The sequence below is a fragment of the Mycobacterium sp. ITM-2016-00317 genome, assembly GCF_002968295.1.
In the GTDB taxonomy this organism is placed as follows: Bacteria; Actinomycetota; Actinomycetes; order Mycobacteriales; family Mycobacteriaceae; genus Mycobacterium.
Genome location: NZ_CP134399.1, coordinates 5,654,018 through 5,766,227 on the forward strand (window position 1 = coordinate 5,654,018; position 112,210 = coordinate 5,766,227).

The 112,210-nt window shown below is 69.9% G+C and carries 106 protein-coding genes and 8 pseudogenes (2 of these 114 cut by a window edge); 63 read left to right on the plus strand and 51 right to left on the minus strand.

Annotated features, from left to right (window positions below):
- The 4 genes from C6A87_RS27115 to C6A87_RS27130 all read left to right on the plus strand — a co-directional run.
- Positions 1–703, plus strand: partial view of an EspA/EspE family type VII secretion system effector gene (locus C6A87_RS27115; protein WP_311115054.1) — the 3' portion only. It extends 419 nt beyond the left edge of the window; only the last 703 of its 1,122 coding nucleotides appear in the window; its start codon lies off the left edge, out of view; it ends in the stop codon at positions 701–703.
- Positions 700–1,023, plus strand: coding sequence for an ESX-1 secretion-associated protein (locus C6A87_RS27120; protein ID WP_311115055.1), 324 nt, complete (start codon positions 700–702; stop codon positions 1,021–1,023). Before C6A87_RS27115 ends, C6A87_RS27120 begins: the two co-directional genes overlap by 4 nt.
- Positions 1,020–1,460 (plus strand): YbaB/EbfC family DNA-binding protein, encoded by a 441-nt coding sequence (locus tag C6A87_RS27125; RefSeq protein ID WP_311115056.1) that lies wholly within the window; start codon positions 1,020–1,022, stop codon positions 1,458–1,460. The genes C6A87_RS27120 and C6A87_RS27125 overlap by 4 nt, the downstream gene beginning before the upstream one ends.
- Before the next feature lie 131 nt (positions 1,461–1,591).
- Positions 1,592–2,932 carry a hypothetical protein gene (locus C6A87_RS27130; RefSeq protein WP_311115057.1) on the plus strand — a complete coding sequence of 447 codons (1,341 nt, stop codon included), beginning with the start codon at positions 1,592–1,594 and terminating at the stop codon, positions 2,930–2,932.
- On the opposite strand, the gene C6A87_RS27135 is transcribed toward C6A87_RS27130, so the two are convergent.
- Positions 2,925–3,494: a TIGR03086 family metal-binding protein gene (locus tag C6A87_RS27135; protein ID WP_311115058.1), complete on the minus strand. Its 570-nt coding sequence runs from the start codon at positions 3,492–3,494 to the stop codon at positions 2,925–2,927. The genes C6A87_RS27130 and C6A87_RS27135 overlap by 8 nt on opposite strands.
- Before the next feature lie 52 nt (positions 3,495–3,546).
- Between C6A87_RS27135 and C6A87_RS27140 the strand changes: the two genes are divergently transcribed.
- The 5 genes from C6A87_RS27140 (at position 3,547) to C6A87_RS27160 (ending at position 8,201) form a co-directional block, all read left to right on the plus strand.
- Positions 3,547–4,407, plus strand: a complete 861-nt coding sequence (locus C6A87_RS27140) for an LLM class F420-dependent oxidoreductase (RefSeq protein ID WP_311115059.1) — start codon at positions 3,547–3,549, stop codon at positions 4,405–4,407.
- An 865-nt stretch (positions 4,408–5,272) separates the two neighbouring features.
- The gene (locus C6A87_RS27145; protein ID WP_311115060.1) at positions 5,273–6,028 is read left to right on the plus strand and encodes an SDR family oxidoreductase; all 756 of its coding nucleotides are present in this window, start codon (positions 5,273–5,275) and stop codon (positions 6,026–6,028) included.
- Positions 6,029–6,084: 56 nt separating this feature from the next.
- A complete protein-coding gene (locus tag C6A87_RS27150; protein WP_311115061.1) occupies positions 6,085–7,053 on the plus strand; it encodes an SDR family NAD(P)-dependent oxidoreductase in 969 nt (322 codons plus the stop codon).
- A gap of 75 nt (positions 7,054–7,128) precedes the next feature.
- Entirely contained in the window at positions 7,129–7,728 is a 600-nt protein-coding gene (locus C6A87_RS27155; RefSeq protein WP_311115062.1) for a TetR/AcrR family transcriptional regulator, read from the plus strand.
- An 80-nt stretch (positions 7,729–7,808) separates the two neighbouring features.
- Complete coding sequence (locus C6A87_RS27160; RefSeq protein WP_311115063.1) at positions 7,809–8,201, plus strand: ester cyclase; 393 nt, start codon at positions 7,809–7,811, stop codon at positions 8,199–8,201.
- Positions 8,202–8,229: 28 nt separating this feature from the next.
- On the opposite strand, the gene C6A87_RS27165 is transcribed toward C6A87_RS27160, so the two are convergent.
- Positions 8,230–9,696 carry a glutamate synthase subunit beta gene (locus C6A87_RS27165; RefSeq protein WP_311115064.1) on the minus strand — a complete coding sequence of 489 codons (1,467 nt, stop codon included), beginning with the start codon at positions 9,694–9,696 and terminating at the stop codon, positions 8,230–8,232.
- Positions 9,689–14,287 carry a glutamate synthase large subunit gene (gene gltB / locus C6A87_RS27170; RefSeq protein WP_311115065.1) on the minus strand — a complete coding sequence of 1,533 codons (4,599 nt, stop codon included), beginning with the start codon at positions 14,285–14,287 and terminating at the stop codon, positions 9,689–9,691. Before gltB ends, C6A87_RS27165 begins: the two co-directional genes overlap by 8 nt.
- A gap of 631 nt (positions 14,288–14,918) precedes the next feature.
- On the opposite strand from gltB, the gene C6A87_RS27175 reads away from it, so the two are divergent.
- Positions 14,919–15,626 (plus strand): PaaI family thioesterase, encoded by a 708-nt coding sequence (locus C6A87_RS27175; RefSeq protein ID WP_311115066.1) that lies wholly within the window; start codon positions 14,919–14,921, stop codon positions 15,624–15,626.
- 87 nt (positions 15,627–15,713) lie between these two features.
- Here the strand turns inward: C6A87_RS27175 and C6A87_RS27180 are convergent, their stop codons facing one another.
- From C6A87_RS27180 to C6A87_RS27210, 7 genes are all read right to left on the minus strand, one after another.
- Positions 15,714–16,262 carry a DNA starvation/stationary phase protection protein gene (locus C6A87_RS27180; protein ID WP_311115067.1) on the minus strand — a complete coding sequence of 183 codons (549 nt, stop codon included), beginning with the start codon at positions 16,260–16,262 and terminating at the stop codon, positions 15,714–15,716.
- 79 nt (positions 16,263–16,341) lie between these two features.
- Complete coding sequence (locus tag C6A87_RS27185; protein ID WP_311115068.1) at positions 16,342–17,253, minus strand: DNA-3-methyladenine glycosylase 2 family protein; 912 nt, start codon at positions 17,251–17,253, stop codon at positions 16,342–16,344.
- Between the two features lie 9 nt (positions 17,254–17,262).
- Positions 17,263–17,637, minus strand: coding sequence for a DUF427 domain-containing protein (locus C6A87_RS27190; RefSeq protein WP_311115069.1), 375 nt, complete (start codon positions 17,635–17,637; stop codon positions 17,263–17,265).
- A 15-nt stretch (positions 17,638–17,652) separates the two neighbouring features.
- A complete protein-coding gene (locus tag C6A87_RS27195; RefSeq protein WP_311115070.1) occupies positions 17,653–19,035 on the minus strand; it encodes an FAD-binding oxidoreductase in 1,383 nt (460 codons plus the stop codon).
- Between the two features lie 44 nt (positions 19,036–19,079).
- Positions 19,080–20,102 carry an NAD-dependent epimerase/dehydratase family protein gene (locus tag C6A87_RS27200; protein ID WP_311118101.1) on the minus strand — a complete coding sequence of 341 codons (1,023 nt, stop codon included), beginning with the start codon at positions 20,100–20,102 and terminating at the stop codon, positions 19,080–19,082.
- Positions 20,103–20,116: 14 nt separating this feature from the next.
- Positions 20,117–20,623 carry a nuclear transport factor 2 family protein gene (locus C6A87_RS27205; RefSeq protein ID WP_311115071.1) on the minus strand — a complete coding sequence of 169 codons (507 nt, stop codon included), beginning with the start codon at positions 20,621–20,623 and terminating at the stop codon, positions 20,117–20,119.
- 44 nt (positions 20,624–20,667) lie between these two features.
- Positions 20,668–21,081: a hypothetical protein gene (locus C6A87_RS27210; RefSeq protein ID WP_311115072.1), complete on the minus strand. Its 414-nt coding sequence runs from the start codon at positions 21,079–21,081 to the stop codon at positions 20,668–20,670.
- A 68-nt stretch (positions 21,082–21,149) separates the two neighbouring features.
- On the opposite strand from C6A87_RS27210, the gene msrA reads away from it, so the two are divergent.
- Positions 21,150–21,659 (plus strand): peptide-methionine (S)-S-oxide reductase MsrA, encoded by a 510-nt coding sequence (gene msrA / locus C6A87_RS27215; protein ID WP_311115073.1) that lies wholly within the window; start codon positions 21,150–21,152, stop codon positions 21,657–21,659.
- Positions 21,660–21,681: 22 nt separating this feature from the next.
- On the opposite strand, the gene C6A87_RS27220 is transcribed toward msrA, so the two are convergent.
- A complete protein-coding gene (locus C6A87_RS27220; RefSeq protein WP_311115074.1) occupies positions 21,682–23,022 on the minus strand; it encodes a cytochrome P450 in 1,341 nt (446 codons plus the stop codon).
- 135 nt (positions 23,023–23,157) lie between these two features.
- Here C6A87_RS27220 and C6A87_RS27225 point away from each other — a divergent pair, with 135 nt between their 5' ends.
- Positions 23,158–23,715: a TetR/AcrR family transcriptional regulator gene (locus tag C6A87_RS27225; RefSeq protein WP_311115075.1), complete on the plus strand. Its 558-nt coding sequence runs from the start codon at positions 23,158–23,160 to the stop codon at positions 23,713–23,715.
- A gap of 3 nt (positions 23,716–23,718) precedes the next feature.
- On the opposite strand, the gene C6A87_RS27230 is transcribed toward C6A87_RS27225, so the two are convergent.
- A complete protein-coding gene (locus C6A87_RS27230; protein ID WP_311115076.1) occupies positions 23,719–24,288 on the minus strand; it encodes a TetR family transcriptional regulator in 570 nt (189 codons plus the stop codon).
- 65 nt (positions 24,289–24,353) lie between these two features.
- On the opposite strand from C6A87_RS27230, the pseudogene C6A87_RS27235 reads away from it, so the two are divergent.
- Positions 24,354–25,034, plus strand: a pseudogene (locus tag C6A87_RS27235) (class I SAM-dependent methyltransferase); the annotation flags it as partial.
- 18 nt (positions 25,035–25,052) lie between these two features.
- Here the strand turns inward: C6A87_RS27235 and C6A87_RS27240 are convergent.
- The 4 genes from C6A87_RS27240 to C6A87_RS27255 all read right to left on the minus strand — a co-directional run bounded on the left by C6A87_RS27240 (position 25,053) and on the right by C6A87_RS27255 (position 28,706).
- Positions 25,053–26,117 carry a prenyltransferase gene (locus tag C6A87_RS27240; RefSeq protein WP_311115077.1) on the minus strand — a complete coding sequence of 355 codons (1,065 nt, stop codon included), beginning with the start codon at positions 26,115–26,117 and terminating at the stop codon, positions 25,053–25,055.
- On the minus strand, positions 26,110–26,835 hold the full coding sequence (locus C6A87_RS27245; RefSeq protein WP_003931356.1) for a class I SAM-dependent methyltransferase: 726 nt from the start codon (positions 26,833–26,835) through the stop codon (positions 26,110–26,112). Before C6A87_RS27245 ends, C6A87_RS27240 begins: the two co-directional genes overlap by 8 nt.
- The gene (locus tag C6A87_RS27250; protein WP_311115078.1) at positions 26,829–28,064 is read right to left on the minus strand and encodes a glycosyltransferase family 4 protein; all 1,236 of its coding nucleotides are present in this window, start codon (positions 28,062–28,064) and stop codon (positions 26,829–26,831) included. The genes C6A87_RS27245 and C6A87_RS27250 overlap by 7 nt, the downstream gene beginning before the upstream one ends.
- A 186-nt stretch (positions 28,065–28,250) precedes the next feature.
- The gene (locus tag C6A87_RS27255) at positions 28,251–28,706 is read right to left on the minus strand and encodes a PPOX class F420-dependent oxidoreductase (protein ID WP_311115079.1); all 456 of its coding nucleotides are present in this window, start codon (positions 28,704–28,706) and stop codon (positions 28,251–28,253) included.
- A 50-nt stretch (positions 28,707–28,756) separates the two neighbouring features.
- Between C6A87_RS27255 and C6A87_RS27260 the strand changes: the two genes are divergently transcribed.
- The 3 genes from C6A87_RS27260 (at position 28,757) to C6A87_RS27270 (ending at position 31,096) form a co-directional block, all read left to right on the plus strand.
- Positions 28,757–29,059 carry a DUF222 domain-containing protein gene (locus C6A87_RS27260; RefSeq protein ID WP_311115080.1) on the plus strand — a complete coding sequence of 101 codons (303 nt, stop codon included), beginning with the start codon at positions 28,757–28,759 and terminating at the stop codon, positions 29,057–29,059.
- 86 nt (positions 29,060–29,145) lie between these two features.
- Positions 29,146–30,447, plus strand: coding sequence for an MFS transporter (locus C6A87_RS27265; protein ID WP_311115081.1), 1,302 nt, complete (start codon positions 29,146–29,148; stop codon positions 30,445–30,447).
- Positions 30,448–30,460: 13 nt separating this feature from the next.
- Positions 30,461–31,096, plus strand: coding sequence for an FMN-binding negative transcriptional regulator (locus C6A87_RS27270; RefSeq protein WP_311115082.1), 636 nt, complete (start codon positions 30,461–30,463; stop codon positions 31,094–31,096).
- Here C6A87_RS27270 and C6A87_RS27275 read toward each other — a convergent pair.
- The gene (locus C6A87_RS27275) at positions 31,036–31,578 is read right to left on the minus strand and encodes a hypothetical protein (RefSeq protein ID WP_311115083.1); all 543 of its coding nucleotides are present in this window, start codon (positions 31,576–31,578) and stop codon (positions 31,036–31,038) included. The two genes, C6A87_RS27270 and C6A87_RS27275, sit on opposite strands and share 61 nt — an antisense overlap.
- 107 nt (positions 31,579–31,685) lie before the next feature.
- Here C6A87_RS27275 and C6A87_RS27280 point away from each other — a divergent pair, with 107 nt between their 5' ends.
- The 8 genes and pseudogenes from C6A87_RS27280 to glgX all read left to right on the plus strand — a co-directional run bounded on the left by C6A87_RS27280 (position 31,686) and on the right by glgX (position 40,396).
- A complete protein-coding gene (locus tag C6A87_RS27280) occupies positions 31,686–33,080 on the plus strand; it encodes an acyl-CoA dehydrogenase family protein (RefSeq protein ID WP_311115084.1) in 1,395 nt (464 codons plus the stop codon).
- 108 nt (positions 33,081–33,188) lie between these two features.
- A complete protein-coding gene (locus tag C6A87_RS27285) occupies positions 33,189–35,045 on the plus strand; it encodes a hypothetical protein (protein ID WP_311115085.1) in 1,857 nt (618 codons plus the stop codon).
- On the plus strand, positions 35,042–35,191 hold the full coding sequence (locus C6A87_RS27290; RefSeq protein ID WP_311115086.1) for a hypothetical protein: 150 nt from the start codon (positions 35,042–35,044) through the stop codon (positions 35,189–35,191). The genes C6A87_RS27285 and C6A87_RS27290 overlap by 4 nt, the downstream gene beginning before the upstream one ends.
- A 38-nt stretch (positions 35,192–35,229) precedes the next feature.
- Positions 35,230–35,619: a hypothetical protein gene (locus tag C6A87_RS27295; RefSeq protein WP_396837131.1), complete on the plus strand. Its 390-nt coding sequence runs from the start codon at positions 35,230–35,232 to the stop codon at positions 35,617–35,619.
- Positions 35,616–36,898, plus strand: a pseudogene (locus tag C6A87_RS27300) (hypothetical protein). The gene C6A87_RS27295 and the pseudogene C6A87_RS27300 overlap by 4 nt, the downstream one beginning before the upstream one ends.
- Positions 36,899–36,928: 30 nt before the next feature.
- Complete coding sequence (locus tag C6A87_RS27305) at positions 36,929–37,606, plus strand: PAS and ANTAR domain-containing protein (protein WP_311115088.1); 678 nt, start codon at positions 36,929–36,931, stop codon at positions 37,604–37,606.
- A complete protein-coding gene (locus tag C6A87_RS27310; protein WP_311115089.1) occupies positions 37,603–38,166 on the plus strand; it encodes an isochorismatase family protein in 564 nt (187 codons plus the stop codon). The genes C6A87_RS27305 and C6A87_RS27310 overlap by 4 nt, the downstream gene beginning before the upstream one ends.
- 85 nt (positions 38,167–38,251) lie before the next feature.
- Positions 38,252–40,396, plus strand: a complete 2,145-nt coding sequence (glgX, locus tag C6A87_RS27315; RefSeq protein ID WP_311115090.1) for a glycogen debranching protein GlgX — start codon at positions 38,252–38,254, stop codon at positions 40,394–40,396.
- Between the two features lie 486 nt (positions 40,397–40,882).
- Here glgX and C6A87_RS27320 read toward each other — a convergent pair whose 3' ends face one another.
- Together C6A87_RS27320 and C6A87_RS27325 are read right to left on the minus strand one after the other, a co-directional pair.
- On the minus strand, positions 40,883–42,211 hold the full coding sequence (locus C6A87_RS27320; protein ID WP_311115091.1) for a maltokinase N-terminal cap-like domain-containing protein: 1,329 nt from the start codon (positions 42,209–42,211) through the stop codon (positions 40,883–40,885).
- Between the two features lie 50 nt (positions 42,212–42,261).
- Positions 42,262–43,320: a hypothetical protein gene (locus C6A87_RS27325; RefSeq protein WP_311115092.1), complete on the minus strand. Its 1,059-nt coding sequence runs from the start codon at positions 43,318–43,320 to the stop codon at positions 42,262–42,264.
- Between the two features lie 159 nt (positions 43,321–43,479).
- Between C6A87_RS27325 and C6A87_RS27330 the strand changes: the two genes are divergently transcribed.
- Both C6A87_RS27330 and C6A87_RS27335 read left to right on the plus strand, forming a co-directional pair.
- Positions 43,480–44,292 (plus strand): DUF2470 domain-containing protein, encoded by an 813-nt coding sequence (locus tag C6A87_RS27330; RefSeq protein WP_311115093.1) that lies wholly within the window; start codon positions 43,480–43,482, stop codon positions 44,290–44,292.
- A 4-nt stretch (positions 44,293–44,296) separates the two neighbouring features.
- Complete coding sequence (locus tag C6A87_RS27335) at positions 44,297–44,875, plus strand: orotate phosphoribosyltransferase (protein ID WP_311115094.1); 579 nt, start codon at positions 44,297–44,299, stop codon at positions 44,873–44,875.
- Between the two features lie 120 nt (positions 44,876–44,995).
- Here the strand turns inward: C6A87_RS27335 and C6A87_RS27340 are convergent, their stop codons facing one another.
- Genes C6A87_RS27340 through C6A87_RS27355 form a run of 4 tightly spaced genes read right to left on the minus strand, consistent with a single transcriptional unit; the run spans position 44,996 to position 48,844 of the window.
- Positions 44,996–46,036: an ABC transporter ATP-binding protein gene (locus C6A87_RS27340; RefSeq protein WP_311115095.1), complete on the minus strand. Its 1,041-nt coding sequence runs from the start codon at positions 46,034–46,036 to the stop codon at positions 44,996–44,998.
- Positions 46,033–46,812 carry an ABC transporter permease subunit gene (locus C6A87_RS27345; RefSeq protein ID WP_311115096.1) on the minus strand — a complete coding sequence of 260 codons (780 nt, stop codon included), beginning with the start codon at positions 46,810–46,812 and terminating at the stop codon, positions 46,033–46,035. The genes C6A87_RS27340 and C6A87_RS27345 overlap by 4 nt, the downstream gene beginning before the upstream one ends.
- Before the next feature lie 11 nt (positions 46,813–46,823).
- Positions 46,824–47,675 (minus strand): ABC transporter permease subunit, encoded by an 852-nt coding sequence (locus C6A87_RS27350; protein WP_311115097.1) that lies wholly within the window; start codon positions 47,673–47,675, stop codon positions 46,824–46,826.
- 11 nt (positions 47,676–47,686) lie between these two features.
- Positions 47,687–48,844, minus strand: coding sequence for an ABC transporter substrate-binding protein (locus C6A87_RS27355; RefSeq protein ID WP_311115098.1), 1,158 nt, complete (start codon positions 48,842–48,844; stop codon positions 47,687–47,689).
- A 108-nt stretch (positions 48,845–48,952) separates the two neighbouring features.
- Here C6A87_RS27355 and C6A87_RS27360 point away from each other — a divergent pair, with 108 nt between their 5' ends.
- Both C6A87_RS27360 and C6A87_RS27365 read left to right on the plus strand, forming a co-directional pair.
- Positions 48,953–49,381: a TIGR03668 family PPOX class F420-dependent oxidoreductase gene (locus C6A87_RS27360; RefSeq protein WP_311115099.1), complete on the plus strand. Its 429-nt coding sequence runs from the start codon at positions 48,953–48,955 to the stop codon at positions 49,379–49,381.
- Positions 49,382–49,466: 85 nt separating this feature from the next.
- A complete protein-coding gene (locus C6A87_RS27365) occupies positions 49,467–50,054 on the plus strand; it encodes a sigma-70 family RNA polymerase sigma factor (protein WP_311115100.1) in 588 nt (195 codons plus the stop codon).
- On the opposite strand, the gene C6A87_RS27370 is transcribed toward C6A87_RS27365, so the two are convergent.
- Positions 50,030–50,932 (minus strand): DMT family transporter, encoded by a 903-nt coding sequence (locus C6A87_RS27370; RefSeq protein WP_311115101.1) that lies wholly within the window; start codon positions 50,930–50,932, stop codon positions 50,030–50,032. The genes C6A87_RS27365 and C6A87_RS27370 overlap by 25 nt on opposite strands.
- A 103-nt stretch (positions 50,933–51,035) precedes the next feature.
- On the opposite strand from C6A87_RS27370, the gene C6A87_RS27375 reads away from it, so the two are divergent.
- Positions 51,036–51,365 (plus strand): aminopeptidase, encoded by a 330-nt coding sequence (locus C6A87_RS27375; protein ID WP_311115102.1) that lies wholly within the window; start codon positions 51,036–51,038, stop codon positions 51,363–51,365.
- A 10-nt stretch (positions 51,366–51,375) separates the two neighbouring features.
- On the opposite strand, the gene C6A87_RS27380 is transcribed toward C6A87_RS27375, so the two are convergent.
- On the minus strand, positions 51,376–51,684 hold the full coding sequence (locus C6A87_RS27380; RefSeq protein ID WP_311115103.1) for a hypothetical protein: 309 nt from the start codon (positions 51,682–51,684) through the stop codon (positions 51,376–51,378).
- Between the two features lie 208 nt (positions 51,685–51,892).
- Here C6A87_RS27380 and C6A87_RS27385 point away from each other — a divergent pair, with 208 nt between their 5' ends.
- Positions 51,893–53,149 carry a M23 family metallopeptidase gene (locus C6A87_RS27385; protein ID WP_311115104.1) on the plus strand — a complete coding sequence of 419 codons (1,257 nt, stop codon included), beginning with the start codon at positions 51,893–51,895 and terminating at the stop codon, positions 53,147–53,149.
- 46 nt (positions 53,150–53,195) lie between these two features.
- Here C6A87_RS27385 and C6A87_RS27390 read toward each other — a convergent pair whose 3' ends face one another.
- The 6 genes and pseudogenes from C6A87_RS27390 to C6A87_RS27415 form a co-directional block, all read right to left on the minus strand.
- Entirely contained in the window at positions 53,196–54,482 is a 1,287-nt protein-coding gene (locus tag C6A87_RS27390) for an MFS transporter (protein WP_311115105.1), read from the minus strand.
- 77 nt (positions 54,483–54,559) lie between these two features.
- Positions 54,560–55,354, minus strand: a complete 795-nt coding sequence (locus C6A87_RS27395; RefSeq protein ID WP_311115106.1) for a hypothetical protein — start codon at positions 55,352–55,354, stop codon at positions 54,560–54,562.
- Between the two features lie 3 nt (positions 55,355–55,357).
- Positions 55,358–57,722, minus strand: a pseudogene (locus C6A87_RS27400) (glycoside hydrolase family 65 protein).
- Positions 57,722–58,432 carry a beta-phosphoglucomutase family hydrolase gene (locus C6A87_RS27405; protein ID WP_311115107.1) on the minus strand — a complete coding sequence of 237 codons (711 nt, stop codon included), beginning with the start codon at positions 58,430–58,432 and terminating at the stop codon, positions 57,722–57,724. The pseudogene C6A87_RS27400 and the gene C6A87_RS27405 overlap by 1 nt, the downstream one beginning before the upstream one ends.
- A 35-nt stretch (positions 58,433–58,467) precedes the next feature.
- Positions 58,468–59,337 carry a rhomboid family intramembrane serine protease gene (locus C6A87_RS27410; protein ID WP_311115108.1) on the minus strand — a complete coding sequence of 290 codons (870 nt, stop codon included), beginning with the start codon at positions 59,335–59,337 and terminating at the stop codon, positions 58,468–58,470.
- Between the two features lies 1 nt (position 59,338).
- Positions 59,339–59,752: a VOC family protein gene (locus tag C6A87_RS27415; RefSeq protein ID WP_311115109.1), complete on the minus strand. Its 414-nt coding sequence runs from the start codon at positions 59,750–59,752 to the stop codon at positions 59,339–59,341.
- Positions 59,753–60,052: 300 nt separating this feature from the next.
- Here C6A87_RS27415 and C6A87_RS27420 point away from each other — a divergent pair, with 300 nt between their 5' ends.
- From C6A87_RS27420 to lipE, 3 genes are all read left to right on the plus strand, one after another.
- Positions 60,053–60,463 carry a heme-binding protein gene (locus tag C6A87_RS27420; protein WP_311115110.1) on the plus strand — a complete coding sequence of 137 codons (411 nt, stop codon included), beginning with the start codon at positions 60,053–60,055 and terminating at the stop codon, positions 60,461–60,463.
- Between the two features lie 64 nt (positions 60,464–60,527).
- Positions 60,528–60,956, plus strand: a complete 429-nt coding sequence (locus C6A87_RS27425) for a hypothetical protein (RefSeq protein WP_311115111.1) — start codon at positions 60,528–60,530, stop codon at positions 60,954–60,956.
- Positions 60,953–62,137 (plus strand): lipase LipE, encoded by a 1,185-nt coding sequence (gene lipE, locus C6A87_RS27430; RefSeq protein ID WP_396837132.1) that lies wholly within the window; start codon positions 60,953–60,955, stop codon positions 62,135–62,137. Before C6A87_RS27425 ends, lipE begins: the two co-directional genes overlap by 4 nt.
- Here the strand turns inward: lipE and C6A87_RS27435 are convergent.
- Positions 62,109–62,750 (minus strand): TetR/AcrR family transcriptional regulator, encoded by a 642-nt coding sequence (locus C6A87_RS27435; RefSeq protein WP_311115112.1) that lies wholly within the window; start codon positions 62,748–62,750, stop codon positions 62,109–62,111. The genes lipE and C6A87_RS27435 overlap by 29 nt on opposite strands.
- Positions 62,751–62,846: 96 nt before the next feature.
- Here C6A87_RS27435 and C6A87_RS27440 point away from each other — a divergent pair, with 96 nt between their 5' ends.
- From C6A87_RS27440 to C6A87_RS27455, 4 genes are all read left to right on the plus strand, one after another.
- Positions 62,847–63,830: an NADP-dependent oxidoreductase gene (locus C6A87_RS27440; RefSeq protein ID WP_311115113.1), complete on the plus strand. Its 984-nt coding sequence runs from the start codon at positions 62,847–62,849 to the stop codon at positions 63,828–63,830.
- A gap of 54 nt (positions 63,831–63,884) precedes the next feature.
- Entirely contained in the window at positions 63,885–64,688 is an 804-nt protein-coding gene (locus tag C6A87_RS27445) for a zinc-binding dehydrogenase (RefSeq protein WP_311115114.1), read from the plus strand.
- A gap of 148 nt (positions 64,689–64,836) precedes the next feature.
- The gene (locus C6A87_RS27450; RefSeq protein ID WP_311115115.1) at positions 64,837–65,493 is read left to right on the plus strand and encodes a cysteine hydrolase; all 657 of its coding nucleotides are present in this window, start codon (positions 64,837–64,839) and stop codon (positions 65,491–65,493) included.
- 5 nt (positions 65,494–65,498) lie between these two features.
- A complete protein-coding gene (locus C6A87_RS27455) occupies positions 65,499–66,416 on the plus strand; it encodes an SDR family NAD(P)-dependent oxidoreductase (RefSeq protein WP_311115116.1) in 918 nt (305 codons plus the stop codon).
- Here the strand turns inward: C6A87_RS27455 and C6A87_RS27460 are convergent.
- From C6A87_RS27460 to C6A87_RS27470, 3 genes are read right to left on the minus strand one after another with little or no spacing between them, the layout of a single operon-like run.
- Positions 66,395–66,817, minus strand: coding sequence for a PPOX class F420-dependent oxidoreductase (locus C6A87_RS27460; RefSeq protein WP_311115117.1), 423 nt, complete (start codon positions 66,815–66,817; stop codon positions 66,395–66,397). The genes C6A87_RS27455 and C6A87_RS27460 overlap by 22 nt on opposite strands.
- Positions 66,814–67,932: an FAD-dependent oxidoreductase gene (locus C6A87_RS27465; RefSeq protein WP_311115118.1), complete on the minus strand. Its 1,119-nt coding sequence runs from the start codon at positions 67,930–67,932 to the stop codon at positions 66,814–66,816. The genes C6A87_RS27460 and C6A87_RS27465 overlap by 4 nt, the downstream gene beginning before the upstream one ends.
- Positions 67,929–68,696 carry a glutaminyl-peptide cyclotransferase gene (locus tag C6A87_RS27470; RefSeq protein WP_311115119.1) on the minus strand — a complete coding sequence of 256 codons (768 nt, stop codon included), beginning with the start codon at positions 68,694–68,696 and terminating at the stop codon, positions 67,929–67,931. Before C6A87_RS27470 ends, C6A87_RS27465 begins: the two co-directional genes overlap by 4 nt.
- Positions 68,697–68,726: 30 nt before the next feature.
- On the opposite strand from C6A87_RS27470, the gene C6A87_RS27475 reads away from it, so the two are divergent.
- Positions 68,727–69,902: a zinc-binding dehydrogenase gene (locus C6A87_RS27475; RefSeq protein WP_311115120.1), complete on the plus strand. Its 1,176-nt coding sequence runs from the start codon at positions 68,727–68,729 to the stop codon at positions 69,900–69,902.
- Here the strand turns inward: C6A87_RS27475 and C6A87_RS27480 are convergent.
- Positions 69,877–70,707 (minus strand): helix-turn-helix transcriptional regulator, encoded by an 831-nt coding sequence (locus C6A87_RS27480; RefSeq protein ID WP_311115121.1) that lies wholly within the window; start codon positions 70,705–70,707, stop codon positions 69,877–69,879. The genes C6A87_RS27475 and C6A87_RS27480 overlap by 26 nt on opposite strands.
- A gap of 120 nt (positions 70,708–70,827) precedes the next feature.
- Between C6A87_RS27480 and C6A87_RS27485 the strand changes: the two genes are divergently transcribed.
- Positions 70,828–71,547, plus strand: a complete 720-nt coding sequence (locus C6A87_RS27485; RefSeq protein ID WP_311115122.1) for an SDR family oxidoreductase — start codon at positions 70,828–70,830, stop codon at positions 71,545–71,547.
- Here C6A87_RS27485 and hrpA read toward each other — a convergent pair.
- The 3 genes from hrpA to C6A87_RS27500 are packed head-to-tail and all read right to left on the minus strand — an operon-like array spanning position 71,522 to position 76,815.
- Positions 71,522–75,448, minus strand: coding sequence for an ATP-dependent RNA helicase HrpA (gene hrpA / locus C6A87_RS27490; protein ID WP_311115123.1), 3,927 nt, complete (start codon positions 75,446–75,448; stop codon positions 71,522–71,524). The two genes, C6A87_RS27485 and hrpA, sit on opposite strands and share 26 nt — an antisense overlap.
- Before the next feature lie 24 nt (positions 75,449–75,472).
- Positions 75,473–75,868, minus strand: a complete 396-nt coding sequence (locus C6A87_RS27495) for a hypothetical protein (RefSeq protein ID WP_311118103.1) — start codon at positions 75,866–75,868, stop codon at positions 75,473–75,475.
- Positions 75,869–75,921: 53 nt separating this feature from the next.
- On the minus strand, positions 75,922–76,815 hold the full coding sequence (locus C6A87_RS27500) for a mycobacterial-type methylenetetrahydrofolate reductase (protein ID WP_311115124.1): 894 nt from the start codon (positions 76,813–76,815) through the stop codon (positions 75,922–75,924).
- A 150-nt stretch (positions 76,816–76,965) separates the two neighbouring features.
- On the opposite strand from C6A87_RS27500, the gene C6A87_RS27505 reads away from it, so the two are divergent.
- The 4 genes and pseudogenes from C6A87_RS27505 (at position 76,966) to C6A87_RS27520 (ending at position 82,501) form a co-directional block, all read left to right on the plus strand.
- Positions 76,966–78,120, plus strand: coding sequence for a hypothetical protein (locus C6A87_RS27505; RefSeq protein WP_311115125.1), 1,155 nt, complete (start codon positions 76,966–76,968; stop codon positions 78,118–78,120).
- A gap of 10 nt (positions 78,121–78,130) precedes the next feature.
- Positions 78,131–79,588 (plus strand): protein adenylyltransferase SelO family protein, encoded by a 1,458-nt coding sequence (locus tag C6A87_RS27510; protein ID WP_311115126.1) that lies wholly within the window; start codon positions 78,131–78,133, stop codon positions 79,586–79,588.
- 24 nt (positions 79,589–79,612) lie between these two features.
- A pseudogene (locus C6A87_RS27515) lies at positions 79,613–81,030 on the plus strand (wax ester/triacylglycerol synthase family O-acyltransferase).
- Positions 81,031–81,103: 73 nt separating this feature from the next.
- Positions 81,104–82,501 (plus strand): aspartate aminotransferase family protein, encoded by a 1,398-nt coding sequence (locus C6A87_RS27520; protein WP_311115127.1) that lies wholly within the window; start codon positions 81,104–81,106, stop codon positions 82,499–82,501.
- Here C6A87_RS27520 and C6A87_RS27525 read toward each other — a convergent pair.
- The gene (locus C6A87_RS27525; protein WP_311115128.1) at positions 82,498–83,148 is read right to left on the minus strand and encodes a hypothetical protein; all 651 of its coding nucleotides are present in this window, start codon (positions 83,146–83,148) and stop codon (positions 82,498–82,500) included. The genes C6A87_RS27520 and C6A87_RS27525 overlap by 4 nt on opposite strands.
- Positions 83,149–83,250: 102 nt before the next feature.
- Here C6A87_RS27525 and C6A87_RS27530 point away from each other — a divergent pair, with 102 nt between their 5' ends.
- From C6A87_RS27530 to C6A87_RS27540, 3 genes are all read left to right on the plus strand, one after another.
- The gene (locus C6A87_RS27530) at positions 83,251–83,676 is read left to right on the plus strand and encodes a hypothetical protein (RefSeq protein ID WP_311115129.1); all 426 of its coding nucleotides are present in this window, start codon (positions 83,251–83,253) and stop codon (positions 83,674–83,676) included.
- 123 nt (positions 83,677–83,799) lie between these two features.
- A complete protein-coding gene (locus C6A87_RS27535) occupies positions 83,800–85,086 on the plus strand; it encodes an amidohydrolase family protein (RefSeq protein WP_311115130.1) in 1,287 nt (428 codons plus the stop codon).
- A gap of 5 nt (positions 85,087–85,091) precedes the next feature.
- Positions 85,092–85,862, plus strand: coding sequence for an SDR family NAD(P)-dependent oxidoreductase (locus C6A87_RS27540; RefSeq protein ID WP_311115131.1), 771 nt, complete (start codon positions 85,092–85,094; stop codon positions 85,860–85,862).
- Here the strand turns inward: C6A87_RS27540 and C6A87_RS27545 are convergent.
- The gene (locus C6A87_RS27545) at positions 85,828–87,309 is read right to left on the minus strand and encodes a sensor domain-containing diguanylate cyclase (RefSeq protein WP_311115132.1); all 1,482 of its coding nucleotides are present in this window, start codon (positions 87,307–87,309) and stop codon (positions 85,828–85,830) included. The two genes, C6A87_RS27540 and C6A87_RS27545, sit on opposite strands and share 35 nt — an antisense overlap.
- A 107-nt stretch (positions 87,310–87,416) precedes the next feature.
- Here C6A87_RS27545 and C6A87_RS27550 point away from each other — a divergent pair, with 107 nt between their 5' ends.
- From C6A87_RS27550 to C6A87_RS27570, 5 genes are all read left to right on the plus strand, one after another.
- Positions 87,417–88,448: a GTP-binding protein gene (locus tag C6A87_RS27550; protein ID WP_311115133.1), complete on the plus strand. Its 1,032-nt coding sequence runs from the start codon at positions 87,417–87,419 to the stop codon at positions 88,446–88,448.
- An 18-nt stretch (positions 88,449–88,466) separates the two neighbouring features.
- A complete protein-coding gene (locus C6A87_RS27555) occupies positions 88,467–88,853 on the plus strand; it encodes a DUF2237 domain-containing protein (protein WP_311115134.1) in 387 nt (128 codons plus the stop codon).
- 45 nt (positions 88,854–88,898) lie between these two features.
- Positions 88,899–89,546 carry an MOSC domain-containing protein gene (locus C6A87_RS27560; protein WP_311115135.1) on the plus strand — a complete coding sequence of 216 codons (648 nt, stop codon included), beginning with the start codon at positions 88,899–88,901 and terminating at the stop codon, positions 89,544–89,546.
- 72 nt (positions 89,547–89,618) lie between these two features.
- Complete coding sequence (locus C6A87_RS27565) at positions 89,619–90,854, plus strand: mechanosensitive ion channel domain-containing protein (protein ID WP_311118104.1); 1,236 nt, start codon at positions 89,619–89,621, stop codon at positions 90,852–90,854.
- Positions 90,851–91,759 carry a phosphotransferase gene (locus C6A87_RS27570; RefSeq protein ID WP_311115136.1) on the plus strand — a complete coding sequence of 303 codons (909 nt, stop codon included), beginning with the start codon at positions 90,851–90,853 and terminating at the stop codon, positions 91,757–91,759. Before C6A87_RS27565 ends, C6A87_RS27570 begins: the two co-directional genes overlap by 4 nt.
- A 17-nt stretch (positions 91,760–91,776) precedes the next feature.
- Here the strand turns inward: C6A87_RS27570 and C6A87_RS27575 are convergent, their stop codons facing one another.
- Both C6A87_RS27575 and C6A87_RS27580 read right to left on the minus strand, forming a co-directional pair.
- Positions 91,777–92,139: a hypothetical protein gene (locus C6A87_RS27575; RefSeq protein ID WP_311115137.1), complete on the minus strand. Its 363-nt coding sequence runs from the start codon at positions 92,137–92,139 to the stop codon at positions 91,777–91,779.
- Between the two features lie 209 nt (positions 92,140–92,348).
- Positions 92,349–93,065: a CoA pyrophosphatase gene (locus C6A87_RS27580; protein ID WP_311115138.1), complete on the minus strand. Its 717-nt coding sequence runs from the start codon at positions 93,063–93,065 to the stop codon at positions 92,349–92,351.
- Between the two features lie 63 nt (positions 93,066–93,128).
- On the opposite strand from C6A87_RS27580, the gene C6A87_RS27585 reads away from it, so the two are divergent.
- Positions 93,129–93,839 (plus strand): hemerythrin domain-containing protein, encoded by a 711-nt coding sequence (locus C6A87_RS27585; protein ID WP_311115139.1) that lies wholly within the window; start codon positions 93,129–93,131, stop codon positions 93,837–93,839.
- On the opposite strand, the gene C6A87_RS27590 is transcribed toward C6A87_RS27585, so the two are convergent.
- A complete protein-coding gene (locus tag C6A87_RS27590; RefSeq protein ID WP_396836948.1) occupies positions 93,840–95,087 on the minus strand; it encodes a KasA/KasB family beta-ketoacyl-ACP synthase in 1,248 nt (415 codons plus the stop codon). It lies immediately after the preceding gene.
- A gap of 172 nt (positions 95,088–95,259) precedes the next feature.
- Positions 95,260–96,245 (minus strand): annotated as a pseudogene (locus C6A87_RS27595) (ferritin-like domain-containing protein).
- 234 nt (positions 96,246–96,479) lie between these two features.
- Between C6A87_RS27595 and C6A87_RS27600 the strand changes: the two are divergent.
- On the plus strand, positions 96,480–97,490 hold the full coding sequence (locus C6A87_RS27600) for an iron-containing redox enzyme family protein (protein WP_311118105.1): 1,011 nt from the start codon (positions 96,480–96,482) through the stop codon (positions 97,488–97,490).
- Here the strand turns inward: C6A87_RS27600 and C6A87_RS27605 are convergent.
- Positions 97,467–97,700 carry a CDGSH iron-sulfur domain-containing protein gene (locus C6A87_RS27605; RefSeq protein WP_396837133.1) on the minus strand — a complete coding sequence of 78 codons (234 nt, stop codon included), beginning with the start codon at positions 97,698–97,700 and terminating at the stop codon, positions 97,467–97,469. The two genes, C6A87_RS27600 and C6A87_RS27605, sit on opposite strands and share 24 nt — an antisense overlap.
- 5 nt (positions 97,701–97,705) lie before the next feature.
- A complete protein-coding gene (locus tag C6A87_RS27610) occupies positions 97,706–98,398 on the minus strand; it encodes a HemK2/MTQ2 family protein methyltransferase (protein ID WP_311115142.1) in 693 nt (230 codons plus the stop codon).
- 68 nt (positions 98,399–98,466) lie between these two features.
- Between C6A87_RS27610 and C6A87_RS27615 the strand changes: the two genes are divergently transcribed.
- On the plus strand, positions 98,467–98,721 hold the full coding sequence (locus C6A87_RS27615) for a hypothetical protein (RefSeq protein ID WP_311115143.1): 255 nt from the start codon (positions 98,467–98,469) through the stop codon (positions 98,719–98,721).
- A 12-nt stretch (positions 98,722–98,733) separates the two neighbouring features.
- On the opposite strand, the gene C6A87_RS27620 is transcribed toward C6A87_RS27615, so the two are convergent.
- Both C6A87_RS27620 and C6A87_RS27625 read right to left on the minus strand, forming a co-directional pair.
- Positions 98,734–99,435 carry a cutinase family protein gene (locus C6A87_RS27620; protein WP_311115144.1) on the minus strand — a complete coding sequence of 234 codons (702 nt, stop codon included), beginning with the start codon at positions 99,433–99,435 and terminating at the stop codon, positions 98,734–98,736.
- Between the two features lie 82 nt (positions 99,436–99,517).
- A complete protein-coding gene (locus C6A87_RS27625; protein ID WP_311115145.1) occupies positions 99,518–99,793 on the minus strand; it encodes a hypothetical protein in 276 nt (91 codons plus the stop codon).
- An 84-nt stretch (positions 99,794–99,877) separates the two neighbouring features.
- Here C6A87_RS27625 and C6A87_RS27630 point away from each other — a divergent pair, with 84 nt between their 5' ends.
- The 3 genes and pseudogenes from C6A87_RS27630 to C6A87_RS29245 form a co-directional block, all read left to right on the plus strand.
- The gene (locus C6A87_RS27630; RefSeq protein ID WP_311115146.1) at positions 99,878–100,435 is read left to right on the plus strand and encodes a type 1 glutamine amidotransferase domain-containing protein; all 558 of its coding nucleotides are present in this window, start codon (positions 99,878–99,880) and stop codon (positions 100,433–100,435) included.
- A 98-nt stretch (positions 100,436–100,533) separates the two neighbouring features.
- Positions 100,534–100,917 carry a hypothetical protein gene (locus tag C6A87_RS27635; protein WP_311115147.1) on the plus strand — a complete coding sequence of 128 codons (384 nt, stop codon included), beginning with the start codon at positions 100,534–100,536 and terminating at the stop codon, positions 100,915–100,917.
- A gap of 1,784 nt (positions 100,918–102,701) precedes the next feature.
- A pseudogene (locus tag C6A87_RS29245) lies at positions 102,702–105,128 on the plus strand (HAD-IC family P-type ATPase); the annotation flags it as partial.
- 47 nt (positions 105,129–105,175) lie between these two features.
- Here the strand turns inward: C6A87_RS29245 and C6A87_RS29250 are convergent.
- On the minus strand, positions 105,176–105,343 hold the full coding sequence (locus tag C6A87_RS29250) for an Rv1535 domain-containing protein (RefSeq protein WP_396837134.1): 168 nt from the start codon (positions 105,341–105,343) through the stop codon (positions 105,176–105,178).
- Between the two features lie 159 nt (positions 105,344–105,502).
- On the opposite strand from C6A87_RS29250, the pseudogene C6A87_RS27645 reads away from it, so the two are divergent.
- From C6A87_RS27645 to C6A87_RS27660, 4 genes and pseudogenes are all read left to right on the plus strand, one after another.
- Positions 105,503–106,418 (plus strand): annotated as a pseudogene (locus C6A87_RS27645) (ribonuclease Z).
- A 157-nt stretch (positions 106,419–106,575) separates the two neighbouring features.
- Positions 106,576–106,914, plus strand: a complete 339-nt coding sequence (locus tag C6A87_RS27650) for a DUF3140 domain-containing protein (protein ID WP_311115149.1) — start codon at positions 106,576–106,578, stop codon at positions 106,912–106,914.
- A gap of 42 nt (positions 106,915–106,956) precedes the next feature.
- Positions 106,957–107,385, plus strand: a complete 429-nt coding sequence (locus C6A87_RS27655) for a MarR family winged helix-turn-helix transcriptional regulator (RefSeq protein WP_311115150.1) — start codon at positions 106,957–106,959, stop codon at positions 107,383–107,385.
- Positions 107,382–108,635, plus strand: a complete 1,254-nt coding sequence (locus C6A87_RS27660; RefSeq protein WP_311115151.1) for an MFS transporter — start codon at positions 107,382–107,384, stop codon at positions 108,633–108,635. The genes C6A87_RS27655 and C6A87_RS27660 overlap by 4 nt, the downstream gene beginning before the upstream one ends.
- Here C6A87_RS27660 and C6A87_RS27665 read toward each other — a convergent pair.
- Positions 108,632–109,769: pseudogene (locus tag C6A87_RS27665) on the minus strand (1,4-beta-xylanase). The gene C6A87_RS27660 and the pseudogene C6A87_RS27665 overlap by 4 nt on opposite strands.
- A gap of 308 nt (positions 109,770–110,077) precedes the next feature.
- On the opposite strand from C6A87_RS27665, the gene C6A87_RS27670 reads away from it, so the two are divergent.
- Both C6A87_RS27670 and C6A87_RS27675 read left to right on the plus strand, forming a co-directional pair.
- The gene (locus tag C6A87_RS27670) at positions 110,078–111,730 is read left to right on the plus strand and encodes a PP2C family protein-serine/threonine phosphatase (protein ID WP_311115152.1); all 1,653 of its coding nucleotides are present in this window, start codon (positions 110,078–110,080) and stop codon (positions 111,728–111,730) included.
- On the plus strand, positions 111,727–112,210 hold the beginning of the coding sequence (locus C6A87_RS27675; protein WP_311115153.1) for a cobalamin-dependent protein. 587 nt of this gene lie beyond the right edge of the window; the window shows 484 of its 1,071 coding nt (coding positions 1–484); it begins with the start codon at positions 111,727–111,729; the stop codon falls past the right edge of the window. The genes C6A87_RS27670 and C6A87_RS27675 overlap by 4 nt, the downstream gene beginning before the upstream one ends.

The window sequence follows — 112,210 nt, forward strand, 5'->3', positions numbered from 1 at the left end:
GGCGAACCACGAACACCGACGGCGCACTTCTGCCGTGCAAGCGGCGGATGCGGCGATCGCGCGGACGTTGGCCATCGAGGCGGATCAGGTCCTTCGAACCCGCGAGACCTTGGACGACGCTTCGCAGTATCTGTATGACTTCGGGCTGTCCACCTCCTGGATGAACTTCGTGCCAGGCCTGGCAGCCGCGAAGGCTGCCGCCGACGTCGCGGCCGCGGCCGACGCGATGGCCACCACAAACACGGCCATGGCGATCCTCGTCAAGGACGCGGCAACGAATGCGGCGAAGATCCTGCAGGCCAGCGACGGTTACGACGACACCATAGCCGCGATGGCCGAAGAGGACCGGGCTCTGGCGCGAGACCCAATACTCGGTGGGCCCTGCGGCGCACTTGTCCGGCAGTCCGACGACCTTGCCCATCTGCCGCGCCGGATCGCGAACCCCGATGAGTACGAGGTACCTGATACCTCCCCGGAGTGGGGCCCTCCCGCCGCTCCCTACGGTCGCGGCCACGTTCCGTCGCCGGGCAGGCCCCCACCGGCGCCTGCAGCCCCGGCCGGTCTCCCGACCGGTTCATCGGCTCCTCGCGGCAGGCCTGCGCCGGCCGACGGGTCTGCCTCTGGACCGCAAGGCTCGCCTTCAGCGCGGCCACCGCTCGACATGGATCGTCCGACCCCCGAAAGGCGGGTGGAATCGCGTTGACGGCTCCTCAGCAGAACCTCCACGTCCTCACCGAACACATCGGCGAACTGGCCGACAAGCAGGCGCGGGCGGCCGATCAGTTCACCGGAGCCAATCGCTCGGCCGGCGATGTGGCGCCACGGGTATTGGCGACCCACGGATTGGCCTGTGCAGCAACGAGCGCCGCGCTTTCCGTCACGGACGGGGCGCGAAACACGGCAGGGGTCCAGCTGATGAAGCGCTCGAACGACCTGGCCTCGAAGCTCTCGACCGCGGCGGCGAACTACTCGAACACCGACTACTTGGCCGGACGCAACATCGGCCGAGAATGCCAGATGTGAACCCCTGGCTGGATTCACCCGACGATCCCGGCGGCGACGGTTTCGAGACGTCCGACCTTGCGGCGGTGGACATCCACGAACCGAATCCAGCCGACGAAACAATTCGTACCGTTCTTTTCACTGCCACCAATCCCGCCGGGACTGTGTCGGCGACGGTACTCATGAGCGGCCGTATCGTTCGGGTCGATCTGGCGCCTCCTCTGTCCATGACCGAGACCGAACTCGCCGCCGAGATCACGCTGATCACCACGCTCGCACAAATGCAGGCACGAGCGGGCCAGCATGCCGTGCTTGCGATGCTGATGCGGGCCCGGGGCCAGGACCCGGCGAGAACGGCCAGCTTCCTCGAGCGCGACCTCGGGCTCCCCCGCCCGGAGAGAGTCACCGAGGAGCAACAACGGGTTTTTGCGCTCTGCTACGCGGGCGACGACGCATGACCGACCGGCCGAGGTGGAAGACACCCCCCGGATGGACTCGCGGGGAACAGGCTTCGCCGGAGCCGCCTGGTCCGAAGAAGGGGCGCCGATGGCCTGTCGCGTTCACTGCGGCACTCGCCGTTGTCCTCGCGTTGGCCGCGGCCGGCATGCACCTGCGCGGCGGTGCCGACGAGTTCGTCGAGCGCCGCGTGGCGTGGGATCCACCGCCGCAGATGTTCCTTGCATCCTCGATGGAGCACAGACCGGTGGCAGGATGGCGACTCGCGGTGACCGATTTCGGCCTCCCTGACGGCAGCCGGTTCGTCACCGACCCGATGCCGATGCACTCCGCCCCCCTGGTCGGGAGCATCGAAGAGCGTGCGTTCCTGCTCAGTCAGAGTCCTGGTACCACCGCCCCCCAGTGGTGGCTTGTCGGCGCCAATAGCGCCACCGGACAGCCACTTTTCGCGCCCGTCCCACTGAACAGCGGCGGCAAGCCGGCGTGCTTCCTCAACGGCACAGACGCAGTTTTGTGCATCACGCCCGATACCGAGGGTCGTACCGCGTGGGTCATCAGTTCCCGTACCGGCCATGTAGTCCACTCCGGCCCAACAGATCTCAATGTGCGGCCGAACGAGCTGAACGCCCGTCAGGTCGGCATCCATGCCGTGGCGGAGTCCGAGCACGAAGGCGTCTACGGCATAGGGCCCGAGGCCCAGACCACCTGGTTCGTCCCCGGAGCCGGGGATACTTCGCTGCGATACCTCCGCAGGCTCGACATCTCTCCGCCGGCTATCGCATCGCAGACTTCCTCGGGTCGAGGATCTTTCGGCACCGTGACCTTCTCCCTGACCGATGGCCGGGTGATCAAACCTGATCTGCCCGACGGGGCCGAGCAACAGGAAACGCTGATCTACCCCGGTGGATTCGCCGCGGTGATCGACTTCGGGCAGTTCGACCGAAAGATCCTGCTCTTCGACGAACAGGGGCGCCAGACCACGGACGAAGCAATCGACGGGCGACTGCCCCCGCAGTTGCCATTCTTCGACCTACCGGTTCTCACGCCCTCCGGAGACGGCCACGAATGGCGGATATACACACCCCATGGCGGGAAAGTGTTCGAGTCGGATGGCAAATGGGGATGGCCGGAGCGTCTGGTCGGTTCACGGCTCATCGTCAACGCCGGCGAATTCGAGACCCGCGGGTGGGCCCAGTTCGACCTGCGCACCGGACAAGAGGGCAAGAGGTGCACGGACCTCGACATGGCCGCCGGCTATCTCGGCTACGACGGCCGGATCGCCGTGACCTCGGACGGCAACCCGACCGTCGGACTCGACACCGTTGCCACCGATCTGGACACCTGCGAGCGACTTTGGGTAGTCAGCTCTCCTCCCGGTTCCTGGCGCAATGTATGGCGCATCGGCACCGCTCTCGTCCAACTGTCCGACGAGGGAACGGAATTGACGTCGCTCGTGGCTCCCGGTCCTAACTAGCCCACCCGGGGTCGCGACCGGTCAGCGCGATCACCCGATCCAGCAGCGGCGCGTCCTCGCCCACCGGCACCGGTGCGGCGAACAGACCTTCGATGGGCGCCTCCTCGGCGTACGACCGCACGTGTGGCAGCAGGGCTTCGAGGTCCCGGTCGTCGACGTCGTAGGCCAGCCCTGCCGACGCGGCCACGTCCCAGCCGTGCACCACCACCTCGCAGAGCGCGATCATGCCGCCGACCTCGGCCGGGAAGTCGACCCCGCCCGCCCGGGACATCCCCTGCCATGCCGCGGGGTCGCGCCACGCTTCGGCCAGCGCGGTGAGCCGCGGCGGGTAGGCCTGCCGCCAGTCGGCCTCCGGGCCGTCGCCGAGTTGCGGCGGGGTGTCGGTCAGGGGCCCGAAGTCCTTCCGTGCGGCGGCGTCGAAGGCCGGCGCCAGACCGCCGAGGTGGGCGATCACCGCCCCCAGGTTCATCTCGCGGCACGGGGTGGCGGCCTGGAGTTGGTCGTCACGCACCTGGCTCAGAAGTCCGGCGGTGCGGCCGCATGCCTTGGTCATATCGATCATGTCCGTTTCGACTGTCCGGCGCACCCGAACTCATCGGCCTACAGTCGAACGGGTGAGATTCGCGTTCAAAACGTCCCCGCAGAACACCACCTGGTCGGACATGCTGACGGTCTGGAAGGCCGCGGACGACATCGATGTCTTCGAGTCCGGCTGGACCTTCGACCACTTCTATCCGATCTTCTCGGACTCGGCCGGGCCGTGTCTGGAAGGCTGGGTCACCCTGACCGCCCTCGCCCAGGCGACCACCCGGCTGCGGGTCGGCGTCCTGGTCACCGGCATCCACTATCGGCACCCCGCCGTGCTGGCCAACATGGCCTCCGCGCTCGACATCGTGTCCGGCGGACGCCTCGAGCTCGGCATCGGCGCCGGCTGGAACGAGGAGGAATCCGGCGCGTACGGCATCGAGCTCGGCTCGATCAAGGAGCGCTTCGACCGCTTCGAGGAAGCCTGCGAGGTGCTGCAGAGCCTGCTCTCGCAGGAGTCCACCACGTTCGACGGCAAGTTCTATCAACTCAAGGACGCGCGTAACGAGCCGAAGGGCCCGCAGCAGCCCCATCCACCGATCTGCATCGGCGGCAGTGGGGAGAAGCGGACCCTGCGGATCACCGCGAAGTACGCCGACCACTGGAACTTCGTCGGCGGCCCACCGGAGGAGTTCGCGCGTAAGCGCGACGTGCTCGCGTCGCACTGCGCCGACATCGGCCGCGACCCGGCCGAGATCGCGCTGTCGGCGCACGTGCGCCTCGGAGCCGACCGCGACTATGACAAGGTGATCGCCGAGGCTGCCGCGCTGGGCAGCGAAGGCCTGGACCTCGCGATCATCTACCTACCGCCGCCCTACGATGCTGCGGTGTTGGAGCCGCTGGCCGACAAGATCCGGGCGTCCGGGCTGCTCGGCAGCAAAGTCGGCTGACAGTCACGGACTGATTACGGCAAGCAAACAACCAAAGAGGGCCCTCCCGTGCGGCACGGCCGCCCGGCGGGGTTCGCTATACGCCGTAGCGCGACATCTCGGCGGCGGTGATGAGGCGCTCCGCCTTGGCGGGGAACTCGCGACTCTTGACAGGGTGGCGGAACAATGTCCAGGCGATTCGACCCACCCGGGTACGGGTAATCGGGTTTTGGTACATGGCGATTACTCCTGCGGTGTGCACTTGCTGAACCGGGAAGCCACGTTACCCCAGCCCCCTTACCGAGTCATTAGATACCTGACCGTCGGCAAACTGCTGGAGGCACGCCGACCAAAGATCGGATGTTTCTGGTGTGACTGAAGTGGCTGAAGTGGCGTCGCTTCACCATTCTGAGATGGCTCGTCCACCGAATCTGCACCCCAGATACCCGGATGACGATTTGGTGACAATCCCACCGGAAAGCCGGTGCCGAGCTACCGCGGCACCGGTTCTGTTCACGGCCGTCGAACCAGGTCGAGCGGCTAGATGCGGCCTCAATACTTGGGCCAGCACGCCTAGGCCGATAACGAGAGTCGCCCTCAGCCGCTGAATTTGCCGGGGGCGACGCATCGGACGAGATTTCACCGCACCCTTCCAGCACGTGGCGCGGGCTGAATCCAGAGCCCGTCAGCGCCGCAGCCGATTTCGAACCGCCGACCAACCGGGCCGGAACGCGCCACCCCGTACTGCCACGTTCGGCGAGTCGGCGGCTACGCAAGCCTTCGTCGCCATTTCCGTCCGGGTTCGCGTGGCCCAGCCCGGATTCGACTGCTACCTTACGTACCGGCCGTTACGATAACGATCATTACACAAACTGAAAGGGTGCTGATGACGCAACCGTTGAAGGGCAAGGTCGCTCTCGTCACCGGCGGGTCTCGAGGCCTGGGAGCCGCTACTGCGATGGCATTGGCCGACCAGGGCGCTGACATCGCGATCAGCTACGTCGCGTCGGCGGGCAAGGCGCAGGCAGTCGTCGGTGACGTCGAGACCGCGGGTGTGCGCGCCATCGCGATCAAGAGCGACCAAGCGGACTCGTCGGCTGCCGCATCCTTGATCGACGCCGTGGTGTCCCACTTCGGCAAGCTGGACATCCTGGTGAACAACGCGGCGATCACCGTCCAGGGACAACTCGTCGATGATCCCGACTTGAACACCGACGCGCTGGACCACCAGTGGCAGACCAACGTCCTCGGTGTCATCGCGACAACCCGCGCCGCGGCGCGCAGACTCACCGACGGTGGCCGCATCATCTTCATCGGCTCCGGAATCGCCGGCCGCGTGGCCTTCCCCGGTGTCGCGGACTACGCCGGCACCAAGGCCGCCATCGCCGGCTACGCAAAAGGCGTCGCCCGTGATCTCGGCCCGCGCAACATCACCGTCAACGTCATACAGCCCGGCATCATGCCGACCGACATGGCAGCAGATGCCGCCCACAACGTCCCCGACACGATCATGGACTTCCATGCGATCCGCCGCATCGCAACGCTCGACGAGGTGGCTGCCAACGTCTGCTTCCTCGCCGGCCCGAACGCCGACTACATCACCGGCAGCGTGCTCGACATCGCCGGCGGGTTCCAGATCTGAGAACCGCGCCCTCGTGGCACGAATCCATTACTCCTGCAAATGAATCAAGGAAAGCTATGACAAACGAGTTCAACGCGACCTCGACCGCCGACGAAGTACTCTCCGGCATCGACCTCGCCGGGAAGCGGTTCCTCGTCACCGGCGTATCGTCGGGCATCGGCCTGGAGACCGCCCGCGCGCTGGCCTCCCGGGGCGCCGAGGTCGTCGGCACAGCAAGGGATCTCGCCAAGGCCGAGTCCGCGACAGCATCGGTGCGGGAGGCGGTCGCCGGCCGAGGCGGCGGCCTGCACCTGATCGCACTCGACCTCGCGTCGCTGCGCAGCGTCCATGCCTGCGCGGATCAGTTGCTGACCGATGGGCGGACGTTCGATGCCATGATCGCCAATGCCGGCGTCATGGCGGCACCGTTCGGCAGGACCGTCGACGGTTTCGAAGTCCAGTTCGGGACGAACCACCTCGGCCATTTCGCACTGATCAACCGGATCGAACCCCTACTCGCCGACGGCGGGCGCCTCGTGGTGTTGTCCTCCCAGGCGCACCGCGTGGCCGACATCGATCTCGACGATCCGAATTTCACAGCTCAGGAATACGACCCGATGATCGCTTACGGCCGATCGAAGACGGCCAACGCCCTCTTCGCGGTCGAATTCGACAGCCGGCACCGCCACCGCGGCATCCGCGCCGCCTCCGTGATGCCGGGAAACAGTTTCACCGATCTCCCCCGCCATTTCGCACCGGAGGCCTTGCAGAGCCTTCTGGCCAACAGCGCCAAGGCCCGCGAGGAGGCAGCCCTGCCGGCCGCCCAGCTCAAGGAGATCCCGCAGGCGGCAGCGACATCGGTCTGGGCCGCCGTCGTCGCCGACAAAGACGCGATCGGCGGGCGCTACCTGGAACACTGCGCCGTCGCGCCGATCGTCGACACCCCCAATCCGGCCGTCGACGGGGTGATGTCCTACGCGCTCGACGCCGATCGAGCCAAGCAGCTGTGGATTGCCAGTGAGGAGATGCTCGCCGCGACCACCTGACGATCCCGCGGCATTCCAGCGTCCGAATTCCGCACGCGAAGGCTGATAAAGTTCAGTAATGGTCATTATGGAAATGTGGCGGCCACGCTGATGGGACGCCATCGCGAATTCGACGTGGACGAGGCACTGGACGCCGCGCTGCGGGTGTTCTGGAGCAAAGGGTACGAGGGCGCGTCGTATACCGACCTGACCAAGGCGACTGGTGTGGAACGGCCCGCCCTCTACTCGGCTTTCGGCAACAAGGAAGCGCTGTTCCGGCAGGCGTTGGCGAGGTATTACGAGCAGTACCTGGATTACATCCCGCAGGCGTTACAACTACCGACGGCGCGAGAAGTCGCCGAACACATCCTGTTCAACGCAATCGACCTCAACACGAGGTATCCCGAAAACCCGGGATGTCTCGGCATTCAGGGCGTCCTGGCCGGATCGGATGACGCGGAGCCCGTACGCCAAGCGTTGATCGAGGCTCGCGCCGACGGCGAAGAGAAACTCCGGCAGCGATTCGAGCGAGCCAAGGCCGAGGGCGATCTGCCGCACACCGCCGACCCCGAGGCCCTCGCCGCCTTCATCATGGCCGTCCTGCACGGCATGGCGGTGCAGGCCAAGGCCGGCTTCAGCCAAGAGAAGTTGCAGGTCGTCGCCGCGCACGCACTGTCGACCTGGCCCACCGAGTGAGTCCACTTTTTCCACAGCACAACCGGCGGCGGGACCGGCGTCCGCGGCGGCACCCCTGATTCGTCACACGAAAGGCCACCATGTCCGACACCGACCTGCGCGACTTCTACCGGCGCTATGTCGCAGCGGCCAACACCCGCGACTTCGACCGCATGGACGAGTTCATCGGGGATGAGCCCGCCTACTACGGCGAGGTGCGCACCCGCGAAGCCACCGTCGAGTCCCTCAAGGCCATCATCGACGCGGTACCCGACTTCCACTGGGAGGTCACGGATCTACTCATCATGGGCAACCGACTGGCAGCACGACTGATCAATACCGGCACCCCGGTGAAGGAGTGGCTGGGTGTGACGCCCACCGGCCGCTCCTTCGAGATCACCGAATACGCCGTCTACGAAATTCAGGACGGCCGTTTCGCATACATGTCGAACGTGCATGACGTGGAGGAACTCGAGCGTCAGCTGGCCGCCTGACGGCCCGCTTGAGGCCCCCGCGGCAGGGCTACCGCTGCGGCACCGCGGTCGGCTTGATCGGAGCCGGCAGCGCGGTGTTGCCCATCAGATACCGGTCCACCGCCGCGGCGGCCGCCCGCCCTTCGGCGATCGCCCACACGATCAGCGACTGCCCGCGCCCCATGTCGCCGGCCACGTACACACCGGGAACCGAGGTCGCGAACGCGTCGTTGCGCGCGACATTGCCGCGATCGCTCATCTCCACCTGCAGGTCGGTCAGCAGACCTTCGCGCTCCGGTCCGGTGAAACCCATCGCCAGCAGCACCAGGTCGGCTTCCATCTCGAAGTCGCTGCCCTCGACCTTCTCGAACTTGCCGTCCTTCATCACGACCTCGTGCCCGCGCAGACCCGTCACCCGGCCGTTCTCGCCGAGGAACTCCTCGGTGTTGACCGAGTAGACGCGGTCGCCACCCTCCTCGTGCGCCGAGGTCACCCGGTACATCAGCGGGTAGGTGGGCCACGGGGTGGAATCGGCACGCGTCTCCGGCGGCCGCGGCATGATCTCGAACTGGTGCACGCTCACCGCGCCCTGCCGATGCGAGGTGCCGAGGCAGTCGGCCCCGGTGTCGCCACCGCCGATGATGATGACCTTCTTGCCCTTGGCCGTGATCGGCGGCTGGCCCTCGGCGTCGATCACCGGATCGCCCAGCTGGACCCGGTTGGCCCACGGCAGGTACTCCATCGCCTGATGGATGCCGTCGAGCTCGCGTCCCGGGATCGGCAGGTCACGACGCGCGGTCGCACCGCCGGTCAGCACCACCGCGTCGAACTCCGACCGCAGTTGTGCCGCAGGGATGTCCACGCCGACGTTCACACCGGTGCGGAACTCGGTGCCTTCGGCGCGCATCTGGTCCAGGCGCCGGTCGATGTGGCGCTTCTCCATCTTGAACTCGGGGATGCCGTAGCGCAGCAGACCACCGATGCGGTCGTCCCGCTCGAACACGGTGACCTTGTGTCCGGCGCGCGTCAACTGTTGCGCCGCGGCCAGTCCCGCGGGACCCGAACCGACGACGGCGACGGTCTTGCCTGTCAGCTTGGTGGGCGGCAACGGGACCACCCATCCCTCGCGGAAGGCGTTGTCGATGATCTCGACCTCGACCTGCTTGATGGTGACCGGATCCTGGTTGATGCCCAGGACACACGAGCCCTCACACGGCGCCGGGCACAGCCGGCCGGTGAACTCCGGGAAGTTGTTGGTGGCGTGCAGTCGCTCGATGGCGTCGCGCCACCGGCCGGTGCGCACCAGGTCGTTCCACTCCGGGATCAGGTTCCCCAGCGGGCATCCGTTGTGGCAGAACGGGATACCGCAGTCCATGCACCGACTGGCCTGCTCTTTGAGGGTGTCGTGGGAGAACTCCTCGTAGACCTCGTCCCAATCCTTCAGGCGCAGGTCGACCGAGCGGCGCTTCGGCGTCTCGCGGTGGGTGTACTTGAGGAAGCCGCGTGGGTCAGCCATTTGCGGCCGCCATGATCGCCTCGGCAATACCGTCCATGTCCGCTCCAGCCTCTTCCGCGTCCGCGATGGCCTGCAGCACGCGCTTGTAGTCGCGCGGCATGACCTTCCTGAACTTGCCCAACTCGTTCTGCCAATCGGCCAGGATCCGCTGTCCCACTGCCGAATCGGTGGCGTCGACGTGCGCCTGGACCAACTCGTGGACGAAGGTGGAGTCCTCGGACTCCAGACTGCCCATGTCCTCCAGCGCCACCATCTCGGCGTTGAGGTTGTCCTCCAGCACGCCGTTCGGGTCGTAGACGTAGGCGATACCGCCCGACATACCGGCCGCGAAGTTGCGGCCGGTGGGGCCGAGGATCACCACCCGGCCACCGGTCATGTACTCGCAGCCGTGGTCGCCGACGCCCTCGACGACCGCGTGGGCCCCGGAGTTACGGACCGCGAAGCGCTCCCCCACCTGGCCGCGCAGGAACAGCTCACCGCTGGTGGCGCCGAACAGCAGCACGTTGCCCGCGATGATGTTGTCCTCGGCCGGATAGTCCGCGGGCGCGCCGTCGGACGGCCGCACCACGATCCGGCCACCGGACAGTCCCTTGCCGACGTAGTCGTTGGCGTCACCGTAGACCCGCAGCGTGATGCCCTTGGGGACGAACGCGCCGAAGCTGTTGCCCGCCGAACCCTCGAAGGTGATGTCGATCGTCCCGTCCGGAAGTCCCTGTCCGCCATAGGCCTTGGTGACCTCATGGCCGAGCATGGTGCCGACGGTGCGGTTGACGTTGGCGATGGTGGTGGCGAACCTGACCGGCGTGCCGCGGTCCAGGGCCTCGCGGCACTGCACGATCAGCTGCTGGTCGAGCGCCTTGTCCAGGCCGTGGTCCTGCCGCGAGCTGCAGTACAGGTCCTGGTTCATGAACGCCGACTCGGGCTCGTGCAGCACGGGCGACAGGTCCAGCTTGTGGGCCTTCCAGTGCTTGGCCGCCTGCGTGGTGTCCAGCGCCCCGACCTGACCGACCATCTCGTTGACGGTGCGGAAACCCAACTGGGCCATCAACTCCCGGACCTCCTCGGCGATGAAGAGGAAGAAGTTCTCGATGAACTCGGGCTTACCGTTGAAGCGCTGACGCAGCAGCGGGTTCTGTGTGGCGACGCCCACCGGGCAGGTGTCGAGGTGGCAGACCCGCATCATCACGCAGCCGGCCACCACCAGCGGCGCCGTCGCGAAACCGAACTCCTCGGCGCCCAGCAGCGCGGCGACCACGACGTCGCGGCCGGTCTTGAGCTGACCGTCGACCTGCACGACGATGCGGTCACGAAGACCGTTGAGCAGCAACGTCTGCTGGGTTTCGGCCAGGCCGAGCTCCCAGGGCGCGCCCGCGTGCTTCATCGACGTCAGCGGGGTCGCCCCGGTGCCGCCGTCGTGCCCGGAGATCAGCACCACGTCGGCGTGCGCTTTGGACACACCGGCCGCGACCGTGCCGACGCCGTTCTCCGACACCAGCTTCACGTGCACCCGGGCCTGCGGGTTGGCGTTCTTCAGGTCGTGGATCAGCTGTGCGAGATCTTCGATGGAGTAGATGTCGTGGTGCGGCGGGGGCGAGATCAGGCCGACGCCCGGCGTCGAGTGCCGCACCTCGGCCACCCACGGGTAGACCTTGTGCCCGGGCAGCTGTCCGCCCTCACCGGGCTTGGCGCCCTGGGCCATCTTGATCTGGATGTCGGTGCAGTTGGACAGGTAGTGGCTGGTCACCCCGAACCGTCCGGACGCCACCTGCTTGATCGCGCTGCGCCGCCAGTCGCCGTTCTCGGCGCGGTCGAAGCGGTCGACGGACTCGCCGCCCTCGCCGGAGTTCGACCGTCCGCCGAGACGGTTCATCGCGATCGCGAGGGTCTCATGGGCTTCGGCGGAGATCGAGCCGTAGCTCATCGCGCCGGTGGAGAACCGCTTGACGATCTCGCTCGCCGGTTCGACCTCCTCCAGCGGCACCGGCGGCCGGTCGCCCGCGCGGAACTTGAGCAGCCCGCGCAGCGACGCCATCCGTTCGCTCTGGTCGTCGACGAGCTTGGTGTACTCCTTGAAGATCGAGTACTGCCCCGTGCGGGTCGAGTGCTGCAGCTTGAACACGGTGTCGGGGTTGAAGAGGTGGTACTCCCCTTCGCGGCGCCACTGGTACTCACCGCCGACCTCGAGCTCGCGGTGGGCCCATTCGTCGGGCCGGTCCAGGTAGGCCAGCGCGTGCCGGGCGGCGACGTCGTCGGCGATGTCGTCGAGGTCGATGCCGCCGACCGGACAGGACAGTCCGGTGAAGTAGTCGTCGAGCACCTTCTGGCTGATCCCGATGGCCTGGAACAGCTGCGCGCCGGTGTAGGACGCCAGCGTCGAGATGCCCATCTTGGACATCACCTTCAGCACGCCCTTGCCCGCGGCCTTGACGTAGTTGGCCTTGGCCTGGTCGCTGCTGATGTCGGTGATGACACCCCGGTCGACCATGTCCTCGATCGATTCGAAGGCCATGTAGGGGTTGATCGCGGCGGCGCCGAAGCCGCACAGGGCGGCCATGTGGTGCACCTCGCGGGCGTCGCCGGCCTCGACGACGAGCCCGACCTGGGTGCGGGTGCGTTCGCGGACCAGGTGGTGGTGCACGGCCGAGACCGACAGCAGCGACGGGATCGGCGCCAGCTGTTCGTTGGACTCGCGGTCGGACAGCACGATGATGCGCGCGCCGTCGCGGATCGCGGCCGACACCTTGGCCCGGACGTTGTCGAGGGCTTCCTTGAGGCCCTGCCCACCGCGGTTGACCGGGTACAGGCAGCGGATGACCGCGGCGCGCATGCCGTGCTTGTGTCCGCGGATCTCGTGGTCGGGGTCGACACAGATCAGCTTGGACAGCTCGGCGTTACGCAGGATCGGCTGCGGCAGCACGATCTGGCGGCACGATTCCGGGCCCGGGTTGAGCAGGTCGCCCTCGGGACCCATCGCACCCTGCAGACTGGTCACCACCTCTTCGCGGATGGCGTCCAGCGGCGGGTTGGTGACCTGGGCGAACAGCTGCTGGAAGTAGTCGTAGAGCATCCGCGGCCGCTTCGACAGCACCGCGATCGGGGTGTCGGTGCCCATGGAACCGAGCGCCTCGGCGCCGGTGCGCGCCATCGGCGCGACGAGCAGATTGAGCTCCTCGTAGGTGTAGCCGAAGATCTGCTGGCGCAGCACCACGCGGTGATGCGGCATCCGGACGTAGTCGCCCTGCGGCAGCTCGTCGAGCTGGAACAGGCCGGCGTCGAGCCATTCCTGGTACGGGTGCTCGGCGGCGAGGTCGGCCTTGATCTCCTCGTCGTCGACGATGCGGCCCTGCGCGGTGTCGACCAGGAACATGCGGCCCGGCTGCAGGCGCATCTTCTTGACCACGGTGGACGGGTCGAGGTCGAGCACACCCGCCTCGGAGGCCATCACGACCAGGCCGTCGGCGGTGACCCAGATGCGCGACGGGCGCAGGCCGTTGCGGTCCAGCACGGCGCCGATCACGGTGCCGTCGGTGAAGCAGACCGCGGCCGGGCCGTCCCACGGCTCCATCAGGGAGTCGTGGAACTCGTAGAACGCCCTGCGGGCGGGGTCCATCGACTCGGCCCGCTCCCAGGCCTCGGGGATCATCATCAGCACGGCGTGCGGCAGGCTGCGTCCGCCCAGGTGCAGCAGTTCGAGCACCTCGTCGAACCGCGCGGTGTCGGACGCGCCCGGGGTGCAGATGGGGGTGACCTTCTCCAGGTCCTGGCCGCCGAACAGGTCGGTGCGGATCAGCGCCTCGCGCGCCCGCATCCAGTTCTCGTTGCCGGTGACGGTGTTGATCTCGCCGTTGTGGGCGACGCGCCGGAACGGGTGGGCCAGCGGCCACGACGGGAAGGTGTTGGTCGAGAAGCGCGAGTGCACGATGCCCAGCGCGCTGGTCAGCCGCTCGTCCTGCAGGTCGAGGTAGAAAGCCTTGAGCTGCGGCGTGGTCAGCATGCCCTTGTAGACGAACGTCTGCCCGGAAAGACTTGGGAAGTAGACGGTTTCCCGGCCCGGCCCGTCCTGGCCGGGGCCCTTGGTTCCGAGTTCGTGTTCGGCGCGCTTGCGCACCACGAAGGCGCGCCGCTCGAGGTCCATCCCGACGGCGCCACCGACGAACAGCTGTCGGAAGGTCGGCATCGCGTCGCGGGCCAGCGCTCCGAGCGAGGACTCGTCGGTGGGCACGTCGCGCCACCCGAGCACCTGCAGGCCTTCGGCCTCGGCGATCTTCTCGACCGCGGCGCACGCGGTGGCGGCATCCTTGGACGACTGAGGCAGGAATGCGATGCCCGTCGCGTAGCTACCGGGTTCGGGCAGCTCGAAGTCGACGACGGCGCGGAAGAACTCGTCCGGGACCTGCAGCATGATGCCGGCACCGTCGCCGGTGTTGGGCTCGGCGCCCTGCGCCCCGCGGTGCTCGAGGTTCAGCAGCGCGGTGATCGCCTTGTCGACGATGTCGCGGCTGCGGCGACCGTGGATGTCGGCCACCATCGCCACGCCACACGCATCGTGTTCGAACGCCGGGTTGTACAGCCCTTGACGACTGGGAGCCATTCCCACCTACCTCTATGTGCACGCTTCTCGGCGGAAAGTTACGGACGGCAACCGTGGACGAGAGCGTTAGCCGGTTATGCGACGGGGGCGCCTTCGTGCAGCACTGAACGACGGCCCTTTTTCCCATGCGCCACAAGTGTTCAAAACGATATGACAAAAGGCCCCTGAAGTGCCAACTTAGCCCTACCTAACAACGTTCGCCGGAACCCGCAGGGCGGTCGAGGGCCCATTCACAGATAACAAGTGAATAACGTTGCTGCGCTGCCATTTTCGGGGGGAAGGTGGCCGGATCCGCGCAGTGCGGACTAGGTCACACTACCGCGCCTCGCCTGACGCCCATTTGCTGGGTTCGCAGCGATTAGCCTTCTGTACTGCACTGATGTGCGCTGGCGGCTTTGCGCGTGCGAATTCCGAATTCTTAGGAAATTTTTGCTTTTGCCCGTACTGGGTGCGCACCGGTCGGCAAACCCGCGATGGCCTCGGCCGCCGGGCGCCCGCATCCGCGCATGGGCGCCACAGTGGCTGCCCGGCAACGTGTCTCGCATCGACGGTGGTGGCGGCCGCGCGAGTCGGCAGGCATTTGGTACCCCCAGGGGGTATATGCGAGGAAAGTGGTCGGCAAGCTGCAGAAATGCCCTATCCCCTGAACACGCCGCTCGGCCGCTTCGGCGTGCAGACGGCTGAGGAGTCCCCGGAGCGCTGCGTGGCCTCCATCCCGGTCGCCGGCCTGGTCAACCCGCTGACCGGCGCTCCGACCACCGCGCCGCTGGCGATGCTCGTCGACCACGTGGGCGGTCTGATCAACCACGCCCGGCGGGGCTCCCGTGAGTGGACGGTGTCGAGCGAACTGTCCCTGGAGGTCGCTCCCGAGGCGACCGAGGTGATCGCCACCGCGACCGTCCGCTCGTTCTACATCACGGTGCCGGACTCGCTGGTCGACTGGCCCGATCAGCCCGCAGGCACGTTGCCGGGTACCCGCCTCGACCAGTTGATGGCCGTACAGGTCGGCGAATCAGGCGGTGCGGCAACGATTCTGGTACAGAATGACGACCCGGTGCTGAACAACAGCGTGGGTGCGGTGCACGGCGGGGTGTCGTCGATGGGGCTGGAGTTGGCCGCCAACGCCGCAGTCAACCACCGAGGCGGCGCTGTCGTGGAGCACGGGTTCCGGACGGCGTCGTTGCGGGTGAACTTCCTGCGCCCGTTCCACGGCGGCGGTGACGCGCACTACCGGGCGGACGCCACCCACACCGGTCGCAGCAGCGCCGTGGCCGAGGCCCGGGCGGTGGGACGCGACGGCAGAACCGCCATCACGGCTCGGCTGACCGCCTACCGCTGACGCCATCGCCGCAGAACACAGTGCCGCCGAGGGCGCTGGTCCGTCCCGTGGCGGGACGGGTGCGCTCCCCGGCGGCAGCTGCGGTCTCTACGAGTTCTTCTTGGCCTTCGACGCGGCGCTCTTTTCGGTCTTGGCGCCTTCGGTGACCAGTTGCCCGCCCGAGTTCTCCAGATGCGCCCGCACGAACCACTGGAATTTCTCCAGCTCACCGGCGTGCGAGACGAGCATGTCCTGGGAGACCAGGTCGAGTTCCTCCAGCGCTTCGATGCTCTTGCGGGTGTCCTCGATGACCCCGGTGTACACGAGGTTGAGCGCAGCCAGGTGCGCCTGCACGGTGTCCCGGTTGACCGAGTAGTCGTCCCAGGTGCGGTCGTTGATGATGGCTCCGGGTGTCCCCAGCGGAGACGTGCCCAGCGCCGCGATGCGCTCGGCGACCTCGTCGGCGTATCCGCGCACCAGCTCGACCTGCGGGTCGATCATCTCGTGGACCCCGATGAAGTTGGGCCCCACCACATTCCAGTGCACATGCTTGAGGGTGAGGTGCAGGTCGTTGTACCTGCTGAGCGCCTTCTGCAGCAGCTCGGCGACATCGGCCCCCTGCTTCTCGCTGAGGCCGGGAACGGTGAACGCAGTCATTGCTTGCTCCTTCGCACGATCGACTGTCCCGCCCCGTGTACCCGGGTGGGTTGGCAGGTAATCAAAGGTGACGCCGGGGTCACAGATCGGCGAGATGCGGAATCGGCAGCCGCGGCCCGAACCGTGGCTTGAACGCCAGGCCGCTGACCTCCAGCAACCGCACCACCCGGTGCCGGTGCGGCCGCAGCGGTTCCAGGAGCTCGATCATCTGCGCGTCGTCGATCGGATGTCCCAGCAGCGTCCAGCCGATCACCTTGGACAGGTGATAGTCGCCGATCGAGAGCGCGTCGGCGTCTCCGAACGCGCGTTGCGCCGTCTCGGCCGCGGTCCAGATGCCGACGCCCGGCAGCGACATCATCGCGGTCCGGGCGGCCTCGGCCGGCCGGTCGACCAGGCGCTCCAGCGCGTCCGCGCGCTGCGCGCAGCCGACCACGGTGCGCGCGCGTGCGGGGTCGACGTTGGCGAGGTGGAATTCCCAGGACGGGATACGCCGCCAGGCCTGCGCGGTCGGCGGCACCCGCATGTGGGCCGGCGCCGGACCGGGTGCGGGCGCGCCGTAGCGGGTCACCAGGAGCCGCCACGCGCGGAACGCGTCCTTGCCGACCACCCGCTGTTCGAGAACTGCGGGGATCAGCGCCTCCATGACCCGGCCGGTGCGGCCCAGCCGCAGGTGGGGCGCGGTGCGCAGGGCTTTGGCGACCGTCGGCTCCTGCGGGTCGAACGCCGACACGTCGTCGTCAGCCCCCAGCAGCGCGGGCAGCGCGTCGGCGAACTCCGCAGCGCCCGGTCCCCAGGCCTCACAGTCCACGGTGTCGGGTGCGCCGCGGCTCAGCCGGGCGGTGACGGGCCCGCTGCGCATCAGGCTGGTCCGCCAGATCGCTCCGTCGGCGGCGTCGTGGTAGCACGGGTCGCCCCGGCCGCGGCGCAGCGGAGACAGGGTCCAGCCGGGATTCACCGGGCCGGCGAACGTCACGCCGGCCGAGATCCGCATCGCTCCAGCCTAGGGGTCGACGGTGACGTCGGCCTTGTCGGCGTAGAACGCGACGTGGCCGGCGATCTGCGCGACGGCGGGGTACGGATCGCGGTAGGTCCAGACCGCGTCCGCGACGGTCTGCCCGCCTGCGACGACGTCGAAGTAGCCCGCCTCGCCCTTGAACGGGCAGTAGGTGGAGGTGTCGCTGGGCCGCAACCGTTCGGCGGGCACATCGGCCATCGGAATGTATTGCACCGCAGGATAAGACGCCTCCTGCAGAGTGAGCGCGGCATCGGTCTCGGCAACGAGCTCGCCGTTGAGCCGCACCACCACGTGGCGTCCGGTGGGCTCGACGGTGATGGGGTGAGCCGCGGAGGGCTGCAGGACGGGACGGTCGGTCATCTCACCATTGAACGCCTAGTGCGGGCGGCCGGCGATCCTGTCCGCGACCACCGCGATGGGCGAGGTCCGCGCGGTGCCGCGGGCCTCGTGCCAGTCGGCCGCCTTGTAGGCCAGGTACATGCCCCGCACGCCGAGCCACCGCAGCGGTTCGGGCTCCCAGTTGCGGGACCGGTGCCCGACCCAGGGCAGCGCGGTCAAGTCCGACTGCCGGTCCAGCACCAGGTCGGTCAGCGTGCGCGCGGCGAGGTTGGTGGCGGTGACTCCGTGTCCGACGTAGCCGCCGGCCCAGCCCACGCCGGTGGCCTTGTCGTAGGTCACGGTGGCCTCCCAGTCGCGCGGCACCGCCAGCACCCCGCACCACCCGTGCGCGATCGGGACCCGGGACACCTGCGGCAGGATCGCCCGCAACGTCGCGGTGAGGTGACCGATGGTGCGTTCGGGCACCTGCCCGTCGCGGTCGGTGCGGGAGCCGAACCGGTAGGGCACGCTGCGGCCGCCGATCGCGATCCGGTCGTCGACCGTGCGCTGGGCGTAGAAGAACCCGTGCGCGGTGTCGCCCAGCGTCTCCCTGCCGTGCCACCCGATGGTCTCCCAGAGGTCCGCGGGAATCGGGTCGGTCGCGATCATCGAGCTGTTCATCGGCAACCACTGCCGCTTCAGTCCGGGCAGGGCCGCGGTGAACCCTTCGGTGGCGCGCAGCACGACCCCGGCGTTCACCGTGCCCCACGGCGTCGAGGCCCGGCCCGGGCTGATCTCGGTCACCGGGGAGCGCTCGTGGACGACGACGCCGAGTCGCTCGACCGCGTCGGCCAGGCCGCGGACCAGGAGCGCCGGTTGGATCCTGGCGCAGTGCGGATTGTGGTAGGCGGCGACCACCCCGTCGAGCCGGATCCGTTGCGCGGCTTCGGCTGCGGTCATCGCTTCGACGCCGTCGACCTGCCAGCGCCGTTCGGCCTCCAGCGCGGCGGCCAGTCTGCGCGCCTGCGCGGCGTTGCGCGCGACCTCCAGCGTGCCGCCCTTGACGATGCCGGCGTCGATGCCTTCATCGCCGGCCACCGCGATCACCTCGTCGACGGCGTCGTTGAGCGCGCGCTGCCAGGCGATCACCCCGGCCCGGCCGTACCGGCGGGCCACCCGCTCGCGGTCACCGGGCACCAGGCCGGACAGCCAGCCGCCGTTGCGTCCGGATGCGCCGTACCCGGCGAAGCGCGCCTCAAGCACCACGATGCGCAGCGACGGATCGGCCCGCTTGAGGTAGTACGCGGTCCACAGGCCGGTGTATCCGGCGCCGACGATGCAGACGTCGGCGTCCAGGGTGCCGGGCAGCGGTGCGCGGCTGATCGGCAACCCGTCGAACCAATGGGACACATGGCCGTTGACCGGCGAGTGAGTGCGCACCGGGAGATTGTCGCAGCCGCGGGGAAGGTGGCCCCCGCGGCGGGTCAGCGCTGCGCCCTGTCCGCCCGTTTGGCCTGCCGCAGATTCACCCAGAATGTCGCGGCTTCGCGGATCGACTCCTCGACGGGCCTTGGCTGCCAACCGAGTTCACGCCGGGCCTTGTCACAGTTCACCGGCGCCTCGGCGCGCATCAGCCGCAGCGAATCCAGTGAGAGGCGCTCGTCGGTGCCCCGCAGCCGGCCCTTGAGGCTGCCCAGCGCGGCCATCGCATAGGACAGTGGCAGCGGGACGGACCTGGTCGGGGCGGGCACGCCGGCGGCCTCGGCGGCGATCCGTACCACCTCGGCGTTGGAGATCATCTTCTCCGAGATCAGGTAGCGCTCGCCGGGACGGCCCTTCTGCGCGGCCAGCAGCATCGCGCCGGCGGCGTCGTCGATGCCGACGGCTTCGAGCTCGATGCCGCTCATCACGAACGGCAGCTTGCCGAACGCGGCCCCGGCGATGATCGCCCCGTGCGGTGTGCGGCCCCAGTCACCGGCGCCGTAGGTGGTCGACACGCACATCGCCACCGCGGGCAGCCCGCGGTCCCGCGCGTACCTCATCACCAGGTTCTCGGCCTGCACCCGGGACCTGACATACGGCGTCAGCCCGCGGTCGGCGATCACGTCGTCCTCGGTGGCGACCTTCCCCCGCTTCCGCCCGACGGTGACGTAGCTGCTGGTGAACACGAACTTCTGCAGGCCTGCCGCGATCGCCGGTTCGACGGCCACCTCGAGGACGTTGCGGGTGCCGTCGACGTTCGTGCGGAACAGCGGCGCCGGGTCCCGCAGCCAGCCGCGGGTGTCGACGACGCAGTAGTAGACGACCTCGCATCCGGTCATCGCCGCGCGCAACACGTCGTCGTCCCAGATGTCCCCCACGAACCGGGTGACATCGAGGTCGTCGATGCCGACGGTGTTCGCGCCGTCGCGCACCATCACCCGGACCTGCTGCCCGTCGGCGACGAGGGCGCGGGTGCCGTGGCTGCCGAGGTAGCCGTTGGCGCCGATGACGAGCACCGGAGCCACGGCCGACGGTCCGGTCACCGGGTGCGCCCGTACTTGGCCATCCACTGCGCGGCCTCGTCGGGGAGGGTGCCCAGGCCCTCGGCCTTCCGGCACCACTTCACCGCGGCCGACGCGAACCGCAGCGGGTTGTAGACATCCTCCTGGCGGCACCATTTCCCGTCGCCGGCGTAGGTCAGGATCGAGAGGTTGGTGGCGCTGATGACGGTGCCGTCACCGGGGTCGCGCATCGGGTTGTCGAGCTCGCAGATGATCCGAGCGGTGTCGGCGTCCACCACGTGCCACAGCGACGGGAACGACGTCATGTAGCTGCCCGGGAAGGACTCCATGGTCTTCCAGATCCACGGCCGCACCTCCTCCCGGCCGCGCATCGTGCCCGCGGCGTGTTCGACGTAGAGGACGTCGTCGGTGTACTGGTCCACCCACGGATCCCAGTCCCTGGTCTGCGCCGCCCGGTCGACCGTCGCCTCGAACTCCGCGAACGCGTCGGCCAGCTCGTCCCGCGTGAAAGTGTTGCCGGTCACACGGAGAAATAGAACACGTTCTAGCTGCGCTTGTCGAGGCCGGGTCAGGTGGCGCTGAGTACGCGACGCGCGCCGAGCGGCTCCTGCAGCGGCACGTCGAGGTCGGCGAACAGCCCGATCGCGATACAGGCCCGGCCGACGGCCTGCGGCAGCGTCCCGGTGCGCAGGTCGACGATCACCGCGTCGGGGCTCTCCTGCACCGTCGCGGTCACGCCGTAGCACTCGGGGGTTCCCGTGGTGAAGTGCAGCCGGACCATCCGCTCGTCGGGCACCCGACTCCACGACTGCGGTCGGGTCGGGTGGGCGTCGACGACGGCCGGATCGTCGACGAACATCGCCGCCGTGGTGTCTGTGGGCGTCTCGGGAATCGGTACCGGAGCGACAGGTTCGCCGGCCGCGGGCGCGGCCAGGATCAACGGCGCCACACACAGCACTGCCGGAACACCGAGTACACGCATCCTTCAGAGCCTAGCCACCGCAGACCGCAGTACCGTGGGTTATCGACAGCGAGCGAGAAGGAGCACGCGTGAGCGACTACAAGCGAGCAGTACTGGCGGGCGGATGCTTCTGGGGCATGCAGGACCTGATCCGCAAGCAGCCCGGCGTGGTCTCCACCCGGGTGGGCTACACGGGCGGGCAGAACGACCATCCGACCTACCGCAACCATCCCGGTCATGCCGAGGCGATCGAGATCGTCTACGACCCCACGCAGACCGACTACCGCGCGCTGCTGGAGTTCTTCTTCCAGATCCACGACCCGACGACCAAGAACCGGCAGGGCAACGACGTCGGCACCAGCTACCGGTCGGAGATCTTCTACGTCGACGACGAGCAGCGCCAGATCGCGCTGGACACCATCGCCGACGTGGACGCATCGGGGCTGTGGCCCGGCAAGGTCGTCACCGAAGTCAGTCCGGCACCGGATTTCTGGGAGGCCGAGCCGGAGCACCAGGACTACCTGGAGCGCTATCCGACCGGCTACACCTGCCACTTCCCGCGGCCCGGCTGGAAGCTGCCCAAACGCGCTGAAGTGTGATTCCCAGCCCGGCCGTTCACGCTCAGCGGCGGTACATGACGACACGGCCGCCGTCGGCGGGGGTGTAGGCCACTCCGCGCGAGTGCATCTTCTCCCCCGCCGCGGCGGTCGTCTCAATTCGGAAGTGGCGCAACACCGTTCGTAGCACGATGTCCATTTCGACGTTGGCGAACGTCGCGCCGACGCAGCGCCGGGTGCCCCCGCCGAACGGGATGTGCGCGAACGTGGGTGGCCGCCGGCCGACGAACCGTTGCGGGTCGAAGCGTTCCGGATCGGGGAAGTCGGTGCCGCGCCGGTGCACCTGCCCGATCGCGACCACGATCGAATATCCCTGTGGGATAACCCATTCCCCGAGCTGGAAGGTCGGCGCGTAGACATGCCTGCCGGCGAAGTCGATCACCGTGCGGCTGCGCTGGATCTCCAGGATCGTCGCCTGCCGGTATTCGTTGGTCTCGGTCTCCGCCTCGGCGGCCAGCTCGGCCAGCACCTCGGGGTGACGGCTGATGCGCTCGAACGCCCAGCCCAGCGTCGCGGCGGTGGTCTCGTGCCCGGCGGCCAGCAGGGTCAGCAGTTCGTCGCCGATGTCCTGGCGCGACATCGAGGAACCGTCCTCGTAGGAACTGCGCAGCAGCAGCGCCAGGATGTCCTCGCGGGTGTCGAAGTGCGGATCGGCCTGCACGGCGTCGATGAGGCGACCGATCACCTCGTCATAGCGGCGCCGGTAGGCCGCGAGACGGCCCCACGGGCTGAAGCGGCCGTAGGTCCGCTGCGGGGTGGGGAGCACCGCCAGCCGGGAACCGAGGGTGACCCACGGCGGGATGATGCGGCGCAGTTCGTCGAGATGGGCGCCGTCGGCGCCGAACACCGCGCGCAGGATCGCGTTGAGCGTGATCCTCATCATCGGCTCGAGCGTCTCGAATTCGCGTCCCTCGGGCCATGTCTCGGCCTCGCGCAGCGTCTCCTCCTCGAAGATCCGCTCGTAGTTCTTGATGCTCTTGCCGTGGAACGGCGGGGTGAGCAGCTTGCGCCGCCTGCGGTGGTCGCCGCCGTCGAGGGCGAACACCGATCCGGAGCCCAGCACCCGGGACAGGTTGGGCTGGATGTTGCCGACGTCGTCGGTGTTGGCCATGAACAACTGCTTGGCCAGCGTCGGGTCGGTCACGATCACGGTCGGACCGAACACGGGCAGCGTCATCGCGAACACGTCGCCGTAACGGCGCACGATCTGCGCCACGGTCCACTGCCGCGACAGCGAAAAGCCCAGACCCTGAAGCAGTCTCGGGATCCGCGGCACCGGTGGCAGCCGCACCGGTGCCGCGGCGTCGGCAGTGGAGTGGTGCGCGGTGACGGTCGCTTCGCTCATCAGACTCCCCCGGTCAGCGGCTGGTACTCCCATGTACCGCCGTGTCATCGGGTACGGTACCGGTTGGTACCACAAGCTGCAAGGGTGAACACGAAGTGACGACGACTCCGGTGCCTGGCCGGCCACTCCACGACGGTGACCGACCGCCTTCTCGACGGGCTGGCGTCGGCGATCGTCGAACGGGGATACCGCGACAGCACCGTGGCCGACGTCGTCCGGAACGCCCGCACTTCCAAGCGCACCTTCTACGAACAGTTCGCAAGCAAACAGGAGTGCCTCATCGAACTGTTGCGCCGCAACAACTCCGACCTGATCGCACACATCGGGGCGACGGTCCGGCCGGAGGCCGACTGGCAGGAGCAGATCCGCCAGGCCGTCGACGCCTATGTCGAGCACATCAGCGCGCGCCCGGCGATCACGCTGTGCTGGATCCGCGAGGCCCCCGCCCTCGGCGCGGCGGCGCGCCCGCTGCACCGGCAGGTGATGCACGATCTGACCGAACTGCTCACGGCGCTGACGAGCAACCCGGGCTTCCAGCGCGCCGCGATCACCCCGATCACACCGCCGATGGCGCTCATCCTGCTCGGCGGATTACGCGAGCTGACAGCGCTTTTCGTCGAGGACGAGCGCGACGTCCGAGGGATCGCCGAGCCCGCGGCAGCCGCGGCCACCGCGCTGGTGAACGCCCGCTAGCGCTCAGCCCAGCACCAGCCGCGCCGACTTCTCCAGCTTCGACGCGATCTCCTGATAGGACACGTGCCCCATACCGGCACGCACCAGCGCGCCCGAATAGAGCATCTCCAGCGCATCGATCACCTCGGCGTCGGTGCCCGGCCCCAGCGCCGCGGTCAGCCGGTCACGGATGTCGCGGCCGATGCGCGCACGCAGCACCTCGACGTCGGGATCGCGGCCCAGCAGCGCGGTGGTCACCGCGCCGGCGAACTCCGGCTCGTCGGCGACCAGCATCGAGATGTGGCCGAGCACCGCGGTGACCCGGGCCGCGGGGTCCGCCGAACCGTGGTCGACCTCGGGCGAACCGGACAGCCGGCGCCAGAACACCTCGGCGACCAGATGCTCCTTGGACGAAAAGTAGGTGTAGGCGGTCGCGGCCCCCACCCCCGCCTCGGCGGCCACTCTGCGCACGGTCAGGGCGGGGTAACCGTCCCGCCTGAGCAGTTCCACCGCCGCGCGTCCCAGCCGCTCCACCGTCTCGGCCTGCCGGGCCGTCAGACGACGCCGAGTCGACTCCAGAGCCGGATCGGACACATGTCCGGACGCTACTACAAGCAGGGGTGAACCACTAGCGCACGGCAAAGGTAAGTTGGACTGCCATGAGCGACACGACGGCGAGCCGTCAATCCAATTCCGGTACCACGCTGCCCCCCGCCGCGGCAGCTCTTTTCGAGCTCGCCGCGCGCGTCACCGGCTTCATGCCTTCCGACGAGGGACGCGCGCTCTATGACACCGCCGTGGAATACCTTGGCGACGGTGTCGGCGTCGAGATCGGCACGTACTGCGGTAAGTCCACCGTGATGCTCGGTGCGGCCGCCCAGCAGACGGGCGGCCTGCTCTACACCGTCGATCATCATCACGGCTCAGAGGAGCACCAGCCCGGGTGGGAGTACCACGACACCACGATGGTCGACCCGGTCACCGGACTGTTCGACACACTGCCGACATTGCGGCACACGCTCGACGCCGCTGGGCTGGACGAACACGTCGTGGCGGTGGTCGGCCGGTCCCCGGTGGTGGCCCGAGGCTGGCGAACTCCGTTGCGGTTCTTGTTCATCGACGGCGGCCACACCGAGGAGGCGGCCAACCGCGACTTCGACGGCTGGGCCAGGTGGGTCGACGTGGGCGGCGCACTGGTCATCCACGACGTGTTCCCGGATCCGGCCGACGGCGGCCAGGCCCCGTTCCTCATCTATCGGCGCGCGCTCGACAGCGGCGATTTCCGGGAGATCCGGGCCACCGGGTCGATGCGCGTGCTGGAGCGGGTGTCCGGCCAGGCCCGGAGCGCTGGGCGCCGACTAGCGCTCGCTCGTCGCGCACTCGCAATCATATTGGCCTTCAAGGCCTCTCGGCAGATCGGCACCGCGGAAGATGCCTGCGCCCGGCGTGCTGGACGACAGCGCGTCGGCGGCCAGGATCACCGCGGCGCCCGTCCAGGTGGTGCGCTCGACGGGCCAGCGCTTACCGTCGGTGTACACCAGCCCCGTCCAGTAGGAGCCGTCCTCCTCGCGGAGGTGGTGCATCGCGGAGAACTGCTCGAGCGCCCGGGTGCTGTCCCCCATCGCCTCCAACGCCATTACCAGCTCACAGGTTTCGGCCCCGGTCACCCACGGCCGGTCGTCGACACAGCGGATGCCCAGCCCGGGGACCACGAAGTCGTCCCAGCGTTCGTCGATCCGCGCCCGCGCCCGCGGCCCGCGCAACGCACCGCCGAGGACCGGGTAGTACCACTCCATCGACCAGCGGTCCTTGGTGACGAACCGGTCCGGATGCTCGAGGATCGCGTGGCCGAGCCGGCCCACCGCGACCTCCCATTCGGGCTGCGGGTCACCGAGGTGATCGGCGAGCGCCAGCGCGCACCGGATGCTGTGGTAGATGCTCGCGCAGCCGGTGAGCAGGGCTTCCTCGGCGTCGCCGGAAGGTCCTCGGGCCCAGGCGATCTCACCGGTGGCGCACTGCAGCTCCAGCACGAAGTCGATGGCCTTGACCACCACCGGCCACATGGTCTCGGCGAAGCGGCGGTCACCGGTGACCAGCACGTGGTGCCACACCCCGGTGGCGATGTAGGCACAGAAGTTGGTGTCGCTGTTGGCGTCCTCGACGACGCCGTCGCGCAGTTGGATCGGCCAGGTCCCGTCGGGACGCTGGGTGGTGCGCGACCATTCGAAGGCCGCGCGCGCCGGCTCCAGCAGGCCCGCGACGGTGAGCGCCATGGCGTTCTCGATGTGGTCCCACGGATCGGTGTGCCCGCCGACCGACCACGGGATCGCGCCGCTCGGCTCCTGCGTCGCGGCGATCGACTCGGCGGTCTGCCGACATTGGGCCGGCGTGAAAACGCCCGGCACACCGGGGGCGTCAGGCATCGGCAGCCGGGGGCTTCCTGAAGTAGAGGGCAACACTCTTGCCGATCAGCGGATTCAGCGCGGCCTCGGCGGTACGCGTGAGCCACGGCCGGCCCATCATGTCCCACACCAGCAGTTTGTGATACGCCTTCACCGCGGGGTGGTCGTTCTTCTCGGTTCCCACAGCGCATTTGAGCCACCAGTACGGCGAATGCAGGGCGTGGGCATGGGCGGTGTGGGTCAACTCCAGGCCGTGCGCGAGCACCTTGTCCCGCAACTCGTCGGCCCGGTAGATCCGGATGTGGCCGCCCTCGTTGGCGTGGTACTCGTCCGACAACGCCCAGCAGATCCGCTCGGGCAGCCAGCGCGGGACGGTGATCGCCAGTGCACCACCGGGTTTGAGCACTCGGACCAGTTCGGAGATGGCCCGGGTGTCCTCGGGCACGTGTTCCAGGATCTCGGAGGCGATGACGCAGTCGAAGGTGCCGTCGGCGTACGGCAGGTCCAGCGCGTCACCCTTGACCGCCTCGCCCTTGGCCGACGCCGGTGCCTCGCCCTGCTCCTTCATCGCCTGCAGGATCTGGTCGACGTCGTTGAGATCCGAAGCGCTCTGGTCGAATCCGATCACGTCGGCTCCACGCCGGAACGCTTCGAAGGTGTGGCGGCCTGCGCCACATCCGACGTCGATCACCTTGGTCCCGGCGCCGACGCCTAGCCTGTCGAAGTCCACGGTCAGCATGTCGTGACCCTCTCACATGCCCGGTCGTACACCGCGACGGTCTGGGCGGCAACGGATTGCCAGCTGAACACCTCGAGCGCGCGCCGGCGGCCGTTGTCGCCGAGACGTCGCAGCTCCAGCGGCGAGTCGAGCAGTTCACCGAGCACCGTGGTGAGCTCGTCGACGTCGGCGGGGGTCACCAGCCGCGCGCACTCCCCGTCGGTGCCCACGACCTCGGGCAGCGCACCGGCCCGGCTCGCCACGATCGGGGTGCCGCTGGCCATCGCCTCCACCGCGGGCAGCGAGAACCCTTCGTAGAGCGAGGGGATGCACGCGACGTCGGCCGAGGCCAGCAGACCGGCCAGCTCCGAGTCGCTGAGCCCGCTGGAGATGTGCACGATGTCGGAGATGCCCAACTCGGCGATCAGCTTCTCGGTCGGGCCGTTGGGTTCGAGCTTGGCGACCAGCTGCAGCTCCAGGTCACGCTCGACGCGCAGCCGGGCGACCGCGTGCAGCAGATGGCTGACGCCCTTGAGCGGCACGTCGGCGCTGGCGATCGCGATGATCCGGTTCCGCACCCGCTGCTGCGACGGCTGGAACAACTGGGTGTCCACCCCGAGGGGGACGACGTGCAGCTGGGCCGGGTCGACGCCGAAGTCCTCGGCGATGTCGGTGGCCGAGGTCGACGACACGGTCAGCAGCTCCGGGATCCGGCGCGCGACCTGCTTCTGCATCTCGGCGAAGCCGTACCAGCGGCGCACCAGCGGCTTGCGCCACCAGACGGCCGCGGCGACGTCGACCACGCGGTCACGGGTGATGGGATGGTGCACCGTGGCGACCACCGGCAGACCCGAGGCCGCGATGTCGAGCAGCCCTGTGCCCAGGCACTGGTTGTCGTGCACCACGTCGAAGTCGTCGCGGCGCTCGGCGAGCAGCCGCGCCATCCGCAGGCTGAACGTCTTGGGCTCCGGGAAGCCGGCGGTCCAGGTGGTCAGCAGCTCCTGCAGGTCGATGCTGGTCTTGATCTCACTGGGCCGCGGCACGCGGAACGGGTCCGGCTCGCGGTAGAGGTCCAGGCTCGGCACCTTGGTGAGCCGGACTCGGGGATCGAGGCCCTCGGGATAGGGCTGACCGGAGAACACCTCGACGTCGTGGCCGAGTTCGACCAGGCCGCGGCTGAGGTGCCGGACGTAGACGCCTTGACCGCCGCAGTGGGTCTTGCTTCGGTAGGACAGCAGTGCGATGCGCATGGTCAGCTCACATAACCCGGAGAGCGGCCCTGAGCTGGGCAGATCGTGTGGCGCAAGAAACCCGAACCCTCCTGGACATGTGTCCAGACTATAGTTTGACGTGCTAGCCGACGCAATCCGTCCGCTAGCTCTGACTACCACAGTCACGGGCGGCCGTCCTGTCCGACCTCCCGCGATATCCGCGCCTCACCCGGGCGGGAAACCTCCCGTGGCCACCGGCCCCCAGTGCTGGGGCGTCACCCGGATCAGACACTTGCGCTGGTCGACCATCGCCTGGCGGTACTCGTCCCAGTCCGGATGCTCGCCGGAGACGGCCCGGAAGTACTCCACCAGCGGTTCCACCGCGTCCGGCAGGTCCACCACCTCGGCAGAACCGTCGACCTGCACGTAAGGGCCGTTGAACTCGTCGGACAGCACCACCACACTCGCGCGCGGGCGCCGCCTGATGTTGGCGGCCTTCGCGCGCTGGGGATAGCTCGCGATCACGATCCGCCCCTCCGCGTCCACCCCGCCGGTGACGGGCGAGCTCTGCAGAGACCCGTCGGCCCGGAAGGTGGTGAGCACCATCCGGTGTCGGGGACGGACGAAGTCGAGCAGTTCGGGCAACGTGACCGCGTCGGCGGTGGCGATCTTTCCGGCCATCCGCCCAGCGTATCGGCATGTTGTCGGACACCGCACCTACGCTGTCGAACATGAGTTCGAAAAACGAGTGGATCGCGGCCCTCGACGCCGTGGATCACGCCCAGCGGGCGGTTTCCGCCCTCCCGTTCACCACGTTGCGGCCGGTAGATCAGCGGGCCGTGCTGACCCGGCTCGACGCGCTGGAGAAGACGCTGGCGGTCACCCAGCGTCGGCTGCTTGCCCGGATGGTCTCCGGCCCGCCGCCGGTCGAGTTCGCCGGCGCACCGTGGGCCGAGGTCCTGGCGCGCAGACTGCGCATCTCGGTCGGCGAGGCGCACCGCCGCATCGCCGAGTCCGGCGCAATTCCTACCTGACCGCCCCGCGCGCCGCGCCGCCGACCTAGAATCTGAGCGCTTGCACAGCGCGTTACACGACGGCGTGGAACTGACAAGGGGTCGGCATGGCGAAATCCGGCAGTGCGGCCGTCACCGAGTGGCGCCGCTACGGTCCGTTGCCGGTCGCCGCCGGCCTCGGGTACTCGATCGGCGTCATCCACGTGTACTCGCTGGGCGCGTTCATGCAGCCGCTGCAGGACGAGTTCGGCTGGAGCCGTGCCGAGACCTCGGCCGGTCTGACTATCGTCGGCATGGCGGCCGCGGCCGCCGCGATGCCCATCGGCCTGATGGTCGACCGGCTCGGTCCTCGGCGGGTCGGCCTGGTCGGTGTCGCGCTGATGGGTGGTGCGTTCGCCCTGCTGGGCACCGCCACCGGGTCGATGACGAACTGGTTGTTGCTGTGGGCGGTGCTGGCCTTCGCGGCGTTCTGGGTGCAGACGACGGTGTGGACCTCGGCGGTGGCGAGCCGGTTCGAGACCTCCCGTGGGCTCGCATTCGCGGTCACGCTGTCCGGGGGATCGCTGGCCGCGGCCGTCTTCCCCGCCCTGGCCACCCTGTTCATCGGCGAATGGGGCTGGCGCGGAGCATTTTTCGGCCTCGGTGCGGTTTGGGCCGCCCTGGTGCTGGTCGCGGTCTGGTTCTTCTTCCGCGGCGCCCAGGACGACAAGGTGGCGCGTGCCCGCATCGTGCGGCCGTCGGCACCGCCTGTCGCGCCCGCCGAGTTGCCGGGCGTCACGCTGCGGGAGGGGCTGCGTTCGGCGACCTTCTACAAACTGCTGGTCGCCGCCGGCCTGTTCGCGTTCACCACGCTGGGCATCGTGGTGCACCTGGTGCCGATCCTGCGTGACGCCGGCGCCGAACCGCTGGCGGCGGCGGGCACCGCGGCACTGGTCGGGGTGTTCTCGATCGTCGGCCGGCTCGGGGTCGGGGTGTTGCTGGACCGTTTCCCGGGGCGGGTGGTCGGGGCCTGCGCCTACCTGGTGCCGATCCTAGGATGCGCGGCACTGTTGATCGACGGCAGCAACCCGGTCAGCCAGACCGTCGCCGCCGCGCTGTTCGGTCTCACGCTGGGCGCCGAGGTCGACGTGATCGCCTATCTCGCCTCGCGGTACTTCGGGCTGAAAAACTTCGGCGGACTGTTCGGCGGGCTGGTGGCCGCGCTGTCACTGGGCACCGCCTTCGGGCCGCTGGCCGCAGGTGCCACCTCCGACCACTTCGGCGGCTACACCAACTTCCTGATCCTGACCATCGTGCTGATGGGTATCAGCAGCCTGGCCCTGGCCAGCCTGCGGACGCCGCCGGACTGGCCCGTCCCGGACCCCTCGGCCCAAGAGAGCCAACCTGCCGAGCCGGGAGAACGCCTCTAGGCTCAGAGTCGGAATGTACCGCCCACCGAAGTTCGCGTTGTCCGAAGCGGACACCCTCGCCGCGCTCGGCCGGGGTGGCTTCGCGCAGCTGGTGACGCACTCCGACGGCCAGATGCTGGTGACTCCGCTACCGCTGCTGTACGACGACACCCGGCACTGCCTGGTCGGCCACGTGGCACGCGCGAACCCGCACTGGCGCGCCGAGGGACCGTCGGTGGCGATCTTCTCCGGTGCGCAGGCGTACGTGTCGCCGTCCTTCTATCCGACCAAGCGGGAGACCGGCAAGGTCGTCCCGACGTGGAATTACGACATCGTCGCCGTGCACGGCCGACTGCTCGCCCACGACGATCCGGCCTGGGTGCGCGATCTCGTCGGCCGGCTCACCGACGAGCACGAGGCGGGCCGCCCCGACCCGTGGCAGGTCAACGACGCGCCCGAGTCCTACCTGGCCGCGCAGCTCAACGCCATCGTCGGAGTGGAACTGCAGATCACCTCGGTCGAAGGCAAGGCGAAGATGTCGCAGAACCAGCCCGAGCGCAACCGCGACGGCGTGGTGAGCGGGCTGCGCGCATCGGGGTCGGCCGCCGATCAGTCCGTCGCCGACCGGGTCGAGCAATTGGGCAGCACGAACGCGAACGGGCGCGGGTAGCCCGGGCCCGTCATCCGGCCCCGCCGGACCGCCTCGAGCGCGACAGTGCAGACCTCGCCCGACGACGGTTCGTAGCACCGCGCCGCCTCCCCGGTGAGGGCCACGATGAGCACCCAGTGCCGTGGGATGAACCGCCCCACCAACATCGCCACCGGCCACCCCGACCGCACCGCGGCCAGCACGTCGGCCAACCCGTCGTGGCTTCCCCGCCACAGCCGCCAGCGGTACCGCACGCCACGTCCGCGGGAGCAGGCGGTGACCGCGCGCGCCATCCCCACCGGCGTGGTGCCCCACGCCCGCGGCCACACCCGGTTGACCGACGCGTGCACCCGTCCCTGCTCGGCAGCGAACCACACGCCGGCATCCGGGGCGTCGAGCGACAACCGATACGCCGGGTCCACCATCGCGCAGGCGACGACCGCGACGGTCGGCCCGCACGTGACCCCGTCGCGTTGCCGAAGATGCGGCGGCAGGAACTTCATCGGCGCGCTCCGCGGTGGAATCCGACCGGCTTTGGGTAATAGCCACCCTAAGCCGACGACAGTCGGTGACGGCAGTGCTGGTCACCGATTCCGGTAGGGAGCAAGCGATGGGTTTCGACATCACGCCGACCGCGGCGCAGCACGATCTGGCGCGCCGGACGCACGAGTTCGCTGAGGAGGTCGTCCGCCCGGTCGCCGCCGAGTACGACCAGCGGCAGGAATTCCCGTGGCCGGTGCTCGAAGAGGCGGCCGCCCGGGGGTTCTACAGCCCGCTGTTCTACCGCGACCTGATCGGCGACCCGACCGGGCTCTCGCTACCGATGTTCATGGAGGAGCTGTTCTGGGGGTGCGCAGGCATCGGGCTGGCGGTGGTGATGCCCGCGCTGGCGCTGTCGGCGATCGGGCAGGCCGCCTCGCCCGAGCAGATGCTGCAGTGGGCACCCGAATGTTTCGGCACGCCAGGCGATCTCAAGCTGGCCGCGCTGGCGATCTCCGAACCCGAGGGCGGCAGCGACGTGCGCAACCTGCGCACCACCGCCCGCCGGGCGGTCCCGGAGCCCGACGCCGACTGGATCATCGACGGGCACAAGATGTGGATCGGCAACGGCGGCATCGCCAACGTGCACGTGGTCAACGCCGTCGTCGACCAGGAACTCGGGCACAAGGGGCAGGCGCTGTTCATCGTCCCCGGCGGCACCCCGGGCCTGGAGATGGTGCGCAAGCTCGACAAGCTCGGCTGCCGCGCCTCCCACACCGCCGAACTCAAGCTGACCGGCGTGCGGGTGCCGGCCGATCACCTGCTCGGCGGGCAGGAGAAGCTGGACCACAAGCTCGCGCGCGCCCGGGAGGCGGTCGAGGGGGCCCGCCACTCCGGTTCGGCCACGCTCGGCACTTTCGAGCAAACCCGGCCGATGGTCGCCGCGCAGGCGCTCGGGATCGCCCGGGCCGCACTCGAATACGCGACCGAGTACGCCAACCGCCGGGAGGCGTTCGGGGCGCCGATCATCGACAACCAAGGCATCGCGTTTCCGCTGGCCGATCTGGCCACCGGCCTGGACGCCGCGCGGTTGCTCACCTGGCGCGCGTCCTGGATGGCCGCCACCGGGGTGCCGTTCGAGCGCGGCGAGGGCTCGATGTCGAAGTTGGCGGCCAGCGAGCTGGCGGTGCGCACCACCGAACGGGCCATCCAGACCATGGGCGGCTGGGGCTACATCACCGACCATCCCGTCGAGAAGTGGTATCGGGATGCCAAGCTCTACACCATCTTCGAGGGCACCAGCGAGATTCAGCGGGTCGTCATCTCCAACGCGCTCGGCGCCGCGGACGGAAGGCCGCCGCTGCACGTCGACCTGGAACCGTCCGGCGGCCCGGTCAACCGCCTGTTCGGCCGGGGTACCCCGGCGCGGACCCAGGTCGCCGCGTCGGCGCTGTCGATGAAGGACCGGGTGCCCGCGCCGGTCATGCAGATGGCGATGAAGGTGCTCCGACCGCCCCGGAAGTGACAGCTGCGTCAATCGAAAAAAACCCGGTACCCCTGGTTTCACCTTGGTTGGTTCTGGCAACATTACCGACCAGTCAGATAGACGTCCGGTACGCGGGATGGGATCACGATGGAGTTGTCTCTGCAAGCGGAGTCCGTGCTCGCCCAGTCGTCGGGTGGTGACGAGGGCGGCGGCGCCGCGCTGAGCGAGATCATCGCGTTGACGGTGGCGGGTGGCGTGGTGGCCGCAGTGTTGTTGTGGATCGGCTGGTTGCACCGCAACCACAAGATCACCTGGCTGGCCCGGCTGGCCGACTGGTTCGGGCGCCGCTTCAAACGCCCGTCGTGGGTGGCTCTGCCGATCGCCCTGTTCATCACGTCGATCATCTGCGCGCTGTTCGGCTTCATCTGGGACGTCAGCCTGCACATCGGCAACGGACGCGACGACGGCGCCCTGGCCAGCCCCGCCCACTACTTCATCCTGATCGGATTGTTCGGCATCTTCGTCGCCGGCTGCACTGCGATGGTGCTGCCCAGAGGTGCGGACGACCGTCCCGGTCCGGCCGCGGTGCGCATCACCGACGACTGGTACGCGCCGGTCGGCGGCATCGTGATGGCCGGATGCGGCCTCTACGCCCTGCTCGGCTTCCCGCTCGACGACATGTGGCACCGCATCTTCGGCCAGGACGTGACGCTGTGGGGCCCGACGCACCTGATGATGATCGGCGGCGCCGGCTTCTCCACCCTGGCCGCGCTGTACCTGGAACACGAGGGCCGCAAGGCCCGGCCCGCCGACATCCCGCCGGACGGCATCGGCCTCAAATTCGTGCAATACCTCGCTTTCGCCGGGGTTCTCATCGGCGCGTCGGTGTACCAGATCGAGTTCGACTTCGGCGTGCCGCAGTTCCGGCAGGCGTTCCAGCCGATGCTCATCGCCGCTGCGGCGGCGCTGGCACTGGTGGCGGCCCGCATCTTCATGGGTCGCGGCGCAGCCCTGATCGCCGCGCTCGTCGCGATCGGGCTGCGCGGAATCGTCGCCTTCGCGGTGGCACCCGTCCTCGACGCACCGGTCAACTGGTTCCCGCTGTATCTGGGCGCCGCCCTCGTCGTCGAGCTGCTGGCGTTGACTCCGTTGATCAAGCGCCCCGTCGTCTTCGGCCTGGTGGCCGGGCTCGGTATCGCCACCGTGGGACTCTGGCTCGAGTCGCTGTGGATCAACGCGGTCTATCCGCTGCCCTGGCCGACGAGCCTCTGGCCGGAAGCGCTGGCAATGTCGATCCCGGTCGCCGTGCTCACCGGTGGATGCGGGGCGATGATCGGCCTGATCCTGACCGGTGGCCGGCTGCCCTCCCGCGCGATCGGAGTGGGACTCGTCGCGCTGACCGTGGTGGCCATCGGCGCCGCGGCCGCCAACGGGCTGCGCTACGACGTGCCGCAGAACGCGACCGCGTCGGTGACGCTGACAGAGGCCCCGGCCGTCGACGGCCAGCGTTTCGTGACGGCCGATGTGCAGTTCAACCCGCCCGACGTCGTCAGCGACAACCCCAACTGGGTCGCAGTGCTCGGCTGGCAGGGCGGGCTCCAGAATCAACGGGGCATCTTCAACGACACCCTCGAATCGGTCGGGCCCGGCCATTTCCGTTCGACCGAACCGATGCCGGTCTCGGGGACATGGAAGACGCTGCTGCGCGTGCACGACGGCAGGACCTTCACCGCGGTGCCGATCTACCTCGCCGGCGATCCGGGCATCGGCGCCGAGGAGGTACCGGCAGAGGCGCAGTTCACCCGTCCGTTCGTCTCTGAGATCACCATCCTGCAGCGCGAACGCAGCCCCGACATCCCGCAGTCGCTGTGGCTCATCGGCTGCCTGGTGGTGCTGGTCTGCACTCTGGCGATGATCGCCGGCATCACCTGGGGCGGTGGCCGTATCAACAAGTCCGAACCGAGCGGCAGCGAGGCCGAGCTGCAGCCGTCCGCCCAGGCATGACACCTCAGCCCGAGGTCGTGATCCTGGCCGACCACCCGATCTGGCTGGCAGTGCCTGCGTTCGCACCCGCGATCGTGGTGGCCGGCGTGGTCGTCTACATCGCGGCCAAGAACCGACGCAAACCCGACAACACCAAGGAACAGTGACAACACCACAGCGAATACTCGCCCTCGGGGCGGCGGCGATGTTGCTCGCCGGGTGCGCCGGCTCCGGCGACTCCGGCTCCGGTGAATCCGCTGACGACGCAACGACTTCCAGCACCGCCGCAGCCGCACCGACGACCTCCGGCGACGCGCAGGCCCCGCCAGAACAGCTGGTCATCGACATCGCGATCGAAGGCGGGGACGTGACCCCGGTCAACGCCCGGTTCCAGGCCACGGTCGGCGAGCCGATCGAGTTGCGGGTCGACAGCGACATGACCGACGAGTTGCACGTGCACTCGACGCCCGAGCACAGCTTCGACGTCGGTATCGGGCCCGCGCAGACCTTCCGGTTCACCGTCGAGGTGCCGGGCCGGGTCGACGTCGAACTGCACAGGCTGCACAAGACCGTCGCCACGATTCAGGTGCAGTGACGACACAGGTTCTGGCCCACGGCCTGGGCGGTTCGGCCGATCTGCCGATCCCGTTCACCTACGCGCTGATCGGTGCCGCATGGGCGTTGACGTTCACCTTCGCGGTGGTGGCGCTGGCCTGGAAGAAGCCGCGGTTCTCCGAGACCAGGCCGGGGCGGCCGCTGCCGATGTGGGCCACCCGGGCCGTCGACGCGCCGGTCACCCGCTGGGCGCTGGCCGTGGTGGCGCTGCTGCTCGCCGTCTGGGTCGCCGCCGCGACGTATCTGGGTCCGCAGAACGCGCAGAACGCGCTGCCCGGCGTGTTCTACGTGCTGCTGTGGGTCGGTCTGGTGGCGGTGTCGGTGCTGGTGGGGCCGGTCTGGCGGGTGCTGTCCCCGGTCCGTGCGCTGCTCCGGTTCACCGGCGGCCGATCGCTGGGCCGCAGCTACCCGGCCGCACTCGGGTACTGGCCGGCCGCGGCGGGGTTGTTCGCGTTCGTGTGGCTCGAACTGGCGAGCCCCGATCCGGGTTCGCTGACCGCGATCCGGCTGTGGCTGCTCGTCTACCTCGTGGTGACCGTTGCCGGCGCGCTGTGGTGTGGGCCGCGCTGGTGCGCCAACGCCGACCCGTTCGAGGTGTACAGCGTCGTCGCGTCGCGGCTGTCCCCGCTGCGCCGCAACCCCGACGGCCGCATCGCGATCAGCAACCCGTTCGACCATCTGCCGTCGCTGCCGGTGCGGCCCGGCATCGTCGCCGTGTTGTCGGTGCTGCTGGGCTCCACGGCGTTCGACAGTTTCTCCGCGACCCCGCAGTTCCGCGGGTTCGTCGACAACGTGGCCGATTCCGGGGCGGCCGCGGCCGGCGTGCGCACCGCAGGCCTGGCGCTGTTCGTCGTGGTCGTCGCGGTCACGTTCTGCGCCGCGGCGCGTTGCACCGGCGGCGTCGACGCCCGCACCCGCCGCGCGCTGCCCGGGCTGCTCGCGCATTCGCTGATCCCGATCGTGATCGGTTACGTGTTCGCCCACTACCTGACCTATCTGGTCGAGCGGGGCCAACAGACGGTGTACCGGCTGTTCGGCCAGAGCGACGCCGAGGTCGTCTACGTGCTGTCGATGCATCCGGCGCTGCTCGCCACGCTGAAGGTCGGCTTCGTGGTGGCCATATCGCCGGGGTGATCGCCGCGCACGACCGGGCGTTGGCGGTACTGCCCGAGCGGCATCAGCTGACCGGCCAGTTGGCGATGATGCTGGTGATGGTGGGCTACACCTTCACCGGGCTGTATCTGCTGTTCGGCGGATGAGAGCTCCTGCTCCCGCGCTAGGGTCTTGCTGTGGCGAGTGAAGACTCACTGGAACAGGCGCTCGCCGGGGGTGCGCCTCAGCGCGTCGGGTGGTTCCGGTTCTATTTCGCCGACGAGCGCTGGGAGTGGTCCGAACAGGTCCAGCTGCTGCACGGCTACGAGCCGGGCACGGTGACGCCGACGACCGAACTCGTGCTGTCCCACAAGCACCCCGAGGACCGCCAGCAGGTCGCGGCGACCCTCGAGGACATGCGCCGCACCCACCGGACGTTCTCCACCCGGCACCGCATCGTCGACACCCGCGGCGACACTCACGAGGTGGTGGTGATCGGCGACCAGCTCCTCGACGAGGACGGCCGGCTCATCGGCACCCACGGCTTCTACGTCGACATGACGCCGACCGACGCGCAGGCCAAGTCCATGCTCACCCGCGCCCTGGCCGAGATCACCGAGCACCGCGCGGTGATCGAACAGGTCAAGGGCATGCTCATGCTGATCTACCGGGTGGACGACGACTCCGCGTTCGAACTGCTGCGCTGGCGCTCCCAGGAGACCAACGTCAAGCTGCGGGTGCTGGCCGAACAGCTGCTGTCGGACTACCGGAAGTTGGTGTACGAGGAGTCCCTGCCGCCGCGCGCCACGTTCGACCACCTGCTTCTGACCGCCCACCTGCGGGTGCAGGCCGCCGGCGATACCGTGAACAAATGACGTCGAACAAGGCGCTGATCATCGTGGACGTGCAGAACGACTTCTGCGAGGGCGGCTCGCTCGCGGTCACCGGTGGCGCGGCGGTCGCGCGCGGCATCAACGCGCTGCTGGCCGCGCCCGGCCCCGGCTACGACCACGTGGTGGCCACGGCCGACTTCCACATCGATCCCGGCGCGCACTTCTCCGATACCCCCGACTTCGTGGATTCCTGGCCGGTGCACTGCGTCGCGCACACCGCCGGGGCGGAGTTCCATCCCGATCTCGACACCACCCCCATCGAGGCGGTCTTCGAGAAGGGGCATTACTCGGCGGCCTACAGCGGGTTCGAGGGCAGCACCGGTGACGGCACCTCGTTGGCCGACTGGCTGCGGGCGCGCGACGTCGGCGCGGTCGACGTCGTCGGCATTGCCACCGACTACTGCGTGAAGGCCACCGCCGCCGACGCGGTCGCCGCCGGGTTCACCACCCGGGTGCTGCTCGAGCTGACCGCCGGGGTGGCGCCTGCGAGCACCGCCGCCGCCCTGGACGCGCTGCGCGCAGCCGGCGTCGCCGCGGTGTGAGGCAACCGACGGTTGCACTGCCCGATGTGTGGGCATCCCCTAGCGTCGTGACCGCCACAACCCGCACATAGTTCAGGAGAGCCCCTTGACACTGATCGCCGGCTCGCCGGGAAACACCATCGCGCTGGAACTGTGGCCCGGGAAGGCCTACCCGCTCGGCGCCACCTACGACGGATCAGGCACCAACTTCACGCTGTTCAGTGAGGCCGCGGAGAAGGTCGAGTTGTGCCTGTTCGACGCCGACGGCACCGAAACCCGCATCACCCTGCCCGAAGTCGACGGTTTCGTCTGGCACGGGTTCATCCCGAACATCGAGCCCGGCCAGCGCTACGGGTACCGCGTGCACGGTCCCTACGACCCGGCCAACGGGATGCGCTTCAACCCGAACAAGCTTCTGCTGGACCCGTACGCGAAAGCCATCGACGGGCACTTCGACTGGGGCCAGCCACTGTTCGGCTACAACTTCGGCGATCCCGACAGCCGCAACGACGACGACTCGGCGGCGAACATGCCCAAGTGCGTGGTCATCAACCCGTTCTTCGACTGGGGCGTCGACCGCCCGCCCAACCACGAGTACGCCGACTCGGTGATCTACGAGGCGCACGTCAAGGGCCTCACCCAAACCCACCCCGACATCCCCGAGCAGATCCGCGGCACCTACGCCGCGGTCGCGCATCCGGCGATCATCGACCACCTCACAGCGCTGGGCATCACCGCGATCGAGCTGATGCCGGTGCACCACTTCGCCAACGACTCGACGCTGATCGAGAAGGGTCTGTCGAACTACTGGGGCTACAACACAATCGGCTTCTTCGCCCCCGACTCCAAGTACAGCTCCAACCCGAATCCGGGCGGACAGGTGCAGGAGTTCAAGGCGATGGTCCGCGCGCTGCACGAAGCGGGCATCGAGGTGATCCTCGACGTCGTCTACAACCACACCGCCGAGGGCAACCACATGGGCCCGACGCTGTCCATGCGCGGCATCGACAACGCCGCCTACTACCAGCTCGTCGACGACGACAAGCGCTACTACATGGATTACACCGGCACCGGCAACAGCTTCAACGTCCGGCATCCGCACTCGCTGCAGCTGATCATGGACTCGCTGCGCTACTGGGTCACCGAGATGCACGTCGACGGCTTCCGTTTCGACCTGGCCTCGACGCTGGCACGGGAGTTCTACGACGTCGACCGGCTCGCCACGTTCTTCGAACTCGTGCAGCAGGATCCGACGGTCAGCCAGGTGAAGCTGATCGCCGAGCCGTGGGACGTCGGCCCCGGCGGCTACCAGGTGGGCAACTTCCCGCCGCAGTGGACCGAGTGGAACGGCAAGTACCGCGACACCGTGCGCGACTTCTGGCGCGGGGAGCCCGCCACCCTCGACGAATTCGCCTACCGGCTGACCGGTTCGGCCGACCTGTACGAGCACACCGCGCGCCGCCCGGTCGCGTCGATCAACTTCGTCGTCGCCCACGACGGGTTCACGCTGCGCGACCTGGTGTCCTACAACGAGAAACACAACGAGGCCAACGGCGAGGACAACAACGACGGCGAGAGCCACAACCGGTCGTGGAACTGCGGGGTGGAGGGTCCCACCGACGACCCGGAGGTTCTGGCGTTGCGTGGCCGACAGGAGCGCAACTTCCTGACCACGCTGCTGTTGTCCCAAGGCGTGCCGATGATCTGTCACGGTGACGAACTCGGCCGCACCCAGGGCGGCAACAACAACGGCTACTGCCAGGACAACGAGATCACCTGGATCGACTGGTCCTCCGCGGACACCGAACTGCTGGAGTTCGCCCGCACGGTGTCCCAGTTGCGTGCCGACCATCCGGTGTTCCGCCGGCGGCGCTTCTTCAGCGGCAAGCCGGTGGGCCGGCGCGGCCAGGGACTGCCCGACATCACGTGGTTCACTCCCGACGGCGCCGAGATGACCGGCGGGGACTGGGATTCGGGATTCGCGAAGTCGGTCGGGGTGTACCTCAACGGCCATGGCATCCCGGACATGGACACCCGCGGTCAGCGCGTCGTCGACCACTCGTTCCTGTTGTTCTTCAACGCCCACCACGAGCCGATCGACTTCACGCTGCCGGCCGAGGAATTCGCGGCGTCGTGGGAGCCGGTGGTGTCCTCCGCGGTGGCCGTGAAACCCGAGCCCGGGGAATCACATCCGGCCGGCGCGACCGTGCCGGTGGCGGCCAGATCGGTGCTGGTACTGCGCGCCGAATGATGGTGTCTTCTGAAAGCTGTTGTGCGGCACCACGCCAACCCGGCGACATGACCCGAATTCGGGGACCGCTGTGTTAGCTTGAACGTGCTTGCAGCCGTGGCCACCGCGCGGCGGCGGTATCACCGCTGCCACCGGCCGGGCGGGCCGGGTGTAGGAGCCGTTGAGCGGCGGCGGCCTACCCGGTGGTCACGGCTGCCGGCTCCAGCGCGTCCAGTACCAGGCCCGCCCAGTCCTGGGCGCGCGGACGCCCGCGGTGCCGGCTCTGGAGCTCATGGGTGTCGATGCGGTTGACGCCCCGGACGGCGAATCCATTGCATCCGAGTCCGTAACTGTCGCAGACGGATTGGTAGAACTTGCCGAAGTTGATCCCGCTGCGTCGGCGTCAGTACCGTTGCCGGATCCACCGCAAGCCGCCGGCGGCAGTGCGATCGCGGTCAGCACCGCGGGCACGAGTCGCCGCGAGAGTCGGTGGAACAGCGGGGCGGGTCAGCCCAGGATGCGCTCGATCGATCGCATCGGGATGGGCAGCCAGGCCGGCCTGAAGCGGGCCTCATAGGCCGCCTCGTAGACCGCCTTGTCGAGCTCGTAGCCCGCGAGCACCTGGCTGTGGTCCCGCGGGTCGAGGCCGCCACCGGCCGCATAGCCGGCGCAGAACGCCGCGCTGTTGCGCTCCACCCAGTGGCGCGCGATGGCGGCGACCCGGCCGTCGGCGTCCTGCTCGGGACCCAGCTCCACCAGGAGCTGATAGGCCGCGTACTCGAACGACCGGAGCATCCCGGCCACGTCGCGCAGCGGCGAGTCCGGTCGCCGGCGTTCCTCGAGCGGTTGCCCGGGCTCGCCTTCGAAGTCGATCAGCAACCAGTTCTCCGGGGTGCGCAGCACCTGACCGAGATGGAGGTCGCCGTGGACGCGCTGCACCGGGATGTGCTGACCGGCCAGCGCCCGGTACCGCTGCTCGACGGCAGGCACGTACGCGGCCAGTTCCGGTGCCGCCTGCGCCGCCGTGGCCAGCCGGGCCAGCGCGGTGTCGACCGGGAACGGCACCGTGGAGGTGCCGAGCGTGTCGGCCAGCGTGGCGTGCACGGAGGCGACCGCCTCGCCGAGGCGGTAGGACTCGTCGGAGAACTCACTGACCACCTCGTCGGCGAGTAGTTCGCGGGCGGAGGCGGTGGCCATGTCCCAGCCCTCGGCGCTGTTGGCGGCGAACGCGGCCACCATGCCGAGCGCGCAGGGTTCGGTGTCGGGCCCGGCCCACCAGGTGTCGTAGGAGCCGAGCAACGTCGCGACGTGCGGGTTGCCTGCGCGGGCCAGCACCCGGTTGAGCTCGATGTCGGGGTTGACGCCGGGGGTGACCCGCCGGAACACCTTGAGCATCGCGTCCTTGCCGAAGATCACGCTGGTGTTGCTCTGCTCGGCACTCGACACCTTGGGCGGCGCGCTCACCGGCAACACGGCGTCGGGCTCCCGGACGAACCGCAGATCCGCGACGGTCGCCGACGAATCGATCAGGCGCAGCAGGCGGCGCGCCGCCTCCGGGTCGTAGAGGGCGTCGTAGGCGGTGCGGGGGCCCGCCGGGCCGGGCACGGTGCCGATCACGGCGGCCGGGTCGATGTCGGGGCCGGGCTCGCCGTCGGCCCACCGCACCAGCAGCTGGTACCGCTCGGCCGTGCCGTCGTCGTAGGTCACGTCAAGCAGCACGTGCTCGAGGTCGTCTCCGAGTGGGGTCACCGCGTCGGGCTGCGCCGAGACGAGTCGGCGACTGCGGCCGGCATACCACCGGCGGTGGACGATCCAATCGCCGAATGCCAGCGTCATGATCTGGAACCTACCCAGCCCGGCGGCAAAGGAATCACCGTGAACGGGTTTCAGGGCAGGAAGCGTTCCGCTCCTGCGGTTCTGACGAACCGGACGCTGTTGGCCTGCCGGTAACCGATGACGCCACCGCCGAATGTCAGGAAGAGCAAGCCGGCCACGCCGGGCACTGCCACCGCCGCGATCTCGGCGACGGTCGAGTTGATCACGCCGCGCGGGTAGGCGCCCAGCCGGGCCGGCTGTCCGCTCGCGGGCGCCGTGGGCAGCGTCACCGACGCTCCCGGCGTCGGCGCGACCGAGCCGCGGATCGCCGCCGTCCGGACCCCGGCGACACCGGGGGCGGTCACGCCCGGCGCGGCCGTGACACCGGGGATCGGCGGAGCGGGCCGGGGCGGCTTGCCCGCGATCGTGCCGGCGCGCGGCACCATCACCAGTGGAGCCCGGAACACGAACGCGTCCGGATACGCGCCGCCGCCACCACCACCGCCACCGGTCGTGGTGCCTGAGGTCGCGTCGGCCACCGGCGCCTCCTGCTGGGTGCGGAACGCGGGCCCGGCCGGCGGCGGCGGAGCAGGGGCGAGCTTCAGCGCGCGCAGGAACTCGGTGAGCGTCGGCACCTTGATCGGGAAGGTGGTGTAGAACGTCGACGGCGTCGGCCAGGTGCCGAACGGGATCTCCCCCGGACCGGGCAGCCGGACGATGGGCACCGAGATCACGGGGTCCTGCGGCAACTGCCGGGACACAGGCGGCGGCGGTGGCGGAGGAGGTGGTGGTGGTGGTGGTGGTGGCTCGACGACCGAGTTCTCGCGGTCACTGCCGCCACCGGTGGTCACCTCGGGCACGGGTTCGGGCTCGGGTTCCTGCGTCTGGGTCGGTTCCTCGACGACGACGGGATCCTCGTCAGGCACCGTGTGGGTGGGTTCGGTGGGCGCCTCGGGCTCGCTGGACGAGCCGCCGTCGTCCGATCCGGTGCCGGGATCGTCGGTGCTCTGGCTGGAGGTGTCGGAATCCCCGGGCTCGGCGAACACCGGAACCGCGGTCACTCCGCCCAGCACGGCGGTCGCGGTGAGCACGCCGGCAACCGCAGCGGCGCGCGCAACGGGCCCGACCATGGCGCCCCCATCTCCGGAGGGTTCGTTCGCTTTCGCGAGCGGTGAATTCGGTTGTAATTCTCGCACATCGGCACAAGCGGGCCACAAAGTTCGGGCAGGCCCGAATCGACGCCAGCGTCAGTTTATGGCCGGCTCCGGGCGGCAGGATAGGGTGCCGTCGTGACCTCGGCCGGCCCCCCTCGTGACCACGGAGATCCCGGCGATGCCCCTACCGTCCCACCCCCGCTGACCGAACCGGCCGCAGCCAGGCGGCCGTCGGCGGCCGAAGAGGCCAGGACGATCGCGGCGTCGACGAACACCGGCACGCTGGCGACGCTGACCGCCGACGGCGACCCGTGGGCGTCGTTCGTCACCTACGGACTGCTCGACGGCGCCCCGGTGCTGTGCGTGTCCAACCTGGCCGAACACGGCCGCAATCTGGCCGCCGATCCGCGGGCGAGCATCGCGATCACCGCGCCCGCCACCGACGCCGACCCGCTGGCCAGTGCCCGGGTCACGCTGGCCGGGCACGTCGAGGCGCCCGTCGGAGCCGAACGCGACGCCGCCCGCGAAGCGCACCTGAGTGCCGTCGCCGCCGCGAAGTACTACGTGGACTACAGCGACTTCACCCTGTGGGTGCTGCGGGTCGCCCGGGTGCGCTGGGTCGGTGGATACGGACGGATGGACTCCACCAGCGGCCGGGAGTACACCGAAGCCCGGCCGGATCCGGTGGCCCCGCGCGCGGCGGGGGCGATCGCGCATCTGAACGCCGATCACGCCGAGTCACTGGCCGCCATGGCCCGGGCCCTGGGCGGATACCCGGACACGGAGTCGGCGGTGTGCACCGGCGCCGACCGGTACGGCCTCGACCTCCGGCTGCAGACCCCGCGCGGGATGGCCTACACCCGCATCGGCTACCCCCGGCCGATCGACTCCATCGACGAATTGCGTTCGGCCGCGGTCGAATTGGTGAAACTGGCTCGAGGAGGCTAATACGATGTCGACCGTGAACGACCGCCCACCGACCTGGCAGGCCGCGTTCGACCTGATCCGCACCCGCGGTCACGAACGGCGCGAGGAGCCGTTCAGGCTGGCCAGCGGCCAGCTCAGCCACGACTACATCGACGGCAAGTACGCCGTCGACACCGGGGAGCGGCTGACCATCGTGTCCAGGGCGGTCGCCGACCTCGCCGCGGCCAACGGCGTCGAGTTCGACGCGGTGGGCGGCCTGACGATGGGCGCCGACCCGCTGGCGCACGGCGTTGCGATGGTCACCGGCAAGGCCTGGTTCTCGGTGCGCAAGGAGCAGAAGAAGCGCGGCAGGGAGCAGTGGGTCGAGGGCACCCGGCTGGAACCCGGCATGCGCGTGCTGCTCGTCGACGACGTCATCAGCACCGGCGGATCGACCGAGCTCGCGCTCGAACGCATCGCCCCGCTCGGCGTGGTGGTCACCGGGGTGATCCCGATGGTCGACCGCGGCGACGTCGCCGCGGCACGCTTCGCCAAGCGCAACGTGCCGTTCCACGCGCTGGTCACCTACCGCGACCTGGGGATCGAGCCCGTCAAGGACGTCTAGGGACGACGTGTGAGTCCACGTGGGCGCTGCGTGACCCCACCGGTCACACACATCCACGTTTGGCAGGTCCCCACTCGCACTTCCCCTGCAGAACGTGGATGCGTGGTGCGCATGGGACGGTCACGCACGGGTGACAAGCACTCCCCCGGGCTCGATGCCCACGGTCACGTGGTCACCGGGGGCGAAGCCCCGCGCCACCGAACTGGACAGCTGAGCGCTGAGCACCGACCCGTCGGGCAGCGCGAGGTGCACCCGTGAGATCGCGCCGAGGAAGGACACCGCGCTGACGGTCGCGGTGCCTGCGGGATCGGCGGTGACGGTCACCGACTCGGGCCGCACCATGGCCAGGCCCTGCCCCTCGACCGAGCCGGGCAAGGCGGCCACCGCCACCCCGAGCAGGTTCGCGGTGCCGCCGGACACCGTGGCGGGCACCTTGTTGTTCAGCCCGACGAAGTCGGCGACGAACGGGGTGGCCGGGTGGGCGTACAGGTCGGCCGGTGCGGCGAGCTGTTCGAGTCTGCCCTGGTTCATCACCCCGACCCGGTCGGCCACCGCGAGCGCCTCCTCCTGGTCATGGGTGACGAACAGCGTGGTCGTGCCGACGTCGAGCTGCACGCGCCGGATCTCGTCACGCAGCTGGGTGCGCACCTTGGCGTCCAACGCCGACAGCGGTTCGTCGAGCAGCAGCACCCGCGGCTGGATCGCCAGCGCGCGGGCCAGCGCGACGCGCTGCTGCTGGCCGCCCGACAGTTCCTTGGCGTAACGCCCGCCGAGCGCGCCCAGGCCCACCAGGTCCAGCATGTCGGATGCCCGGGAAAGCCTGTCCCGCTTGCTTTTCCCGCGCATCTTCAACCCGAAGGCGACGTTGTCCAGCACGGTCAGGTGCGGGAACAGGCTGTAGGCCTGGAACACCATGCCCATGTCGCGCTTGTTCGCAGGCACCCGGCTGACGTCCACGCCGCCCACCGACACCGTGCCCGAGGTGGCTTCGTCGAGGCCGGCCAGAATCCGCAGCGCGGTGGTCTTGCCGCAGCCGGACGGGCCCAGCAGCGCAACCAGCTCGCCGGGTTCGATGTGCAGCGTCAGGCCGTCGAGCGCACGCGTGGACCCGTACACCCGGGTCAGATCCGTGAGCTGAACGGCGACACCGTCGTTGGTCATATGGTCACTCCCGGGGTCTTGCCGCCCCGCCGGCCACGGGTGACCAGGGACAGGATCAGCAGCAGCACGAAACCGAACAAAAGCGTCGCCAGCGACGCCGCCACCGAGGTCGGACCGTCGCTCTTGCCGATGAGCACGATCTGGACCTGCAGCGTCTCGTAGCCCGACAACGACGCGATGGTGTACTCGCCGAGCACCACCGCGATGGAGATGAACGCGGCCGACAGGATGCCCGACCAGATGTTGGGCACCACCACCCGCGCGATCGTGGTCAGCCACCCGGCGCCCAGCGACCTGGCCGCCTCGGCCAGCGTCTGCAGGTCGATCGCCGACAGCGCGGCGTCGATGGCCCGGTAGGCGAACGGCAGTACGACGACGACGTAGACGAACGTCAGCGTCAGCGCGGACTCCCCGAGCAGGTAGGTCACCCACAGATAGACGTTGCGCAGCCCGACGACGATCACCAGCGCCGGGATCGTCAACGGCAACAGGCAGAGAAACTCCACCAGACCCTTGGCCCACGGCGCACGCAGCCGCACCCAGATCATGGTCGGCACCAACAGCACCAGCATCGCTGCCACGGTCAGCACCGCCAGCAGCAGCGACACCACGATCGACTGGTAGAGCGCCTCGTCGGCGACCAGGTTCGCCCACGCCTGCCAGGTGCGCCCGCCGGCGATCAGGTTGCGGGTGGAGAAGTCGGCCATCGCGTACAGCGGGAACAGGAAGAACAATCCGAACAGCACCCACAGTGCGCCCCGCACAGTGGTTCTCATGATTCCGGCCCTCACGACAACCACCTCGAGCTGCGGCGCACCAGCAGGTTGTAGGCGGCCATCACCACGGCCACCACGACGATCATCTCCAGCGCCAGCGCGTAGGCGAATCCGGACTGACCCAGCACCACCTCGCTGACCAGTGACGCGCGGATCAGCAGCGGCAGGATCGGGCTGCCCTGGCTGACCAGTGCCGCCGCGGTGGCGTACGCGGCGAACGCGTTGGCGAACAACAACAGTGCCGAACCCAGGAACGCCGGGGTCAGCAGCGGGATCGCCACCTCCCGCCAGTACGCCCAGGTCGACGCACCCAGGCTGACCGCGGCCTCACGCCACTGGTCGCGCAGCCCCTCCAGCGCCGGGATGAACACGATGACCATCAACGGGATCTGGAAGTAGGTGTAGACCAGGATCAGCCCGCTCAGCCCGTACAACCAGCCCGAGCCGGCCAGGTTGAACCCGAACATCTGCTGCACCCACAGGGTCAGCACCCCGTTCAGGCCGATCGTCGCGAGGAACGCGAACGCCAGTGCGACACCGCCGAACTGGGCCAGCACGCTGCACAGCGACAGCACCGCGCGGCGCACCATCGAAGCCGGCGGGCTGCTGACGATCAGCCACGCCATCACCGCGCCGAGGACGGCGCCGATCACCGCGGTCGCCCCGGAGAGCAGCACGCTGTCGCGCAGCGCCGACAGCGCGGTGCCGGTGAACAGTGCCGCGATGCGGTCCAGGCTGAAGACCCCGTCGGCGTACACCGCGCCCACCACGACGGTGACCGTCGGGATGATCAGGAAGATGATCACGACGGTCAGGAACGGCAGCAGCGGCAGCGAATCACGCAGCCGGCGCGCAGAACTCATCGGCGTCCGGCTCAGCTGACCGCGGCGGCCCAGTTCTCCGCCAGGTACTTCGACGCGGCCTCCGTCTGCTCGGGGGTGGGCACGGTCACCGGCCCGTCCACGACGGGCAGCGCCGAGGCGACCGCCGAGTCGAGGGTGCCGTCGGCGAGCATGTTGTCCGCCCGCACCGGCCGGACCCCGCCCTTGGCGTACAGGTTCTGGCCCTCGTCGCTGTAGAGGAACTCCTGCCACAGCCGGGCCGCGGCCGGATGCGGGGCTTCCTTGTTGATCGCCTGGTAGTAGTAGCCGGCCACCGCCTGATCCGGCGGCACCAGAACCGTCCAGGACGGCAACTTCGCGGTCTGCGCGGAATTCGTGTAGTTCCAGTCGATCACCACCGGCGTCTGCCCGGATTCGATGGTCGCCGGGGTCGGGTCCACCGGCAGGAAGTTGCCCGCCTGCTTGAGCTTGCCGAAGAACTCGACGCCGGGGGCGATGTCGTCGGCCGAGCCGCCCTGCGACAGCGCCACCATCAGCACGCCGGAGAACGCGGCACCGGCCTGGGTCGGATCCCCGTTGAGCGCCACCTTGCCGCGGTACTCGGGCTTGAGCAGGTCGTCGACGGCAGTCACCGGCGGCACCTTGGACGTGTCGAAGCCGATCGACATGTAGCCGCCGTAGTCGTTGACCCAGGCGCCGTCGGGATCCTTGAACGCGACCGGGATGTCGTCGAACGTCTCGACCTTGTACGGCGCGAACATCGCGGTGTTGGCCAGTGCGACGGATTGACCGAGGTCGAACACGTCGGGGGCGGTGCTGCGGCCCCTCTGCTGGTTGGCGGCGTTGATCTCCTCCTGGCTGGAGGCATCCGGCTGCGCGGAGTTCACCTTGATGCCGTACTTGTCGGAGAAGGCCGCGATGATCGCGCCGTAGTTGGCCCAATCCGGCGGCAGCGCAATCACATTGAGTTCACCTTCGGCCTTGGCCGCCTCGATCAGGCCGTCCATCCCGCCGAAGTCCTGCGCCGAGGTCGCCTCGGCGGCGCTCACCCCGGACTCCGTCTGGGCGTTCGAGTTGTCCTTCTCGGGCGGCGCGCAGGCCACGGCGCCACCGACCAGCAGTGCCGACGCGGCGAGAGCGAGCACCCGGGACATCTGTTTGTGCCCTGGGGTGTTGCGTGAGGTGTTCATTGCCGAACCTTCCGATGAGCAGGAGGCTGCGCAGTGGCTCAGCGGTGACCGCCCCACGACTCCGCAGTGAACGAATCCGACCAGCAGTGCGCACCCTACCCTGGGACGATGACCGAAGCCGAGAACCGTGACGTTATCGCCGCGTTCGCCGCCGCGCCGGTGGCGATGCTGGCCACGGCGGGGCTCGACGCGGTGCCGCACCTGGTGCCCGTCGTGTTCGCGCTTCCCGAACAGCGCGGCGACATCCTGTACACGGCGATCGACGCGAAACCCAAGACCACCCAGCGGTTGCGCCGGCTGGTCAACATCGAGCACAACCCGGCGGTCAGCCTGCTCGTCGACCACTACGACGACGACTGGTCCCGACTGTGGTGGGTGCGTGTCGACGGCGTGGCGACGATCCACCACAGCGGCGTCGAGATGGCCACCGGGTACGCCGAGCTGCGCGCCAAGTACCACCAGTACCAGCGGGTGGAACTCAACGGGCCGGTGGTCACCGTCGAGATCCGGCGCTGGTCGTCCTGGTCTGGGGGTTAACCGGTAGCGCGCGGTGCGGTTCTCCGGAACCGTTTTGGGGGACAGCCGGGCAGACTCGGCGGCGCCGCGGAGAGACAGTCGACACATGCCCATCGCCGCCCTGAACCCCCAGCTCACCGCCCGCTTCGAGCGTGACGCGATACCGCTGATCGCCGACCTGTACCGGCACGCGTACAAACTGACCCGCGACCACGCCGACGCCGAGGACCTGCTCCAGGAGACCGCGGCCAAGGCCTACGCGGCGTTCGACAGCTTCCGCGAGGGCACCAACCTCGTGGGCTGGCTGTACCGGATCATGTTGAACACACACATCAGCGCCTACCGCAGGCAGCAGCACCGGCCGATGTTGCAGTTCACCGACGAGTTCACCGACGGCCAGCTGTTCGCGCACAACCGGCGCAGCAGCGGAGGCCCGTCCTCGACCGAGGAGATGGCGCTCGCGAACGCCAGCGACCCCGCGATCGCGGACGCGATGCGCTCGCTGCCCGAGAAGTACCGCACGGCGGTCTATTACGCCGATGTCGAGGGACGCAAGTTCAAGGAGATCGCGGCACTGACCAACGTGCCGATCGGCACCGTGATGTCCCGGCTGCACCGGGGCCGCAAACAGCTGCGCGGCAAATTGGCCGAGGTCGCCCGCGACCGGGGCTACCCGTTGCCCGACGCCGCCTGAGCCTTGCCGGCCTCCAGTTGCTCCTCGTAGGCCCCTTCGTCGCGACCCAGCGCGATGGTGCCCGCGACCATCGCCATCGTCGCGACCACCAGGGCGACCGCGTCCCACCGCCCGACGTCGAGATGCTCACCCAGCACCACCGCCCCGAGCCCGACGGCCACCAGCGGTTCGAGCACCAGCATGGTGGGCACCGAGGTCTGCAGCGACCCGGCGTGGAAGGACGACTGCTGCAGCAGCACCGCCACCACACCCAGCACCGCCAGCAGGTAGAGCACCGGGGTGGTCAGTACCGCGGTGACGCCCTCGTGGGTCAGCAGGTGCATGACCAGCTTCGTCAGCACCGCGACGACACCGAACAGCACCCCGACTGCGACGGCCAGCAGCACCGCACGGACCCATCCGATGATGCGGGTCGCGACGATCACGCAGGCCAGCACCGCGGCGGTGCAGACCACCGCCACCACTGCCGAGGTGGACAGCGACGCCTCGTAGTCGCCGGGGCTGGCCTTGGCCAACACCACGAACACCGCCAGCGCGACGGTGAGCAGCACCGCCCAGGCCCACTCGGCGCGGGTGACCCGCCGGTGCGCCAGCCGGGCGCTCAACGGCAGCGCGAACAGCAGCGCCGACACCAGTATCGGCTGGACGAGCAGCAGCGACCCGTTAGCCAGGGCGAGCGCCTGGAACACGAAACCCGCGATCGCCGCCGCGGTGCCCGCCCACCACAGCGGCCTGCGCAGCAGGGTCTGGAACATCACCATGCTGACCCCGTGCTCGGCCGGTACGTCGAGGGTGGCTCGCTGCCGTACCACGATCCCGATAGCGAGGAACACCGCGGCGAGAAACGCCAGCAGCACGGTAAGGCCATGCCCGATCACCCGACAAGGACAGCACACCCGCCGGAGCCACGCCCAGTGTGGTCCGTCTCAGAATGTGGTCGATCTTGTTTCGGCGCCGGGGAACTGGGGCATGAATGCGGCCATGAACGCGAGACGGATGATCATGATCGCCGGGGTGGCAGTGTTGCTGGCAGGCGTCATCGCCCTGTTGGTGCCGGTGTCGATCCCGGGCCCCGAAGGCAGCATCGGTTGCGGTAACGGCATCGCCGCGGACCTTTCCCAGGCGCGCGACGCCGACAGCGGCAATCTGGCCAACCTGCCGGTGCTCAACGAGATCGTCCCGCACACCGACTACGCGGCCTCGTGCGAGTCGGCGCTGTCGTCGCGCCGCGCCTGGGCCATCCCGGTGACCGTCGTCGGCCTGGTGGTGCTCGCCGGCTCGTTCTTCGTCGGCGGCCGCGTCCGGACCTGATTCCGACCCGTCAGGACGCGCGTCCGCCGACGACGCGCAGACGTGGGGCCGTCCCGTCCGGGGCGGCCCCTGAGTCCGGCCTCGCATCGGACCCGGTCGGCGCGATCCGGTCGTTGACCCGCGCCACCGCGGAGTCCACCCGGTGCACGGCGCGGTCGCAGAGCCCGCTGACGCGATCTCCGGCGGCGTCGACGTCGTCGGCCGCACTGCGCAGATAGGCGCGGACGGTGACCTGGAACTTCTCCCCGACCAGGCGCAGCCGGCGGCGGAGCCGGTCGTCGACCTCGACGGTGACGTAGGGCAATACCTGGAGCTTCATCTGCGGGTCTCCCCTCCGTGGATGACTGAGCCCACCCTAGCCGGGTTCCGGCAAACCCACGTCGGACAGGTTCAGGTCGCGCTGTGCAGCACGACCGGTTGATCTTGTTTTTGCAATGACCTCCGATCGGCCGAATCGACGGCTAGGCTTCCGCGGCGACCGATCACCGTTTCATCGCGCACAACTGACGGGCGAGGCGAGCAGTCCCATGCGAAAGTCACCGACCCTTGTGCTCGCCTGTGCCGCACTCCTGGCAGCGTGCTCGACGCCGGCTGAACCCACCGGGCCGAGGCCGGCGCCGGCCGCCGACGCTCGTGGGGGCGTCCCGCCCGGCTATCCCCTCGACGGCGACGTGGTGGCGCCACTGGTCATCACGACGCTCGGCCCGGACCCGATCCCGGTCACCGGTACAGACGGCAAGGTCCATGTGGCTTATGAGCTCTCGGTGCTCAACTCCGGCTTCCGGCCCGCGACGATCACGAAGGTCCAGACCCTCGCCGACGGACCCGACGGCGCCACCGTGGCGACGGTCTCGCAGCGCGAGATCGTCGAACGCACGCTGCTTGTGCCCAATCTGTTGCCCGATCCCGTCACCGAGATCCCCGCAGGGCGCACCGCGGTGCTGGTGCTCGACGACGTCTACGACACGCTCACCCAGGTGCCCGCCGAGGTCACGCACCGACTGACCGTCACGCTCGGTGCGGCGGCACCGGAGTATCACGCGGTGAGCTCGCGCTACCCGGACTCCGTCGCCCAGATCGGCGGAGCGGTCCGCACCGGCACGGCCTCGCCGGTGGTGATCGGGCCGCCCCTGGCGGGCGACGGGTGGGTGGCCGGTAATGCGTGCTGCACCGTCTCGACGCACCGCGGGGCCGTGATGGGGGTGGGTGGCAGGCTCAGCGGCAGCGAGCGCTACGCCATCGACTGGATGCGTGTCGACCCGGCTGACCCGTCCACCACCCACACCGGTGACGGCACGCGCAACGCGGACTACCTGGCCTACGGCGCCCCGCTGCTGGCCGTGGCCGACGGCACGGTCGCGGCGGTGTCCGGCGGCTACCGGGACGCGGCGCCGCAGGTCGTCACGCCCGACCAGTCCCTGGCGGAGCTCGGCGGTAATCACGTCATCCTCGACATCGGCGACGGCAACTTCGCTCTCTATGCCCACATGGCCCCGGACTCGGCATCGGTGAAGGTCGGGGACAAGGTCACCCGCGGCCAGGTGATCGGACGTCTCGGTAACTCCGGCAACACCACCGAAGCCCATCTGCATTTCCACGTGATGCGTGCCCCGGTACCGCTGTCGAGTGACAACGTGCCTTTCGAGATCGACCGGTTCACCTTCGTCGGATCGATCGGCGACGGGCCTGACGGTCCGCTCTTCGTGCCGGAAGCAGAGCCGGGCGAGCGCACGGACCAACTGCCGCTGGCCTGGGACGTCGTGAACTTCCCGGCCGCTGCCTAGCGGTGAAGCGTTGGTGGACAGCACATCCCAGCGGCGCGGCGCGGCATCATGACTGCACCGCCGGCACCTGCGTCAGTGCCCGGCCGGCCGACTCGCGCAGGGTCAGCACCGTGAGCAGGGACAAGACAGCCGCCGCCATCAGGTAGAAGGCCGGCGCGATCGGGTTCCCGGTGGAGGCGGTGAGCCAGGTGACGACGTAGGGCGTGGTGCCGCCGAACACCGCGACGCAGACGTTGTAGCCCACCGAGAATCCGCTGAACCGGATCCGGGTGGCGAACAGTTCGACGCCGGCCGACACCGCGCAGGAGATGTACACCGACTCGATGGCCGCCAGCAGGCAGTGTGCGGCGATGGCCGCGCCCGGCGACCCGGACGTCAGCAGCAGGAACAGCGGGTAGCCGAGCACCACGAACGCCACCGCGCCGCCGATGAGCAACGGGCGCCGCCCGATCCGGTCCGACAGCGCCGCCAACGGCAGGATCAGCACCAGCGCGACCAGGCAGGCCAGCGTGATCGACGTGAACGACAGCGACTTGGAGAAGCCCAGCGTCTTGATGAAGTACGTCGGCAGGAACGTGAACACCACGTAGTAGCCGATGTTGAACACGATGAACAGGCCGATCACTTGCAGGATCTGGCGCCAGGAGGAGCTGATCGCCTCCCGCAGCGGCGAATCCGCGGTCTTGTCGGCCTTGCTCAGCTCGGCGAACTGCGGGGTGTCGCCCAGCCGCAGGCGGATGTAGAGCCCCACCAGGCCCAGCGGCCCGGCGATCAGGAACGGGATACGCCAGCCGTAGCTCTCCATCGCCTCGGTGGGCAGCATCGCCTGCAACAGGGTCACCGTGACCGAGCCCAGCAGGAAGCCGAGCACCCCGGACCACGCCATGAAGGTGATCGTCAGACCGCGGCGGTCGTCCCGGGCGAACTCCGCCAGATACACCGCGCCGCCGCCGTATTCGCCGCCCGCCGAGAAGCCCTGCAGGCAGCGGAACAACAGGAGCAGCAGCGGCGCGGCGACCCCGATGCTGTCGTAGGTCGGCAGCAGGCCGATGCACAGCGTCGCCGCCGACATCAGCAGGATCACCACCGCCAGCACCTTCTGGCGGCCGATGCGGTCGCCGAGCGGGCCGAAGAAGAAACCGCCGAGCGGCCGCATGAAGAACGCCGCGGCGAAGATCGCGAACGTGTTGAGCAGCGCGGCGGTTTCGTTGCCCGCGGGGAAGAAGTGTGCGGCGATGAACGTGGCCAGGAACCCGTAGATCGCGAAGTCGAACCACTCGACGGCGTTTCCGATGGACGCACCGGCGACCACCCGGCGGATGTCGGTCTCCATGTCGAACCCCCGAAATTAAGCGTGGCGCTGAGCATTTCGCTTACCGCGTGCTCTCTCGACGCGGCGCTGGGGGCAACCTATCGCTTCGCCGCCTTCACCGCCTCGGCGGCCTGCCGACTGGCCTGTTTGCCTGCGGCATAGGCGTCCTCAGCCGCCTCCAGAGCCTGCTCGGCATCGGCCAGAGCCTGTTCGGCGTCGGCCAGCCGGCGCCGGGCGTCGTCGCGGCGCAGACGCGCCCTGGCCAGATCGGACTGCAACTCGCCTAACGCGGCGTCGGCCTCGGACCTGGCCCGTTCGGCAGCCGCCACAGCGGCCCGCGCCTCCCGCGACCTCTCCTTCGGCGGGGCCTGCTCGGCACGCGTCTTCTCCCGGGATCCGGACCCGCCGGACACCGCGGCGCTGAACCCGAAATCGCCGAAGCCGGACCACTGTTCGGCCTTGCTGAGCCGGCCGAGCCGTTCGGCGACCTCGGGATCGGCGATCGCGGCCTGCAGCGTCGACGTCACGTCCTCGCGCAGCGCGGCCGGCGGCGACGCGATGCCGGCCTGGCGCAGCGCGGTGCGGGCCAGGTCGTCGACGAGCCTGCGCTGTTCGGCGGTCAGTGCCCGGATCGTCGCGCCGTCCATCGCGGCGTGCGCCTCACGCAGCCGGGCGCCGAGGTCGGCCAGCGCCGATTTCGCCGTCCCACCCAGCACGAGCGCGTTGACCACGTAAGCGGCCGTCGTGGGCTTGCGGGCGGCGCCGATCCGGCGGGCCGCGTCGGCGTCACCGCTCTTCTTCGCCGCGGCGGCCAGCCTCTTGCGTACCTGCGTGAACTCCCCGGGCGCGACTGAGTAGAGCTCGTCGAGCGCGTCGTCCACCGGGGAGGACACCGGTCAGCCCTGCTGGTCCGTCGTGCGCCTACGCAACGGTTCACGACCCGGTGGCTGCGGAGGCGGGGGCAGCAGCGGAACCCGCGGCCGCACCGGCACCTCGGTCGGCTGCTCGGTGCTGAGCTCGAAGAGGCTCTCCGGCATGGCGGATCGTCAACGCGCCGTGCGGCCCGTCCCGCAGCGTGTAGGTGACCTTCTTGTGGTCGGCGGCGACCGTGACGCGAAAACCGCGCCAGCGCAACCGGAAACACAGCCGGGTGATCCCGTCGGGCAGGTGCGGGTCGAGCTCCAGCATCCCTTGGTCGTCGCGCAGTCCGCCGAACCCGGCGACCAGCGCCGTCCAGCTGCCGGCCAGCGAGGCCAGGTGCAGCCCGTCGCCGGTGTTGTTGTGCAGGTCGCGCAGGTCGATCAGCGCGGCCTCGTAGGCGTAGTCGTGTGCCAGTTGCATGTGGCCCACCTCGGCGCACATCACCGCCTGGGTGCACGCCGACAGCGACGAGTCCCTGGTGGTCCGGCGTTCGTAGTAGTCGACGTTGCGGGCCTTCTGCTCCGGGGTGAACGCGTGGCTCTGCCACTGCATCGCCAGCACCAGGTCGGCCTGCTTGATCACCTGCGCGGGATAGAGCCGCACGTACGGTTCATGCAGCAGCAGAGGGTATTGGGTGTTCGCGTGGAAGTCCCACTCCCGCAGCAGGGTGAATCCCTCGCACTGCGGATGCACGCCCAGTTCCTCGTCGTAGGGGATGTGCACGGCGGCGGCCGCGTCCCGCCACGACGCGGTCTCCTCGTTGTCGACGTCGAGTTCGACGGCGGCCTCCGGGCGGCGGGTGCACGCGTCGGCCGCGATGCGCAGGTTGGCCGCGGCCATCAGGTTGGTGAACACGTTGTCGCGCACGACAGCGGTGTACTCGTCGGGGCCGGTGACGCCGTCGATGCGCCACCGCCCGTAGCGGTCGTGGTGCCCCAGCGACATCCACAGCCGGGCGGTGTCGACGAGAACGGTGAGCCCGCACTCCTTTTCCAGCGTGTCGTCGCCGGTGACCACCCGGTACCGTTCGAACGCCATCGCGATGTCGGCGTTGATGTGGAATCCGGCGGTGCCCGCAGGCCAGTACGCGGAGCACTCCTCGCCCTGGATGGTGCGCCACGGGAAGCTCGCGCCCCGCAGGTCGAGCTCGTTGGCGCGATCCCGTGCCAGATCCAGTGTGGAGGCCCGCCAGCGCAGCGCGTCGGCGGCCGCCCGCGGGGCGGTGTAGGTCAGCACCGGAAGCACGAATCCCTCGGTGTCCCAGAACGCGTGGCCGTCGTAGCCGGTCCCGGTCAGTCCCTTGCCCGCGATCGCGCGCCGCTCGGCGCGGGCGCTGGCCTGCAGCACGTGGAACAGCCCGAACCGGACGGCCTGCTGGCAGTCCGCGTCGCCCTCGACCTCCACGTCGGCGGAGTCCCAGAATTCGTCGAGGTATTCGCGTTGGGACCGCAGCAGCCCGTCCCACCCGGTGTAGCGGGCTCCGGCGATGGCGGCGGCGACCTGGTCGCGCAGCGCCGGACGTGAGCGCAGGCTCGACCATCCGTAGGCCAGGTATTTCACCAGACGAAGCTGCTCACCGGCTTTCAGTGCGGTCACCACCGTGGTCCTGGCCCAGTCGTCGCCCGCGTCGCCGCTGACGTCCACCCGGCCGGGCCCCTCGATGACGTGGTCCATCGCCGCGGCCATCGTCAGTTCGCTGGACCGGGTGCGGTGGATCAGCATCGCGCCGCGCTCGCTGACCTCGTGCTGCATCGCCTCCAGCGGCCTGGTCAGCACCGCGGCGACCCGCGGATCGGCCGACGACGAGGGCTGGTCCTCGTTGGCGACCAACTCCGACTGCACCGTCAGCAGCACGTCGTCGACGGCCTCGACGGTGTACTCGATGGCGGCCAGGCTGCGCTGGGTCAGCGACACCAGCCGCGTGCTGCGCACCCGCACCCGGCTGCCTGCCGGGGTCGTCCAGTCCGCGGTCCGGGTCAGCGTGCCCGCACGCAGGTCGAGACTCCGGTCGTGGGAATGCAGTTGGCCGTACCGGACGTCGAACGGCTCGTCGTCGACCAGCAGCCTGATCAGCTTGCCGTTGGTGACGTCGACGATGCTCTGCCCGTCCTCGGGATAACCGAACCCCGCCTCCGCGTAGGGCAGCGGCCGGGTCTCGTAGAACCCGTTCAGGTAGGTGCCCGGCAGCCCGTGCGGCTCGCCCTCGTCGAGATTGCCGCGTAACCCGATGTGCCCGTTGGACAGCGCGAACAGCGACTCGGTCTGCGGCAGCAGATCGAGCCTCAGCTTCGTCTCCCGGACGCACCAGGGCTCGACGGGGAAGGCGTCGTCGGTGATCATCATGGTCGGAGCAGCTCCCCGAGGTCGGTGACGACGATATCGGCGCCGTTGTCCCGCAACGCTTCTGACTGGCCTGTCCGGTCCACACCGACCACCAGGCCGAATCCTCCCGCACGCCCGGCGGTCACTCCGGACAACGCGTCCTCGAACACCGCCGCCTCGGCCGGCGCGACGTCGAGCAGTTCTGCGGCACGCAGGAACGAATCCGGTGCCGGTTTACCCGGCAGGTTCTCCTCACCCAACGTGACGCCGTCGACCCGCGCCTCGACGTAGACGTCGAGGCCGGTCAGCGCGAGCACCTCGGCGGTGTTGGCGCTCGAGGAGACCACCGCGCGTCGCAGACCCGCGTCGGTGGCCGCCTGCAGATAGCGGCGCGAGCCCTCGAACACCGTGACGCCGTCGCGGTGCAGGCTGTCGTTGAACATCAGGTTCTTGCGCTCCCCCAACTCGACCACGGTCGCGTCGTCGGGGGTGAGCCCGCGACTGCCCAGAAACGAGCGGATCCCGTCCAGGCGCGGTTTTCCGTCGACGTATCGCTCGTAGTCCGCGCCGGCGTCGAACGGCACGAACGGCGTGTCGGGCGGGCCGGTGTCGCGCAGGTACTCGTCGAACATCGCCTTCCAGGCTCGGCGGTGCACGCTCGCGGTGTCGGTCAGCACGCCGTCGAGGTCGAACAGGCAGGCGCGGATGCTGTCAGGTAAGCCGAGCATCCACCACTCATACCCTGTTTCGGCTCCCGGCCCGGTCAGGCGAGCCCGAGCATCGTCCGCAACTCCGCGGTGCGCCACACCACCAGCCCGACGAACAGCACAAGCAGGCCGACCGCCGCGCCCGCCTGCACCAGGTTGCGCTGCTTCCGCGGGGCGTAGACGAACGCCGCGGCCACCACCGCACCGGTCACCAGCCCGCCGACGTGTCCCTGCCAGCTGATGTTCTGCGACGTGAACAACGGGATCAGGAAGGTGAACGCCAGGTTCAGCCCGATGATCGCCAGCACCGAGCGCACATCCATGTTCAGTTTGCGGCCCACCACGAAGGTCGCCCCGAACAGCCCGAACACCGCCCCGGACGCCCCGGCGGTCAGCGCGTTGAAGGTCAGCAGGTACACCAGCACCGAGCCGCCCAGCGCGCTGAGCAGATACAGCGCGACGAACCGCAGCCGGCCCAGCGCGTACTCCAGCGGCGGGCCCACGAAGTAGAGCGCCAGCATGTTGAACGCGATGTGGGTGACGCTGAAATGCAGGAACGCCGAGGTGACCAGCCGGTACAACTCGCCGTCGGCGGCGGCGGGCGGCCACAGCCCCAGCGCGCGTTCCAGGTTCGGCGAGGCCATCTGCAACGCGAACATCACCAGGTTGACCGCGATCAGCACGTAGGTCACCAGCGGCGTCGTCGACCGGGCCACTCTGGCGCCGACGGCGTTGGTGACGGGGCGCGCGGTCTGAGCGCCGGCCGAGACGCAATCGGCGCACTGGTGGCCCACCGCGGCGTCGTGCATGCACTCCGGGCAGATGTAGCGGTTGCAGCGGGTGCATCGGACGTAGGTCTGCCGGTCCGGGTGCCGGTAGCAGGTCGGGACCGCGGCCGGGGTGCCCGACGGGTACGGATAGGTCATGTCAGAGCGTCCCGAACAGCTCGAGGTGGTTGCCGTCGGGATCGGCGACGAACATCCAGCCCATCCCCGGCACGGGTGCGAACTCGGTGAGCGGCTCCACCACCTGGTAGTCGGAGGCCTCGAACGCGGCGGCGACCTCCCGCAGGCCGTTGACGCCGATCGTGAAGTAGCGCAGCCCCGCCTGGGCGCGGCCACCGCCCGGGGCGGCCGGGGCCGGCGGCGGTGAGGTGTAGGTGACGAGTTTGAGCACGCTGCCACCCAGCGAGTAGCGGCGCTGCGAGCCGCCGTCGAATTCGATCTCGCCCTGCGGCTCGAGCTCGAGGAACCCTTCGTAGAAGGCGACCATCGGCTCCGGGTCGGTGGTGACGAGGCCCACCTCGATGCCAGGCGTGAGCAGGTCCAGTTTCACGATCACCAACCTATCTCGCGTCCGAGCGGCACTTGCTCGATCACAATTCGGTGACGACACAGATCACGATCAGTTAAGCAATCGCGGCAAATTCTGAGAGGTTTCAGAGTTTACAAACGGATCCGGCCGGAATTCGGCCGCGAACGGCCCGGATTGAGGCCGATGTCACGCCCGCAGAATGTAACGTTCGGCCGGAGAACGCCGTGGGCCCAATGGATTACGTTTGACCACTTCAGATCTCGGTTACCTTGGATTTCAGGCGGGGGACGTAGTAACCGATCCAACATTCGAAGGACCCAATCAATCATGAAATTCACTGGAACCACCGTGCGCGCAAGCCGGCGCGCCCTGGCCGGCGTCGGGGCGGCATGTCTGTTCGGCGGCGTGGCCGCAGCAACCGTGACCGCACCGATGGCGGGCGCCCAGCCCGCCGAGTGCAACGCCAGTTCGCTCACCGGCACCGTGAGCTCGGTGACCGGCCAGGCGCGGCAGTACCTCGACGCCCACCCGGGCGCCAATCAGGCCGTGACCGCGGCGATGAACCAGCCGCGGCCCGAGGCCGAGGCCAACCTGCGGGGCTATTTCACCGCCAACCCGGCGGAGTACTACGACCTGCGGGGCATCCTCGCGCCGATCGGTGACGCGCAGCGCAACTGCAACATCACCGTGCTGCCCGTCGAACTGCAGACGGCCTACGACACGTTCATGGCCGGCTGATCATCGCGACCACGCTGCGGCGGCGGGTACTGCCCCGCCGCCGCAGCACTTAGACTGACTTCCTATGAGGCTGACGACGACGGTTGCGGTGGCTGCCGCAATGCTCGTGAGCTGGGGCGCGACCGCAGCGGTGGCCGGGGCCCAGCCCGCCGAGGAACCGAATACCGAGGGACCGAAGACCACGATCGACGCGAACGGTTCGTATGCCGTGGGCGCGGACATCCTGCCCGGGGTGTACCAGTCCGCGGGGCCGATCGACGACGGCGCGTGCTACTGGAAGCGCACCGCCGGGGACAAGATGGTCGACAACCGGCTGACCAAGAAGCCGACGTTCGTGCAGATCATGCCGACCGACACCACGTTCACCACCAGCGACTGCCAGGCCTGGCAGCTGACGAACGCGCCGATGCCCCCTGAGCCCGGCCCCGGCGAACTGCTCGGGCAGCTGACCCAGGCGATCGGCAGCGGCATGTTCTCCGGGGGCCCGCGCTGAGCGACGACCTGGCATCCGTCACCGCAGTCGGGGCCGAGGACCACACCGGCATCGACCCCGCCGCGATCGAACGGATCTGGGGCGCCGCCGTGCACTGGTACCGGACGGGCATGCAGCCCGCCATCCAGGTCTGCCTGCGCCGCGACGGCCGGGTGATCCTGGACCGGGCCATCGGCCACGCCTGGGACGACGTGCCGGTGCGCACCGACACCCCGTTCTGCGTGTACTCGGCGGCCAAGGCGATCACCACGACGGTGACCCACATGCTCGTCGAGCGGGGCGTGTTCTCGCTGGAGGACCGCGTGTGCGACTACCTGCCCACCTACACCAGCCACGGCAAGGACCGCACCACCATCCGCCACGTGCTGACCCACAGCGCGGGGATCCCGTTCGCGACCGGCCCGCGGCCCGACCTCAGACGCATGGACGACAGCGACTACACCCGCGAGATGCTGGGCCGGATGAAGCCGATCTACCCGCCGGGGCTGATCCACATCTACCACGGCGTCACGTGGGGCCCGCTGATGCGGGAGATCATCTCGGCGGCCACGGGCCGCAGCATCCGCGACATCCTGGCCGAGGAGATCCTCGACCCGCTCGGATTCCGGTGGACCAACTACGGCGTCGCCCCGGAGGACGTCGCGCTGGTCGCGCCCAGCCACGTCACCGGAAAGCCGCTGCCCGCGCCGATCGCCAAGGCGTTCAAGACCGCGGTGGGCGGCACCCCGCAGCAGATCATCCCGTTCTCGAACACGCCGCAGTTCCTCACCGGCGTCATCCCGTCCTCGAACACGGTGTCCAATGCCCACGAGCTGTCCCGCTTCGCCGAGATCCTCTGTCGTGGAGGCGAACTCGACGGCGTCCGGGTGCTCAAGCCGGAAACGCTGTACGCGGCCACCAGACCGGCCCGCCGGTTGCGGCCGGATCTGGCGACCGGGCTGGCGCCGATGCGGTGGGGCACCGGATACATGCTGGGGTCCAAGCGGTTCGGGCCGTTCGGCCGGGACGCGGCGGGGGCCTTCGGGCACACCGGCCTGACCGACATCGCGGTGTGGGCCGACCCGCAGCGGGCACTGTCGGTGGCCGTGGTCAGCAGCGGCAAGCCGGGAAGCCACCGCGAGGCCAAGCGCTACCCGCAGTTGCTCACCCGGATCAACGCCGAGATCCCGCGCGTGCCTTGACGTTCGAGTCCCTCAACGCGCGACGGATCTGAGGCTCGGTCGGGGCGGGCGGCACGCCGACACTCTCGTGGGCGGTCACGCCGGCCAGCCACAGCCCGACCAACCGGGCGCTGGAGCGCGGCGCGTCGTCGATGGTCCGGTGGATCAGCCCGGCGTTGGCGATCAGCAGCACCGCCAGGTCCACCGGAGACAGGTCGGCGCGGACCTCGCCGCTGTCCACGGCGCGCCGGAACACGGTGGCGATGGCGCCGTGGTGGCGCCGCCGCAGGTCCTCGACGTGTGCCGACATCGGCTGCAGCGACGCGAGCAGGTCCGCAAGGCCCCGGTTGGTGGCCTGCAACGCACCCGTGGCGGTGACGCAGTCGCGCAACGCGGCCACCGGGTCGTCGGCGCCCGCGGCCTGTTCGGCGATCGCGCAGTATCGCTCGAGTTGCCCTGCGTAGACCTCCGACAGCAGTTCCTCGCGGGTCGGGAAGTGCCGGTACAGCGTCGCGTTGCCGATCCCCGCCCTACGGGCGATCTCGTTGAGCGACACGTCGACACCCTGCTCGGCATACACCGCTTCCGCAGCGGCCAGGGCGGCAGCGCGGTTGCGCTGGGCATCGGCTCGCACACGACCTCCCTCCACCGCGGGAATAACCGGGGACATGTCCCCGTTTGATCCTACATTCGAGCAACCGGGGATGCGTCCCCGAATAGGAGGTCGGCGATGAAAGCCGTGGTGATCACCGAGTACGGCGGCCCGGAGGTACTTCAGCAGGCCGAGGTCGACGAACCCCACGCCGGACCGGGCGGGGTACGCATCAGGGTGCACGCGGCGACGGTCAACCCCGCCGACGTACTGCTGCGCATCGGGGACGTCGACGACGTACTGCGCGCCGGCCCGTTGACGCCGCCGTACCGCCCCGGCATGGAGGTCGCCGGGCTGATCGACGAGATCGGCGCCGACACCGACACCGAACTGGGCATCGGTGACCGCGTGATGGCGATCGTGATCCCGATCGAGGAGTCCGGCGGCGCCTACGCCGAATACGTCGTGGTCGACGCCGACCAGGTCGCCCTCGCACCCGCCGGAAGCAGTCACGCCGAGGCGGCCACGTTGCCGATGAACGGGCTGACCGCCCGCAGGGCACTCGACGTGCTGAATCTGTCGCCGGGCGACACGGTCGCCGTCACCGGCGCGGCCGGCGCGGTCGGCGGCTACGTGGTCCAGCTGGCCAAGGCCGACGGGCTGACCGTCATCGCCGACGCGTCCCCCGCAGACGAGGAACTCGTCGCCACCCTCGGCGCCGACCACATCGTCACGCGGGGACCCACTGTGGGAGAACGGATTCGCACGCTCTGCCCGGAAGGTGTCGCCGCTGTCGTGGACGCCGCGCTGCAGGGCGACGAGGTGTTACCCGCACTGCGTGACGACGGCCAGATCGCCATCGTGCGCCGCCCCGGCGAGCGCGGAACGTCGCCGCTGCACCCAGGACGCGGGATCGCGGTGCGCGACGTGTGGGTGCCCGACTACACCCACAGGACCGACAAACTCGACGGCCTCCGCGTGCTGGCCGAGCAGGGCACCATCACGCTGCGCGTCGCGCAGACGTTCCCGGCCGCCGACGCCGCCGCGGCGCACCGCGCCCTCGGCAAGGGCGGCACCCGTGGCCGTCTCGTCCTCACCTTCGACGCCGGAATGGCGGGATAGGCCGCACGCATCCCCGACGGGGACGACAATGCACACCGACGCCGAGGAGGCTTCATGCGCGCCGCAGTCCTGACCGCCTACAACTCGCCGCTGCGCGTCCGTGAGCTTCCCGACCCGGTGCCCGGACCCGGGGAAGTCCTGGTGCGTGTCATGGCCGGCGGTGTCAACCCGCTCGACATCAAGATCCGCCGCGGCGAGGCGGCGCACGCACAGATGGCTCCCCCCGCGGTGCTCGGTATCGACATGGCCGGCGTCGTGGAAGCGATAGGCGCCGGGGTCGACCGATTCCGGGTCGGTGACGAGGTGTTCGGCATGACCGGCGGCGGCGCGGGCGGCGTCGGATTCCTGGCCGTGCAACTCGCGATCGCCCGGGGTGCCCGGGTGTATGCCACCGGCAGCGCGTCGAGCCAGGAGATCATCGGCAGCACCGGAGCGACCCCGATCGACTACACGGCACGCACCGTCGACGACTACGTCGGCGCCCACACCGGCGACGAAGGATTCGACATCGTGGTCGACAACGTCGGCGGTGCCACCCTCGACGCGTCGTTCACCGCGGTCAAGCGCTACACCGGACATGTCGTCAGCGCGTTGGGCTGGGGCACTCACAGTTTGGCGCCGTTGTCGTTCCGGGGAGCCACCTATTCCGGCGTCTTCACGCTGATGCCACTGCTGAGCGGCCGTGACCGCGAACATCACGGACACATCGTCGCGCAGGCGGCCGCGCTGGCCGACAGCGGTCGGCTGGTGCCCCGACTACACCCCAGCACGTTCCCGCTCGACGCGGTCAACGACGCCCATGCGATTCGTCGAAACCGCTCCGCGACAGGCAAAGTGGTGGTGACCCCCGGTGCCTGACCTCATGTCTGCCCGCTCACGGGCGTACCTGCCAGCAGGTACGGCGCCACGGTGCCAGCAGTGACGACATCAATCGACGGTGCCGACATGATCGATGAGACACCGAACCATTGACACAGAGCCATGACCGCAGACGAGGGGCACTCCGATGACCTGGAACCGAAGCGACACCGCCGTCGTATTCATCGATCCGCAGAACGACGTCCTCAGTCCCACCGGGATCAATTGGGCGGCGACCGGCGCCAGCGTGACGGAGAACGACACCGTCGCGCACATGCTCGCGATCTTCGAGGCCGCCAGGGACGCGTCGTTCGGGATGTTCATCTCTCCGCACTACTTCTATCCCACCGACCACGGTTGGCTGTTCAACGGGGCGCTGGAAGCCGACGAGTTGCGCACCGGCACCTTCGACCGCCCGGGTCCGCTCAACCTGGACGGGCTGACCGGTTCAGGCGCTGATTGGCTGGAGGAGTTCAAGCCCTACATCGAAGATCCGGCGACGGTGGTCGTCAGCCCCCACAAGGTCTTCGGCTCGCAGACCAACGACCTTGTGCTGCAACTACGCAAGCGACGCATCAACAAGGTCCTGCTCGGCGGGATGCTGGCGAACATGTGCGTGGAATCGCACCTGCGCGATCTTCTGGAGCAGGGCTTCGAGGTCTACGTCATCCGCGACGCGGTCGCCGGACCGCGCCACCCCGAGTGGGGCGACGGCTACCAGGCTGCTCTGGTGAACTACAACTTCCTCGCCCACGGCGTGGTCCGCACCGACGAGGTCGTCGCCGCCATGCGTGCCTCGATATGACCGATATGCCGCAGTCCACAACCCCTTTCGGGTTCACCACCACCGCTGCAGAAGTGCTCGTCGATGTCGACCTTTCCGGCAAGCGCGCCGTCATCACCGGCGCGACGTCCGGCATCGGGGTGGAGACCGCACGCGCGCTGGCAGCTGCCGGCGCCGACGTCGTCCTCGCTGTCCGCCGGATCGACGCCGGGAATCAGACCGCGGCCCGGATCGCCGAAGCCACCGGCAATCCCGCCGTCACAGCTGCCCAACTCGACGTCGCCGACCTGAGTTCGGTCCGGGACTTCGTCTCCGCATTCGACGGCCGCCCGGTGCACATGCTGATCAACAACGCAGGCGTCATGGCGCTACCCGAGTTGTCGCGCACGCGGGAAGGCCGCGAGATGCAGTTCGCCACGAACTATCTCGGCCATTTCGCCCTCACCCTCGGATTGCGTCCCGCGCTCGCGGCGGCAGGCGGCGCACGGGTGGTGTCGGTCAGTTCCAGCGGACACCTGCTGTCGCCGGTGGTGTTCGACGACGTCGACTTCCGCTTCCGGCCGTACGACCCGTTGGCCGCATACGGCCAATCCAAGACCGCCGCCGCGCTGCTGGCCGTCGGCGTCACCGACCGCTGGCGCGACGACGGAATCGTCGCCAACGCCCTGAATCCCGGCGCGATCGCCACCGGATTGCAGAAGCACACCGGCGGTTTGAGCACGCCGGTGGAGCGCCGCAAGACGATCGAGCAGGGAGCCGCCACGTCCGTGCTGCTCGCCGCGTCACCACTGGTCGCCGGGATAGGCGGGCGCTACTTCGAGGACTGCAACGAATCAGCGGTCGTCACCGAGCGACCGGATGACTTCACCGGCGTCGCGCGCTACGCCCTCGATCACGACAATGCCGACCGGCTGTGGGAGGGTCAGCGCAGCTTCTCGCCGTAGACCCGCTCCACGGTCAATGCCATCAACACCCGGCGGTCGGACACCATCACCGAGCGGTACTCGTCCCAGTCGGGGTGTTCCCCTGCGGCCCGGCGGTAGTAGTCGACGAGTGCTTCGACCTCGGGGCCGTGCGCGTCGGTGCCGGGGCCCGTCAGTGTGACCGAGCCCTCCGCGGTGGCCCAGGCCCAGCCGTCGGCGCTGGTGACCTCGAGCGCGGCGCGCGGGTCGCGGCGCAGGTTGGCCGTCTTGGCCCGTCCCTCCGTCATCGACACGAAGATGACACCCGCGTCGCGGTCGTAGAACGGCGTCACCGGGGACAGCTGCGGCACACCGCTGGCCTTGATGGTGGCGAGCACGCCGAGCCGCGCCCCGGCCAGCAGCGCATGGGGATCGAAGGTCATGAGTTCTCCTGTCGCACACCACGGTAGATGCCCCAGCGCACGAACAGTGGCATCAGCACCCGATCGAACGTCCAGGCCGGGAACCGGAACGCCGTGCCGTTGGGCGCGAACACCTCCAGTCCGTCGGGCTGGATACCCAACACCGATCCCCAACGCCGCTTGGGCGCCCGGTAATCCCGCAGCGGCTTTCCGCCGAACGCGGCGCGGATGTTGCGGGCCAGCAGACCGTCCGCGCGGTTACGGGCCGAACTCCGCAGCGGGTCGGTGGCGGCGACGTCGCCCACCGCGAACACCTCGGGATGGCCAGGCACCCGCAGTTCGGGCGTGACGCGCACGAACCCGTGCTCGTCGAGCACGTCGGCAGGCAGCCACCCGGTGTTGGGCCGCACCCGCCCGATCGCCCACAACACCACGTCCGCGGACGCCGGCGGCTGCCCGGTGCTCCAGCGCACCGGTTCTCTGGTCAGCTCGTCGCCGGTGAAGCCCGGCGCCAACTCCGCCCGATGCCCGGGCCGCACCCGCACGCCGGCGTCGGTGAGTCGCCGCCGGACCTTCTCCCAGGTTCGTGGGTGATGGCCGATCAGGGCCCGGTCGCCGGGGAAGTAGAGCTCGACCTGCTTGTCCGGCCACGCGTTGGCGATCTGGACGGCACTGCTGACCGCCGCGGCGCCACCGCCGACGATCATGACCGACCTTGCAGCAGAAAGCTTTTCGTGCGGCATCCGTAGATCGTCGCCGATGTCGGTGGCACTCTGTAGCACCGGTCGGCGCCAGAACCCGTTGGCGACCCCGGTCGCGATGACCAGCACGTCGTAGGGGACCTCTGTGGAGGAACCGTCGGGAAGTTCGACGGTCACGGTCCGGGCGTCCAGGTCTGCCCCGGCGAGGGTGCCGTGCACGGTACGGACCCTGTCCAGTCCGCGGAACCGGCCGAACGGGATCCAGTTGTGCCGCGCCCAGTCGTCGGGCCGGGCCAGCCGCCAGCCCAGCTCCTGCCCGCTGACCAGCCCCGGCTTGGTCGAGATCCCCACCACGTCAGCATGTTTGGCCAGTTTGATCGCGGTCAGCACCCCCACGTCACCGAGACCGGCGACGACTACCCGCCTGCCGGTCATCCGGGAATCTGCACCCGGAAGGTCTTGGGCCAGTCCTTACCGGTGAGCAGGAACTGCGAATCCTCGACGTGGGCGATACCGTTGAGCACCTGCGCGCTGGGCGGTATGCCGCGCGACCGCAATCCGGTGGCGTTCACGACCAGGTCCACCGCCCCGCTCTCCGGGTCGATACGCACCAGGTTGTCCGACGGCCACACGTTGGCCCACACCTGGCCGTCCACGCACTCCAGCTCGTTGAGGCCGTTCAGTGCGCGGCCGTCACGGGTCACGTCGACTCCGCCGGTCTCGGTGAAGTCGGCCGCGTCGTGAAACCTCAGGCGGTTGCTGCCGTCGCTGCGGATCAGTCGTTCGCCGTCATAGCAGAGCCCCCACCCCTCCCCGTCGACGGGAACCTCGCGGACCGGCGACAGGCTGGCCATGTTCCAGACAACGGCGACACCGTCCTGGTAGGTCAGCTGCCAGATCTGGTTTCCGACCACGCTGATGCCCTCACCGAAGTAGTCGCCGGGCACGTCGACCGCGCGCGTCACCTCGCCGGTGCTCGGGTTCAGGGTGCGCAGCTGTGACTCACCGGCCAGTCCGGTGCCCTCGTAGAGGACGCCGCGGCTGATCTCGAAGCCCTGCGTGAAGGCCTCCGGGTCGTGCGGAATCTCCTCCAGCACGACGGGCTCGACGACCGGGGCGGCGGGCTCGGCGTGCGCGATCGGCGACACCGTGCCGACCGCCACGAGCGCGAGGGCGGCGCACATCTGCGACTTGGTCATATCGCCGTTCTACCGTGCGACGATGGCCGAATGAAAGCGGTCAGCTGTATCCACGGCACATTGGAGGTCGTCGACCTGCCCTCCCCGCGGCCGGGCGACGGGCAATTGGTGCTCGAAGTGCTGCGTTGCGGGATCTGCGGATCGGACCTGCACGCCAAGGATCACGCCGACGAACTCACCGAGGTGATGGCCGAGGGCGGCTATCACGACTTCATGCGCGGCGACACCCCGGTGGTGATGGGGCACGAGTTCAGCGGCATGGTCGCCGAGCGGGGCCGCAAGGCCGGCAAGGAGTTCAAGCCGGGCACCACGGTGGTGTCGTTCCCGCTGCAGCGCGCGGGCGGCGGCGTGCACCTGACCGGGCTGTCCCCGCTTGCACCCGGTGCGTACGCCGAGCAGGTGGTCACCGAGGCGGCGTTGACGTTCGTGGTGCCCAACGGGCTCGATCCGGCGATTGCCGCGCTCACCGAGCCGATGTCGATCGCGCTCCACGCCATCAACCGCAGCGAGATCACCCAGAAGGACGTCGCGATCGTGATCGGGTGCGGACCGGTGGGACTCGCGGTCATCTGCCACCTGAAGGCCCGCGGGGTGCGCACCATCGTCGCGAGCGACTTCTCCCCCGGGCGGCGCGCGCTGGCGACCCGCTGCGGGGCCGACATCGTCGTCGACCCCGCCGCAGAGTCCCCGTACGAGGCGGTGCCCGCCAAGCAACGCGGCTTCACCGAACTCCCCGCGCTCTTCGAGCTCGGTGTCGGGTCGATGGAGAAGTTGCGCAAGATCCCTGGGTGGTCGCACGTGTACCGGGTTGCCGACCGCCTCGGCGGCACGGCGCCCAAGCGGCCGGTGATCTTCGAGTGCGTCGGGGTGCCCGGCATGATCGACGGCGTCATCAGCGCGGCCCCGCTGGCCTCACGGGTCATCGTCGTCGGCGTGTGCATGGGCGAGGACAAGCTGCGGCCCGCGATGGCGATCGGCAAGGAGATCGACCTGCGCTTCGTGTTCGGCCAGACGCCGCTGGAGTTCCGCGACACGCTGCACATGCTCGCCGACGGCAAGCTCGACGCGTCACCGCTGGTCACCGGCACGGTGGGGCTCGGCGGTGTCGCCGCGGCGTTCGACGCGCTGGCCGATCCGGAGGCGCACGCCAAGATCCTGATCGACCCGGCCAGCCCGGCGGTCAGTCCGAAGGCTGTGCGGCACTAGCCGCCAGCGAGCCCAGCAGCGCCAACGCGTCGGCACTCGCCGAACCCGGCTCGGCGTGGTAGACCACGAGTTCCTGCCCCGGGCTGGACCGAACGTCGAAGGTCTGCATCCGCAGCGTCATCCGCCCGACCTGTGGGTGACAGAAGTTCTTGCTCTGCGCGGACTTTCGGCGTGCCTCCTGCTCGGTCCACAGCTCGGCGAACTCGGTGCTGGCCTGCAGCAGCTCGGTCAGCACCGCCCTGATGCGCGGGTCGTTGGGTGCCTGCCCGTAGCCGTGGCGGAAACCGGCCACGGCGTCCCGGGCCACTGCGGGCCAGTCCGGGTAGAACTCACGCGCGGCCGGGTCGGTGAACACCACGTGCATGATGTTGGCCGAATGGGTCCAGCCCGAGAACATCGCGTCGGCGATGGCGTTGGCGGCCAGCACGTCATAGGCCCGGCTGTACACCAGGGCCGGATTGTCCGGCCACATGCTCATCAGCTCGCGCAGGGCCGGATCCACCCGGGCGCTGACGGACCCGTAGGCCCGCGGGCTCAGCGCGGCGAGCCGGAACAGGTGCTGCCTGCCGTCCTCGGGCAGCCGCAACGCCGCTGCCAGCGAATCGACCACCTGCGGCGACGGCTTGCGCTCACGCCCCTGTTCCAGCCGGGTGTAGTAGTCGGCGCTCAACCCGGCCAGCATCGCGACCTCCTCGCGGCGCAGCCCACTGACCCGACGCTGCCCGATCTCCGGCAGGTCGACCTCGGCCGGGGTGACCTCGCCCCGCCGGGCCCGCAGATAGTCGCCCAGCTCGTTGTCCGCCATCTCCGCGATGGTAGTGAGTTGCGACGAATTCAGCCTGGGGCTGGTACTCCCAGGAACACCGCGTCCTAGCGCGCCACCGCGATCTGGCCGACCGTGGAGAAACCCCACGAAAGGACAGACATGACCGACCACAAGATCGTCCTGGTCACCGGCGCCAGCAGCGGGATCGGGCGGGCCATCGCCCTGCGGCTGGCCGCCGACGGCGCCACCGTGATCGCCGCGGCCAGGCGCACCGAACGACTGCGCGCACTGGCCGCCGACTCCGACGGCGTCATCGAGCCCTGCGAGCTGGACGTCACCGACCGCGCGGCGGTGCAGACCGCGGTCGACGACGTCGTCGCCCGGCACGGCCGGCTCGACGTGCTCGTCGCCAACGCCGGGGTGATGCCGCTGTCGCGGCTCAACGCCGGCCTGGTCGACGAATGGGACCAGATGATCGACGTGAACGTCCGCGGTCTGCTGCACGGGATCGCCGCGGCGTTACCGCAGTTCGGCCGGCAGCAGAGCGGGCACGTGGTCACCGTCGCGTCGATCGGCGCCCACGAGGTCGTGCCGACCGGGGCGGTGTACTGCGGCACCAAGTTCGCGGCATGGGCGATCACCGAGGGGCTGCGGCTGGAGTCACCGGAGTGGCTGCGCGTCACCACGATCTCGCCCGGCGTGGTGGAGAGCGAATTGTCCGACACCATCAGCGATCCGGTGGCCCGCGACGCGATGGCCGAGTACCGCCGCAGCGCGATCAGCCCGGACGCCGTTGCCGGCGCGGTGGCCTACGCGCTCGGCACCGAACCGGACGTCGACGTCAGCGAGATCGTCATCCGCCCGGCCCGGCAACGCTGACCGCGTCGATGGCGCGGTAGATCCGCTGCTCGCTGACCGGGCGTGCGGTGCCGAGCTGCTGCGCCCACAGGCTCACCCGCAGTTCCTCGATCATCCGCGCGATGTCGGCCACGTCGGGCGCCGCGGCGCGGGCCGGCGACAGCGCCCGGCGCAGCGCGTCGTACTCGGCCTGCACGGCGGCGACACGCTCCATCCGCTCCCGGTCGGCGACCGGCGCCTGCGGCAGCCGCTCCAGCCGGCGCACGATCGCGGTCAGATAGCGGGTCAGGTCGCCGAGCCGGGCGGCGCCGGTCGCGGCGACGAATCCCGGTGGCACGAGCCGCGCCAGCTGCGCGCGGATGTCGGCGACGGCGGCGGCCTGGGCCGCGGTCGGGGTGGCAGGCAGCGCGACCTCGACCTCGTGCAGCGCGGTCAGCACCTTCTCCACCCGGCGCACCACGTCGGCGGTGGTCTGGGCCAGGCCGGCGCTCAATCTCTTTCGCGCCGCGTCGAATGCACTCTTCGTCCAGACCGGTTCGGGCACCAGCACCTGCGCCGCGGCCGTCGCGCAGTCCTCAAGCAGCGCCTGCAGCGACCCGTCGGGATTGCTGCCCAGCATCAGCCGGGTCCGGGTGTCGAGCCCGCGCTCGACGTTCTTGGCCACCGACGGACCGGCGAGCAGCAGCAGCCGCCTGCTGCCGCGCGGCATCGCGGCGGCCTGCTCGGCCTCGGACGCGAAGACCCGGATGTCGACCGCGGACCCGGCGTCCACCAGCGCGGGATAGCCGCGCACGAGATAGCCTGCGGCGCTTTTACTCTCGACGACGCGGGGAAGTTCGTCGAGGTCCTGCGGCCAGTCCCGCAGCCCCTTGCGCTCCAGACCTCCCGCCACCGTGGCCGCGACGGCCTGCCGGGTGGGGGCGGCGAGCGTGCGCCGCAGCTCGCCGAGATCCTTACCGCGGGACACCACGGTGCCGTCGGGGGACTCGACCGCGAACGTGACCCGCAGGTGCGGCGGCAGCTTGTCCAGGTCGAATGCGTCGATGGGGACGAGAATGCCGGTGCGGCGGCGTAGTTCGCGCTGCACGGCGTCGAGCAGCGGCCCGCTGTCCGGGGTGATCGACGCCAGCAGCGCTCTGGCGGTGTCCGGTGCGGGCACGAAGTTGCGCCGCAGATCCTTGGGCAGCGACTTGATCAGCGCGGTGAGCAGCTCCTCGCGCAGCGCGGGCACCTGCCAGGCGAACTCGTCGCCGCCGAGCCGGGCGAGCACGTCGACCGGGACGTGCACGGTGACACCGTCGTCGGCCGAACCGGGCTCGTAGCGGTAGGTCAGCGGCAGCGACAGATCCCCGGCCTGCCAGGTGTCGGGCTGCTCGGTTCCGGCCTCGTCGCGCAGCAGGTCGTCGCGGCTCATCGTGAGCAGGTCGGGGGTCCGGTGCCGCTGCTTGCGCCACCAGCCGTCGAAGTGACGGGCCGACACCACGTCGGCGGGCACGCGTGCGTCGTAGAACGCGTAGATCTCGTCGTCGCCCACCAGCAGGTCGCGGCGCCGGGCCCGGTCCTCCAGTTCGGCGAGTTCCTCACGCAGCCTTGCATTGTCGCGGAAGAAGTGGTGCCGGGTCTGCCAATCCCCCTCGACCAGCGCATGCCGGATGAACAGCTCGCGCGCCACCTCGGGGTCCACCTGGGCGTAGCCGACGCGGCGGCGCGCCACCAACGGCAGCCCGTACAGGGTGACCCGCTCGTAGGCCATCACCGCGCCGCGCTCGGCGTCCCAGTGCGGCTCGCTGTAGCTGCGCTGCACCAGATGTCCGGCGACCCGCTCGACGGCCTCGGGCTCGATCCGGGCCGCGGTGCGGCCGAACAACCTGCTGGTCTCCACCAGGTCGGCGACCACCACCCAGCGCGGCGGCCGCTTGCTCAGCACCGAACCCGGGGCCAGCACGAAGCGGGCGTTGCGGGCGCCCTGGTAGGTGCGCCCGTCGGTGTCGCGCATCCCGATGTGCGACAGCAGGCCCGCGGTCAGCGCGGCGTGCACGGACGCGGCGTCGGCGGGCTCGTCCTGTTCCCGAATCCCGATGTCGCGGCAGATCCCGCGCAGCTGACCCACCAGGTCCTGCCACTCCCGGATTCGCAGGTAGTGCAGGAACTCGTCGCGGCACATCCGGCGAAAAGAGCTGCCGGAGCGTTCTTTCCGCTGGTCGGTCAGGTAGTTCCACAGGTTCAGGTAGGTGGTGAAGTCCGAGTGCTGGTCGGCGAACCGGGCGTGTTTCTGCCGGGCCGCCTCTTCCTTGTCGGCGGGCCGTTCCCGCGGGTCCGGGATCGACAGCGCCGCGGCCAGCACCAGCAGTTCGCGCACGCAGCCCTCGGCGTCGGCCTGCAGGATCATCCGGCCCAGCCGCGGGTCGACGGGGATCTGCGCCAACCTGCGTCCGACGTCGGTGAGCTCGGCCTGCTGATCGAACGCGCCGAGTTCCTGCAGCAGCGCCACGCCGTCGCGGACACTGCGCGCGTCGGGCGGGTCGAGGAACCCGAAACCCTCGATGTCGCCGAATCCGAGCGCGGCCATCTGCAGGATCACTGCGGCCAGGTTGGTGCGCAGGATCTCCGGATCGGTGTAGCGGGGCCGGGCTTCGAAGTCCTCCTCGGAGTACAGCCGGATGCACACACCGGGCGCGGTGCGACCCGACCGGCCCGCCCGCTGCGCCGCCGAGGCCTGCGAGATCGGTTCGATGGGCAGCCGCTGCACCTTGGTGCGCCGGCTGTAACGCGAGATCCGCGCGGTGCCGGGGTCGACGACGTACCGGATGCCCGGAACCGTCAGCGAGGTCTCGGCGACGTTGGTGGCCAACACGATCCGGCGCGCGGTGCGGCCGGGCTGGAACACCTTCTGCTGCTCGGCCGTCGGCAGCCGGGCATACAGCGGCAGCACCTCGGTGTGGCCCGGGTCGGTCACCGCCCGCAAAGCCTCTGCGGCGTCGCGGATCTCGCGTTCGCCGGACAGGAACACCAGCACGTCACCCGGCGGCTCGGCCTCCAGTTCGGCGACGGCGTCGATGATCGCCTCGACCGGGTCGCGCAGCTCGGTGCGTACCACCTCGTGGTCGGGGTCGTCGGGATCCTCGTCGTCCCCGGCCGCAACCGCGACCTCCAAAGGGCGGTAACGGATCTCGACCGGGTAGGTGCGGCCGCTGACCTCGACGATCGGCGCGTCGCCGAAGAACCGCGCGAAGCGTTCCGGTTCGATCGTCGCCGACGTGACGATGACCTTCAGGTCGGGCCGTTGCGGCAGCAGCTGCCGCAGATAGCCGAGCAGGAAGTCGATGTTGAGGCTGCGCTCGTGGGCTTCGTCGATGATCAGCGTGTCGTAGCGCAGCAGGCGGCGGTCGCGCTGCACCTCGGCGAGCAGGATGCCGTCGGTCATCAGCTTGACCAGTGTCCGGTCCGACGCCTGGTCGGTGAAGCGCACCGTGTACCCGACCGCATCGCCCAGCGGAGTGCCGAGTTCGTCGGCGATGCGCGACGCGACCGTGCGGGCCGCGAGCCGGCGCGGCTGCGTGTGCCCGATGGTGCCGCGGATCCCGCGGCCGAGCTCAAGGCAGATCTTGGGCAGCTGGGTGGTCTTGCCCGAGCCGGTCTCGCCGGCGACGATCACCACCTGGTTGGCGGCGATGGCCGCGGCGATGTCGTCGCGCCGTTCGCTGACCGGCAGATCGGGATAGCTGATCTGCGGTACGGCGGCCCGCCGGGTCGCCACCAGGGCCTCCCCCGCGGCGACCCGCTCAGCGATGCGGGCGAGTTGCTCGGACCCCGGATTGCGGAGCTGCCGCAGCCGCCGGCCCAGCCGCGCGGAATCGCTGAGCGTCAGGCCGTCGAGGCGCGCGCGCAGACCCCGCACATCGGTACCGGACGGTTCAGCCACTCGGCCACGATAGGCGGACGGCAGTCACCGGGGCACACGGGTTCGGACGTACAGGACCGTCGCTGCGAACAGGATCTCGGCGCCGGCGATCGTGGTGGCCAGCTGCATCGCCACCGCCATGTCCGCGGCTCCCGCGGCTCCCGCCGCTCCCGCCGGGCCCGCGGCACCGTGCCGGTGACCCGCCCACGGCAGGTGCGCGGCAATCATCGCGATGTTCATGACCGCAACGAACAACCAGCTCCGCACGGAGTCGAACCGCCACAGGTGGTAGGCGCAATACAGACACACGACAGCCATTACGGCCGTGAGGACTGTCGGCGACGACACGTGCAGGACGGCCGACAACGTGGCCAGCACCGCCCCGGTGCCGCGGATTCCGGCCCGCACCAGCCGGGTGCGCGCCGGGTGCCGGGGGTCCATGCTCAAGTAGACCCCGCGGGCGGGGAAATCTCATCCCGGCGGATGCGGACCCGTCAGGGTTTGTCCGGGGACCAGTACGCCAGCATCTCGGCCAGCGTCTCGAACGCGGCGGTGTTGACGCCGTAGGTCGCCTCGTAGTGCACGCTCAACGGGAAACCGAGGTCGGCCACGCCGTCGATGACGCGCTTGTACAGGTCCACCATCAGCCGGCGGCGGCCGTCGGGGTCGGTCTCGGACAGGGTCCGGACGAACTCCTGCTCGCGTTCGACGGCCGCATTGCCGGGATCCTGGATCAGCCAGTTGATCAGCCCGACCCGGCTCTCCACCTTCGGCACGAACCCGAACGACAGCAGGATCTCGGGGCGGTGGTCGGTCGTCGCGGCGAACTCCTTCAGGAAGCCGACGATGGCGTCCGAGTAGAGCAGCTGCGTCATGCCGTAGGTGGCGCCGCGGTCGCATTTGAAGTTGAAGCGGCCGTGCTCGCCCTCACGCGTCGGGATCAGGATGACGCCGCGGTTCTCGACGACCTTGTCGAAGATCGACAGCGCGTCGGTCGGCGCCACCCCCGTGCCTTCGCCGTCGTTGAGGGTGCGGGGCACCCCGACGAACGCGATGCCCTCGAACCCGCTGGCCCCGAGCACGGCGAGCCGCTCGGCCAGTTGGGCCTCGTCCATGAACGCGGTGACCTGGGTGCACAGCCCCTTGATGCCGGGCAGTTCCGGCCTGATCATGTTCCAGAAGTCGAGGACGTCGAGCTTGGGCTTCATCTCGACGGGACGGTCGCCGTCCTCCTCGATCATCCCCGGGATCATCACGTGCCGGATCCGGCAGGCCAGCCCCGCCTCGGCCGAACACCGCACGACCTTCTCGGCGTCCTCCATGGCCTGCTCGCGGCCCCGGTCCACGTTGGGCGGCACGAGTTCCACAGCGATGGTGTTCAAGCTCACAGCGTTGCTCCGCATCTGACGACAAATTCACCCCCGCGCTCGGCCGACGTCTTCGTCGAGGCCGCGCGCTCCCCCCACAACCGAGAAAAATCACCATACCTGGGGGGCCGCCGCCTGCTCCGGTGAGCTTTCATGGGGTGTAGACCGCCTATGAAGAAGCCTCAGAGAAATCCCCGCCCCCGCCCTGTCCTTGTCGCCGCGCTGAGCGTTCTCGCGTTGCTGACCGGCTGCACCGGCCTGGAGACCTCTCCCGAGACCACGACCGCCACGCCGTCCAGCTCGCGGTCCCCGTTCGAGCCGACGACGACGAGCCCGGCGCCCGCGCCGACCGGCCCGCTGCTGGCCTACCGGGCCGGCGACGAGCTCGGCGTGGTCGACGGCACCACCGTCACCGCCACCGCGCCCGGCACGTTCGCGCCGTCCAACGACCTGATCACCACCGAGGACGGCCGGTTCGTGTTCTCCCGGACCGCCGACGGCCGGCTGGTCACCCTCGAGGTCGCCACCGGCACGGCCGCCACCCGGGAGGTTTCCGTCGGACCCACCCTGGGCACCGCCGGGGGCAGCACGATCCTGTGGTGGGAGCAACCGAACCGGTTGATGCGGTTGGACCTGGCCGACCCGGCGTCGCAGCCGGTGCTGCACCAGGTCGTCGAGTTGCCGCCGGTGGCCGGCGTGCGCCCCGGCGAACCGCGGCTGGTGGTGGCCCGCGGCGGCACCGCGGTCGTGGCGCGGGTGGAGGCGCCGCCGTCGCCGTTCGGCGGACCGGACACCCTGTACGCGGTCCGCGGCCCCGGTGCGCCGGCGTCGCTGGGCCAGGCCGACGCGAACAGCCCCGTCACGGTGGCCCGGCTCAGCCCCGACGGCGCGTCCCTGGCCTACGCGCTGTACCGCAGCACCGACAGCTCCTGCGGCACCGCGGCGATCGTCACCTCGGACGCCGACGGGACCCAGCAGACCTACGACGTGGCCGGTCCCGACCTCGACGCCGGCTCGCGGGTCACCAAGCTGTGGTGGCCGCCGACGGGTGCGCCGAAGCTCAGCCTGACCACGTGGCAGTGCGGGGAACCGCAGACCTACCCGCCGGTGGTCTGGCAGGTGACCGACGACCGCATCGCGCAGGGCGACCCGCCGACCTCCGCGTTACAGTCCGCCGAGGTGGCGCCCGGGCAGCGCGCGTTGATCCTGTCCCACACCGGCACCCCCGGCGATCCGGTCGGCACGCTGGTGTTCGAGGAGAGTTCGCGGCGGTTCTCGATCAAGGACGACGTCGACGCGATAGCCGTGATCGCGCCGCCTCCGTAGTCTGGGTGGGGTGAGTATCGCGCTGCAGGGCCGATTCGTCGGCGAGCTTCCGGAGCTGGCGGTGCGGTGGAAAGCCGAAGAGGCGCCCCAGCCGCAACTGCTCGTGCTCAACGAACCCCTCGCCGCCGAACTCGGCCTCGACGTCGACTGGCTGCGCGGACCCGACGGGCTCGGCCTGCTGGTGGGCACCGCAGTCCCGCAGGACGCGGTCCCGGCCGCGCAGGCCTACGCCGGCCACCAGTTCGGCGGTTTCCAGCCGCGCCTGGGCGACGGCCGTGCGTTGCTGATCGGCGAGTTCGTCGACCCCGCGGGCCGGCTACGAGACCTGCATCTGAAGGGTTCCGGACGGACCCCGTTCGCCCGCGGCGGCGACGGCCTGGCCGCGGTCGGGCCGATGTTGCGCGAGTACGTGATCAGCGAGGCGATGCACGCCCTCGGCATCCCGACGACGCGCGCGCTGGCGGTGGTGTCCACCGGACGGTCGGTGTACCGGGAGACCCCGCTGCCCGGCGCGGTGCTGGCGCGGGTGGCCGCCAGCCATCTGCGGGTCGGCACCTTCCAGTACGCGGCGTCGGTGTCCGCGCAGAAGGGCGACACCGACCTGCTGCGCCGCGTCGCCGACCACGCGATCGCCCGCCACCACCCGTCGGCGGCCGAGGCCGAGAACCCCTATCTGGCGCTGCTGGAGGCGGTCAGCGCGGCGCAGGCGCAGCTGGTCGCGCAGTGGATGCTGGCCGGGTTCATCCACGGCGTGATGAACACCGACAACATGACGATCTCGGGCGAGACCATCGACTACGGGCCGTGCGCGTTCATGGAGGCGTTCGACCCGTCCACGGTGTACAGCTCGATCGACAGCTGGGGCCGCTACGCCTACGGCAATCAACCCTCGATCGCGCTGTGGAATCTCGCCCGGTTCGCCGAAACCCTGCTGCCGCTGCTCGACGCGGACACCGGCCGGGCGATCGAGAAGGCCGAAGCCTCGCTGGGGGCGTTCCAGGAGCTCTACGAGACGGCCTGGACGGACGGCATGCGCGCCAAGCTGGGTGTCCCGTCCGCGTCGACCGAGGACCTCAACCCGCTGATCGAGGCCCTGCTGACCCAGATGCAGCAGAGCCAGATCGACCACACGTCGTTCTACCGGAAGCTGGCCGCCGCGGCCCGCGGCGACGCCGAACCGGCGCGCGGTGAGTTCATCGACCTCGCCGCGTTCGACGACTGGCTGGCGCGCTGGCGCGCGCTGGGTCCCAACGCCGCGGTAATGGACCGCGTCAATCCCGTCTACATCCCGCGCAACCACCTGGTCGAGGAAGCGCTCACCGCGGCCACCGGCGGCGACCTGGACCCGCTACGCCGGCTGCTCGACGCGATCAGTTCGCCGTACGACGAGCGGCCCGGACTGGAGCGGTACGCACAGCCCGGCGAGAAGGAGTTCAGCGCCTCGTTCCGAACATTCTGTGGGACATGACACACCCGGCGTAGCGTTCCTTCCGTGAGCGCCGACACCGTCCGCCTGGGACTCCAGGATCTGATGTTCATCTACGGCGAGACGTCGAGCTCGAAGATGCATGTCGGCGGGCTGATGCCGTTCACGCCGCCGACGGGCGCGTCGCCGGATTTCCTGCGCGGGTTGATCGACGACGCCCGCGGCCACGAGGTGGTGGCTCCGTGGAACCGCAAGCTGGCCAACCCGCGGCTCCAGTACAGCCCGCTGCACAGCTGGGTGGTCGACGAGGACTTCGACTTCGACTACCACGTCCGGCGCTCGGCGCTGGCCAGCCCGGGCGACGAGCGCGAGCTGGGCATTCTGGTGTCCCGGCTGCACAGCAATCATCTCGACCTCACCCGGCCGCCGTGGGAGCTGCACTTCATCGAAGGCCTGGAGGACGGGCGGTTCGCGCTGTACCTGAAGATCCACCACGCGCTCGTCGACGGCTACACCGCGATGCGGATGCTGGGGCGCAGCCTGTCCCCCGATCCGAGCGCCCGGGAGAGCCGGATGATCTTCAACATCCCGATGCCCGAGCGGACCAGACGGGAGGCCGGCGCACCCACCAATCCGCTGACGACGGCGCTGCGGACCATCGGCGGGGTCGGCTCGGCGGTGACCGGCGGGGTCAGCGCTGCGGTGGATCTGGCCTCGGCGCTGGTAAACACCCAGCTCAGGCGTGACGGCGACTACGGCAGCATCTCCGGTTCGGCGTCGGCGCCGCACAGCATCCTCAATGCGCGGATCACCCGCAACCGCCGATTCGCCACTCAGCAGTACGAGTTCGACCGGCTCAAGAAGGTGAGCGCGCGCGAGGGCGCGACCATCAACGACGTCGCGCTGGCCGTCATCGGCGGTGGGCTTCGCAGGTTCCTGGCCGAGCTCGACGAACTGCCGGACCGGTCGTTGATCGCGCTGATGCCCGTCAACGTCCGGCCGAAAGGGGACGAGGGCGGCGGCAACTCGGTGGGGGCGATGCTGGCGCCGCTGGGCACCGACATCGGGGACCCGGTCGAACGGCTGTCGGGCATCACCACGGCCACCCGGGCGGCGAAGGCACAACTGCAGACGATGTCCCCGGCCGCGATCATCGCCTACAGCGCGGCGCTGCTCGCGCCGGCGGTCAGATCGCCGGCGCCCTGACGGGAGTGAACCCGCCGTGGCCGCACACCTTCAACCTCGTGGTGTCCAATGTGCCGGGTCCGCGAGAGCGCTTGTACTTCAACGGCTCCCGACTGGAAGCCACCTATCCGGTGTCGATACCGATCCACGGCATGGCGCTGAACATCACGCTGCAGAGCTACGCCGACACCGTGAACCTCGGCTTCGTCGGCTGTCGCGACCGACTGCCCAGCCTGCAGCGGCTGGCGGTGTACACCGGCGAGGCGCTGACCGAACTCGAGACTGCGGTCGAGGCGTAGCCCGCCGACTGCGAATCCTGCAGGTCCGGGATCTTAATTGTCGCTTCCCAGCTTGGGCATCTACCGTTTCCCTGTGCTCAACGAAACGCTGGACGACACCGGCCTGCTGCCCAACGGACTGACCGTCGAGGCCGCCCGCAAAGAGGCCGCCCGCACCTATGAACTGGACCGCGCCCACGTGTTCCATTCCTGGTCCGCGCAGGCCGAGATCTCCCCGATGACGATCGTGGCCGCCGAGGGCTGCCACGTGTGGGACGGGGACGGCAACAAACTGCTCGACTTCTCCTCGATGCTGGTCAACACCAACATCGGGCACCAACACCCCAAGGTCGTGGCCGCGATCGCCGAGCAGGCCGCGAAGTTGTGCACCGTGGCCCCCCAGCACGCGAACGACGCCCGCTCGGAGGCGGCCCGGCTGATCGCCGAGCGCACCCCCGGCGAGTTGGACACCATCTTCTTCACCAACGGCGGCGCCGACGCCGTCGAGCACGCGGTGCGGATGGCCCGGCTGCACACCGGCCGCTACAAGGTGCTGTCGCGCTACCGCTCCTACCACGGCGGCACCGAGACCGCGATCAACCTCACCGGCGACCCCCGCCGCTGGCCCAACGACCACGGCAACGCCGGCGTCGTGCACTTCTTCGGCCCGTTCCTGTACCGGTCGCAGTTCCACGCCACCACCGAGGCCGAGGAATCCGAGCGCGCGCTCAAGCATCTGCACGACACCATCCGGATGGAAGGCCCGAACACCATCGCGGCCATCATCCTGGAGTCGATCCCGGGCACCGCGGGCATCATGGTGCCCCCACCCGGCTACGTCGCCGGCGTGCGCGAACTCTGCGACGAGTACGGCATCATGTTCATCGCCGACGAGGTGATGGCGGGCTTCGGCCGCAGCGGGAAGTGGTTCTCCATCAACCACTTCGACGTCACCCCCGATCTGCTGACCTTCGCCAAGGGCGTCAACTCCGGGTATGTGCCCCTCGGCGGTGTGGCGATCAGCCCCGCCATCGCCGAGACCTTCGCCCACCGCGCGTACCCCGGTGGCCTGACCTACTCGGGGCACCCGTTGGCGACCGCCGCCGCGGTGGCGACGATCAATGCGATGGCCGAGGAGGGCATCGTCGAGAACGCGGCCCGCGTCGGCGCCGAGGTGATCGGCCCCGGCCTGCGCGACATCGCCGCACGGCACCGGTGCGTCGGCGAGGTGCGCGGCGCCGGGGTGTTCTGGGCGGTCGAACTCGTCGCCGACCAGGACACCCGCGAGCCCCTGGCGCCGTACGGAAGTTCCAGTGCGGCAATGAACTCGGTGATCGGCGAGTGCAAGAAGCTCGGCCTGCTGCCGTTCGCGAACTACAACCGCATCCACGTGGTGCCGCCGTGCATCATCACCGACGAGCAGGCCCGCGAAGGGCTCGCACTGCTCGACCGTGCCCTCGACGTGGCCGACGCGGCGCTGGACAACGGTTAACCAAGTTCGCCGCTGATCCCCCGCTCGAGCGCGGCGCGGGCACGTTCGGGAAGCACCAGCAGCCCGTCGAGTTCGCGCCGTGCCAGCCGGTAGGCGCGCTCCCGTTCCTGTTGCGTGGCAGCCGAATCGGCGGCCGTCCGCAGCAGCCTCTGAGCCCGGGCCAGGCGCTGCTGTTCCTCGCCGGTGAATCCTGAGCGCCTGCGCCGTAACGCCTCCGCCTCGGCGATGTCGAACGCGGTGACGTACTCCTGCACCGCGCCCAGGTAGTCGCGCGTGGCGTCGCGGTCGTCGACGAGGTCGGCGACGTCCGCGGGCCGCAGGAAATCGACACGCAGCTTCGCCCGGTGGAAACGCTCGGTCAGCGGATCACGCAGGTCCGTCATCATCGGGCAGTCCAGCACCTTGGCGACGTCGAGTTCGTATTCCAGCCACCGGGTGTCCGTCCGGTCGTGCTCCTCGATTGCGCGGCGGATCACCCTGCGCTGCGCCGCCGTGGGGTCGCCGGCCTGCGTGATCTCGGCGGGCTGGGCGACGGGACCGGACTGGCGTCCGCGCAGCGCGGTGAACCCCCGGAACGCGGCGTAGACCGCGCCGATCAGCGGCACCAGCACGAGCATCAACTCGAGCAGTCTGATGACCAATCCCATTGGGCCAGCATGCCACCGCGCCGACCAGTGCTGATGCGACCGCGGGAGCACGGTCACAAATTGGGTGGTTTCGATTCCCCCCTGCCCGGCAACATTCCTGTCATGCGAAACAAGACCTCAACCCCGCGAATCATCAGCTCGTTCCTCTTTGCGGGCGCTGCGGCGACGGCGATCGCAACTGCGCCCCTGACGTTTGCCCAGCCGGCGCCTCCCCCGTGCTTCAACCCGGACGGCACGCCGTGCGCGGTGAACGGCACCGCAGGCCCCGGCGGCGCTGCCGGCGCCATCCCGGGCGGTCCCGCAGGTGAGGCCGGTCCCGGCGGCGCCTCCGGCGTCATCCCCGGCGGTCCCGCAGGTGAAGCCGGTCCCGGCGGCGCGTCCGGCGTCATCCCCGGCGGTCCCGCAGGTGCGGCCGGACCGGGTGGCGCCAGCGGCGCGATCCCCGGCGGTCCGTCCGGCACCGCCGGACCTGACGGCGCCGCCGGCTGTATCCCGGGCATCGGGTGCGCCACCATTCCCGCGCCGTGAGCTGACGCCGCATGAGCTGACTGACTGAGTAACACCGTCTCTCCGGAAGGGTCGGGCCCCCAGGGGCCCGGCCCTTCCGTGCTGTTCAGCTAACGTGTGGCGGAACACGAGGAGGTAGCCACGATGGCTGAGGCCGGTTCCACGGGACGACGTCTGCTGATCAAGAACGTGAGAATCTTCGACGGTCTCTCCGACCGGGTGATCGACGGCCACGTGTTGATCGAGGGACGCACCATCGCCGCGGTGGAGACGTCGCCGGTGGCGGAGACCGACAACACCACCGTGCTCGACGGTGGCGGGCGCACCCTCATGCCCGGCATGAGCGACGCGCACATCCACCTCGTCGGGATGGCGAATACGCTGCTCGATCTCGCCATGGGATCGCAGACGCAACTGGCCGCGGCCACCCTGGCCGCGGCGAAGGACACGCTGCTGCGCGGCTTCACCACCGTGCGTGACATGGCCGGCGACACCGTCGGCATCAAAAAGGTCATCGACGCCAGGCCCGAGCTCGGTCCGCGGATCTACCCGAGCCAGGCCGCGATCTCCCAGACCGGCGGCCACGGAGACTTCGGCTTCGTCTACGAGACACCAACCGCCCTGGGCGGCAACGAGTCCCGCGCCGAGGAGATCGGCTTCATGCGGGTAGCCGACGGGGCCGACCGGGTGCTGGCCGCGGTCCGCGAACAGCTGAAGCTGGGCGCCTCGCAGATCAAGCTGATGGTCGGCGGCGGCGCCGCGTCGCTGTACGACCCGCTCTACACGGTGCAGTTCACCGAGCCGGAGCTACGGGCCGCGGTGCAGGCCGCCGAGGATTACGGCACCTACGTCGCCACCCACGTGTACAACGTGACCGGGATCCGACGCGCGGTCGAGGCCGGTGTGAAGTCCATCGAGCACGGACATCTCGCCGACGAACCCACCATCGCGATGCTCGCCGAGCGCGGCGTCTGGCTGTCGACGCAGCCCTTCGCCGAACACGACCACAGCTTCCTCAATCCCGACAGCGCCGAGAAGAACCGGGAGATCTGCTCGGGCACCGACCAGCTGTACGGCTGGGCCACCAAGCACGGCGTGAAGGTCGCGTGGGGAACGGATTTGCTGTTCGAACCCGAACACGACGACCTGCAGAGCGCGATGGCCGTCCGCCTCGGCGAGTACATGACGACCGTCGACGCGTTGCGGCTGCTCACCTCCGGCAACGCCGAACTGTTCCGGCTCGCCGGCGAACGCGACCCGTACAAAGCCGCCCGGCTGGGCGAGATCACACCGGGCGCGTGGGCCGACGTGCTGCTCGTCGACGGGGATCCCACCACGGACCTGGCCCTGCTGGGCGACCCGAGCGCCAACCTGGCGGTCATCGTCAAGGACGGAGTGGTCGTCAAAAACCAGCTGCCTGCCTTACCGTGACGGGCGTGACCTCCCGCGTTCCGGTGACACTGCTCGAGGGCCGCACGGTGATCGTCACCGGTGCGGCGCGGGGTGTCGGCAAGGGCATCGCGTCGGCGCTGGTCGAGCGCGGGGCGTCGGTGCTGGCGGTGGACCGGGACGCCGGACTGCTTGGTGAGACGGCCGACCAGCTGGGGCCTTCGGTGCGTCCGCTGGTGGCGGATCTGCGCGAGCGGGACTGCGCACGGCGCATCGTGGCCGCCGCGGTCGACGCGTTCGGCACCGTGCACGGTCTGGTGAACAACGCGATCGCCACCAACGAACCGAAACCTTTCCAGGACATCACCCGCGAGGACTACGACCTGGTCTTCGACACGGGCCCGCGGGCCACCTTCGAGTTGATGCAGGCGGCGTACCCGACCCTGGCGGGCAACGGCGGCGGCAGCATCGTCAACCTCGGTTCCGGTTCAGGCACCCTGGGCAAACCGAAGTTCGGTGCCTACGCCGGTGCCAAGGAGGCGATCCGCGGGATCTCCAAAGCCGCAGCGATGGAGTGGGCCAGGGACGGCGTGCGGGTCAACGTGGTGTGCCCGTTCGCCGAGTCGGACGGCGTCCGGGCGTGGCGGGAGATGGCGCCCGAAGCCTACGAGCGGAGCCTGCGCAGTGTGCCGATGGGGCGGCTCGGCGACGTCGGCACCGACATCGGGCCCGTGGTGTGTTTCCTGCTCAGCGACGAGTCCTCGTACGTCACCGCACAGACGATCATGGTCGACGGCGGGACGGCGGGTTTCCGCTGAGCCGGGACACGCAGTAGGCGCCGAGAACCTCGACCATCGGGCCGATCCGGGCCAGCTCGTGATGCCCGTCGTGCGAGAAGAACTCGAGCAGATAGTTCCTGTGGCCTGCGAGCACGCCGACACCCAGCACCGCCGCGTAGCCGAGCCGAGCCAACAGCGCCACCTCGGCGGGATCGGAGTCCGCCAGGTCGACGGCCGCGACGAACGTGGAGCCCTCCGTCACCGCGCGGGCCGAGGTCGGGTATCGGGCCAGCTCGTAGGTGGACGGCCCGAGATCGGTGAGCACCCGCAGCCCGGATTCGTCCCGGTGCACGCTGTCGACACTGCGCACCGTCCGTAACGCCGCACTGCCGGGGGCGTGCTCCGACACCGCCCACGCCGCGACGCCGGTGACCAGCTGCACCTGCATCACGAGCAGTTCCATCGCCGTCGCGACGGTCAGATCACTGTGCTGCGAGAACATTTCGACGACCATGCCGGGCAGCAGGTCGAGCGGAGGGCGGGCCTCGGTGACCCGGCGGTTCAGTGCGGCCGGTGCCTCCGGACCGGGTTCAGCGGTGCTGTAGTGCGCGGGCCCTTGACGTTTGGCCTCCATCAACGCGGCGTCGGCGGCAGCCAGAAGCGCGTCACCGTCACCGATCTCGGGGCCGGCCACCGCGGCACCCCAGGACACGGTGACCTCGGAGGTCACGTCGGCGCGGATGGCCGCGGTAGCGTCCATCGCGAAGACCTGCGCCGAGGCCAGCGTGGCGTCGGGCAGCAGCACGCAGAACTCGTCGCCGCCCAACCGGGCGGCCACCGCACCGTCGATCGCCGATGTCAGCCGGTGCAGCTCACGGGCCACCCCACGGAGCAGCCGGTCTCCGGCCGGATGCCCGTCCCGGTCGTTGATTCGCTTGAAGCCGTCCAGGTCACAGATCAGTGCTGCGGGATAACCTGTGCACCAGTCGATCTCGCTCATCCGCCGGTCGATCGCGCGCCGGTTGGCGATGCCGGTCAGCGGATCCTCGAACGCGTAACGCCACACCGTGGTCAGCAATTCGGAGCGACTGACCGCGACCGCGGTGTGCGCGGCGATCTCGTGCAGCAGTTCGGCATCGCGGCCATCGAAGCGCCGGCCGCCGGCGCCCGTCACCGAGATCTCGCCCCACGTCACCCCGCCGACCACCACCGGGGCGGCCAGCTCGCACTCCGACGGCGCAGGATCGCCGAGCTTGATCATTACCCGGGCCGCATCCCGGTCGAGTTCTGCCCTGCAGATCGACACCGACGCCGCGCCCAGTACCGCCATGGCCTGTCCGGCGATGACCTCGAGCACCTCGTCCAGGTGGTCGGCCCGGGACACGGCCTCGGAGATCCGCAACAGGGCCGTCAGCGCACGAAGGTCGCCGGGGCCGTCGAGCGTGCCCGTGCCGCCGTCGACGCGGCTACCTGTCCCTCCCTGCACTGATCCCCCCACTGCGCCGACGAAAGCGGTGCGGGTGTAATGCTACTCACATTCGGACGGTGTCGCGGGTCGTCAGCCGACACCGGCGCCGGGTAGCCTGCCGAGCTGTGCAGCCGATACCCGTGATCGCGTTGACCGGCTACCTCGGTGCGGGCAAGACGACGCTTCTCAACCACGTACTACGCAGCCCCGACGCTCGAATCGGCGTGGTCATCAACGACTTTGGCGAACTCAACGTGGATGCGGGCCTGGTGACAGGTCAGATCGACGAGCCCGCGTCGATCGCGGGCGGGTGCATCTGCTGCCTGCCCGACGAGGGCGGGCTGGACGTCGCGCTGGCCCGACTGGCCGACCCCCGACTGAAACTGGACGCGATCATCGTCGAGGCCAGCGGGCTGGCCGACCCGGTGGCGGTCTCGCGCATCATCCGGTTCAGCGGCGTGGACGGGATCCGTCCGGGCGGTGTGGTCGACGTCCTCGACGCGGCGACCCACTTCGACACCGTGGACCGCGACGCCACGCCGCCGGCGCGCTACGCCGCGGCCACCCTGGTCGTGGTCAACAAGCTGGACCAGATTCCCGAGGATGAGCGCGCCGAGGCGCTCGACCGCATCGAAGGCCGGGTGCGCGAACTCAATCCGCACGCCTACGTCGTCGGCGTCACGGCCGGCCGCGTCGATCCCGCACTGCTCTACGACGTCGCCGCGGACACCGACCACGTCGGGCAACTCACCTTCCGCGAACTGTGGTCCGATCCCGAACCCGCCCCGCACGACCACCACACCCATGACTCCACCCACGCGGACGCGGTGACCGTGACCGCGCAGGGCTGTGTCGATCCCGGCGCGGTCATCGGCCTGCTGGAGGAGCCGCCGGCCGGGGTGTACCGGATGAAGGGCACGATCGCGGTGCGCTACCGGACCTCCACCCGCATCTACAGCGTGAACGTGGTCGGGCCGACGGTGCACGTCGCGGTCGCGCCGCCGACCGCGGTGGCCAACAGCCTGGTCGCGATCGGGATGGGCCTGGACACCGACGCGGTGCGGGACCGGCTGACCGCGGCGCTGACGCCGGTGCCGGGCGCCGCCCCGGCGCAGGGCGTGCGGCGGCTTCAGCGTTACCGCAGGCTGAGCATCTGACTCGGCGATACTGAGCCGATGTCCGACCGAAACGTTCTTGGCGCCCCGCTGGAGCCCTGCGGGACCGAACCGATGACCGGGTTCTACCGGGACGGCTGCTGCAGCACCGGCGACGAGGACCTCGGCAGGCACACCATCTGCGCGGTGGTCACCGCCGAGTTCCTCAGCCACCAGCGCTCGATCGGCAACGACCTGTCCACACCGATGCCCGCCTACCGGTTTCCCGGCCTGGTGCCCGGCGACCGCTGGTGTGTGACCGCGCTGAACTGGCTGCGCGCCCACCAGGACGGGTTCGCCTGCCCGGTGGTGCTGGCCTGCACCCACGAACGCACCCTGGACGTGGTGCCGTTGGAGGTGCTGCACCGCTACGCCGTGGACGTGCCTGACTATCCGGCGGGCCTGTGACCGCCGACGGAATAGCCCGCCGGTAGCGGCTGGTTAGCTGTCGGTATGGCATCGGTCCTGACGGTGAACACCGCGACCTCCCCGATCGACCTCGGCTCGCGCCGCTCCGGCATCGACAAGCGGCCCAGCAGCGAACCGCTGGCCGTGCGCGCCCCCGGCCCGCGCAAGGGCGGGCTCGGCAGCGGCGTGGTCGGCGACTCGGTGTGCGACAGCAAGTACCACGGTGGCGACGACCAGGCCGTGTACGCCTACGCCCGCGAGGACCTCGACCACTGGGCGGACCAGCTGGGTCGCGAGCTGACCAACGGCATGTTCGGGGAGAACATCACCACCTCCGGCGTCGACCTGTCCGCCTGCCTGATCGGGGAGCGCTGGGCGGTCGGGGACGACGGGCTGCTGCTGGAGGTCACCAGCCCGCGGACCCCGTGCCGGACGTTCGCGACCTGGCTCGGCATCCGGGGGTGGATGAAGACGTTCACCGCCGCCGGCCTGCCCGGCGCGTACTTCCGGGTGATCGAGCCGGGCACGGTCCGGGCAGGCGACCGCGTCGAGGTGGTCGACCGCCCCGACCACACCGTGACGATCGGCACCGTGTTCCGGGCGATGATGGGCGAGCGGGCGCTGCTGCCCGCGCTGGCGGTCGCCGACGCGCTGCCCGACAAGATCAAGGCCAAGGTTGCCAAGGCACTGTGAGCTGAATCCCAATCGGCGGTATCACGCGCGCCGACGGTTTCCCTTTTGCTCGCAAGGGAACGCACCACGGTGATGGACGACGCGATCGAATTGACCTCTGCCACTCATCTCGCCGTCACCGCCGCCTGGATCGGCGGCTCCGTGGCCTTCGCCTACGGGCTCGGCCTGGCGGTGTCCTGGCTCCTGCAACGACTGGGCCGGCGAAGCGCGGTGCTGGCCGACGTTGCACACCTGACCCGGATGCCGCTGCGCGCGACGCTGGTGGTCATCGCGGCCTCGGCCGCGGTCACCCGCACCACCGACGCGCAGGCCTGGCGCGGCTGGCTGGACCACACGCTGGTCATCGCGCTCATCGCGATGCTGACCTGGGTGGTGGTGAGCCTGATCCGGGTGGCCGAACGCCAGGTGATCGCCCGGTTCGCCGGCGGTGACGAAGGGCTGACCGACGCCGACCGGCACCGCCGCAAGATCAAGACCCAGGTGACCGTACTGCGGCGGTTGGTGGTCGCGGTGGTGGTCATGCTGGGCATGGCCGCGGCGCTGATGACCTTCCCGGCGTTCAGCGACATCGGCAAGACCCTGTTCGCCTCGGCCGGTGTGTTGACGGTGGTCGCCGGCCTGGCCGCGCAGACCTCGCTCGGATCGGTGTTCGCCGGTATCCAGATCGCGTTCTCCGACGCCATCCGCGTCGGCGACGTGGTGGTGCTGGAGGACGAATGGGGCCGCATCGAGGAGATCACGCTGACCTACGTCGTCGTGCACCTGTGGGACGAGCGGCGGCTGGTGCTGCCGTGCACGTACTTCACCAACACCCCGTTCCAGAACTGGACCCGCAACGCCACCGAGTTGCTCGGCACCGTCGAGCTCGACGTGGATTTCACGGTCCCGTTCGACGCGATGCGCGCCGAGCTGGACCGCATGCTGCACGCGAACGAGAAATGGGACGGCCGGGTCGGCGTCCTGCAGGTCACCGACGCCGTCGACGGCCTGGTCCGGGTGCGCATCCTGCTCAGCGCGCCCAACGCCGGCGCGGTGTTCGACCTGCGCTGCGACATCCGCGAAGGGATGGTCTCGTGGCTGCAGCGCACCAATCCGGGCGCGCTGCCCCGTAAGCGAATCGAGCACCAGCGCGACGGCGGCCGCATCGACCACACGGCGGCCCTGCGCGCAGAATCTCAGGCCGATTCGGGCCTGTTCAGCGGCAGCCCCCGGGCCGAGCGCCGGGGTCGCGCGTTCGACCATGCCGACGAAGACGCCGACGCCGTCGATCGCGACGGTGTGCTGGCCGGTATGCGATATCACCGATGACCAGCGACCGCACCCGCCGCGCGGTGGCCGCCGCAGTGCACGCCGCCCGCGACCTCGGGCTTGCCGTGGAGCGCGGCGAGGTGCTGCACGACGTGTTCTCCGTCGTCGTGCATCTCGTGCCCGAGCCGGTCGTCGCCCGCATTCCGGTGGTGCTCACCTCCGGCACTGACCCGGCCCGCCAAGCCGCGCGCCAGCAACGTGAACTCGACGTCGTGGATTGGCTGCACCACCAGGGTGTCCCGGTGGTCCCACCGTCGCCGCGGGTCCCGCGCTCCCCCGTCCGCCGTGACGGGTTCTCCATGACGTTCTGGGAGCTGGCCGACGTCGCACCCGACCACGAGGCCTACCGCGGCGTGGCCATGTCCTACAGCGCCGAGCTGCACCGCGCGCTGGCCGGCTATCCCGCCGAGCTGCCGTTCCTGACGCCGTTCAACGACGGGCTGCCGGACATGCTCGGCGCGCTCGGCTCAGCCGACGGGCTGACCGTCGCCGACGTCGATCGCGCGCACACCGAATTCGAGAAGCTGCGCGCAGTGCTGGCGGACCGGGACGCGTTCGAGTCGGCGTTTCCCGGCGTGCCGGTGCAGGCGGTGCAGGGAGACGGCCCGTCGCACAACGTGATCCGGACCTCGACGGGGGTCAAGTTCGCCGACTTCGAGGACATCACGTGCGGCCCGGTGGAATGGGATGTCGCGCTGACGGATCCGGCGGAGATCGCCGAATACGACGATGCGGCAAGGGAACTCGGGCTACGGGTGACCGACCCCGAGATCCGCCGGGTGATGGACTGCGCGCGGCGGCTCCAGTTCGTCGGATGCGTGACGCTGGTCCCGCAGTTGCCCGTGCTCGCCACCGGGTTGGCCGACGCACTGGAGCAGTGGCGCAGCACGCCGCCGTACAGCTGAGGTCACCCGGCAGGTTTCTAAGCGGGAAGGTCGTAGTCCATCGGCGGGCCGTTCGGACCGATGGCGTTCTGATCGGCGACCGCGGTGGCCACCGGCACACCGTCGTGCACCACACCCAGCACCACGACGTGGCTCTTCGTTGCCGGCGCCCCGATCCGGGTGGTGTCGGCGGTGATACGGAACGTGGTGGTCTGCCCGTCGGGCGTGCTCGTCGTCAGCGAATTGGGTGTGGCGGAGATGATCTGGCCCACCTGCTGGATCTGCTGCGGAGCCGGGGCGGGGGCCGGTGCCCCAGCAGGGGGTTGCTGCGCCGCGGGAGGAGCCTCCGGCTGCGCTATCGCGGAGGTCCACAGCCAGCCCGCGACTGCGCCGGCACCCATCAGAGAAACCGTGGTCAGACGGTACCTGAGCTGGCCGTGTCGGCGCGTGCGCCGGTGTCGTCCGTTGTGCCCGATGGAGGTCATATGCGTGGTATCCGTCTCGCAGTAGTTCGCTGTCGAGGTCTCTACTACCCGCCGACGGCACTCTCCGAAACGGATATGCGAGAGGCGTCACCGTTTTCCTGCCCCGGCGGGCCGCAGCTGGGGCCCTACCGCCAGGCGAATACCGGCTGCTCGAGTTCGTCGACGGCGTCGTGCCGGCCTTCCAGACACAGCCAGCGCAGTTGCAGCAGCACCGCGCCGGTCGGTGCGTGGATCAGGTCGTTGCCGAGCGGGATCTGCACCACCGGTCGGGGACTCTCCGGGATCGTGATGAACCGCGGCGAGTCCTCGCGCAGCAGCTGATGCAGGCCGACGCGATACACCGCGACCACCTCGTCGGGCGCGGGCCGCGGATCGAGCCGGCCGCCGCCCCAGATCACCACCGGGGTGATGACGTAGCCGGAGCGGGTCGGATAGTCGTCGAGCAGACCCAGCACCGCGCTGTCGGCCAGCCGCACCCCGACCTCCTCGTCGAGTTCCCGCAGCGCGGCGTCCACCACGGTCTCCCCGGGGTCCAACCGCCCGCCCGGCAGCGCCCACTGCGCCGAATGCGATGACAGACGGGAGGCCCTGCGGCACAGGAGGAACGACGCACCGCCCGACACATCGACCATGCGGCCGTCGAGATCTTCGGGCATGGGGCGGCCGGCGATCCAGTCCTCGACCGGGGCCGGGTCCACCCGGTCCTCGCCGACCTCGGAGTCGACGAGAACCACCGCGACGGCGGCGTGGCGCTTGGCCGGGTCGGTCACCGTCCGGCGGGTGTGGCCCGCCAGCCGCTGCAGGACCTGATCGCGCAACCCGGTGTCGTAGGAGATCGTCACCGTTCGAGAGTAGACAGCCGAACACGGTGGTTTAACCACGCGGCGGCGGGTTATCGCGCAGGCATGGAATCGCTCGCAACGCAGACCGATGAGCAACTCGGCGGCCCACGCAGCGTGCTGGTCCGCCAAAAGCGCGACCACGTGGAGCTCGACCGGTTGATCGAGGCCGTCAACGCCGCCGACGGCGCCCGCCGCCAGGAACTGCTGACCCGGCTGTGCCGCCTGGTCTTTCCCCATGCCTTCGCCGAGGAGTCGGTGCTGTGGCCGGCTATCCGCCGGGTGCTGCCGGACGGCGAGCAGCTCACGCTGGAGATCGAACGCGAACATCAGGAGATCAACGAACTGTTCACCGAACTGGAGCGCACCGGACCCGACGAGGAACAGCACCGCGTCCTGTTCGACCGCATCGCCGAACTGCTGCGCCAGGATGTCCGCGACGAGGAGGATGTGCTGCTGCCGCGGCTGCAGGCCGCGCTGCCGCAGACCCAGCTGGTCGCGCTCGGCACGGCCTGGGAGGCGGTGCGCCGCACCGCGCCGACCCGTCCGCACCCGGTGGTCGCGCGCCGGCCTCCGGGCAATGTCATGGCCGCGCCGCCACTGACCTTGATCGACCGCAGCCGGGACAGGCTCGACCGGCTGTCACGCCGGACCGGCGGCACGCTCGGCACTGCGGCGCAGCAGCTCTCGGCGGGACTGGCCCGGCTGGCAGGCGCGCTTGAGCACATTCCGCCGCTGACCCGCGGCGAGCGGCCCGAGACGCGCAGCGGAAACTGATCAGACGCCGCCGAAGAGCAGCGCCACGTTGTGCCCGCCGAATCCGAAGGTGCCGCTCATCGCGCAGCCCAGCGGCCCGTGCCGCGGTTCGCCGGCGACGATGTCGAGGTCGATCTCCGGATCGACGATTTCCAGGTTCAGCGTCGGCGGCACCACCGCGTCGCGCAACGCCTGCACCGTGAGCACTGCCTCCAGCGCGCCCGCGGCACCCATCGAATGCCCGAGCGCGGCCTTGGAGGCCCACACCGCCGGATTGTGGCTGCCGAAGGCCTTCCGCAGCGCGCGTGCTTCGGACAGGTCACCGCCCCGCGTCCCCGACGCGTGCGCGTTGACGTGGTCCACCTCGTCGGGTGCCACACCGGCGGTGCGCATCGCCCGGGTGATCGCGGCGGCCGCCAGCTCGCCGTCGGGATCGGCCTCGATCATGTGATGGGCGTCGGCGGTGACCCCGACACCCAGCATCCGGGCCAGCACCGGCGCGTTCCTGGCCCGCGCGTGCTCCTCGGATTCCAGCAGCAGCAGCGCGCCGGCCTCACCGAAGACCATGCCGTCACGCGACTTGTCGAACGGTTTGCACGCTGCGGCGGGATGGTCGTTGTCGTGGGCGAGCAGGCCCTGGTTGTGGAACGCGGCGATCGGGACCGCCTCGATCTTCGACTCCACCCCGCCGCAGATGGCGGCGTCGGCCTCGCCGAGCGTGATCAGCCGCCACGCCTCGGCCACCGCGGCGGCACCGGACGCGTCGGCGGCCATCGGCGCGATCACGCCGGCCTTGGCCTGACGGTCCAGTCCGACGGCCGCGGCAGGCGCGTTGGGCATGTGCATCTGCACGGCCAGCGGCGACACGGCCCGCATTCCACGGGAACGGAAGTCGTCGTAGGCGGTGACCAGATCGCGCGTGCTGCCGAACGCGTGGCTGATCGACACCAGCAACCGGGTGGTGTCGATCTCCGGCGACCCTGCCGACGCCCACAACCGGCGGTTGAGCACCAGCGCCATCTTCTGCATGTACGACAACCTGCGGATCTCCACGCGGTTCAGCTCGGCGTCGAAGTCCTCGCTCACCGCTCCGCCGATCCCTACGGGCAAATCGAACTCGGCCACGAACGGCGCGGCCAGGGCGCGAATCCCGCTCTGGCCGGCGAGCAGCCCGGCCCAGGTGGCTTCGGCGTCGGGGGCCAGCGCGGTGGTGGACGCCACCGCGGTCACCACCACCCCGGGACGCCCGTCAACAGGTCCAGCGCTCACTCGTGTCACCCCCGACCTTGTTCGGTGCGCACTGCCGGACCCCGGGATGCCCGGTCCGAATCGGGTCCGCACCGCGTGTGACGTACTCCATACATCGGTCTAGCCCTCCCCGCAGCAGAGCGCAACCGGGCCGGCACGGGGATTCCCGTACCGGCCCGTGTGACGTGCGGCGTCAGTTGATGCCGACGACCTCCTGCGCGATGGCAGCTACGCGGGTCTGCGCCGCCGACACCACGCGCTGGCGGTTCTTGTGCGCTTCCTCGTAAGCCACGATCGTGCGGATGTCGGCCGGATCCGTGAGGTCCTTGACCGCGTTCGCCGCGTCGGTGACGTTCAGCTCGTCGTAGTCGGCGATCGGCAGTTCCTCGGGATCCAGGACGCCGGTGGCGCCGCGGGCCGCGTGGATCACGTCGGCCGCGTCCTCGGCACCCTGCTCGCGGGTGATCCGCTCGGCGGCCTGCAGCGCGCCGTCGCGGGCGCCGGCGAGAGCCTTGGCCGCGACGTCACCGGTGTGCGAGCCGCGCTCGACCAGGTCGGCGACCGCGGGTCGGACCGACCGGATGGCCTCGGCGACGCGCTCGGCGCGGCGGGTGGACCAGGTGAACGGCAAATTGGCCAGCTTCACGGCCAGCCCGGCCGCGGCCTGCATCGGCGTCCGGCGCAGCGCCGCCGGCCCGCCCAGCGCGTCCTCGGCGAGCACGGTCGTCAGCCATTCCACCGTCGCGGAGTGCGCGGTGATCAGCCGGCCAGCGCCTCGACGCCCGGCTCCTTCGCGGCGACAGCCAGTGCCTTGACGTAGCGCGCCCGGTCCAGCAGCTGGTTTTCCAGCGCCAGGTCGCCCAGCAGTGCCTCGTCGAACGGTTCGGCCTGCTCGGTGAGCGCCTTGACCGCCGCGGCGGCCCGGCCCAGGAACGGCCCGATCACGTCGGGGAAGCCACCGAGCTCGCGGATCGCCTTTTCGACCGCTTCGGCGCGGATCCTGGCGTTCTCGGCGTTCTGGGTCAGTTCGCGGCGCACCGCATCGGTGCGAGCCTGCGACACCCTGGTCTCGGCGACCTGGATCTCGGTGTGGGTCAGGTCCAGAATGGTGCGCAGCTGCGCGATCAGCGTGGACTTGATGGATTCGGTGGACTCGAAGGTCCTGGTCGGTGCTGCCATGTACTCGATTCACCCCTTGTCTGAGAGTTGGCATCGTCTCTGATTCATCAGCGCAGTGAATGCGCTCACGATCTCGGTTACCCCGGCCTCCGGATCGCCAACGGATTCGGCGCCCGATGTGAAAAACCCGGCATTACGTGTGCTTCGCGGCGGAGAACGGGTACCCGGGCCGCGCCCGAGACGACGGTCACCCCCGGTTTGACCCCGACGCACGTGGGTAACTACGCGGACGTGATGCCGACGCTCGTTGAACCCCGATTGCCCGAACCCCGTGGACCGATCTCGATGTCCGTCGTCGAGCAACTCGCCGAGCGCGCGCCGCTGCGATATCTGGCCAAGGTGGAGACCTCCCTGGCCGATGCCGATCCCGCCGGTCTGGACCTGCAACTGGCTCTCTACGTCTGCTACGAGTTGCACTACCGCGGATTCGCCGGCGTCGACGCCGGCTGGGAATGGAACCCCGGGCTGCTGTATCTGCGCGGCCGCCTCGAAGAGCTGTTCCTCGAGGACGTGCGCCGTGGTGTCGGTGAGATCGCGCCCGACGTGTCGGCCCTCGAGGAGCTCGACAAGCTGTGCGTGGAGCCGGTGAACGGCAGCGGCCCGTCGTACTTCCTGCGCGACAAGGGAACCTGGGAGCAGATGCGCGAGTACTTCGCGCACCGTTCGCTGTACCACCTGAAAGAGGGCGATCCGCACGCGTGGGCGATCCCCCGGCTGACGGGTCAGGCCAAGGCGTCGTTCGTCGCGGTCGAGTTCGACGAGTTCGGCGCGGGCAAGGGTGCGCGGCTGCACCAGCAGTTGTTCGCCGACCTGATGAGAGCCGCCGAGCTGGACACCTCCTACCTCGGCTACCTCAACGACGTGCCCGCCGAGACGCTGGCGGTGGTGAACCTGATGTCGATGTTCGGTCTGCACCGGCGGCTACGCGGTTGCGCGGTAGGACATTTCGCCGCGACCGAGGTCACGTCCCCGCCCGGGTCGCGCCGTATGGTGCAGGCGCTGAAGCGACTGGGCGCACCGCAGGACTGCTGGGCGTTCTATGCCGAGCACGTGGAAGCCGACGCCGTGCACGAGCAGGTGGTGCGCACCGATGTGGTCGGCGACCTGGTCGCCCGCGAACCGGGACTGGACCGTGACGTGGTGTTCGGCATCCGCGCCTTCGACCTGGTCGAGAACCGGCTGGCCGATCACCTCATGGATTGCTGGCAGGCAGGAAAGTCCTCACTGCGCCGCCCCCTGGACTGAGTCGGAGGGGGCGGGCTCGGACGCCTCGTCACCGGCGCGTGCCCTGCGCCGGTGACTGGTGTCGCACAACGGATAGGTCTTCGAGCGCCGGCACGCGCAGATCGCGACCATGAACCGGTCGGACTCCACCGTGCTTCCGTCCGGCAACTCGATGCACACCGGGCCTTCGACCATCACCGGCCCGCCGGGGACGACGCGGACCACCCGCATGTCGGTCACGGTGCGTCCGCGCGGACCACCACGATGCGCTCGTGCCGGCTGCCGCGGGGCAGCAGCCCGGCCCGCATCAGCCACGGCGCACGGGCCTTCATCACCGGACCGAACGGAATCATCTGCTGGGCAACGACTTCGGCGCGCATCCCGTGCGCGCGCAGGTCGGCCAGGGTGCGCTGGACGTTCGCACACGCAGAGTGCACGACCAGCATCGTGCCACCCTCGTTGAGCAGCAGCGGCGCAGCCGCGCACATCGGGTCGAGCACCATCCGGCCGTCCGGCCCGGCGTCCCAGGCCCGCGACGGCCCCGCCACGGCCGGGATCGGCTCACCGTCGACCTCGGGGGCCACCGGCACATACGGTGGGTTGGCGAGCACCACGTCGAACGGCCCGAATTCGACAGCGCGAGCCCATGATCCACGGTGGACCTCGATGTCCACCCCTGCCGCGAGCGCGTCCAGCCGGGTACGCCGCACGGCTTTCGGACAGATGTCGAACGCGGTCACCTCGCCTGCGCCTGCGGCCGCTGCGGCGATGGCGACCACGCCGCTGCCGGTGCACAGGTCCGCGACCCGGGCTCCGGGCAGTACGCCCGCCGCGGTCGCCGCTTCGATCAACAGCTGCGAATCCTCTTGCGGGGGGTAGACCTCGGTGCCGATCTCGGGGGCGTCGAATTCGGTGTATGCGCTCGTCACGGATCTTTCATGCCCACTTCCCCGGAGCCCAAACGTTTGCACTGACCCGCGGGGGGAACCCGACGGCCATGAGCATCTGCGACACATGTGGCAACGATTACGACAAGGCCTTCACGGTGACGTTCCATGACGGCCGCACGGCGACCTTCGACAGCGTCGAGTGCGCGGCGTCGCAGTTGGCCCCGGAGTGCCTGCACTGCGGGTGCCGGATCCTCGGGCACGGCATCGAGACCGACGACGGCATCTTCTGCTGCGCGCACTGTGCGCGCAAGGACACCAACGCTGACGTCAACGACCGGTATCCGGTGCCCGCGGGGGCGTGAGGTGCCGCCGGCTCAGAGCCGGTTCACCGCGAAGGCCGCGCCCTGGTTCGCCATGCCGTTGACCGAGTAGAGCGCATGGGCGAAGTTCGGTCCGCCGTCCGGCACGCCGTCGCAGATGGTGTCGCCAGGCGCGCACAGCTGGGCCGTCTTCCCGGCGTAGAGCGGGCCCACCGAGATCGCCGGCGCACCGTACTTCTGCAGGAACGCACCTGAGGGCGCGCCGAAGAGCACCACGGCGGCAACATGGTCGGCGACGTATGCCGGCAGCGGGGCAGGCACCGCCGAGACCGGCACGGAATTCGGCAGGCGGTCCGAGGTGGCGAACCCCGACACCGCCGCGCCCTGCGAGAAGCCACCGAGCACCAGGCGGGTGTCGGGGCAGATGTCGGACATGGTCTGCAGTCGGTTCGACGCGTCCCGGATGCCGTCGACGACGGTCTGGGCGAAGGCCGGGCCTGCGTCGAAGTTGTTCGCCGCCGGATAGTTCACCGCGTAGACGCCGACCGTGCGGGGCGCGGCCTGGGCGCGCACCGAGTCGACGAACGCCTGGCCGACGCCACCGACCCCAGGCGCCTCACCGGTGCCGCGTGCGAACACCACCTCGACATCCGGGCATCCCTGCGCCGACGCTTCCGGCACCCCCGGTCCGGCGGCTGCGCCGAACGCACCCAGCACGGCCGCACCTGCGAGGCCTGCGAACCGAGTCCACCTCATGGCGTCTCCTTCCCGCGTCCGCAACCGGCGTTGCGGCGCACGGGGGCAATACCACGGGCCGTTCCGGGTCAAACCGGCGCACTCACCCCTTGTTCGGCGTCGGGCTCTGCGGTGACTCCCACTTCGATTCGAGCGTGCGGGTGACGACCGTGGAGCCGGGCAACTCGACGTCGAACGTCTGTCCGTCGTCGGCTTCGAGCGTCATCAGGATCGTCTCCTCCGACAACGCGCCGTGCCGGTCGATGTGCACGACCTTGTACTGGCGGTCTTCGGCGGCGGGTGCGTCCGGCAGCGGCAACGAGATGAGATCTCCTGGCGCGACCGCGTCGAGGCGGTCGGTGTCGGGCTGGGCAGTCATAGGTCCGACCGTACGCGGACCGGTCGCGGGATTCGATCGCGAGTCAGCGGGTAATGGTGCCGACGGAGCGAAAGGAGTCAAGACATGCCCGAAGAACTGCAGGGCCGAAAAGTCGCATTCCTGGCCGCCGACGGTGTCGAGAAGGTCGAGCTGGAACAGCCCCGCGCCGCGGTGCTGGACGCCGGCGGCACTGTCGATCTGCTGTCCGTGCAGAGCGGTGAGATCGATGCGCGCAACCACGATCTGGAGCCCGCGGGGACGTTCCCCGTCGACCGCGTGGTCGACGAGGCGCGGGTGGACGAGTACGACGCGCTGGTACTGCCCGGCGGCACCGTCAACGGCGACAAGCTGCGCCTCAGCGAAGCCGCGGTGGCGTTCGTCCGCGACTTCGTCCGATCCGGCAAGCCGGTCGCCGCGATCTGCCACGGACCGTGGGCGCTGGTCGAGGCCGACGTGGTCCGCGACCGCACGCTGACGTCCTACCCGAGTCTGCGCACCGACCTTCGCAACGCCGGCGCCACCGTGGTCGACCAGCAGGTCTGTGTCGACGGCAATCTGATCACCAGCCGGTCGCCGAAGGATCTCGACGCGTTCTGCCAGGCGATCACCGACCGGTTCGCGAACACGCCCGCACACACCTGAGCGCGGGCTCCACCCGCCGCTCTTCGTAGTTACAACAGGGGGGAATCGGGGCATCCCAAACTTGCCGATACCCGGCGTCCGGGATGCGAGGAGTGCCGATGAATCCCATATCCACGGCCTATCGAGGCCTCACCAAGGTGGCCGACGCCACCACTGCGGCGGCGGGAGCCGTCGGCGGCGCTGCGGTCAGCGGGGCGGTCGGCGCAGTGCAGGGAGTGGCGACCGGGGTGCGTTCCGGCGTGAGCAGCGGGAGCCGGTCCTCCGCCGCGGCGGCGCTGACCCTCGGCGCGATCGGCGCGGCGGGACTGGTCGAATGGCCGGTGCTGCTCACCGTCGGCGGGGCCGCGTTGGTGATGCACCAACTGGGCCACCGCGGGGACGGAGCGTCGCCGGAGCAACAGGAGTCGCCGCCGGTCGAGAAGGCCGCGGCGCGGCCCGTGAAGGCGGCACGCAAGACCACCGCCTCGCGGCGCACTAAGTGAGTTCGCTGCTTCACCGTCTCGTCGCGGGTGCCGGTTCCGTACTCGGCGCCGTACCGGTCCCGGTCCCGCCTGAGTTGCTGAGCGGGATGCGCGCCGCCGCGCGGGAACTCGTCGGTGGAACGCCGGGGCGGCGATGCTGGAGCCGCGACGGCCGGTGCTGGATCGAGGTGCGCGGACTGACGGCCGATCCGGACTCCACGCTGGCGCACGAGGTGATCGCGGCACTGCGCGCTGTGCCGGGCGTGCAGTCGGTCCGGGTGAACGTGTCGGTGTCGCGGGTGATCGTGATCATGGAGCCGTCCGGGCCGGATGTCGAGGAACTCTGCGCCGTGGTCGCCGAGACGGAGAACCGCCTGGGCGCCGAGGCCGAGCCACCGGCCGATCTGCCATGCGACACCGTCGCGCTGGGTGGGCGGATGATCGCCACTGCGGCCACCGGTGCGGGATTCTGCATCGCGACCGCGGGCCGGATTCTGCTGTGGCCGGCGCTGCCCGCCGGCGTGGTCGGCGTCGTCGCCGGCATCGACTACCAACCGCGCCTGCGCCGACTCGTCGAGGAACGCCTCGGCCCGGACACCGCCGATACCGCGCTGGCTCTCGCGGCGGCCTCGGTGTACACCCTCACCCAGTCCCCGTCCTCGCTTGCCGTCGAATTTTTCCGGCACCTGAGCCAGGTCGGTGAACTGCTCGCCGCCCAGCAGGCCTGGCAGCGTCGGGCGCCGGATCTCACCGGGCGCACCGACGCCGACGACTTCCGGAACCGGCCCCGACGGCCGTGTCCCATACCTCCTGGCCCGCTCGAGCGGCACGCCGAACGCAGCGGTGTCGCACAGGGTCTCGCGACTGCATCGGTCGGGCTGCTGACCCGCGACGTCAACGCCGCGGCCACCTCGGCGGTGGTCACCGCGCCGAAGGCCGCACGCAACACCCGCGAGGTGTTCTGCGCGACGCTGGGCCGCGGGCTGGCCGATCGGCACAATGTGCTGACCCTGCGACCGGATTCGCTGCGCAGGCTCGATCGCATCGACACCGTCGTCGTCGATCCTCGGGTGCTGCTCACCGACCGGTTGCGGGTCGCCCGACTGCGTGACGTCGCCGACCACGAGCGGACCGCGGCTTGGCAGTGGGCTCAGGAACACCTCCGGGACGGAACTCTCACCGCCGGATGGCATCAGCTTCCGGCACCGGTACTGGCGCGCCGCAACGGCCGTCCCGCCGGCGCCGTCCTCGTCGGCCACGTCCACCACCCACAGGCTGCCGGCCTGGTCGGTGAGATCCGGCGCGCGGATCTGCAGGCCGTGTCGGTCGCCGGCGACGAGTTCGACGACCTGGGTTCGTCGTTCGACGAGCTGTATCCGGTGCCGGGCTCGATCGACGACGCGCTGCGCGACACCGTGCTCGCGCTGCAGACCGAGGGCCACACGGTGGCGGTGCTGTCCGGCGGGGCGGTCGACGCGCTGCTGGCCGCCGATCTCGCCGTCGGGTTGCCGGACGCGGGCCGGCGCCCGCCGTGGTGTTCCGACGTGCTCGTCCCGGACCTCGACTCCGCCTGGCGGCTCGTGCACGCAATCCCGCGCGCACACGGCGCGAGTCGGCGCGGCGTCGAATTATCCACCAGTGCAACAATTCTGGGCGCGATTCTGATGATCCCCGGGGTCCGCGGCAGCGGTCCCGGTCCGGTGACTGCGGGTGCGGCCGCCGGCCTGGCCACCGGCCTCTGGCTGGCCCGCGCGGCGCTGGCCGACAGTCCCCCGACGCCCGCGCCCAACCGGGAGTGGCACGCGATGTCGGCCGACCAGGTGCGCGCGGAGTTACCACCTCCGGAACACGTTGCCTCCGAACACCGCTCGCGCATAGCGGCGACAGCTGACGCCTCGGCCACCGCGGTCGCCAACCTGGTCGGTCCGCCGCTACGGCTGGCGGGCGAGATCGTGGCTGCCGTGCGGGACGAACTGTCCGATCCGCTGACCCCGGTACTGGCCGTGGGATCGGCGGCCAGCGCGTTGCTCGGATCGCCGATCGACGCGATCCTGGTCGGTTCGGTGCTCACCGGCAACGCGATACTGGCTGCGTCCCAACAGGTTCGCGCAGAACGGTTGCTGCACCGCCTGCTCGCGGTCCAGGACCCGCCCGCGCGGCTACTGCCCGGCGGTGACGCGTCCCGGGGCTACCGGAACGTCGACGCGGCCGGGCTGCTGCCCGGGGACGTCGTCGAGGTCCGCTCGGGCGAGGTGGTCCCCGCCGACTGCCGCATCGTCGAGGCGTTCGACCTCGAGGTCGACGAGTCCGCGCTGACCGGTGAATCCCTGCCGGTGGCAAAGGAAACCGCACCGACACCGGGGGCGGCGGTGGCCGAACGCACGTGCATGCTGTACGCGTCGACGACCGTGGTCGCCGGCTCGGCGGTCGCAGTGGTCACCACGGTGGGCGCGCAGACCCAGGTGCGCCGCGCCGCGGAGATCGCGCCGGCGCAGGGCTCTGCGGTGGGGCTGCAGACGCAGTTACGCGATCTGACCAACCGCGCGTTGCCGTTCAGCCTGGCCGGTGGGGGTCTGGTCAGCGGGCTGGGCCTGCTGCGCGGGGTGCCGCTGCGGCAGGCCGTCGCCAGCGGTGTGGCCGTCGCGGTCGCCGCGGTGCCCGAGGGGCTGCCGCTGGTGGCCACGCTGGCGCAACAGGCTTCGGCGCGGCGGCTGTCGCGCGCCGGCGCGCTGGTCCGCAGTCCCAGGTCGGTCGAGGCGCTCGGCCGCGTCGACGTGGTGTGCTTCGACAAGACCGGCACCCTGAGCGAGAACCGGTTGCGGGTCAGCCGCGTCGCCCCGGCCGACGGGTTCACCGACGCCCAGGTGCTGTCCATCGCCGCGCAGGCCACCCCGCCCAGGAACGGTGACCGGCACGAGCACGCCACGGACGCCGCCGTCGTCGAGGCCGCAGGCACCCCGCCCGGCGCAGGCGGCGACGCATTCCACCTGCCGTTCCGGTCGGGCCGGCCGTTCTCCGCGTGCATCCAGGGCAGGGACCTGGTGATCAAGGGCGCCCCGGAAGTGGTGTTGGCCGCCTGCCGGGGACAGCACACCGAGGCCGACAGCCAGGTCCGCGCGATGGCCGGCTCCGGACTGCGCGTCATCGCGGTAGCGCGCCGCACGGTCACCGCGGCACAGGCCGCTGCCGCGCGCACCGACGACAAGGCCTTCGCGGCGCTCTGCCGGCGCGGGCTCGCGCCGGCGGGGCTGCTCGGCATCTCCGACACGCCCCGGCAGGGCGCGGCGGAGCTGCTGAGGACACTGCAGGGCCAGCAGGTCGGTGTGCGTCTGGTCACCGGGGACCACCCGGTCACCGCCGCCGCGATCGCCACCGAACTCGGGCTGCCGGTGACCACCGACGAGGTGATCACCGGTACCCGGTGGGAGTCCATGTCGCGCCGGAGCCAGGAAAGCGCGGTGCGCGCCAACGTCGTCTTCGCCCGGATGACGCCCGAGCACAAGGTGCAGGTGGTGCAGACCCTGGAACGCGTGGGCCTGGTGTGCGCGATGGTCGGCGACGGTGCGAACGACGCCGCGGCGATCCGGTCGGCCACCGTCGGCGTCGGGGTGGCCTCGCACGGCAGCGACCCGGCCCGTACCGCGGCCGACGTGATGCTGCTGGACGGCCGGATCGAGGCGCTGTCCGAGGCCGTCGAGGAAGGACGTGAACTCTGGCGCCGGGTGCAGTCCGCGGTCTCGGTGTTGCTCGGCGGCAACGCCGGCGAGGTCGCGTTCACCGTGGCCGGGGCGGCGCTGACGGGCCGGTCGCCGCTCAACACCCGCCAGCTCCTGCTGGTCAACATGCTGACCGACGCACTGCCTGCGGCGGCGCTGGCCGTCAGCCCGGCGGCCGGTGTGGGGCCCAGCTCAGGGAAGGGCCCCGATCAGGCCGCGCTGTGGCGCACCGTTGCGATCCGCGGCACCACGACCGCCGCGGCGGCGACGGCGGCGTGGGTGACGGCCGGCTTCTCGCTGCGACCGCGGCGGGCCTCCACCGTGGCGCTGGTCACCCTCGTCTCGACCCAGCTCGGACAGACGCTCATCGATTCCCACAGCCCGCTGGTGGTGACCACCGCGGCCGGATCACTGGTGACGATGGGCGCGCTGATCAGCACCCCGGGCGTGAGCCAGTTCCTGGGCTGCACCCCGCTGGGGCCCGTCGGGTGGACGCAGGCGCTGGGCACCGCCGGGATCGCCACCGCCGCCGCCGTCGTCGCGCCGCGGGTCCTGTCCCGGTTTCACTCGTCGATGTCGAGTACGCCCAGCCGCCACAACACGGCGTACACCTCGCGCAACGGTATGGCGACCAGTTGGGACAGCGCCGACACCGACTCGGAGGAGGCGCTGATATCGAAGTCGGGCACGGCTTCCACGGTCCACACCGCCGGCGTCTGAACGACCAACACGCCATGACCGAAAGGCAACGAATGACCGAATCCTCACCGCGGACGGTCGCACCCCAGCTGCTGCTGTTGGGCCACGAGGAACACAACCGGATCGCCCAGGAGATCGGCGAGGCCCTCGAGGACGCGTAGCGCGGACGATCCGAACGTAATGTTCTGCGTGTGTCCGGTCGGGAACTGATCGTCCTCGGCACCGCCAGCCAGGTGCCGACGAGGCACCGCAACCACAACGGTTACCTGCTGCGCTGGGACGCCGACGGCTTCCTGTTCGACCCCGGCGAGGGCACACAGCGGCAGATGCTGCTCGCCGGCGTGCCGGCGTTCGGCGGTGACCCGGCTCTGCCTCACCCACTTCCACGGAGACCACTGCCTCGGCGTGCCGGGCGTCATCCAGCGGCTGTCCCTGGACGGGGTGACCCGTCCCGTCCACGCTCACTACCCGGAGTCCGGGCGCGAGCACTTCCACAGGCTGCGGCATGCCAGCGTGTTCCATGACGTCACCGATATCCGGGAGTGCCCCGTCGCGGTGGGGGGCGTGGTCGCCGAGGGCCCGTTCGGCCGGCTGGAGGCACGCCTGCTGGACCATCCGGTCGACGCCATCGGTTACCGGCTCATCGAGGACGACGGCCACCGGTTCTCGCCGGAGCTGCTGGAAGGGTTCGGCGTCGCGGGCCCGGCCGTCCGCGAGCTCGAGCGCGCCGGCGTGATCCACATCGACGGTCACCCGGTGCGGCTCTCGGATGTCACCGAGCCCCCGCGGGGACAGCGATTCGCCTTCGTCATGGACACCAGGTTGTGCGACGCCGTCTACGAGCTCGCCGACGGCGCCGACATGCTGGTGATCGAGGCGACGTTCCTGGAGCGCGACGCCGAACTGGCCGCCCGCCACGGCCACCTCACCGCGCGCCAGGCGGCCCGGGTGGCCGCCGCCTGCGGGGTGCGGCGCCTGGTGCTCACCCACTTCTCGCAGCGCTACCCCGACACCGCCGCCCACCGCGACGAGGCCGGCGAGATCTTCGACGGCGACCTCGTCATCGCTGAGGATCTGACCCGGATCGGGGTGCCGAGGCGCGGGTAGCCGCGAGACCGAACACCGCCACCAGCCCCACCATCACGATCGCCGGCGTGAAGTGCAGCCAGTTGTCGGCGGTGCCGAAACACGGTTCGTCGGGGCGAGTTCGGGTAGCCGTGCCGGGTGGGCCGAGTCGGCCGGACAACGACAACGGAGGTGCGGGATGGGCCACGCCGAAGTGGAACAGGGGCTCTGGGACGAGTTCCACCGGGTCGTGAACATGACGTCGCGGGAGCTCGCGGACTGGCTGCGCGTCAGGTCCGCCGACGAGGAAGCCGAACAGCTACCCGACCACGCCGGCACCGAGACCGGCCGCCATGTGCTGGCGATTCTGCAGAAGCGCCGGGTCGACCTCACCGAGGACGACGTGCGGGTGATGCGCAACGTGGTCGAGCGGATCCACGCCGAGCGCGGCGCCGACTTCGAACCGACAGCCGGGCAGGACCACTGGCGCAGGCGCCTGATGACCATCGGCCACGACCCGTTGAAGGACGTGCGCTGACGGCGCCCGCGCGCCGAAGATGATTCGTCGGCATATACATCGGTGTGCTATGCATATTTGGTGCCGCTGTCCCGCTACGACCAGCTCGACGATCTGCTGACACGAATCCACGTCGCCGGACAGCGCCCGCAGTGGCGGGTGCTGGCAGCGGTGCAGCGCTTCGGGCAGGACGGCGGCGCATCGGTGCGGGACGTCGCCGAGCTGCTCGCTGTGGACCACTCGACCGCGAGCAGATCCGTCGCCGCGGCGGTGGCCGCAGGCCTGCTGACCAAGACGTCGGCCACCGACGACCAGCGCCGGTGCGCGCTGGTGCTCACCGACGCGGGCCGGGCCGAGCTCGCCGCGGCGACCGGCAGGCGGCGCGACCTGGTGGCCCGGACCGTCGCCGACTGGCCCGACGCCGACGTCGACACGCTCGTCACCCTCCTGGACCGGCTCACCGACCGCTTCGAGAGCGTGGCCGCCCGATGACCGCCGAGGCCACCGCCGCCAGACTGCCCGCGCGCAACGCGCTGGGCCTGATGTTCGACCCGGTCTTCGGCACACTGTTCTGGGGCAAGATCTTCGCGGTCGTCGCGGTGTGGACGCACGGCATCGTCGCCGCGATCGTGATGTACGACGCGACCCGCTCGGCGCTGATGGTCGGCATGGTCGGGGTCGTGCAGTTCGCCCCGCAGCTGATCCTGAGCCCGACCAGCGGCAAATGGGCCGACACCGGCAACCCGGCCCGGCAGATCCTGCTCGGCCGCGTGCTCTGCGTGGCCGGATCGGGTTCGATCGCCGCCTGGATGTTCCTCCGGCCCGAGCTGACCGGGATGGGCGCGGCGGTTCCGGTGCTGCTGGGCACGACGCTGGTCGGCTTCGGTTTCGTCGTCGGGGGGCCCGCGATGCAGTCGATCGTGCCGACCCTGATCCGCGACGGCGAACTGCCGACCGCGATGGCGCTCAACAGCTTCCCGATGACCATCGGCCGGATCCTGGGTCCCGCCGCCGGCGCCTACCTGGCCGCGCACACCGGCCCCGCGACGGCGTTCGCCGCCAGTACGGTGCTGCACCTGGTGTTCGCGCTGTTCCTGATCGCCGTGCGGTTCCCCGCCCCACCCGAGCGCCGTTCCGGTACGGACTACCGGGTGCGGGTGGCCGTGCGTCACGTGCTCGGCGACCGGCCGCTGCTGCTGGCGCTGGCCGCCGTCACGACCGTCGGCATCGTGTCCGATCCGTCGATCACGCTGACCCCGTCGATGGCCGACTCGCTCGGCGGCGGCGCCTCGATGGTCGGCGCGTTGTCGGCGCTGTTCGGTGTCGGCGCCGCGGTCGGCATGGCCGCGCTGGCGCTGCTGCGCGGCCGCATCGCCTCGGCCACCGTTTCCTCGATCGGAATGGCCACGCTGGGATTGGGCAGCGTGATCCTGGCGGTCGGGTTCACGCCCTGGCTGGCGTTCACCGGCTTCGTGGTGTCCGGTTTCGGCTTCGGCTGCGCGATGACCGGGTTGAGCACCGTCGTGCAGGAGCGCGCCCCCGAGGAGTTGCGGGGCCGGATCATGGCGCTGTGGCTGGTCGGTTTCCTCGGCTCCCGTCCGATCGCCGCGGCGGTGCTCGGCGGCACTGCCGACCTGCTGAACGTCTACGTCGCGTTCGGCGTCGGCGCGGCCCTGGCCCTTGTGGTGGCGGTGCTGTGCCGGCCGTCGAAGCTGGCGGGGCCACTGCCCGTCCGGATCTAACTGGGCCGGCGCCTGCCGGTCAGCTCCGCGATGGTGTTGATCTCACCGGCGCGGTACGGGGTGCCGTCGCCGTGCAGCAGGTCGTGGAACCACAGCCCGGGCGGGCCGGTCACCGGCCGGTCCCAGGATTCCCACGGCAGGTACGTCTGGGTTTTGCCCGCGACGAAGCCCCAGGTGTACGCGCCGATGTTGCGCCGTTTGGTGATCGGCAGGATCGATTCGACCGTGCTGCCCAGCGTGCGGGCCATGTACTCGGTACACAGCATGGGCCAGGCCCAGCGGCGTCAGCTCGGCCAGCCGGGCCTCGAAGCCCTCCGGTTCGGCATAGCTGTGGAAGGTGATCACGTCGGACAGGTCCAGCTGAAGCCGGTTGATCTCGTTGCGGCGCGCCGGATCACCCCACTCGCCGTCCCAGACACCGCTGGTCAGCGGCTGGATCGGGTCCACGGACCGGGCCCAGGCGAAGACCTGGGGCAACAGTTCGGCGACCCGCTGCACCTTGTCGCTGCGTTCGACGGCGGCGTAGGCGTCGGCGGGGTTGTCGGGCTCGTTCCACAGGTCCCAGCCGAGCACGCGCCGGTCGTGGCGGAATTGGCTGAGCACACCGGTCACGTAGTCGCGCATGACCCGGTGGTGCCGCGGATCGTCGAGATGGTCGGCGCCGGGGCTCTGCACCCATCCCGAGTTGTGCACGCCGGGGATCGGGTCGTGCTGCCGGCCCAGACGCGGGTGCGGGTCCCAGCAGGAGTCGAACAGCACGAACAGCGGCTTGATGCCGTGGTGGGCGGCGATGTCGACGAAGCGGGCCAGGCGGCGCTGGAAGCCGGCACGGTCCTGGACCCACAGCAGATCGTGCAGGAACACCCGAACGGTGTTGAACCCGATCAGCTTCGCCGTGCGAAGCTCGCTGTCGATCCGCCTCGGGTCGAAAGTGCCGGATTGGAACATCTCCAGCTGGTTGATCGCGTTTGCCGGGATGAAGTTCGCCCCGACCAGCCAGCCCTGCGCGCGGTACCACCGGTGCGCCCGATCCGGCGACCACCTGGCCATCTCCGCCGACGCGCGGGGCACCCGCGTCAGCGTCATACCGGCGGCCAACACGACCGGCAGTTTCAGCGCAGTGCGCCGATCCAAAGTGGGCTCGGAAGCCAAGGCGCAATCCTTCGTTCTGAAGATCGGTGATCCAGCGCCGTGGCGTGCCGGACGAGTCGACGGTCCTCAGTGTATCGACGTCCACAGACCTCCCGTTACCGCTGCAGCTCACGCGGCAGCAATGCGGGACATCAAGGCCCAGAATCGATTTCGCTGACAGGATAACCTGTCCGGTGCCGGCCGCCGCGGGACCGTCCCGGCCCTGCTCAGGGCGTGAGTCGACATCTCGCAGCCCGCTGCCTACAGTCGGAATACGGTCGGCGTGGTGCGGCCCGCGTGAGGAGGCGACCATGGGGGAGATCACACCCATGCACACCGCCTCGGCCCACGCTGCCGCCCATGATGCGGCGTGGGATTCGATTCCGCATCCGGTGCTGGTGGTCGAGCAGGACGGGACGGTCCGGGCATCGAGCCAGCCGGCCCGACTCCTGCTCCCCGACGTGGTCTCCGGCAGTGTGCTGGAGGACGTCGCGCCCCCGTGGCTGACGGACGCGCACCGGCACCTGGTCACGACCTCGGGCAGCCCGGTATCCGGCCCGCTGGCCGACCGCGTGTTCGAGGCACGCCCGACCGTCCTGCCCGGCGGCGCGGTGGCCTGGTGGCTGGTCGAGGACCTGGACCGGGCCGCCCGGGAGGCGCAACGCGCGCTGACCATGGAGCGGGAACGCGCGGCCTTTCTCGACGAGGCATCCGCGGTGCTGATGGCCTCGCTGAACCTCGACCGCTGCATGGAAGCGACCGTGCAGATGGCGGCGCGCCGGCTCGCCGACGCCGCGGTGCTGGTGGCCCCGGTCGACGGCGGACGCATCCCGGTGGTGTGCAGCGGAGCCGATGGCACCGCCGAGCACCGCCTCGTGGAGGCCGAACCCACCGACGTCGCCGGGCTCAGCGAGGCGCTACGGGGTTTCCCGCCGGTGCCGTCCCGCTGGATCGATCCGGTATCGGTACCGGACTGGCTTGTGCCGGAAGACTTTCCGGGTCCCGTGGGGTCGGTGGTGATCACCCCGCTGCCCGGTCACGGCGTCGGCGCCGGAGCGCTGGTGCTGTTACGGCGCTCGTCGCAGACCGCGTTCAGCGCAGGCGAGGAGGTGTTCGCCCGGCTGTTCGCCGCCCGCGCAGGCGCCGCGCTGTCGGCGGCCCGGCTCTACGCCGAACAGTCCACGATCACCCGCACGCTGATGCAAGATCTGCTGCCGCCTCGCCTGCACCGCCTCGACGGCATCGAACTTGCCGGCGGTTATCGCGCGTCGGAGCACCACGAGACCATCGGCGGTGACTTCTACGACGTGCACGCGGCCGCCACCCCCGAGGACGAGACGCTGGTGGTGCTCGGCGACGTGTGCGGCAAGGGCCTGGAAGCCGCGGTGCTGACCGGCAAAATCCGCAACACCCTGATGGCGCTGGCGCCGCTGGCCCACGACCACGCCGGGGTGCTCCGGCTGCTCAACAGCGCGTTGCTGTCGGTCAACAGCACCCGGTTCGCCACCCTGGTGCTCGCGTCGGTCTCGCGCCGTGACGGCCAGGTGCTGTTGCGTCTCACCAGCGCCGGGCACCTCGCCCCGATCATCGTGCGCAGCGACGGCCGGGTCGAGGAGACCGAGACCCGGGGCACCCTCGTCGGTGTGATGCCGCACATCCGGTCCCAGACCGTGGAGACCTCGCTGGCGCCGGGCGAGACGTGCCTGCTCTACACCGACGGGGTCACCGAGGCGCGTGGCGGACCGCTGGGCACCGAAATGTTCGGTGAGGAGCGGCTGGCCGAAGTCCTGGGGCAGTGCGCCGGGCTGCCGGCCGAAGCGGTGGTCGAACGCGTCATGATGCTCACCAGCCAGTGGGTGAACCAGCGGGCGCACGACGACATCGCGGTGGTGGCGATCACCGCGCCGCGGCGCACACATCTGAGCGCCGTCGACGGCCACACCGCAGGCAGGTTCACCGCGTGAGCGACGACACGTCGCTCGTCCGGCAGCGACTGTGGGATGCGGTGCGCGACGGCGACGAGCGCACCGCCACGACGGTCGTGTTCGCCGCCCTCGACGGCGGCATGGCGGCCGAGGACGTGCTCCTCGACGTCATCGCCCCGGTACAGCACCGGGTGGGCACCGAATGGGCGGCCAACCGCGTCACCGTCGCGCAGGAGCACGCCGCGACCGCGATCAACGACCGGGTGATCGCCGCGCTGGCCCACCATCCGGCCTGCGCCGGCCCCGGATCCGCGGGCCGGGTCACGGTGGCCTGCGTTGACGGCGAGTGGCACGCGCTGCCCGCGCGGCTGCTCGCCGAGGTGCTCACGCTGCGCGGCTGGCACGTCGACTTCCTCGGCGCCCAGGTCCCGACGCCGCACCTGGTCGCCCACCTGCATCAGCACGGCCCCGACGCGGTCGCGCTGTCGGGCATGATCCCGACCCGGCTGCCCACCGCGC

Excerpts from the sequence above, each read along its gene's own strand:
- C6A87_RS27135 (WP_311115058.1), bottom strand. The coding sequence starts at position 3,494 with ATGATCGATATGACCAAGGCATGCGGCCGCACCGCCGGACTTCTGAGC.
- C6A87_RS27145 (WP_311115060.1), top strand. The coding sequence starts at position 5,273 with ATGACGCAACCGTTGAAGGGCAAGGTCGCTCTCGTCACCGGCGGGTCT.
- C6A87_RS27150 (WP_311115061.1), top strand. The coding sequence starts at position 6,085 with ATGACAAACGAGTTCAACGCGACCTCGACCGCCGACGAAGTACTCTCC.
- C6A87_RS27160 (WP_311115063.1), top strand. The coding sequence starts at position 7,809 with ATGTCCGACACCGACCTGCGCGACTTCTACCGGCGCTATGTCGCAGCG.
- C6A87_RS27165 (WP_311115064.1), bottom strand. The coding sequence starts at position 9,696 with ATGGCTGACCCACGCGGCTTCCTCAAGTACACCCACCGCGAGACGCCG.
- gltB (WP_311115065.1), bottom strand. The coding sequence starts at position 14,287 with ATGGCTCCCAGTCGTCAAGGGCTGTACAACCCGGCGTTCGAACACGAT.
- C6A87_RS27175 (WP_311115066.1), top strand. The coding sequence starts at position 14,919 with ATGCCCTATCCCCTGAACACGCCGCTCGGCCGCTTCGGCGTGCAGACG.
- C6A87_RS27180 (WP_311115067.1), bottom strand. The coding sequence starts at position 16,262 with ATGACTGCGTTCACCGTTCCCGGCCTCAGCGAGAAGCAGGGGGCCGAT.
- C6A87_RS27185 (WP_311115068.1), bottom strand. The coding sequence starts at position 17,253 with ATGCGGATCTCGGCCGGCGTGACGTTCGCCGGCCCGGTGAATCCCGGC.
- C6A87_RS27190 (WP_311115069.1), bottom strand. The coding sequence starts at position 17,637 with ATGACCGACCGTCCCGTCCTGCAGCCCTCCGCGGCTCACCCCATCACC.
- C6A87_RS27210 (WP_311115072.1), bottom strand. The coding sequence starts at position 21,081 with ATGCGTGTACTCGGTGTTCCGGCAGTGCTGTGTGTGGCGCCGTTGATC.
- C6A87_RS27220 (WP_311115074.1), bottom strand. The coding sequence starts at position 23,022 with ATGAGCGAAGCGACCGTCACCGCGCACCACTCCACTGCCGACGCCGCG.
- C6A87_RS27240 (WP_311115077.1), bottom strand. The coding sequence starts at position 26,117 with ATGCCTGACGCCCCCGGTGTGCCGGGCGTTTTCACGCCGGCCCAATGT.
- C6A87_RS27245 (WP_003931356.1), bottom strand. The coding sequence starts at position 26,835 with ATGCTGACCGTGGACTTCGACAGGCTAGGCGTCGGCGCCGGGACCAAG.
- C6A87_RS27250 (WP_311115078.1), bottom strand. The coding sequence starts at position 28,064 with ATGCGCATCGCACTGCTGTCCTACCGAAGCAAGACCCACTGCGGCGGT.
- C6A87_RS27255 (WP_311115079.1), bottom strand. The coding sequence starts at position 28,706 with ATGGCCGGAAAGATCGCCACCGCCGACGCGGTCACGTTGCCCGAACTG.
- C6A87_RS27260 (WP_311115080.1), top strand. The coding sequence starts at position 28,757 with ATGAGTTCGAAAAACGAGTGGATCGCGGCCCTCGACGCCGTGGATCAC.
- C6A87_RS27265 (WP_311115081.1), top strand. The coding sequence starts at position 29,146 with ATGGCGAAATCCGGCAGTGCGGCCGTCACCGAGTGGCGCCGCTACGGT.
- C6A87_RS27270 (WP_311115082.1), top strand. The coding sequence starts at position 30,461 with ATGTACCGCCCACCGAAGTTCGCGTTGTCCGAAGCGGACACCCTCGCC.
- C6A87_RS27275 (WP_311115083.1), bottom strand. The coding sequence starts at position 31,578 with ATGAAGTTCCTGCCGCCGCATCTTCGGCAACGCGACGGGGTCACGTGC.
- C6A87_RS27280 (WP_311115084.1), top strand. The coding sequence starts at position 31,686 with ATGGGTTTCGACATCACGCCGACCGCGGCGCAGCACGATCTGGCGCGC.
- C6A87_RS27285 (WP_311115085.1), top strand. The coding sequence starts at position 33,189 with ATGGAGTTGTCTCTGCAAGCGGAGTCCGTGCTCGCCCAGTCGTCGGGT.
- C6A87_RS27290 (WP_311115086.1), top strand. The coding sequence starts at position 35,042 with ATGACACCTCAGCCCGAGGTCGTGATCCTGGCCGACCACCCGATCTGG.
- C6A87_RS27295 (WP_396837131.1), top strand. The coding sequence starts at position 35,230 with ATGTTGCTCGCCGGGTGCGCCGGCTCCGGCGACTCCGGCTCCGGTGAA.
- C6A87_RS27310 (WP_311115089.1), top strand. The coding sequence starts at position 37,603 with ATGACGTCGAACAAGGCGCTGATCATCGTGGACGTGCAGAACGACTTC.
- C6A87_RS27320 (WP_311115091.1), bottom strand. The coding sequence starts at position 42,211 with ATGACGCTGGCATTCGGCGATTGGATCGTCCACCGCCGGTGGTATGCC.
- C6A87_RS27325 (WP_311115092.1), bottom strand. The coding sequence starts at position 43,320 with ATGGTCGGGCCCGTTGCGCGCGCCGCTGCGGTTGCCGGCGTGCTCACC.
- C6A87_RS27335 (WP_311115094.1), top strand. The coding sequence starts at position 44,297 with ATGTCGACCGTGAACGACCGCCCACCGACCTGGCAGGCCGCGTTCGAC.
- C6A87_RS27340 (WP_311115095.1), bottom strand. The coding sequence starts at position 46,036 with ATGACCAACGACGGTGTCGCCGTTCAGCTCACGGATCTGACCCGGGTG.
- C6A87_RS27345 (WP_311115096.1), bottom strand. The coding sequence starts at position 46,812 with ATGAGAACCACTGTGCGGGGCGCACTGTGGGTGCTGTTCGGATTGTTC.
- C6A87_RS27350 (WP_311115097.1), bottom strand. The coding sequence starts at position 47,675 with ATGAGTTCTGCGCGCCGGCTGCGTGATTCGCTGCCGCTGCTGCCGTTC.
- C6A87_RS27355 (WP_311115098.1), bottom strand. The coding sequence starts at position 48,844 with ATGAACACCTCACGCAACACCCCAGGGCACAAACAGATGTCCCGGGTG.
- C6A87_RS27360 (WP_311115099.1), top strand. The coding sequence starts at position 48,953 with ATGACCGAAGCCGAGAACCGTGACGTTATCGCCGCGTTCGCCGCCGCG.
- C6A87_RS27365 (WP_311115100.1), top strand. The coding sequence starts at position 49,467 with ATGCCCATCGCCGCCCTGAACCCCCAGCTCACCGCCCGCTTCGAGCGT.
- C6A87_RS27375 (WP_311115102.1), top strand. The coding sequence starts at position 51,036 with ATGAACGCGAGACGGATGATCATGATCGCCGGGGTGGCAGTGTTGCTG.
- C6A87_RS27380 (WP_311115103.1), bottom strand. The coding sequence starts at position 51,684 with ATGAAGCTCCAGGTATTGCCCTACGTCACCGTCGAGGTCGACGACCGG.
- C6A87_RS27385 (WP_311115104.1), top strand. The coding sequence starts at position 51,893 with ATGCGAAAGTCACCGACCCTTGTGCTCGCCTGTGCCGCACTCCTGGCA.
- C6A87_RS27390 (WP_311115105.1), bottom strand. The coding sequence starts at position 54,482 with ATGGAGACCGACATCCGCCGGGTGGTCGCCGGTGCGTCCATCGGAAAC.
- C6A87_RS27405 (WP_311115107.1), bottom strand. The coding sequence starts at position 58,432 with ATGCTCGGCTTACCTGACAGCATCCGCGCCTGCCTGTTCGACCTCGAC.
- C6A87_RS27410 (WP_311115108.1), bottom strand. The coding sequence starts at position 59,337 with ATGACCTATCCGTACCCGTCGGGCACCCCGGCCGCGGTCCCGACCTGC.
- C6A87_RS27420 (WP_311115110.1), top strand. The coding sequence starts at position 60,053 with ATGAAATTCACTGGAACCACCGTGCGCGCAAGCCGGCGCGCCCTGGCC.
- C6A87_RS27425 (WP_311115111.1), top strand. The coding sequence starts at position 60,528 with ATGAGGCTGACGACGACGGTTGCGGTGGCTGCCGCAATGCTCGTGAGC.
- C6A87_RS27440 (WP_311115113.1), top strand. The coding sequence starts at position 62,847 with ATGAAAGCCGTGGTGATCACCGAGTACGGCGGCCCGGAGGTACTTCAG.
- C6A87_RS27445 (WP_311115114.1), top strand. The coding sequence starts at position 63,885 with ATGCGCGCCGCAGTCCTGACCGCCTACAACTCGCCGCTGCGCGTCCGT.
- C6A87_RS27450 (WP_311115115.1), top strand. The coding sequence starts at position 64,837 with ATGACCTGGAACCGAAGCGACACCGCCGTCGTATTCATCGATCCGCAG.
- C6A87_RS27455 (WP_311115116.1), top strand. The coding sequence starts at position 65,499 with ATGCCGCAGTCCACAACCCCTTTCGGGTTCACCACCACCGCTGCAGAA.
- C6A87_RS27460 (WP_311115117.1), bottom strand. The coding sequence starts at position 66,817 with ATGACCTTCGATCCCCATGCGCTGCTGGCCGGGGCGCGGCTCGGCGTG.
- C6A87_RS27465 (WP_311115118.1), bottom strand. The coding sequence starts at position 67,932 with ATGACCGGCAGGCGGGTAGTCGTCGCCGGTCTCGGTGACGTGGGGGTG.
- C6A87_RS27470 (WP_311115119.1), bottom strand. The coding sequence starts at position 68,696 with ATGACCAAGTCGCAGATGTGCGCCGCCCTCGCGCTCGTGGCGGTCGGC.
- C6A87_RS27475 (WP_311115120.1), top strand. The coding sequence starts at position 68,727 with ATGAAAGCGGTCAGCTGTATCCACGGCACATTGGAGGTCGTCGACCTG.
- C6A87_RS27480 (WP_311115121.1), bottom strand. The coding sequence starts at position 70,707 with ATGGCGGACAACGAGCTGGGCGACTATCTGCGGGCCCGGCGGGGCGAG.
- C6A87_RS27485 (WP_311115122.1), top strand. The coding sequence starts at position 70,828 with ATGACCGACCACAAGATCGTCCTGGTCACCGGCGCCAGCAGCGGGATC.
- C6A87_RS27495 (WP_311118103.1), bottom strand. The coding sequence starts at position 75,868 with ATGGACCCCCGGCACCCGGCGCGCACCCGGCTGGTGCGGGCCGGAATC.
- C6A87_RS27505 (WP_311115125.1), top strand. The coding sequence starts at position 76,966 with ATGAAGAAGCCTCAGAGAAATCCCCGCCCCCGCCCTGTCCTTGTCGCC.
- C6A87_RS27525 (WP_311115128.1), bottom strand. The coding sequence starts at position 83,148 with ATGGGATTGGTCATCAGACTGCTCGAGTTGATGCTCGTGCTGGTGCCG.
- C6A87_RS27530 (WP_311115129.1), top strand. The coding sequence starts at position 83,251 with ATGCGAAACAAGACCTCAACCCCGCGAATCATCAGCTCGTTCCTCTTT.
- C6A87_RS27535 (WP_311115130.1), top strand. The coding sequence starts at position 83,800 with ATGGCTGAGGCCGGTTCCACGGGACGACGTCTGCTGATCAAGAACGTG.
- C6A87_RS27555 (WP_311115134.1), top strand. The coding sequence starts at position 88,467 with ATGTCCGACCGAAACGTTCTTGGCGCCCCGCTGGAGCCCTGCGGGACC.
- C6A87_RS27560 (WP_311115135.1), top strand. The coding sequence starts at position 88,899 with ATGGCATCGGTCCTGACGGTGAACACCGCGACCTCCCCGATCGACCTC.
- C6A87_RS27565 (WP_311118104.1), top strand. The coding sequence starts at position 89,619 with ATGGACGACGCGATCGAATTGACCTCTGCCACTCATCTCGCCGTCACC.
- C6A87_RS27570 (WP_311115136.1), top strand. The coding sequence starts at position 90,851 with ATGACCAGCGACCGCACCCGCCGCGCGGTGGCCGCCGCAGTGCACGCC.
- C6A87_RS27575 (WP_311115137.1), bottom strand. The coding sequence starts at position 92,139 with ATGGGTGCCGGCGCAGTCGCGGGCTGGCTGTGGACCTCCGCGATAGCG.
- C6A87_RS27585 (WP_311115139.1), top strand. The coding sequence starts at position 93,129 with ATGGAATCGCTCGCAACGCAGACCGATGAGCAACTCGGCGGCCCACGC.
- C6A87_RS27600 (WP_311118105.1), top strand. The coding sequence starts at position 96,480 with ATGCCGACGCTCGTTGAACCCCGATTGCCCGAACCCCGTGGACCGATC.
- C6A87_RS27605 (WP_396837133.1), bottom strand. The coding sequence starts at position 97,700 with ATGCGGGTGGTCCGCGTCGTCCCCGGCGGGCCGGTGATGGTCGAAGGC.
- C6A87_RS27615 (WP_311115143.1), top strand. The coding sequence starts at position 98,467 with ATGAGCATCTGCGACACATGTGGCAACGATTACGACAAGGCCTTCACG.
- C6A87_RS27620 (WP_311115144.1), bottom strand. The coding sequence starts at position 99,435 with ATGAGGTGGACTCGGTTCGCAGGCCTCGCAGGTGCGGCCGTGCTGGGT.
- C6A87_RS27625 (WP_311115145.1), bottom strand. The coding sequence starts at position 99,793 with ATGACTGCCCAGCCCGACACCGACCGCCTCGACGCGGTCGCGCCAGGA.
- C6A87_RS27630 (WP_311115146.1), top strand. The coding sequence starts at position 99,878 with ATGCCCGAAGAACTGCAGGGCCGAAAAGTCGCATTCCTGGCCGCCGAC.
- C6A87_RS27635 (WP_311115147.1), top strand. The coding sequence starts at position 100,534 with ATGAATCCCATATCCACGGCCTATCGAGGCCTCACCAAGGTGGCCGAC.
- C6A87_RS27650 (WP_311115149.1), top strand. The coding sequence starts at position 106,576 with ATGGGCCACGCCGAAGTGGAACAGGGGCTCTGGGACGAGTTCCACCGG.
- C6A87_RS27660 (WP_311115151.1), top strand. The coding sequence starts at position 107,382 with ATGACCGCCGAGGCCACCGCCGCCAGACTGCCCGCGCGCAACGCGCTG.
- C6A87_RS27670 (WP_311115152.1), top strand. The coding sequence starts at position 110,078 with ATGGGGGAGATCACACCCATGCACACCGCCTCGGCCCACGCTGCCGCC.